The organism is Affinundibacterium flavidum, from assembly GCF_014284175.1.
Taxonomy (GTDB): domain Bacteria; phylum Pseudomonadota; class Gammaproteobacteria; order Burkholderiales; family Burkholderiaceae_D; genus Undibacterium; species Undibacterium flavidum.
Genome location: NZ_JACOGA010000005.1, coordinates 1 through 115,343, shown reverse-complemented (window position 1 = coordinate 115,343; position 115,343 = coordinate 1). Strand labels below are relative to the sequence as shown.

The following is a 115,343-nucleotide window of genomic DNA, read 5'->3' as shown; positions in this document are numbered from 1 at the left end:
GAATAGTTTACCATTACTGTTTATTTATACAGTACGAAAGCCCAGCATGATAGGTCGTATCGCCGGAACCCTCATCGAAAAGAACCCACCGCAAATCATGGTCGATTGCCAAGGCGTCGGCTACGAGATTGATGTGCCTATGAGCACTTTCTATAATTTGCCCGCGCTGGGTGAGAAGGTGGCGCTTCTGACGCATCTGGCGATTCGTGAAGACGCGCATGTCTTGTTTGGCTTCGGTACAGCCGAAGAGCGTACAACCTTTAAACAATTAATCAAAATCAGCGGCGTCGGTGCGCGTACTGCCTTGTCGATTTTGTCGGGTATGTCAGTGGCTGATCTGGCGCAGGCGATTACTTTACAGGAAGCGGGGCGTTTAACGCGCGTGCCTGGCATTGGTAAGAAAACTGCAGAGCGTTTATTGCTAGAACTCAAAGGCAAACTGGGGGCAGATCTCGGTGCCGCTGGCCTTGCTGCAGCCGCTGGCGATCATAGTTCAGATATATTGAACGCCTTATTGGCTCTCGGCTATTCAGATAAAGAAGCTTTGGCTGCCTTGAAGTTGGTACCTGCTGGATCGGGTGTTTCGGATGGGATCAAAGCTGCACTCAAAGCTTTGTCTAAGAGTTAAACGCGAATAGAAAAACATGAGCATACAAACCGACAATCTCTCTACGCAATTCGTGGATACCCGCATCATCGCGGCGACACCGTCTTCACCTAACGAAGAAGCGATAGAGCGTGCCTTACGTCCTAAGCAACTGGATGAATATGTAGGTCAAGAGAAGATCCGTGACCAGCTCGAAATCTTTATAGGCGCGGCACGTCAGCGTAAAGAGGCACTCGATCACACCTTATTGTTTGGCCCGCCGGGTTTAGGTAAAACGACCTTGGCGCACATCATTGCGCGGGAGATGGGCGTGAATTTACGTCAGACTTCGGGGCCTGTGTTGGAGCGTGCAGGTGATCTTGCGGCATTGCTCACGAATTTGGAGGCGAATGATGTTTTGTTTATTGATGAGATCCACCGCCTCTCGCCTGTTGTTGAAGAGATTTTGTATCCAGCTTTAGAAGACTATCAAATTGATATCATGATAGGCGAGGGGCCTGCAGCGCGTTCTGTGAAGCTCGATTTGCAACCATTCACGCTGGTCGGTGCGACTACCCGTGCCGGGATGTTGACGAATCCTTTGCGCGATCGTTTTGGTATCGTGGCACGTTTGGAATTTTATACTTCAGAAGAGCTGAGTCGCATCGTCACGCGTTCTGCATCGCTACTACAAGTGCCGATTAAGGACGATGGCGCCTTCGAAATCGCCAAACGCGCACGTGGCACTCCGCGAATTGCGAATCGCCTGCTGCGGCGTGTGCGCGATTATGTGCAGGTCAAAGGCAATGGCGAAATCACTAAGCCGATGGCGGATGCTGCATTGAAGATGCTGGATGTTGATGCGGTTGGATTCGATTTGATGGATAGAAAACTACTCGAAGCTATTTTATTTAAATTTGGCGGCGGCCCAGTTGGCTTAGATAATGTCGCCGCGGCAATTGGCGAAGAGCGCGATACGATAGAAGATGTGTTGGAGCCCTATCTGATACAACAAGGTTATTTACAACGTACACCCCGTGGTCGTATCGCTACCGCCAGCGCTTATGAGCATTTCGGCTTGACTGCGCCGCGCACCAATCCGAATGGGGATTTGTGGGGAGCTTAATTTTTTCTATATTGTGAGCTTTGAATACGTATTTTCCGTGTTTGGCTTGTTCTAAATTTCATACGCCGTATTAAATTTGATACGGCAAGCAAAAAAGCTCTCCTCCTATAGGGAGAAGTTTATTTTCGCTATCTGCATTCTTTTTGATTGTATTTATTTCGATACAGTCTATTCTGTTAAAATTCACCCAGAATTCGCTAAGTCTTTGATTTAAGTGCTGTAGTGCGATGCTAGCTTGCATGGCACGGCGATTGCTAGTAGGGCTTACGCAAAATTGTTCCAGCTAGGCGCATCACTGCAGACAGTACGACTGTACGGCAAGGTGATGCAACAACGCGGGACTATTTTGCGTAAGCTCTACAATGAAAAGCAGGTTTAGTTTGACAGAGGTCATTATGCAACAAGAAGCTGGGCGCGCTGGCGCTCTTCTCACTATCGATTTAAAAGCCTTACGGGCGAATTATCGTTTTTTACAATCTCGCCTTGGCACTGCGCTGTGCGGTGCAGCGGTTAAAGCCGATGCTTATGGCTTGGGCGCCATTCCTGTTTCTAAAGCTTTGGTGGCGGAAGGTTGTCGTCATTTGTTTGTAGCGCAATTGGAAGAAGCCATTAGCCTGCGTGCGCACATCGCGCGTGATGTGGCGATTTACGTCATGCATGGCTCACCTGTGGGTTATGAAGCCGAATTTATTGAATATGGCTGTACGCCTGTACTTAATTCTCTGCAGCAAATTACAGCCTGGCGTAATTTGGCTAAGGAGCGCATGATTGCCTTGCCTGCGATTATACAAATCGATACTGGTATGGCGCGCATGGGTTTGTCGCAAGCGGAATTGCGTACTTGGCTGAATGATTTTTCTATCACCGAAGGCATAGACTTGCGCTACGTGATGAGCCATTTGGCTTGCGCAGAAGATCAGCTTGATCCTATGAATCAAATGCAACTCGCCGCTTTCAAAAACTTGCTCGCGCAATTGCGTCAGCAATATCCCGATGTGAAAGCCAGTTTCGCGAATTCTTCGGGTATTTTTCTTGGACCAGAATTCCATTTTGACTTAGCCCGTCCGGGTGCTGCCTTATACGGCGTCGCGCCAGTCGCTGGTCAAGAGAGCCCCATGCAATCAGTGGTTCAACTGCAAGGCCGGATTATTCAAACACGCGAAATTCCTATGGGCGCTTCGGTCGGTTATAGCAAGACTTGGCGCGCTACTCAGCCGTCTCGTATTGCGACTGTGTCAGTAGGTTATGCCGATGGTTGGTTGCGCAGCTTAAGTAACTGCGGTGTCGCGCATATCGCTGGTGTTGAAGCACCTATGGTCGGGAATGTATCTATGGATACGATTACTTTAAATGTCAGCCACGTTGACCCACAACTTTTGTATCCCGGAGCGCTGGTCGATTTGATCTGTCCGGACAATACTGTCGATCAGGTAGCGAAACAGGCCGGCACGATAGGTTATGAAATTCTGACCAGCCTAGGCCCGCGTTATCAACGACATTACGTTGATTAGTCGATTGATCTGTGAGTAGCAGAGACGCAGCGAGCGCAGAGTTTTTTTGGAAAAAATGAACTCCGCGCCTCTGCGGCAAAAAAGAATTTTTAGTGTTAACGCATAAGAGTATTCAGACATTTTATTGGGAAATAATATGAAAATAGTGATCTTGGGAGCAGGTGTTATTGGTACATCCACTGCCTACTATCTGGCCAAAGCTGGGCATGAAGTCACAGTGATTGAGCGTCAAAACGGTGCGGCTTTAGAAACTAGTTTTGCGAATGCAGGTGAAGTCTCTCCTGGTTACTCGGCACCTTGGGCTGGCCCTGGCGTACCGATGAAAGCGATTAAATGGTTGATGATGGAGCATAGTCCATTAGCGATACGTCCAAGTACCGATCCTGCCATGTGGCGCTGGGTCTTTCAGATGTTAATGAATTGTACGACTAAGCGTTATGAGATCAATAAAGGTCGTATGTTGCGCATGGCGCAGTACAGCCGCGATGTGTTGCAGCAACTGCGTGAAGATACCGGCATTGCTTACGATCAGCGTACGCAAGGTACTTTGCAATTATTCCGTAATCAACAGCAACTTGATGGCTCGCAAGCAGACATTGATATTCTTAAACGCTATGGCGTACCTTTTGAATCTTTAAGCGGTGATGAATGTTTACGCGTTGAGCCCGCATTAAAAAACGTGCGCGAAAAATTCGTTGGTGCCCTGCGTTTGCCTGGTGATGAAACCGGTGACTGTTTTAAATTCACGCAAAATTTGGCGAAGTTGGCCGAGGAACTAGGCGTGAAATTTGAATACGGCGTAAGCATAGAACGCGTGATCGCAGAAGGTGATCATGTGAAGAGTGTGCAAACTTCCAAAGGCAATTTCACCGCAGATAAATTTGTCTTAGCGCTCGGTAGTTATTCCCCGATTATGTTGCGCGAACTCGGTATCAAAATTCCTGTGTACCCGATCAAAGGCTATTCGATCACCGTGCCGATTACTGATGCGACAGGCGCGCCTGAATCGACTGTGATGGACGAAACTTATAAAGTCGCGATTACGCGTTTAGGTGATCGTATTCGGGTTGGTGGTACCGCCGAGATCACTGGTTACGATTTGCGTTTGCGTGAGTCACGTCGCAAAACTCTCGTACATTCCGTGACGGATTTATTCCCGCATGGTGGCGATGTGAGTAAGGCCGAATTCTGGACCGGCTTGCGCCCGATGACACCGGACGGCACACCGATTATCGGCCCTACGCCGTATCGTAATTTGTTCTTGAATACCGGTCATGGCACTTTAGGTTGGACGATGTCTTGTGGTTCTGGTCAATTCTTGGCAGATCTGATTTCCGACAAAAAACCAGCGATTTCCACTGAAGGTTTGTACATGGATCGTTACGGCAGTGTGAATCGTCCGATTGCGATTTAAGATGAAACTTAAAACCCTTCAACGCCGAGACGCTGAGACGCTGAGGAAAATCTTAAGAGAGAGGTTTTCTCTGTTTTTGATGTTCTCCGCGCCTCTGCGTTGAGGGGTTTTAGCTTTTTTAAGTGAAACCTGTAACAAGAAAGTTTAACAATGCGCGTCAATATTCCCTTTGAAGATCGAGTCGGTATCGCCCACGAGATTCTCGCGGTATTGGCACGTCAGGGCTTGAATGTGCAGGCGGTGGAAGTTGATCCGCCAAATATCTATATTGATATTCCTGAATTAAAACAAAGTATGCTGGCTAGCTTGCAGGCCGACTGTGATCAAGTCGATGGTGTAGGTACGATAGAAGTCGTCGATATCTTGCCTGGCATGCGGCGTAGCTTGAATCTCGACACCATCATGGCGGTGATGGAAGATCCAGTGCTGGCAATTGATGCTCTGGGCCGTATCGTGATTGCTAATGCAGCTGCTGCTGAGGTAGCGCGTTGCAGCGAAAAAGAACTGTGCCAAAAATCGCTCTATCAAGTGCTGCAAGACAGCACTATCCAACACGAATTGATCGCCAATGAGTTTTGCGCACCGACGCGTGAAGTCTTGTTGAATGGCGAACCTTTCTTGATGGATGTGACACCTGTGTTTGAGCCGCTCTCGGCGGGCACAGCCAGCGATGGCATGGCGGTTGGTGCCTTGCTAACCTTGACTGCACCGAAACGCATAGGCGAGCGTTTGCATGCGATTTCGCGAGCTGAAATTGGCGGCTTTGAAGCCATCATTGGTGATTCGGAACAAATTCGGGTTTTGAAAAAACGTGCCGCACGGGTCGCGGTGGTGGATGCACCTCTATTGATCACTGGGGAAACGGGCACTGGGAAAGAATTGCTGGCACAAGCTTGTCACGGTGTTAGCGCACGCAGCAATGCACCGTTTCTGGAATTGAATTGTGCCGCTTTGCCTGAGAGTCTGGCTGAGAGCGAATTGTTCGGCTATATGGCGGGCGCATTTACTGGAGCGAATCGTGGCGGCAAGCCTGGTTTATTTGAAATGGCGGATGGTGGTACCGTATTTCTAGATGAAGTCGGTGAGATGTCTTTGTATTTACAAGCCAAGTTACTGCGCTTTTTGAACGACGGTAAGTTCCGTCGGATTGGCGGTGACAAAGAAATTCAAGTTGACGTGCGCATCATCAGTGCTACCCATAGAAACCTGCGAAAAATGGTGCAGGATGGTAGCTTCCGCGAAGATTTGTTTTATCGCCTGAACGTCTTACACCTAGAAATGCCGCCTTTGCGCGAGCGTTCGGACGATATTTTGCTGCTGGCTCGACATTTCATTGAGCGCGCTTGCACTCAGGCGCAAAAGCCGGTCTCTCGATTGAATCAGGCGGCCACTATCGCGATGTTGAACAATCGCTGGCCAGGTAATGTAAGGCAATTGCAAAATGTCGTATTTCGTGCGATTACGATGTCAGATCAACGCGTACTAGATGCGGCCGATCTGGATTGGGCAGAAGATTCTATGCAAGGTGAGTCGGTGGTTTTTGAGGAAGCTGACACGTGGGAGGCGTCAGTCAGTCAATTCGAAACAGCCTTGCTGACTAAGCTGTACCAAGAATTTCCATCAAGCCGCAAACTAGCCGCGCGCCTCGACACTTCTCATTCCATGATTGCCGCTAAATTACGCAAGCATGGAATACCCAAAAAATAGCATGCGTTTTTGAGAGGCTTAGTTCAGATTACCTAAGTCGGGGTTTTCTGGATCTTCCGGTAAATTGACCGCAGGAATCGTGTATTTTTCTTCCGCCCAAGCACCCAGATCAATTTGTTTGCAACGATCTGAGCAAAATGGGCGATAGGTGTTTTCAGGAACCCAAGTAACTTTAGCCCCGCACGTGGGGCAGGAAACGACAGTAGCCATGTTGTGAATAAATTAGAAGTTACACAGAGTCAGATCAAAAGGCACATCGCCTTCGTATGGTTTCGGTTTCATATCGCCATCTTGCGACATGATACGTATCCATAGCATGTACTTATTCGCTGAAATTTCAGGAATCGCACCTAAGCCTTGATCAATCGATACGCGTAATAATTGATATACCTTACCCTGCAACATTTGTTGGTAGCTGCCAGCTTGTGCGATGACTTTGCTGGTGCTGCCGGATTCGCGTAACAAGCGTAATACTACGCCTATCGCATCAAATAGTGGTGCAATTGGTGCGAACCAAGTCGTGATGTCGGCAAAGCGTTTTTCTGCCGGGAGCTTTTTCCAAGCGTGATAACTAGGTAAATCAAACTCACAAGCGCCACCAGGAATAATCGTGCGACCACGTATGCTCATCAACCATTCGTTGTCACGTATATGTTGCCCGGTTTTACCGGTCGATCCCATTAAATTGCCGCTGGCGCGTTCGACGTCGCTGATCACTTGATCTAGCATGTCAGCTTGCACATTCGGATTTGACTTAAAGCCTATCAAGGTGTTTTTCTGTCTGTCCAATTCTTGTAACAGATCAGATTTTAAGTCAGCGCGGCCTGCCACTTCGAGCATCTCAAAAATGGTAGCGATAGCGACGTGATGTTGCAGTGGATCAGACTGGTGCAAGAAAAACGAAAACTTTTCGTACAGGTCTTCTAACCGCAATAACGTGCGAATACGCTCGTTGAAAGGGTATTCGTAAACAATCAAAATAAATTCCCTGTAAATATGGTGCTAATGCAGTGCGCAATAAGTTTCACGTGATTCTGAACCAAGCTGAGGAAAATTACAAACATTGCGTGCGTTTGTTTAGGCTTGCGCGCACATTTGTAGGTATTTTTGATGCAGTAGTTCGACTTGCTGTTTCACTTGCGCTAATTCTTGTGCAGAATTGATGACATCATCTGCGTGTTGTAAACGTATTTCGCGCGTGACTTGTGCGCGCATGATACTGCAAACTTGTTCGCGACTAAATTGATTACGTTGCATGACACGTGTAATTTGGGTTTCTTCGTCACAGTCAATGACCAGAACTCGATTGATGCGTTGCAGCCAAGTGCCAGATTCGATTAACAAGGGAACGACAAAGACGATATATTTTCCTTGCGCCGTCTGTGCTGCATCCTCACAAGCTTGGCGAATTTGTGGATGCAGGATACTTTCGAGAAGTTGCTTGGCAGTCTGATCGGTAAATACATGCGTGCGCATTTTTTGTCGATCCATAGAGCCATCTGCGTTAATGAATTCAGCACCAAATGCATGGCGTATCGCAGGAATTGCTGCGCCACCTGGCGCGGTTAAACTATGCGCGATTAGATCGGTATCTATCACACTGGCACCTAATGCTGCCAACAAATTGGCAACAGTCGTTTTGCCACTACCGATGCCACCAGTTAATCCTATGCTTAAAGTTTTATCCGCAATGCGTCCAGATGGAGATATAGGCATAGGAGTAACTGACATTGCATGAACCGAAACTTAGTAAAACAAGCCTAAATATTGGTTATTGATGGTATGTCCCCACAGCAAGGCGATTAAGCCTGCGATCGCTAGGTAAGGGCCAAACGGAATCGGTTTACCCTTGCCGAGCCGACCAATTAACATCATAGAAATACCGATGAGCGCGCCGACAGCAGAAGATAATAATATGATGAGTGGAAGCATGCTCCATCCCATCCAGGCACCGAGTGCTGCTAGCAACTTAAAGTCACCGTAGCCCATGCCTTCTTTGCCAGTAACGAGTTTGAAAATCCAATAGACAGACCATAAGGATAGATAGCCAGCAACAGCGCCAATCACGGCGTTATCTAGGGAGCTAAAGGTGTCATGCAGATTTACTAGCAGACCTAGCCACAGTAGGCTGAGTGTTAAGTCATCCGGGAGTAATTGTGTATCTGCATCGATAAAAGTCATAGCGACCAATAGCCATACAAAAACTACCGCAGCCATTCCGGCAATACCGCTACCAAAATGCCAAATCATGTAAGCACTGAGTAAGCCCGTCAGCGCTTCGATGATAGGGTAGCGAATGGAAATGGGGGCTTTGCAACCACGGCATTTGCCACCTATCATCAGGTAACTGATTACTGGAATGTTTTCGAGGGCGCTGATTTGATGATTGCAGTGCGGACAGGCAGAGCGCGGCACGATCAGATTATATCGACTGCTGTGGACTGGTCCTTTGCCCGTTTCACTAGCAACATAGTTGTCGGATTCTCTTTGCATCATGATCGGTAGTCTATGAATGACGACATTCAAGAAACTACCGATTAATAATCCTAATATTGCAAAAAAAGTTGTGCTGAGGAGATTTGCCGGAGCTGTAAAAAAAAATAGTTCTAGCATTACACCACCGAGCCGAGCTTGAAAATTGGCAAGTACATAGCGACGACCAAGCCACCAATGATAACCCCCAAAATTGCCATAATCAGTGGTTCCATTAAGGAAGATAGGTTAGCAACCGCTTCGTCAACTTCTTCTTCATAAAAATCTGCAACCTTACCCAACATGCCATCTAATGCACCAGATTCTTCGCCGATTGCAACCATTTGTGTCACCATGGTTGGAAATACTCCTGCGTTTTGCATCGCGACCGTTAGACTGGTACCGGTCGTGACCTCAGTTTGAATTTTGATCGTAGCATCAAGATAAACTGCATTGCCAGAAGCGCCGCCAACTGAATCGAGTGCTTCGACTAAAGGAACACCCGCAGCAAACATGGTGGCCAAAGTACGGGTCCAACGTGCGATTGTCGCCTTCCGAATGACTTCGCCGAAAATTGGTGCTTGCAGCAATAGTCTATCCATGAAGCGTTGCATTTCTAATGAGCGTTGCCAAGATTGGAAAAAGAAATACAGGGCGCCAAAAATACCGCCAAAGATAAGGTACCAGTTAGCTACAACAAAATCAGAAATTGCCATAACCACCAAAGTCGGTGCTGGTAAATCGGCACCAAAACTTTTGAAGACTTCTTTAAAGGCAGGCACCACCCAAATCATGATGACGGCGGTGACGATAAACGCGATAGATAAAATCGCAATCGGATAGGTCAGTGCTGATTTGATTTTAGCCTTGATTGCCAAAGTCTTTTCTTTGTAGATGGCTAGGCGAGTTAATAGGTCTTCCAAAATACCTGCTTGTTCGCCAGCGCCCACGAGATTACAAAAGAGCGGATCGAAATAAAGCGGATATTTGCGAAATGCCTGATTTAAGCTAGTGCCCGTCTCGATATCGGCACGAATGTCCAACAACAGTTTTGAAACCGATGGATTTGCATGTCCTTTACCCACAATATCGAAAGACTGCAACAGGGGGACACCCGCCTTCATCATCGTGGCTAATTGACGGGTAAATAAAGTGATGTCTTTGTCGGTAATTTTTTTACCTGAGCTATAACTTTTCTTCTTAACTTTGGTAACTAAGATGCCCTGGCGACGCAAAGTCGCACTGACAATGGCTTCACCGCCGGCACGCAACTCACCTTTGACGTTTTTACCTTGTTTATCTTTACCTTCCCAGGAATATAAATGTTCTTTGATCTGTGAAGGTTTTGTACTTTTAGTTGCTGGCGTTGCCATCTCCGGGTCCTTGTATTTTTATTCGTTGGTACAGCCAAGTACTTCTTCTAAGCTCGTCAGTCCCTGACGCACTTTTTGTAAGCCTGAACGGCGTAATCCTTTTACGCCCTCAGCTTCGGATTGTTTGCGAATTTCAAGTCCAGTACCATTTGCCAGAATAATTTTTTCAATTTCTTCTGTAATCGGCATAATCTGGTAAATACCAACACGCCCCTTATAGCCAGAGCCATTGCAGCGCTCGCAGCCAATCGGGCCATATGCTTTCCAAGTACCGTCAAGCTCTTCTTCCAGGAAACCCGCCTGCAACAAAACTTCGTCTAAGATTTCAACTGGTTTTTTGCAAGTGCAGAGGCGACGAGTCAAGCGTTGTGCGGTGATCAAAATCACCGACGATGCAATATTAAATGGTGCGACACCCATATTCATCAGACGCGTCAGAGTCGATGGCGCATCATTCGTATGCAAGGTTGAAAACACCATGTGACCGGTTTGCGCAGCTTTAATTGCGATGTCCGCCGTTTCGAGATCGCGAATCTCACCGACCATGATGATGTCTGGATCTTGACGTAAGAAAGATTTCAGCGCAACGGGGAAAGTTAAGCCCGCTCTGTCGTTGATATTGACTTGATTCACGCCGGGTAAGTTAATTTCAGCTGGGTCCTCGGCGGTAGAAATATTGATGCCGGGCTTGTTAATGACATTCAAGCAGGTATACAAGGAAACGGTCTTCCCTGAACCCGTTGGCCCCGTCACTAGCACCATGCCGTAAGGTCGCTGAATAGCGTCCATCAAAATTTCTTTTTGATCTGGATCATAACCAAGTGCATCGATACCCATTTGCGCTTGTGAACCATCCAAAATACGCATAACAATTTTCTCACCAAATAAGGTCGGTAAGGTGCTCACCCGGAAATCAATTGCTTTGGTCGGGGATATGACTAATTTCATGCGACCATCTTGTGGCACGCGTTTCTCGGAAATATCGAGTTTGGAGATAACTTTGATCCGCGAAACCAGCTTGTCTTTGATTGCCAATGGAGGTTGGGCAATTTCCCGCAATTCGCCATCAACACGGAAGCGAATTCTGTAAAACTTTTCAAATGGTTCAAAGTGAAGATCGGATGCGCCCATATTAATCGCATCAACCAACATTTTTTGTAGGAACTTAACGACCGGAGCATCATCAATTTCGGCCGCCTGTGTATCGGCAACACCAGAATTGAGATCTTCTTCTTTGAATTCTATGTCGAAATCATCACCAGCCAGATCGGCGATCGATTGTTCGGATGATTTGCTGAGTTTTTCAACGAGTTTTTGTAGTAAATCGTGTTGCACAATCACGATATCGACACTCAACCCAGTCTGAAATTTGATTTGATCGATTGCTATCGTATTCGTTGGATCTGAAATACCTATCGATACTTTATTGCCTTTTTTGGAGAGGGCAATTACGCGTTGCGTCACCATCATCTTGGCATCGATGATTTTTTCCGGCAGCATGCCCTCGTCAAATACACTCAAGTCCAGTTGAGGGTAGCCAAAGGTTTCTGAGCAAAAGGTGGCCAAGTCGCGCGCATTGATCGCACCATTTTGTAGCAATGCATCAAGAAAGTGATTTTTCTCGATCTGTACTTTCTTTTGGATCGCGTCAAGTTGTGCCGTTGACACTAAATTTGCTTGTGCTAATGCACGAGCTAAGCCCGAAGCTGGTGGTGCGGAAGCAGAATTTGGTGGGACAGCTGACATAGTTTATGAGTGAATATAGAAGCTAAAAATGGTTGCTTTGTGATAATGCAACTAAGTAAGACTTTTGTAAACAGGCATCTTACTATCAGGACACATATTGGATGATTGCTTATGTTGTCTTTTGGCGGTATTTGATGCTCTTTCGCTTGGAAAAATAGCTAATTGTGATTTTCTATTTTGAATGTCAGCAATTCGTTGTGCTGAAATAAGCAGATCATTTGCCGAAAGGTGTCGCGTATATACGAAAATTCTGCAAGAAATTAGCAATTCCGATTTGATGTAGTTCTGGCAGAAGAGGTGGATTACAGCCGACAAGGGGACAGACATGTGCCGGCTGCGATTGTGTTGATAGTGAAATTAATGATTGCGATTTACAGCGAGGAACGCTAAATCCATCAATGCTTGCTTGAACGGTGATGGTGCCAGTTCTTCAATGGCTTGTGCAGCTCGTGCGGCAGCTTTGTCTGCTTCAGCTTTTGTATAAGCTAAGGCGCCAGACTGCGTAATTGCGCTCAAAATAGCGTCAAACTTTGACTCATCCCCTTCTTCGATACAAGCTTTCACCAGCGCTTGCTCTGCTGGATTGCCATTTTTCATCAGATAAATCAAAGGTAATGTCGGTTTGCCTTCGCGTAAGTCGTCGCCCACATTTTTGCCGATTTCTTCCGCTTTGCCTGAATAATCGAGCACGTCATCGATTAGCTGGAAAGCTGTGCCTAGAGATCGCCCATACTCGCCTGCTGCTGCGATTTGTGTTGGAGTTGCGCCACTGATTAAGGCACCGATTTCTGCTGCTGCTTCGAATAACTTGGCGGTTTTGCAGCGGATCACTTCGAGATAGCGTTCTTCCGTTACGTCGGGATCATGCATATTCAGCAGTTGTAAAACCTCACCTTCCGCAATGACATTCGTTGCATCTGCCAAAATTTGCATGATCTGCATACTGTTGATAGAGACCATCATTTGAAACGCACGTGAGTACAAGAAATCACCCACCAGAACTGAGGCTGCATTGCCAAACAAGGCGTTGGCTGTTTGGCGGCCACGTCGCATGGAAGACTCATCCACCACGTCGTCGTGCAGTAAGGTCGCAGTGTGAATAAATTCTACAATTGCAGCTAAATCGTAATGATATTTACCTTGATAGCCATAAGCATTCGCCATGAGCAGCACCAGTACAGGGCGAATTCGCTTACCGCCAGCATTGATAATGTATTCAGAAATCTGGCTCACCAGCGCGACATCAGAATGCAATTGTTGACGAATGACCAGATTAACCGCATCCATTTCGGGTGCGATTAATTGATTGATAGAGTGTTGGTTAGGCGTGGCAGACAAGAGTGTATCCCGCAAGAAAGCAAAATTAAAAGGTGGCGTGATTATACGATGTTAGTGTGCGATGCCAGAGAGCGGCCGCATAAAAAGCTAGGTTTTAGCTTTGATTTATGATGAATCTTCTGCTTTTTTATTCCGCATTTGTCAGATCAGGCGTGAAAATGACATGGGCAAGTCATAGACGTTGCAACTTTGCAGCAGACCAATTGCCTCATTTTGCGTTCGCTGTGAACACATTTTAAGGAGTATAAAATTAATCTGACTCGGTTTTGAAATATAAGTACCTGTAAAATACCAATTGCACATTGAGCGGATTCCCTCAAGAATGTGGGGGATACCTAAACCACCTTATTCTTTATGTTAAAGCGCTTAATTCAGGTCTTTTTAGTAACTATTCTGCAAATTTGTATGAATTGGCACGCATGTGCTCAAAGTCAGCAGACGCAAGTGATAGCTTGGATTCCCGCATACGGAGTTGAAAAATCTATGCAAGCTTTGCAAGAGAATCCACATATAGCATTGGGTTTGACGCGGATAGGCTTGCAATTCTGGAATCCTGCTGCCGACGGTAAAAGTGTTGTGTTCGCACCGGTTGACGAGAGTGGACGGTCAGTTGATCCGGCAAAATTACTTCAAATCATTAGCTGGGCGAAGCAACGCAAGATACAAGTGCTTTTAACTGTGTATAACAATTCCCAAGTGATGAAGAAATGGGACTGGGATTTGGCCAGACGTGCTTTTAGAGATCATCCGCAAGAATTCGCTGCTTCTTTAATTAAGACCATGCATCAGTTTGAATTGGATGGCATTGATCTTGATTTGGAAGGTGAGGGCGAGCTGGATACAGACCGGGCTGACTACGCTAAATTTGTGAAAGCTTTAAGCAAACAGCTCAGAAAGCAAAAGAAATTATTGACCATTGATAGCTTTCACAGTCCCTGCATCAATGCCCCGAATATGCGTTGGTGGCGGGATTGGACGGGACATATTGATGCGATTCACAGCATGGGTTACCAAGATCTGTATGAAGGAAACTCCAATAGCTTTACCCCCGACGGCAAAGTAGCGTGCGAAGGCGGTGCTCCGATTTTCAAATATAGTTGGCAACTTGCTTACGCGAAGAAAGCTGGCTATCGCACAGATCAAATTGTACTTGGTATGCCAACTTGGCTAGCACAGTGGGGTGAGGCGGGATTGGGCTCAAGTATTTCTGCACATTTGCAAGAGGCTAAGAATTTGGGCGTAGGAATCGCTTTGTGGGATTTGCAGCTGGCTGCAAAGGAATGGCGCAGCGTCCAAACCTGGAATGAGGTTCAGCAAATACAGCAATTGAGGGCTGGAGTGAAAACTTCGCCGCGGTAAAACATTGACAATTGGCTATGAATTGATAAGTCGCTGCTGAAAAATTACGCAAAAGTCTTTGACCTGTCTCAGCAAGCTATGTATAATCCGCAGTTCCCTTGATTTTTTGTTGGTGATGTCAATAGATGTCGCTAAGAGCTCTCGGGAATCCCTATTATTTATTTGATGAGGTTTCACATGTACGCGGTCATAAAAACCGGTGGCAAACAATATAAAGTTGTCGCTGGTGAAAAACTTAAAGTAGAACAGATACCTGCAGACATTGGCTCCGAATTCACTATCGATCAAGTACTCGCTATGGGTGCTGGAGAAACCATTAAATTTGGTACTCCATTGGTCGCAGGTGCAACGGTGCTGGTTAAGGTAATCGACCAAGGTCGTCACGACAAAGTTCGCATTTTCAAAATGCGTCGTCGTAAGCATTACCAAAAGCGCCAAGGTCATCGCCAAAACTACACTGAACTGCAAATCGTTTCTATCAACGGTTAATCCCGTTAAGAACGACGTAGAGCATATTCACTAGAATTCAAGGAGCTATTAAATGGCACATAAAAAAGGCGGCGGCACCACGCGCAACGGCCGTGACTCAGAGTCAAAACGCTTAGGCGTTAAAGTTTACGGCGGCCAAGCTATCAATGCTGGCGGTATCATCGTACGTCAACGCGGTACACGTGTACACGCTGGCGAAGGCGTTGGTATGGGTAAAGATCACACTTTGTACGCTCTGGTAACAGGCAAAGTACAATTTGCAATCAAAGGCGCGTTGAAGCGTCAAACAGTGACCGTGGTTACTGCGTAATTACTGCTTAATTTTTTAAGCTGACAATTTGCTGTAAGCGCAAGCTAAAAAGAGGCTCTGCCATAGGTAGAGCCTTTTTAGTTTTCAGAAGATTTACAGGAAGTATTAATCTTTGTAAAGTTGGATGATCGTAGCGATCATCAAGGCTAATGGCTTCCTCATTAGCTTACTTTGTCTTAGAACATTGTCTATTGCTGCTAGAGAATTAAAACAGCACAATAGCCCGTTCAGACTCTCAATTCGTAATCGCCCAGTGTTCGGTTTTCAAGCGCGTCTAGATCAAGCAAGATGCCACCAAAAAGAAAGACTGGGAATCAAGGCTGAAAAGCCCTTTCGTTTAGGCGGCAAACATGAAATTTATTGACGAAGCAAGAATCGAAGTCATTGCAGGCGATGGCGGCAACGGTGTTGCCTCTTTCTGTCGTGAGAAATTCCGCCCATTTGGCGGCCCCGACGGTGGCGACGGCGGTAAAGGTGGCAGTATTTATGCGATCGGTGACCGTAATATCAACACACTGGTTGATTTCCGCTATTCCAAGTTACACAAAGCTAAAGACGGTGAAAATGGCCGTGGCGCAGATTGTTACGGCAAAGGCGCAGACGATATCCGTTTGCGTATGCCAGTTGGCACCTTGATTGTTGATCGTAATACAGATGAAGTCATCGCTGATATCACGGAACATGGTCAAGAAGTTTTATTGGCACGAGGCGGTGAAGGTGGTTGGGGTAATATCCATTTTAAATCATCGACTAACCGCGCACCGCGTCAACGTAGTGATGGTAAAGAAGGCGAACGCCGTGAACTGAAACTCGAATTAAAAGTACTGGCTGACGTTGGCTTGTTGGGTTTGCCAAATGCAGGTAAATCGACTTTCATCACCGCTGTGTCGAACGCGCGTCCTAAGATCGCTGATTATCCTTTTACCACTTTGCATCCAAATTTGGGCATGGTACGTGTCAGTCACGAAAAGAGCTTCGTGATCGCCGATATTCCAGGTTTGATTGAAGGTGCAGCGGATGGTATTGGCCTTGGCGTACAATTTTTGAAGCATTTACAACGCACCGGTTTGCTCTTGCACATCGTTGACTTAGCTCCGTTTGACGAAGGTGCAGATCCAGTCAAAGATGCAAAAGCTTTGATCAAAGAGCTGCAAAAATACGATGAAAGCTTGGCAGACAAACCACGCTGGTTAGTCTTGAATAAGCTTGATGTATTGAGCGAAGAAGATCGCAAAAAACGTGTCAAAGATTTTGTCAAACGCTTTGGCTGGAAGGGTCCAGTATTTGAAATTTCTGCGCTGACGCATGATGGTTGCCAGGCGCTGGTGAATGACATTTACGTTCATCTCGAAGAAAAACGTACAGCAGAACAGCGCTCGCAAGAGACGCAAATGAAAGAGGAAGCGCAGGGGATTTTGTCGATTGATCCGGATGATCCGCGTTTTAAAGTGATAGATTAATTCGTTTTCACAGTATCGTTTTCGACGTAAAAAGAGCCGACTTGTTCGGCTCTTTTTACGTCTAGGCTTCATTTTTCACGATTTTTCCATGATCTTTGATCGAAATAAAATTCCGAAAATTAAAACAAATTCAGAATAATGTATAATTTGTGTGATTCAATTCCGAATGAAAACGCATTATCTTATTCCTTATGCAATCCCTTATACAAAACGCCAAGCGCCTTATCGTTAAAGTTGGTTCTTCACTTGTAACTAATGAAGGTCGAGGACTCGACCGTACCGCCATCGCAAATTGGGCTCAGCAGATTGCCGCTCTGAGAGCGATGGGTAAGGAAGTTGTGTTAGTTAGCTCGGGCGCGATTGCTGAAGGCCGATTGCGTCTGGGCTTTGAGATGCGACCGACTGGCGTGCATGAGTTACAGGCATGTGCTGCCGTCGGGCAAATGGGTTTGGCGCAGATTTACGAGACGAGTTTTCGTACGCATGATCTGGGTACGGCGCAGATTCTGTTAACGCACGCTGATCTGGCCGATAGAGAACGTTATCTCAACGCGCGTTCAACTTTATTGACCTTGCTTGGCTTTGGCATCGTACCCGTGATTAATGAGAACGATACCGTCGTGACGGATGAAATCAAATTTGGGGATAACGACACGCTTGGTGCACTAGTGGCAAATCTGGTGGAAGCTGATGCCTTGATTATATTGACTGATCAAAGAGGCTTGTACACCGCCGATCCCCGTAAAAATCCAGATGCGCAATTTGTACATGAGGCGCGAGCTGGCGATGTGGCGCTGGAAGCGATGGCGGGCGGTGCTGGTACTAGTCTGGGTAGTGGCGGCATGCTGACTAAAATTCTCGCGGCAAAACGTGCGGCACGCTCTGGTGCACATACTGTGATTGCCTGGGGGCGCGAAGAGAATGTGTTAGTGCGCCTAGCGCGAGGTGAAGCAATCGGTACGCAACTGAGTTCAGATATGGCGCCACTGGCAGCTCGTAAGCAATGGATGATGGATCATTTGCAGACTTCGGGGCAAGTCACGCTTGATGCGGGAGCTGTGCTCAAATTACGTGATGAGGGAAAATCCTTGCTTGCAATCGGTGTGTGCGATGTTAAAGGCGAATTCGGTCGCGGTGCAGTGGTGACTTGTGTGGACGAAAATGGCAAGACCATCGCTAAGGGCTTAAGTAATTACAATAGTGGTGATGCCCGCAGAATCATGCGCAAGGCTTCGTCCGAGATTGAAAGTATTTTGGGGTTTGTGGAAGAACCTGAATTAATTCATCGTGATAATTTGGTGTTGCAGTAGTTTGATCTCGGTTGGTTTCTATTCATTAAACTTTACGGCACTACCAGCGAATTGTTACGTAGTCCCAGTCTGCCTTGCACATATGTCGTGATTTTTTTGGTATCGCCCCCGTGCCTGCGCAGCATGGTTGGTACGTTGTAGAGCCAGGAAGTGGTGGGATGGAGTGGGGGGATTTATTTTGCTGACTTGTTGGGTCGGTGTGCTGTGGGCGCATAGGCCAACAGCATCGATTGCAGCGGAGTAAGAGTTAATCAGTTTGATCTGTTGCGGACCTGAATCGATGTTTGGGTGCACATCCATTCAGGTCTTGATTATGGCGACAGACCCTAGTTCGTACGGCGAACTATTTCTTGAGACAAGTCGACATAAATTTCTTGCGTTCGTCACCTTTCATGCCTTTTGCATCTGCATTACAGGTTTTCATTTTCGATTGCTGTGCAGTCATTTCTTTTTCTTCGACTGCAGGTTTCGCAGACAAGCATGTTTTCATAAATGCCTTCCGTTCATCCCCTTTCTTGCCCGTCGCTTCTTTGTTACAAGTCGTCATCTTGGATTGTTGTGCGGTGGCAGCGTGCACCATCATCATTGGACAAATTAAGGCAATTGCTAAGAGTAGTTTTTTCATGCGAGGCTCCAAATAAGTAAAGCAAACAAGAGGTGAAACAAACCCGATATAAGAGACAACAATAGTTAATAAGATTAAATTTAGGACTGAGACAATTACAGAATCACTATAGAAGAGTTAGGGATTGAACGCAAACGAGTTTAACAATAGTTTATGAAGCTTAATGTACCCCTGCGTTCTCTAACAACTGTTGATATGAACTCGAATTGCGAACGGTCTTAATCGCATTCCATATCGCTCGAAATCGTTTGGGGTCACGTTGGTAGCGTTGTTGATTGATTGGTAAATACAAGTGCAAGCTGAGAAAAGGCAGAGGGTGACATTGCAAATGGTCTTTATAACGAGGATCTTGCTTTGCCATATGCAAAGCATCGATGCCTTGCAGGATCGCAACATCAGCTTCCTCTGTAATGAGTAGTTTCAGTCCATCCTCTAGCGTGCGGACTTCGCGTATCTTGTAGCCTTGCTTTTCCAGTAGACTACCCACCAAATAGCCACGTTGAACCACGATTGGCGTGCTAATTTTTCCTAAGTTCTTCCCATCCCAACTGGCTTGGCTGTTGTTGCGGATAAAAATTCTCGTGTGGTCGACGTTGAGGGCACTTGCTGTATCTACCTCGCCGCCGGGCAGGCTTGGATAGACACTAAATTGCTGACGTTCTGCCGAAACTGCTGCACCGAAATAGCCATCTAGCACCCCGTTCCTAACTTCTTCTTGGCAGCGTTTCCATGGTTTGGGAATTAATTCAAATCGCTCGCCCAATATTTCTTCAACGCGTTTCAATAATTCGATGTTCAGGCCAGTACCATTGGGTAAAGTCCACGGGTTCTGCGCTACATCTTCGTAGCAAAATTTGAGGGGCGTCAGTGCCTGTGCTTGCGCCGTGGCGGTATAGCCTATGCATAGTGCGAGTATCGAACAGTTGATCAGGCGCTGTGCTATCGTCATGACTATGCCTTGGCGAATATTGATCTGGATTTCTACGTAGAAATTAGCGGAACTATCTTCGCATAAGATGTAGACTGCCGCAATCAAGATTTTGAATTTGTCGCGAACCGAAACGCGCTGTTGCACGACTTATCGAAATGAGTTGTTTATTGGTAATTTAGCTTGCTGCTTTACAACAAATTTGCTGACGCTATGTATAGACAGGATGATAGTGAACTGAAATCGGCTAAGATAATGACGAATCAGCCAAGTCGCTTAACAGCAATGAAGAAGCTACAATGACTTTGATCCATCTCAATATTTCTAGTGCCAATCAATTGCGTGCAATCCGCCTGATGCTCTTATCTCAAGCATTGGCAGCAATTGTTCTGTTGGCGCTTTTTCGTCTCGCTGGTGCCAGCAACCTTACAGATAAAGCTAATCCCCAACCTGTGATCTACGCCTGGGCTGCGTCGATGGCGGAAGATGAACGCGGCCATTATCCTATCTCATTGTTAAAACTGGCCTTAGTAAAATCTGGCGAGGCCTACGATCCCAAACCTAGCAAACGTGACATGCCTCAATGGCGCACATTGCGTCATGTGCAATTGGGAAAGGACTTGGATGTGGTCTGGACTTTCACTACGCCTGAGCGCGAGCAAAGCCTGTTACCAATACGCATCCCGATAGATCGTGGACTATTGGGCTGGCGATTGTTGCTAATCAATGCGGCAGATGCAGAACGGTTTTCTCGGCTCGATAGTGCGGGGCAATTGCGTGCCTTGCGCTCTGGGCAGGGGCATGACTGGCCAGATTTTCCTATATTAAAAGCGAACGGATTTAAGGTCAGTCCGAGTTCCAGCTACCAAGGTTTGTTCTCTATGTTGCAACGTCAACGAATTGCCTATTTCCCTCGTTCGCTGACCGAAATTGAGCCTGAGGTAAGGGCGCACAAAGCACAGTCTCTCGTCGTTGCCCCAAAATGGGTGTTACATTATCCCGCGCCTTTGTATTTTTTCGTATCGAGAGAGAAGCCAGCGTTGGCGGCGGCCATAGAACGCGGCTTGTTGGCGGCGATTAAAGATGGCAGTATGCGACAATTATTTCAGCAGCATTTTGGTGAATCGATTGCTCATGCTAATTTAAGCCAACGCACTGTATTGACATTGACCAATCCCTTTTTGACCGAAGCCACGCCTTTGCAGCGCGCTGATTTGTGGTTTTCTCCCGCTTTAGGATTTTGAGCATGCACGCAGAGACTTTTCATCCCGAAGTTGATCGTCCCCGCAAACATATAGGCAGCAAAATTATGCTGGTCGTGCTGGCATATACCTTAGTGGTTGCGAGCCTCGTTACTGGCTTTCAGATTTATGGAGCATATAAAACTTCTTTGGATAATCTGGAGCAGCATTTTGTCGAAATTGAAAACAGCTATTTACCCAGTCTGGCTGCCGGACTTTGGTCGGTTGATGTGCCACGTATTGACGCTTTGTTAGATGGTATCGCCAAGGTTCCGGATGTTGGAAGTTTGCGCCTGAAGGGGGAGTTGCAAGACAAATGGGAGAGAAAGAATCCAGCCCATACCAAGACTTTAGCTAGTCGCCAGTTTCAAATTGTGTACCGTGAAGGATCAGATGAATTTGTCATGGGGACATTAGAAGTCGATTTGATGGCCAAAAATATTGAAAATCGCATGTGGGAAACCGCGACGAGTATTGCGATTACAACGACTGTGAGCTTGTTCATGTCGGCGTTGTTTGTGCTGTTTATCATCCGGCGTTGGATAGGGCGACACCTTGAAAAAACTGCAGACTATTTGCAGCAATTAGATTTGCTCAAGCTAGATCAGGAATTGCGTTTGGATAGGCCGGAAAACGACACCCAAGATGAATTGGATCTAGTTGTTTATGCGATTAATGCGATGCGCTTGAGTATCAAAAATGATATTCATAAACGCGATTTGTTAGATAAAGAGTTAGCCCTTTACCGTGAACAATTAGAGCATTTGGTGGCAGAGCGCACCTTGGATTTGCAAAACAAAACCATACTTTTGGAAAGCAAATCAGAAGAGTTGCTAATACAAAATCGAGAGCTGGATGCCTATGCGCATACCGTCGCGCATGACCTCAAGCAGCCGATTAGTAATTTGATGGGCGCATCCAATTTGCTGACAGCAGAAAATCTGGAATTGTCAGCAGAAAAAAATCGTGTGTTGTTATCCAGTATTCAGCAGTCATCGAAAAAGATGCATGCCATCATTGACTCTTTATTGCTGTTAGCCAGCGTCAGAAAAAACGATAATCTGAAACTGGAAAAAGTGAATTTGGAACAAACCGCGCATGAAGCTTATCAAAGACTACATCCCCTTACACTAGAGCGCCACGCACATATCACTTTTACCGGACATTGGCCACAAGTGACCGCCAACGCGCAGTGGGTGGAAGAAGTGTGGGCAAATTATCTATCGAATGCCATTAAGTATGGCGGCGACCGACCAGAGATAGAAATTGGCGTCGCTAATTTGGCGAATGGATTTGTGAAATGCTGGGTACGTGATTCCGGCGTAGGATTGACTTCAGAGCAGCAGACAAAGTTGTTTGAGCAATTCACACGCTTTGATCCTGCGGCTGCTCAAGGGCATGGTTTAGGACTATCTATCGTGCAACGCATTGTACATAAATTGGGTGGGGAAGTTGGATATGAGAGCTCTTTGCAGGGCGGCAGTATTTTCTGGTTCACACTGCATATTGCTGGATAGACGTGTGGTCTAAGTAATCTGATTTTTTACGTCGTCCCAATAAATTAGCTCGGAATTTTAAGCAAATATTACAAGCACAAGTGTGAATTTAGTCCAGTGCTCGCGATATGATCGAATGAATAAAGTCGTAGTCGCTGACCCATCGAGGCGATACGCAGCAAAGCAGTTTTAATAGATTTCAATAGACCTTAACAGACCTCAGTTGTCCTCAATAGAGCTGAAGAGCTGAAAAGGCGAACAGTAATTACATACAAGTTTTACCAAGATAGTCATCATCAATGGATGTTGTTTAACGAGGAGGCAGGTATGTTGCGAAACTTAACTATTCGCGCGAAGTTGATCGCCAGTTTGGTGATCTTGAGCTTGGTCGCGTTCTTGATCGGCGTTGGTGGATTTCTTGCGCTGTCGAGTAGTAATAATTCCATCAAGACAATCTACGACGATAGATTAATCGCACTCACGCAATTAGATGAAGTGATTGGGCTGATACAGAGAAATCAAATTGCGATTTCCAGAGCTGCCGTGGAAACCCCAGATCAGGTAACCAAAAGTCTACAAGAAATCGAAGCCAATCGTAATCAGGCGAACAGGGTGTGGGCTGAGTATATGGCCACATTTTTGACGCCAGAAGAAAAGAAGCTGGCACAACAGTTTGAACAAAATCGCGCGATGTTCTTGAATCAAGCTTTGAATCCAGCGATTGCAGCTCTGAAAAGTAATGACGCTGACGCGGTCAAACAATTGGTGACGCAAAAACTCGGCGAACACTTTTCACCTTTGCGTGAAACCATGTCGGATCTAATTCGACTGCAAGCGCGTGTGGCGAAGGAAGAGTATGACAAGTCGCAGAACGCATTTGCTAATTTCAAATTGATTACGGCTGTTTGCCTTGGTGTGTCCTTAATTATTTCCCTAGGCATGGGTATCTGGTTAATGAATAGCATAGTCAAACCAATTCGCGAAGCGGTCATGGTGGCAGAGACCGTCGCCGCTGGCGATTTGACCAGAAACATCGATAGCGATTCCAATGATGAATTAGGTAGTTTGTTGCAAGCATTAAAAAAAATGAGCGCAAGCTTGACGTCAATCGTGAGCCAAGTACGCATTGGCACTGACACGATTGCTACTGCGTCGAGCGAGATTGCCGCTGGTAATTTGGAATTATCATCTCGCACTGAACAGCAAGCGAGCTCATTGGAAGAAACGGCTGCATCGATGGAAGAAATTACGTCGACCGTTAAACAAAATGCGGATAACTCTAAGCAAGCTCATGTCTTGACTGGCTCAGCATCGGAAGTTGCCGCGCGAGGTGGCGTCGTGGTGTCGCAAGTGGTGTCGACGATGAATTCCATCAATGAATCTTCCAAGAAAATCGTCGACATTATCAGCGTGATTGATGGTATCGCTTTTCAAACCAATATCCTTGCCTTAAATGCTGCGGTCGAAGCCGCGCGTGCCGGGGAGCAAGGACGAGGGTTTGCGGTAGTCGCGTCTGAGGTGAGAAACTTGGCGCAGCGTAGTGCAGCGGCAGCTAAAGAAATTAAGGAGTTGATCAATAACTCGGTAGAAAAAGTCGATGCAGGTTCACGCCTCGTGCATCAAGCGGGCGACACGATGGGGGAAGTCGTGGATAGTGTTAAGCGCGTTAGTGATATTGTTGCCGAGATCACTGCAGCTAGCTCAGAACAATCGACGGGTATAGATCAAATCAATCAGGCAGTCATGCAAATGGATACAGTGACTCAGCAAAATGCTTCATTGGTCGAAGAAGCTGCCGCAGCGGCCGAATCATTGCAAAATCAAGCCCGAACTTTGGCAGAGTTGGTCAGCTTCTTTAAAGTGCCAGCGCTATCCTCTTATCAGTCTATCAGTCGACTTCAGGCTTGAGAATTTCTGGTTAATCCTTTTACGCTGTATAGCGACGTGTCGTGAGTTTATGTGAACCTACGTGGTCTTTTTGAATATGAGCAGACGGTTATTGGCGGGCATTTCCAAGTCCGCCAATAGTTTGAATTGTTGTTGCGCGGCGAGTGCTTCTACATCGGCGATATCCCGTATGCCGCGATGGCTAGACTGACGCTTCAATGATGCATCGAATTCTTGATTGCTGATACTAGTAAATTGTCCACCATAATTGAAAGGGCCGTAGATAATAAATTTTCCATTCTGTGCGAGTACGTGACAAGCACCTGCGAACATTTTTTCTACTTCTTCCCAATGCATAATGTGACAGGTGTTCGCGGTGAAAACCGCATCGTAGGACTGGGTTGGCCAAGAGTCATTCGCTACATCTAAAGCAAGTGGAGCAAGTGCGCGGGAGTTTCCCTCCTCGTTGATCCAAGCTTGAATACTAGGATGATTTTCCACTCTATCACTAGTTTGCCATTTCAGATGTGGCAAGTGACGACTGAAATAGACTGCATGCTGGCCAGTGCCACTACCGATTTCCAGAACCTGTTGCGCATCGGCTAAATATTCTTGCAGATGTTGCAGTATCGGTTCTTGATTTCGTTCGCAGGCCAGGGAAAATTGTTTTTGTGTATGCATCGCGTTTGGTTCGTTTAGTTTGGTTCGTTGCTTAAGTTCGCGTAGTTCAGTTCGCTTCATTCAATTTGCTAAATTCATTCCGATGACGTTGAGGCTCATATTTTTGATTAAATAATCTCCTTGGCATTTTCGCCATGATACTGACAATTGGTCAGTCGCTCTTGAACGGTGCATCCTTGTCCGTTTTAGTGCATACCGACCCAAAATGTTGCCTTTGGCGTCCTGCTCTTGCACTGTACCAGAATCAATCTGGTTTATTGTTGTATCCATGTGGACTTAAATTGACTTCGGTTTTTCTTGGTGTCATGATGAATTTACCTTGCTTGTCTGCGCGCCCCATTTCTTTTTTTTCCACTTAGTGTGATCTTTTTGTTTGGAGGTTTTCAATGCAGCACTTCAGCCCCAAAAAATCCGTACTGGCAGTCGCCATAACTTCCCTCTTTTGTGTCCCATTTGGTTTGATGCAAACAGCTTCAGCACAATCTACAACGACACAGACCGCGCAGACACAAGATGAAAAGCCGACATCAGTCATCGTTACTGGCACGCGTATGCAAAATCGCTCAGCGACAAATACCTCTGCCCCGGTCGACGTGATTTCAGCAGAATCATTGAAAAATCTGGGTGTGAGTGAAATTAATCAGGCCCTATCGGTTGCGCTGCCTTCGTTAAACTTTCCTCGTCCTGGATTGACCGATGGTACAGACACCATACGCCCTGCAACACTAAGGGGATTGGGACCAGATCAGACCTTAGTCTTGGTTAATTCTAAACGCCGGCATTCTTCCGCCTTAGTCAATGTGAACGGCACTGTGGGGCGTGGCGCTGCCGCTGTCGATCTGAACACCATTCCAAGTGCAATTGTTAAAAACATAGAAGTTTTGCGCGACGGTGCTTCCGCACAATACGGATCAGATGCTTTGTCCGGCGTTATTAATTTGCGCCTGCGTCAAGATCGTGATGGCGGTGAGGCCACCGCAAGTTATGGTGAACGCATTACTGAATTCGATTACATCCCTAGTACACCGCCAACAGGTGCTGGTTGGACCGCGCCAGGTACGTCGCGTAGTCGCCACGATGGCAATACCGCGACCGTCAGTATTTGGAAGGGCCTATCATTTGGCGAAACAGGTTATGTCACCGTGGCTGCTGAATTGAAAGATCAGAAGCATACGGAACGTGCTGGTTGGGATTTCCGCCAACAATATCCCTTGGTGAATGGTGCTTTTGATCCGCGTGAAAAAAGCGCGAATCGCTTTGATGCTTGGTATGGTGAGCCGCAATTAAAGCAATCAACAGCCTTTATCAATGCGGGTGAAACTTTGGCGGGCGGCGTCAAAATTTATGGTTGGTCTAGCTATCAACGGCGCGATGCGCTTTCTGCCGGATTCTTCCGTCGCCCTTTACAGGATCAAAATATTCTGGCGATTTACCCAGACGGGTTCCTGCCAAAAATTGCACCACTAGTCGATGATTACAGTGCGAGCGCTGGTGTGAGTTGGTTAGCGGGCGAGTGGGATTTGGATGCGTCGCTCGGCTACGGCAAGAATAAAATGCAATTTACGATCAAAGACACTTTGAATCGTTCCATCGGGCCGAGCAGCAAAACACAGTTTAATGCAGGTGGATTTTCTTATGACCAACTAGTGTTCAATCTGTCTGCGGTGAGAAGTTTTAACATGCCAGAATTGTCGTCGCCTCTGAGTTTTGCAACCGGATTTGAAGCGCGTCGAGAGGGGTATAGCTTATTTGCTGGCGAACCCGATTCTTATCGTTTTGGTGGCGAAAAATTAGCTAACGGCACTCCTACCGCACCAGGTGCGCAGGTTTTCCCAGGTTTTACGCCCGCAAACGCGTCAAATAATAATCGTAGTGCGATTGGCGCATATATTGACTTAGAAACTAACTTCACTAAAGACTGGCAAGCATCGGCGGCTGTGCGTGCTGAGCATTATTCTGATTTCGGGAATAACGTCACTGGAAAAATTGCAACACGTTACGACTTTAGTAAAGAATTCGGTCTTCGTGGATCGCTGCAAAACGGTTTCCGTGCACCGTCACCGCAGCAACAATTTTTCACATCCACTGCGACGAATTTTATTAATGGTGTTCCTTTCGAGATTACGACTTTCAAGCCAACAGACCCTGCCGCAGTTGCTCTAGGCGCAAAACCCCTCGATGCAGAAAAATCATTTAATCAATCTTTGGGCGCTGTATTTAGCTTGGGTAAGTTGGGCATTACAGTCGACGCGTATCGGATACAGCTGAGTAATCGTATCGTTCTCTCCGAAAACTTGACCGCGACCAATGTCCGTAATTATTTGACCGCGCAGGGCTTTATTGGTATTGGTGGGGGACGTTTCTTCATCAATGGCGTCGATACCACGACGAAGGGTCTCGATATCGTATCGAATTGGCCGATGCTGACCGAATCGGCAGGGCGATTTGATTTCACTCTGGCGGGAAACTTCACTAAAACTGAAGTAAGCAAAGTACCGCAAACAGCGCAATTGGCGGCCTTGACGCCAGCGCCGGTATTGTTCGATCGTATCAATGTATTGTCATTAGAACGTGGCCAACCGCGCAACAAAATTAATGCTAGTGTAGATTGGAAGTTAGCCGACTATGCTGCCACTATCCGAGCGACACGTTATGGTGAAGTACTCGATCCTGGTACGACAGCTGCGCTTGATCAAACGCTGTCGCCAAAAACTTTGGTGGATGTCGAGTTGCGTTATTCCCTTAGCAAACGCTTGAAGCTGGCAGTCGGTGCGGATAATATTTTTGACGTATATGCCGATGCCCGCTTGCCAGCATTAAACACAACTGGAGCAACTTCATTCTCCAATTTCTCACCATTTGGACGTTCGGGACGCTTTGTTTATGTACGACTGAGTTATAGCTTGTAGGCCTTGGCCTAGGCTTAAGCGGAGAAGATGCGACTGGGTGTGGCGTGCTTAAGCCTACTTAGATTGAGTGAGTTTGTCGGCCATAAATAAGAAAGTGTCGTGTACCTTGCGCACACCTTTCGTATATCTATGTATATCAATTCGGCAGAAAACGGGCGAAGAAATTTTCGCCCGTTTCTCATAGCGCTACCGTGCCAGCTTGCGGTAAGCAGAAATTTAAGTGACTAAGCGATATACTGCTGCTTTTTGCGTTCGCAGGATTCACTCAATTATGACAATCACGATTTACCACAATCCTAAATGCGGCACGTCCCGCAACACCTTGGCTCTTATTCGCAATAGTGGTGCAGAGCCTGAAATTATTTCCTACCTGAGCAATCCACCGAGCCAGCAAACATTGCGAGAAATGATCAGCGCAATGGGACTGAGTGTGCGTGAAGTCATGCGTCAAAAAGAAAGCGTGTTTGAAGAGCTGCAATTAGCGGATGCAAAATGGAGTGACGATGCACTGATCGATTTCATGGTCGAACATCCAATATTGATGAATCGTCCCATCGTCGTCACACCCTTGGGTGTGCGTTTGTGCCGACCGTCTGAATTGGTTCTTGATATTCTACCTTCACAGCAGCTTGGTGCATTCACTAAAGAAGACGGAGAGGCAGTGATTGATGCCAACGGTAAGCGCATAACAAGCACGTAGTAACCGTAAGCAAGTGTATAGCAAGCGCATAGTAAGCGTGCTCATACTTAAGACCGAAATAAGTGTCACCGCATAGACGGACACTAAAGCACATGTACTTGATGTCGGTACATGTGCTTTAGTGGAGCTTGTCGTATTTATTTTTCACTCAGCGTTTCGTGAATACGACCGACTTCCATCATTGCCGCGGAACCATACCATTTATGATATTCGGCAATCATCTCTCCTTTAATGATGACGGGATCGGTTGCCGTCAATTGTTTGGCTTCTTCAATATCTTTGACTGCAAAAATGAATAAGCCACGCCAGCCTTCTACACCGTCAAATGGACCTGCCACGGCGAGCTTTCCCTCCGCCGCCAGACGCGTGATGTTGGCGAAGTGGCCGGCAAACATCTCGTCCCGCTCTTTTCCCGGTGCGACTTTATTCGGGCCAGTTTTTAACACGACCAAAACATAACTACGCATACCGCGTTGATCAGCACCTAAACGTCGTGCAGTCTCCGCATCATATTTAGGATTTTGCGCAAGCGCGCTGAAGCTCAATAAGCTAGTGAATAGCGCTAAAGATAAATACTTCAATGAGATCATGATTTCCTCGCAATAGGTTGGGAACGATGGTGCATTTTTGCTGATGCTAACGGTGCTGCAAGTCCTTCGACTAGGTAGCTGAGTATGATGTTACGACTGAGATAGTTGTTATTTAAAAATTTCTATTTTTTAAAATGTCGCATTCGGCAGACAGAGTCTTTCTTTGGCCGCTTGAATTGCTTGAATTGAGGCAGGTTTGCGTAGGCAAGCTCTCACTTTCGGTGCACAATAAGTTGGCAGTCTTTGAATTGATTTACCTACTGAAATGTAAAACCATCATAGCAAAGCTAGCGCAAGGTACACAAGACAGGATAGATACTTTTTGACGATTCAATTTTTTGAATTGGAATTAAATTGGGCAGGTACTTATTTCAGTCAGATTGGCGTCAGCGATTGAGACAATTGCTGCGCTCTACTTGTGTCCTGTTGTACCTTCTATCGGCTACACACGCAATTGCGGACTGCTCGAGACCGATACAAGTTCCTGTCGCGGTGGCAGGCTATAGCGTGATGTATAAAGATCATAAGTATTACGGCATCATGCCAGATTTTTTGAGCCTGATTGAGGCTAAATCAAATTGTCGTTTCGTGTATTATTACGTGCCAAAAAATCGCCAAGAGAATCTATTTGAAAGTGGCAAAGCGGACTTGTTGATTGCAACCGTACGTACCGCTAAGCGTGACAAATCTGGAACTTTCATATCTTTATTTCAGCTGCGGGCGACCGTGATTTCTATCGAAGATCAGCATGCGGTCATACAGAGCGTGCAAGACTTACTGTCGCGTAACGACTTACGATTGGTTGTGGTTCGTGCGTATGATTACGGCCCTGCCTACCAATCGATTTTGGAAGAGATGAACCGACTTGGCAGATTGACGATTGAGCCCGATCCAGTTTCGGCAGCACGCACGATGCTGAATAATCCGCGCTATGTGACTATCATGGCACCGACTTTGTTTTTTGGTGTCGTCCAAACCGAGGCTTTGCTAAAGCCGCTGAGCGGAAAATTACGCTATGATAAATTGGATGAATTGCCCTGGACTGCGAGCGGCATTTATATTTCGAACTCATCTTTGCAAGCAAACGACCATAACTATCTGAAAGCCGTATTGGAAAAATACGCCGCGACTGACGCAGTGTGGAAGTCCTATCTCAGCCTCTACCCACCAGAAGTCGTCAAAATAGCTTTACGTCAGCGCGAAGCTGCACAATAAGCTAGCTCTTCCTCCCCTACATTGACTATCGCGATGTTTGATCGCTTTGTTTATCTTTGTCTGCTTGTTTGCCTTGAGTTGTGATCGTGTCTGAGTGTGGTATGTCTGATCTCAATTTCAGGAAATTCGCTAGCATTTAGCCGGAACTAAGCTAAGATTCAGCGGTCTGAAATAATCATTGTTTGATTCATCAAATTCCCAATCTCTATCTAATCTTTATCAAATTAATCGGAGCGTGTAATGCATCCAGTTTATCCTGCCGTGACCTTGAGTTTCCTCTTAGCCAGCGTTGAGGCAATTGCACAAGCATCAGGTACTACGAGCAAAATATCTGACAATACGTCTAAGAAATCCGCATCAAGCCCAGCAACTAAGTCTCAAACTAAGTCTCAGAGCAAGGCTCAAGGCAAGGAAGAATCCAAAGCCGACAAAAAAACAGAAGCTCAAACCGAGACCAAAGCAGAGCCAAAAGTAGAGGCTAAAGTTGACGCAAAGCCAGAAGCCAAGTCAGACGTGAAAGCATCAACACCCGCGACCCCGCGTCCGGTTGAAATCGCAGATATGGCTGCATGGAAAGGAATCAGTTCGGCCGTCATTTCGGCGAATGGGTCGTGGGCAGCATGGCGTTTGGCGGAAGCAGATGGCGATGCGAATCTTGTGGTCAAGAATTTGTCGGGCAAAGAGGAATACAGTTTTCCGGCGGGGCAAGGAGCTGGCACGATAGAGTTTTCGGACGATGGGCAGTGGATGGCATTTACTGCACACATGACGAAGAAGGAGCAGGACGCCGCCAAAAAGGCCAAGAAGCCAGTGCAAGCGAAAGTCACCTTGGTCGACTTGAAAACGGGTAAAGCCACTACCGTGGAAAAGGTTGCTAAGTTTGCTTTTGCGAATGAACGTGGTGGTTGGATTGCGTTGCATAAAGCTTCAGACACCTTCGCCGCTCCAGCCTCAGCACCAGCCGCTCCCGCTGCACCTGGTGCCGCTGCAACACCTGCACGCGCGAAAGGCGCAGATTTATTACTCAAAAATTTGAAGACAGGCAGCTCACTTAACATCGGCAATGTATCTGAATTTGAATTTGATCATCAAGGTCGCTATCTGGCTTACATTGTCGATGCTAACGACAAAGCAGGGAATGGTGTGGTGGTTCAAACCTTGGATACTGGTGCCAGCCAAGTGCTAGACGATGGCGACGCAAATTATCAAAAATTGCTCTGGAATGACAAAGGTAGTGGACTGACGGTTCTTAAAGGGATAGAAGACAAAGCGTATGAAGACAAATTGTGGAATGCGCTAGGTTTTCGTTTGGAGAGCAATCATCAATTTGCCAAAACGCTCATCGACCCAGCAAAGTTGAAAGACTTTCCGCAAGATATGACGATTTCCGCCGATGCTCAACCGCGTTGGAGTCAGGATTTTGCTTGGATTTCTTTTGGTATAAAAGAGACTAAGAAGAAGCCAAAGGATGACAAAAAAGAAGCCGCCCCCGAAGCGGATGAAAAAGTCAATTTGGTGTTATGGCATTACCAAGATAAGCGTCTGCCGACGCAACAAAAAGTACAACAAGAAGCAGACAAGAAGCGTTCTGCCGCAGCGGTTTATCGTATCGCCGAACAAAAGTTCATACGTGTTGGTGACGATAAGCTCACCGCAGTGAATTTCCCCCTGACTGGAGATTGGGCTTTGGCCCAAGATGACAGCGAATACCAACGCCAATCGAGTATGGATGGACGTCGCTTTAGTGACGTGTATGCGGTGAGTCTCAAGACCGGTGAACGCCGCTTGTTAAATAAGCAGGCAAGTTGGACTTTTGGCTTGGCCAATGACGGTCGCTATTCTTTGTATTACGACGATGGTCATTTCATTAGCATAGAAATGGCAACCGGCAAGCGCCATAATTTGACCGCTAATTTGAATACCAGCTTTATCAACGTTGAGGATGATCACAATATTGTTAAACCGCCTGTCGTTCCATTTGGTTGGAGCACAGACAGTCGTTTTGTGTTGTTAAGCGATGGTTGGGATGTATGGAAGATGGCGGTGGATGGTAGCAAAGCCGTGCAGGTAACTAATGATGGTAAGCGCGATCAAGTGCGCTATCAACGCAGAATTACCCTGGATCCGAATGAAAAAGGGATAGATCTGAGTAAGCCGCAGTATTTTAGCGCGTATGGAGAGTGGACTAAGAAAGCAGGCTTCTTGCGTTTAGACGCGAATGGCAATGCTAAGCGTCTGGCTTACGACGATGTTTCGTATCGCCGCTTATTGAAAGCGGAAAAGGCGGATGTATATTTGCTGTCGAAAGAGACTGCCATTGCTGCGCCCGATTTGTACGTGGCCGGTGAGCAATTATCCGATATGCGTAAACTCACCGATCTGAGTTCGCAAGAAAAAAATTACACCATGGGCGGTGGTGCAATGTTGGTGAACTATGTCGGTACTGATGGCAAGAAGTTGCAGGGCGCTTTGTTTTTGCCTGCAAATTATCAGGCAGGAAAGTCGTACCCAACAGTCGTGTATATCTATGAAAAGCTCAGTCAGGGTTTGAATTCCTATGCCCAGCCTGCGGTAGGTGGCGGTGGTTTTAATCGTGCCTATTACACTAGTCACGGCTACGCGGTGTTTAATCCCGATATCACTTATCGCCTAAATGATCCAGGCGTGAGTGCCAAAGAAAGTGTATTGCCGGCGTTGCAGGCTGCGATTGCGACTGGTGTAGTTGACGCGAAGCGTGTTGGTTTGCAAGGTCACAGTTGGGGTGGTTATCAAACCGCATTCTTGATCACGCAAACGGATGTATTTAAAGCAGCATCAGCAGGCGCTGCCTTAACCAATATGATCAGTATGTACAGTTTGGTTTATAAAAATTCAGGCAGTACAAATCAGGCGATCTTTGAGAGTAGTCAAGGGCGATTCTTAGGGGCCTACAATGATCATTGGGAAGCTTACGTTCGAAATAGTCCGGTATTCTTTGCAAAGGACGTCAAGACGCCTTTGTTAATGCTACAGAACGACGTCGATGGCGCAGTGGATTACACGCAAGGCGTTGAGTATTTCAATACCCTACGTCGTGCTGGTAAAGATGTCATCATGCTTGAGTACCCAGGTGAAAATCATGGTTTAGTGAAAAAGCCAAATCAAAAAGATTACATGCAACGCATGAAGGAATTCTTTGACTTCCACTTAAAAGACAAAGCTGCACCAGAGTGGTTAACTAAAGGCGTCGCATGGTTGAAAATGGAAGAGCATTTGAAGGGGCGTGCTGGTTTAGTTACTTTGCCAGAAGTGAAGTCTGAAACTAAAGCGGATGATAAAAAAGCTAGCGATACAAAAGTATCAGATACAAAAGCTTCAGATACAAAAGCACAGTAAACCATTTAAGCACTGAAAAAAAGACCATAGCACGATGCAGTGCTATGGTCTTTTTTTGTCCGGGTATCGCAAGGATAATGAAGTTCAGGGTGCATTCAGATGTTTGTTGGGGGCACTCTTAGGAATGACAAATCTAAGGCGAGTACCACTGCCGATTTCGCTATCTAGTACCACACTTCCACCCAGCACCTCTGTGACTAAGTTATACACAATATGTAATCCTAGACCAGAACCGCCTTGACCTAACTTCGTAGTGAAAAATGGATCGAACACCTGATTGATATGGTGCTGTGGAATGCCTCTCCCATCGTCCATAAAAATAAGCTCAATATGCGTGTCATTTAGATTTCGGCCAATGAGTTGCATTTGTCCAGACTCACGTCCTTCAAAGCCATGGCCTAAGGCGTTAATGATGACATTATTGAGAATCTGTGCCAAAGCACCGGGGTAGCTCTCCATTGAGATACCAGCTTGCAAGTCGACATTCAATTGAAACGCTAAGCGTTTGTAAGCAGGTTCTAATGTGAGTAATATTTCTTCTAATGTGTCTTTAAGATCAAAGACGCGCCGCTGGTCGCTCGATTGATCTGCGGCGACTTGTTTGAAGCTAAGAATTAATTGCGCTGCACGCTGCAAATTGCGTAATAAAATATCCGCCCCTTTTTTTGTGTCATCAATTAATTGCAGCAAACGGGTCTTACGTACTTGGCCTGCATTAATTTCTTCGACCAGGGTGTGTGCATGATCATGGATGGTACTTGCGACCATCAAACTATTACCGATTGGGGTATTCAATTCATGTGAAATACCCGCTACCAGATAACCAAGCGCGGCCATTTTTTCTGATCGGAACATTTCTTCTTGCATGACTTTCATTGCGCTTAATGCTTGTTCTAGTTCACGATTGGCCTCGGCCAAGCTGCGCGTGCGTGCGATTACCTTCTCTTCCAGCTGTGTATTTAAGCTCCGAATTTCTGATTCAACCTCACGCAGGCGAGAAATATCTAGCGGAGAAAATATCAGCAATTGTTCGGTGTTGGAAAGAAAATATTTAGAAGAAATCTGGCAGATACTTTGATGCGCTTGACTATCTTGTAAGACCACTTCCAATTGTTTGACAACGCCAGATTCTTGCAATAATTTATTGTGATTCTTCGCGTCGTCACGATTTACCCATATCTGTAATTCGTCTAGGGATTTGTGTAGAACTTGTTCTCTTGTATAGCCCCATTGTTGAAGTAAGTAATTGTTGATTGCCAGTATTTTTTGTTCGTGAAAACTGAGTAAGGCCAATGGTAAAGGGGAGTTTTCAAACAAGTGTGTAAATTTGCTTTCGCTGGATTTGAGATGCGCTTCAGATGCGACCAAGGACTGTTCGGATTGGTGCAGTCGTCGAAATTGGCGCCACAGAAATAGAGACAATAGAATGACTAGTAGAATAATCACACTCGAAAACAAAATGCGATTTTCGCTACGTTTGCGCCACGGACTCAAGATGGTATCTGTTTCCCGGGCGAAGACTGAAATGACTGGATAGTCTTTGAATTTTCTAAAAGTGTATAAACTAGGGCGAACCTCTTTGTCGCCGAGAAAATGATTCTCCTCAAACATTCCTTCCGTCGCAGATTGTCTAAGCGTTAACATGGTGGACGATTGCGAAAAGTCTTGCCCGACCTGATCGAGACTAAACGGAAAACGGACAATAATCACGCCCGCATCCGTAAATAGTGAAACCATCGCTTTGCTGTCTTGCGCAACCCGCTGATACACATTGCTAAAATAGGCCACACTGATATCGGTACTGATAATACCCAGATAACGGCCATCTTCTTGGTAGACATTTCGCGCCACAGGCACAACAAATTCAGCGTCATAAAAGCGCTGAAAAGGGCGCCCAAGTATGACTTTTCTCTCACCTCTATGTTGCAGCAAGTAGGGGATGTAAACCCTGTCGTCAGCGTCTGTCTGATAGGCAGGATAATCAATAGAGCTGACCCAAGCTTGTCCTTCAGGATTCACAAACTGCAATGCCTTCAAAACACGATTAAATGGCTGTGCTTTGGTGAGCACCTGGCGAATTAAATTGTCATTGATAGGCTGCTTTTTGCCTTCGTTGAGTATGGCATTGACGACAGTGTCCAGATTGCGTTCTGCATCACGTAAAGTCTGTGACGCATGTTCTTCTAATAGGCGAACCGCCACCAAACCATGTTGAAATTCGGAGTCTATGGTGAGCTTACGATCTTGCTCAATTGCCCACCACGATTGGGCAATGATGCCTGTGGTGATTAGTCCCGCAAAGAGGGTAAGAAGCGCCCCGACGGTGGTTAAGGAAAAGCTTGTGCGTTGTTTGAGCATCGTGGTGATAATAGACTATTGATAAATGCCCGTACCGATACATAAATCCATTCCCGGAACACGCTCTGCGTAACCTTGTTTAGGTTCCACTTCTTTGGTAATGGGGTTTGGCCAGCGGTATTTGGTCCATCCTTTCCCCTCTTTGCTGGAAAAACAAATTTTTACTAACGCTTCTATTAAATATACGCCATCAATGTCGCGCATTTCCAGCATAAATTTACCGCGTATTTTTGGGTTTTTGCCGTGAACGGCTTGATAGCCTTTGGAATCCAAGGTGAACAGATATAAATCTCCATACGGATTGATCGTACTTTTGCTATTGAAGGGGCTATCAAGTCGGTTAAATTCAATAATGGCTTTTTCTACGCCATTTTGTTGCAAATAAGTTTGCGCTTTCTGCATCAGTGCGATGGCCATTTTTGCATCGCTACGCTCAATCGCGATGCTTGGAGTTGCGTGAATAGTGAATGCAATGGAGGCTAGAACCGCTAGTTGAGAATATCGCATTATTCGCTCCAGAAAATGGTTATCGTTACAGTTCATTGTAATGTAAAACTGTATGAGCAAAGAAAAAAGCCTCGAATTATTTCGAGGCTTTGATCTTTTTCTGCGATTCTATTTTTTAGATTTTTGAACTTGGTTTGCCCAATTGATCATTTCACTCTCTAGTATGGATAATGGCACCGATCCCAAGCTTAATAACTTATCGTGAAATGCTTTCAAGTTAAATTGATCGCCAAGAATTTTTGTGGTTTTTTGACGTACTTCACGTATTTTCAATTCCCCCAATTTGTAGGCGAGGGCTTGTCCCGGCCAAGAAATGTAACGATCGATTTCGGTCGTAATTTCATGTTCCGAAAGTGCCGTATTCTCACGCATAAATTGCAAGGCTTGATCGCGTGCCCATCCTTTCGCGTGCATGCCAGTGTCGACGACTAAACGAGATGCGCGCCACATTTCGTAGACTAAACGTCCAAAATGTTGATACGGCGTTTCATAAAATCCCATCTCCACGCCAAGATGCTCTGCATATAGCGCCCAGCCTTCACCAAATGCTGAGATATAAGCTGTGCGGCGGAACTCAGGTTGCTCCGCTTGTTCTCCAGCCAAGGCAATTTGCAGATGGTGACCAGGTACGGCTTCGTGCAAGGTGAGAGCGGGGAGTGCCCAGATCGGACGTTGATCTAGTAATGAAGTATTTACCCAATAGTTCGACGGGCGTTTCGGATCGCCGCTGCCAGCATAACGACCCGCTGTATAGGTCGGTGCAATATCTGCTGGCACGGCTTGTATTCCATAAGGCTTGCGTGGCAATTGACCAAAATAACGTATTAGCATTCCATCTGATTTCTTTGCCCAATAGGATGCCTCAGCCAATAATTCATGCGGTGTTTTTGCATAAAATTGTGGATCCGTCCGTAAGAAATGTAAGAACGCTTTAAAATCGCCATTGAACTTTAAGTCGCTGATAATTTTGTCCATATCACTGCGGATCCGGGCAACTTCTGCCAGCCCAATTGCGTGAATTTGATCCGGCGTATTTTCCAATGTTGTGTATTCAAAAATCTGCGCTTGATAAAACGCTTTACCATTGGGTAGGTCGTAAGCTGCGATAGATTTACGTGCTTTCGGCATGTATTCATTGCGAATGAAATTAAGCAAATTCTGATACGCAGGAATCACTTTCTCGGCGATTAAAATCTTGGCACGCTTTTGTAAATCAGCTTGTTGGCTTGGATTAATCGAGGGCGGCAATTGCGTGAAAGCCTTGTAGAAAACACTGTCGCCAACATCTGCCACAACATGCCTTTGTATGCTGGCGTCGCGACCACTTAAGACAACTTGGGGCATGGTCATGCCGCGCTCAATCCCTAACTTCATTAACGCTATCTTTTGTTCAAATGTATGCGGGATGCTCGCAAGTTGCTTTAAAAAGCGTTCGCAATTTTTGAGCGAAGTGCAGCGAGTCGATTCCGCAGCTCCAGCTGTTCCCGCCCAAAATTGACTGTCGGAATTAAACGTCAACAAATGCGCGTCTAGGCTAGTGGCGTTAATCCGATTCGTGATTTGATCTGAAAATATTTTGAAGTTAATGCGCGACTCACTGGACAGATCCGCGGGATCAATTTTCTTTAAATCTTCTGCTAGATTACGCCAGACTTTCAAGCGTCTTTGTTCGGCCGCATCGCTGAAATCAGCTTGGGTAATTTCGTCTTCATCATCGGCAGCTCGTCGACCAGGGAATTCCTTATTTCTGAAGGCAGCTTCTTTTTGGTAAATCGTCTTAAACGCAGCTTCTGCTTTGCCTTGTTGCTCAGGTGTCGCCACGCCACTTATTTTGATGGTTTGTTCTGCTGCCTGGGCAATTAGCAGAGGGCTAATACTAGCCAAAGCGAAAGCAGCACTGACCGCCGTGAGGGCACCATAATATTTTGTGTTTTTCTTCATGGAATGAATGTGCTTAGTGCGCGAGTACGGCATGCTGCCTCCTGGGAAAATAGCGAAAATTAATTGAGGGAAATAAATATACTACGGATATACCATCCAAAGTCCTTGTTATCCGATTGCATGCGCTTCAATAAGTTCAGTGTTGTTGAAAAACGGCACTATCCTTAAGTAATGGGGATTAATGCTGAGTTAGCACGTAAATAAGTGATAAAAATAGATAAACTTTAGACGGCAAGTGGGTGGCTTGATACACTCAAGATTCAATAATAATGAAGAAAGAACACGCAGTATGACAACCTTAGCCTCTTATACCGCCGATTTTTGGTCGAGTGCTGAATTAGGCGCCAATACGATTATTTTCTTAAACCTGACCGGCGCGATGTTGTTAGGCTTCGTGGTCGGATATGAGCGCTCCTACCATGGAAGAGCGGCGGGAATGCGCACTTACGGCCTGGTGTGTATGGCGTCCGCGGCTTTGGTTGTGATTGCTGGTTACCCGGACTTTTGGTTTGGTGGGCGTGCCTTGACGCCAGTTGCGCTAGATCCATCACGAACGATACAAGGTGTGGTGACGGGCATAGGTTTTTTGGGTGCTGGCGTCATTATGAAAGAGGGCTTTAGTATTAGTGGCCTGACGACGGCGGCCTCATTATGGGCGTCGTCAGCGATAGGGATTTTGGTGGGTGTGGGGTTTTACGCTGCAGCTATCCTACTTGCCTTCCTCTCTGCTGCGTGCATGATCTGGGTGTTTAAATTGGAGGCATGGCTGCCGGCGCGTCAGGCGATCTCGATTGTCATGCAATTTCGGGAGGGCTTTGTGGCAAGTGAATCGGCTATTCGTCAACTGGCGATCGCACGTGGCTATGAAGTGGCTGGAGGAACCATCATTATTTCTTCCAAGGAAGGAAAGACGGAATGGCGCTTCGTTGCTGTTGCCTTAAATCGCAAGCAAGCAACCTCGATCAGCTCACTTTCTGAAGAAATGAATAAGTTTGAAGGATTAATTTCATATCAGCTAGCGCATGCCAGAAATTAACTAAGTATTTGAATTATAAATATAATTTTGATAGCACTCGCCCTCGTTCAAAAAGACCAAAACAAAAAAATAGATTTCAGCGCTAAAAAGCTATTGACAGCTAAATCAAACATCTCCATAATTCGGGGTTCCCTGGGAGGGGTGGCCGAGTGGTTAAAGGCGACAGACTGTAAATCTGTTCTCTCTGAGTACGCTGGTTCGAATCCAGCCCCCTCCACCAGGCAGAATTTTGTGGCTGAAGTTTTTTCGAATCAGTTTCGTATGCGGGTGTAGCTCAATGGTAGAGCCGAAGCCTTCCAAGCTTAAGACGAGGGTTCGATTCCCTTCACCCGCTCCAAGTTTAAAGTTTTGTCTCTGCATGTGTGTTGTGCAAAGAGCTGCCCTTGTAGCTCAGTGGTAGAGCACTCCCTTGGTAAGGGAGAGGCCACGTGTTCAATCCACGTCAAGGGCACCAGAGTAGTTTTAAATCATCGTCTTCGCATTGTTATTATCAGGCGTGTGCCTGATAGATTAAGAAGATCTCTCACAATCGTTAGGAGTCTAAAATGGCAAAAGGTAAGTTCGAACGCACCAAGCCGCACGTTAACGTCGGTACAATTGGTCACGTGGATCACGGTAAAACGACATTGACAGCAGCGATTGCGACAGTATTGTCTAAGAAATTTGGCGGCGAAGCTAAAGCATACGATCAAATCGATGCAGCTCCAGAAGAAAAAGCGCGCGGTATTACAATTAATACAGCCCACGTAGAATACGAAACAGCAGGTCGTCACTATGCTCACGTTGACTGCCCAGGCCATGCTGATTATGTTAAAAACATGATTACTGGTGCTGCTCAGATGGACGGCGCGATCTTGGTTTGCTCCGCAGCTGACGGTCCTATGCCACAAACACGTGAACACATCTTGTTGGCACGTCAAGTTGGTGTTCCATACATCATCGTTTTCTTGAACAAATGCGACATGGTTGATGACGCTGAGTTGTTGGAATTGGTTGAAATGGAAGTTCGTGAGTTATTGTCTAAATACGAATTCCCAGGCGACGATTTGCCTATCATCCAAGGTTCTGCAAAATTGGCGCTCGAAGGCGACAAGGGTCCATTGGGCGAAGAAGCGATCATGAAATTGGCTGACGCTTTGGATTCTTACATCCCAACACCAGAACGTGCTGTTGACGGCGCATTCTTGTTGCCAGTGGAAGACGTGTTCTCCATCTCTGGTCGCGGTACAGTGGTCACTGGCCGTATCGAACGTGGTATCGTTAAAGTCGGCGAAGAGATCGAAATCGTTGGTATTAAGGATACAGTTAAAACAACATGTACTGGTGTTGAAATGTTCCGCAAATTGCTGGATCAAGGTCAAGCTGGTGATAACGTTGGTGTATTGTTGCGCGGTACTAAGCGTGAGGATATTCAACGTGGTCAAGTATTGTCTAAACCAGGTTCTATCAAGCCACATAGTCACTTCACAGGTGAGATCTACGTTTTGTCTAAAGATGAAGGTGGTCGTCATACGCCATTCTTTAACAACTATCGTCCACAGTTCTACTTCCGTACAACGGACGTAACTGGTTCAATCGAGTTGCCGAAAGACAAAGAAATGGTGATGCCAGGTGATAACGTTTCTATCACAGTAAAATTGATCAACCCGATCGCGATGGAAGAAGGTCTCCGTTTCGCGATTCGTGAAGGTGGTCGTACTGTTGGTGCGGGTGTTGTTGCTAAAATTATCGAGTAATTTGTTTTAAGTAGTAAAAATGAGTTGGGTAGTAGCTTGAAAAAGTTGCTATCCCTCATTTGTCAAAGCTGTAGGGGTGTAGCTCAACTGGCAGAGCGTCGGTCTCCAAAACCGAAGGTCGTAAGTTCGATCCTTACCGCCCCTGCCACCATCAAGGCCAAAAGGCATCGAAAGTAAAAATCAGCATGTCTAACCAAACCGTTCAAACTGTCAGTACCTCCAATGATAAATATAAAATCATTTTGGCGGTAATTGCTGCTGTTGCTGGTGTTGTTGCGTTTTATGTTCTCGCTGGTCAAGCGAAATATGTGCGTTTGGGTGCTTTATTTGGTGGCTTGGCATTAGCTCTGGTATTGGTCTTTATTTCTGAGACTGGTCGTGAGTTAGTGTCGTTTGCTAAAGAATCGATTCGTGAAGCTAAGAAAGTGGTCTGGCCTACTCGTAAAGAGGCGGGGCAAATGACTGCAGTGGTATTCGGATTTGTATTGATTATGTCAATCTTCTTGTTTACGACTGATAAAGTTCTTGAATATTTGATTATGAACGTAATTCTTGGGCTTAAATAATGAGCGAACAAACCTCAGATAAAAATGTGGATGGCGCGCCAGAGCAAGACTCTGGTGTTTCCATTCCTAAGAGTGCAAAGAAATGGTATGCCGTGCATGCCTATTCTGGTATGGAGAAGAGTGTTCAACGAGCATTGGTGGAGCGTATTGAGCGCGCTGAAATGCAAGATATGTTTGGACAGATTCTGGTTCCAACCGAAGAAGTGATTGAAGTTAAGAATGGTAAGAAAAGTGTCACTGAACGTCGTTTATTTCCGAGCTATGTGTTCGTTGAAATGGAAATGACTGATGATACTTGGCATTTGGTAAAAAATACGAGCAAGGTTACTGGTTTTATTGGTGGTAAATCAAATAAGCCTGCACCAATTCCTCGTCACGAAATTGAGAAGGTTCTGCAGCAAGTGCAGGATGGTGTTGAGAAACCAAGACCAAAAGTATTGTACGAAGTTGGTGAAGTTGTGCGGATTAAAGAAGGTCCATTTACAGATTTCAACGGCAATGTCGAAGAGGTCAATTACGCTAAGTCAAAAGTGCGTGTGAATGTGACGATTTTCGGTCGCGCAACACCAGTTGATTTGGAATTTGCCCAAGTCGAAAAAGTATAAAAGTAATGTAGTAAGCGGGGCTGGCACCGTGCAGAAATGCGAAGCTAGTGAAAAAAGCGAGGAGCCTGTTGGTTGGTCATCTGATCAAAAGGCGCTACCACTCAACCATAGAAGGAGCCATCATGGCAAAGAAAATTATTGGTTTTATCAAGCTGCAAGTTCCAGCTGGTAAAGCAAATCCATCCCCACCAATCGGTCCTGCATTGGGTCAACGTGGTTTGAATATCATGGAATTCTGCAAGGCATTTAATGCGCAGACTCAAGGTATGGAACCAGGTATGCCAATTCCAGTTGTGATCACCGCATTTGCTGATAAATCTTTCACATTCGTGATGAAGACGCCTCCAGCAACTTACATGATCAAAAAAGCAGCTGGCATTACTAAAGGCTCTGCTAAGCCGCATACTGACAAAGTTGGCAAAATCACTCGTGCGCAAGCAGAGGAAATCGCAACAGTTAAACAAAAAGATTTGACTGCAGCTGATATGGAAGCAGCCGTGCGTACAATCGCAGGTTCTGCTCGTTCCATGGGCATCACGGTGGAGGGTCTGTAATGGCTAAGTTATCTAAAAAAGCAAAATTGCTGAAAACTAAAGTAGATCGTTTGAAAGTTTACCCATTCGATAACGCTATCGCGTTGATCAAAGAATGCGCAACTGCAAAATTCAACGAATCTATCGACGTTTCTGTTCAACTCGGTGTTGACCCTAAGAAATCTGACCAAGTAGTCCGTGGTGCGGTTGTATTGCCAGCGGGTACAGGTAAAACAGTACGCGTAGCGGTATTCGCACAAGGCGCTAAAGCTGAAGAAGCTAAAGCAGCTGGTGCAGATATCGTTGGTATGGAAGATTTGGCTGAACGTATCAAATCTGGCGATATGCCATTTGATATCGTGATCGCATCTCCAGACACAATGCGTATCGTTGGTACTTTGGGTCAAGTTTTGGGTCCACGTGGTTTGATGCCAAATCCGAAAGTTGGTACTGTAACTCCTGACGTCGCAACAGCAGTTAAAAATGCTAAAGCGGGTCAAGTTCAATACCGTACTGACAAGGCAGGTATTATCCACACAACAATTGGTCGTAAATCTTTCGCTGATGGCGATTTGAAATCGAACTTGTTGGCCTTGATCGAAGCATTGAACAAAGCTAAGCCAGCAACAAGCAAAGGTGTTTATCTGCGTAAAATCTCCATCTCATCCACTATGGGTGCAGGTGTGCGCGTAGATCACATCAATTTGTCTGCTTAATTAAGAATCAAGTCCATTCATCTTTCGTTTAGGTGAATGGCGCATCTTTGGGCTGTTTGCTATTGCTTAGGTAGTAACAAACAGAGTGTCAAAGACCGTTGGGCTTTTTAAATTCGTTTAGAAAGTTAATTGTTGAGAAGTGATTCTTGATGCCCAACGCAGATGGTGTACCCGAGCAAGTTTTGTAGTGACTACTGGTAATCCAGTGAAACTCCTAACTTCGGACGCCGTGTTCGAAACGATATGAGGGACGTGCATCATTCCGGTGTGCAGACTGAATATCATTAATGGAGGTTGACCGTGAGTCTCAATCTGAATGACAAAAAGGCTGTTGTCGCTGAAGTCTCTGCAAAAGTAGCAACTGCACAGACTATCGTCGTAGCCGAATACCGTGGCATACAGGTCGGTCATTTGACGCAATTGCGTGCTAGCGCACGTGCTCAAGGCGTATACATGCGCGTGTTGAAAAACACACTCGCTCGTCGCGCTGTTGAGGGAACTGCATTTGCAAGCCTCGCTGACGAAATGACAGGTCCGTTGATCTATGCGATCTCGGAAGATGCTGTTGCTGCTGCTAAAGTCGTTAATGACTTTGCAAAAAGCAATGACAAGTTAGTCGTCAAGGCTGGTAACTACGCTGGTAAATCCTTGGATAAAGCTGGTGTTGTTGCGTTGGCAAGCATTCCTGCTCGTGAAGTATTGTTGGCGCAAGTGTTGGGTATGATGCAGGCTCCTGTATCAGCATTCGCACGTGCTTTGGCAGCACTCGCAGCAAAACAAGAATCTGGTTCACCAGCAGCGCCGGCAGCAGAAGTTGCCGAAGCAGCAGCTGAATAAGATTTTTCGTCAAATACCGAATCATAGTAATTTATAAATTGGAGTTTCAAATGGCAATTAGCAAAGACGATATCCTGGAAGCCGTAGGCGCGATGTCCGTAATGGACTTGAACGACTTGGTCAAAGCATTCGAAGAAAAATTTGGCGTTTCCGCTGCTGCAATGTCAGCTGGTCCAGCTGCTGGTGCTGCTGCTGCCGCTGTTGAAGAGCAAACAGAATTCAACGTAATTCTGGCTGAAGTTGGCGCGAACAAAGTTGGCGTAATTAAAGCAGTTCGTGAAATCACTGGTTTGGGCTTGAAAGAAGCTAAAGACTTAGTTGATGGCGCACCAAAAGCAGTTAAAGAAGCTGTTTCTAAAGCAGATGCTGACGCTGCTAAGAAGAAATTGGAAGAAGCTGGCGCGAAAGTTGACGTTAAGTAATTCCGTGCTATACTGGCGGACTTTCGAGTTTGCCTGAGTCAAAGAAAGGAATCTTCTTGCAAGAGAAGGTTCCTCTTTGGCTTCTCTGTCGTTCTCACGGCAGAATTATTTGTAAGTTGTTTGAAATTTCCTAAGCCGAATCTCATAAGGTGAGGGCTGAGACTTGAGGTTTCTTGATGGTTTTTCTTGTAGTGTCATTTACCTGGAAAAAAGTTTTGAAATCTGAATTCTCCATCCTTCCTTGCCACTCACGGAGTGTCCATGCACTACTCATTTACTGAGAAGAAGCGCATTCGTAAATCTTTTGCGAAACGCGCTAACGTCCACAACGTTCCGTTCCTGCTGGCGACCCAGCTCGAGTCATATTTGGGCTTTTTACAAGCCGACAAAGCACCGTCGACGCGTAAAAACGAGGGCTTGCAGTCAGCCTTCACGTCCATTTTCCCGATCGTGTCGCACAATGGGTTCGCTCGTTTAGAATTTCTATCCTACGTTTTAGGCGATCCAGCCTTTGACGTCAAGGAATGTCAATTGCGCGGTTTGACATTTGCCTCTCCTTTGCGTGCCAAAGTACGTTTGGTGATTCTGGATAAAGAATCTCCAACTAAGCCAGTCGTTAAAGAAATGAAAGAGCAAGAAGTGTACATGGGTGAATTGCCACTCATGACCAACACGGGTTCTTTTGTGATTAACGGTACTGAGCGCGTTATCGTTTCTCAGTTGCACCGCTCTCCTGGTGTGTTCTTTGAACATGACCGTGGCAAAACACATTCTTCCGGTAAATTGCTGTTCTCAGCGCGGATTATTCCTTACCGTGGTTCATGGTTGGATTTCGAATTCGATCCTAAAGATATTCTGTTCTTCCGTATTGACCGTCGTCGTAAGATGCCTGTCACTATCTTGTTGCGCGCTATCGGCATGACCAACGAGCAAATTCTTGCGAATTTCTTCGTTTTTGATAATTTCAGTCTGCACAGTGATGGCGCGGAAATGGAATTTGTTTCCGAGCGTTTGCGCGGTGAAGTTGCCCGTTTCGATATCGCTGATAAAGCCGGCAAATTGATCGTTGCGAAAGATAAGCGTATCAATTCCAAGCATGTGCGTGAAATTGAATCGGCTGGCATCAAGATGATTTCAGTGCCTGAAGACTATTTGTTAGGTCGTGTATTGGCGAAGAATATCGTTGATGCGGACACTGGCGAAGTCGTCGCGAATGCGAACGATGAGTTGACAGAAGAATTGTTGGCGAAATTGCGTGACGCAAAAGTCAACGATATTCAAACTTTGTACACCAATGATCTCGATCAGGGTGCATACATTTCTCAGACCTTGCGTGCTGATGATACTGCGGATCAAATGGCTGCGCGTGTGGCGATCTACCGCATGATGCGTCCTGGCGAACCGCCAACTGAAGACTCCGTGGAAGCTTTGTTCAACGGTTTGTTCTATAACGAAGACCGTTACGATTTGTCCGCAGTTGGTCGTATGAAATTCAATCGCCGCATTGGTCGTGATGAGTTGACTGGCGCGATGACATTGTCAGATGACGACGTTTTGGCCGTGATTAAGATTTTGGTTGAGTTGCGCAATGGTCGCGGCGAAGTTGATGATATCGATCACTTGGGTAATCGCCGCGTGCGTTGCGTCGGTGAATTGGCTGAGAATCAATTCCGTGCTGGTTTGGTGCGTGTTGAACGTGCAGTGAAAGAGCGTTTAGGTCAAGCTGAGGCAGATAATTTAATGCCGCACGATTTGATTAACTCTAAGCCTATCTCTGCAGCGATCCGTGAGTTCTTCGGTTCTTCACAATTGTCTCAGTTTATGGATCAAACGAACCCATTGTCCGAGATCACGCATAAGCGTCGTATTTCTGCTCTGGGACCTGGTGGTTTGACACGTGAACGTGCTGGCTTTGAAGTACGTGACGTTCATCCAACTCACTATGGCCGTGTATGTCCGATTGAAACACCAGAGGGACCAAACATTGGTTTGATCAACTCTTTGGCTTTGTACGCACGTTTGAACGAATACGGTTTCTTGGAAACCCCATATCGTAAAGTAATCGAAGGCAAGATCACGAATCAAATCGATTATTTGTCCGCGATTGAAGAAGGTCGTTACATCATCGCTCAGGCGAATGCGACGATCGATGCGGCAGGTATGTTGAGCGATGAATTGGTTTCTTCTCGTCAAGCTGGCGAAACGATTTTGGTCTCTCCAGAGCGCGTCCAATACATGGACGTTGCGACCGGTCAGGTTGTTTCTGTTGCGGCGTCTTTGATTCCGTTCTTGGAACACGATGATGCGAACCGTGCGTTGATGGGTGCCAACATGCAACGTCAAGCTGTACCTTGCTTGCGTCCAGAAAAAGCTTTGGTTGGTACAGGTATCGAGCGCACAGTGGCGGTCGACTCTGGTACAACCGTTCAAGCTCTGCGTGGCGGTAAGGTTGACTATATCGATGCGGGTCGTATCGTTATTCGTGTCAATGACGCGGAAGCGCAAGCGGGTGAAGTCGGTGTAGACATCTACAACCTGATCAAGTACACACGTTCTAACCAAAACACGAACATCAACCAACGTCCTATCGTCAAAGTTGGCGATATCGTGGCGAAGGGTGACGTTTTGGCTGATGGCGCTTCTACCGATTTAGGTGAATTGGCGCTCGGTCAAAATATGTTGATCGCGTTTATGCCATGGAATGGTTATAACTTCGAAGATTCGATTTTGATTTCCGAAAAAGTAGTAGCAGATGATCGCTATACTTCTATTCATATCGAAGAATTGTCTGCGGTAGCACGTGACACGAAGTTGGGTGCGGAAGAAATCACACGTGATATCTCTAACCTCGCTGAAAATCAATTAGCGCGTCTGGACGAATCCGGTATTGTCTACATCGGTGCAGAAGTAACTGCTGGCGATACATTGGTCGGTAAAGTGACGCCAAAAGGCGAAACACAATTGACACCAGAAGAAAAACTCTTGCGTGCGATCTTCGGTGAGAAAGCGTCTGACGTTAAAGATACTTCTCTGCGCGTGCCTTCTGGCATGGTTGGTACGGTTATTGACGTTCAAGTCTTCACACGTGAAGGCATCCAACGTGACAAACGTGCACAACAAATTATTGATGATGAATTGAAGCGCTATCGCCTCGATTTGAACGATCAGTTACGTATTGTTGAAGGCGATGCGTTTGAACGTTTGGAACGTATGTTGAACGGTAAAGTTGCTAACGGCGGCCCAAATAAATTGGCTAAAGGCAGCAAGATTACGAAAGAATACTTGGCGGAAGTTGATAAGTACCACTGGTTCGATATTCGCCCTGCCGATGAAGATGCTGCGCGTGCTATCGAAGCGATCAAAGATTCTATCGCCGAAAAACGTCATCAGTTTGATTTAGCGTTTGAAGAAAAACGTACGAAATTGACACAAGGCGATGAGTTGCCACCAGGCGTACAAAAAATGGTCAAGGTTTACTTGGCTGTTAAACGTCGCTTGCAACCAGGTGACAAGATGGCGGGTCGTCACGGTAACAAGGGTGTGGTTTCACGCATTGTTCCGGTTGAAGATATGCCTTACATGGCTGACGGTACACCAGCAGATATCGTGTTGAACCCATTGGGTGTTCCATCACGGATGAACGTGGGACAGGTTCTGGAAGTTCATTTAGGCTGGGCTGCTAAAGGTCTGGGCTTGCGTATCGACGAAATGTTGAAGGCACAAGCAAAAATTGAAGAGTTACGTGGTTTCTTGAAACAAATCTACAACGAGTCTGGTAAGTCTGAAGACATCGATGGTTTGTCTGATCATGAAATCATGGAATTGACTTCCAACTTGAAAAAAGGTGTGCCATTCGCAACGCCAGTGTTTGACGGTGCGCATGAATCCGAAATTCGTCGTATGTTGGATTTGGCTTATCCAGATCCTATCGCGAAACAATTGGGTATGACGCCTTCGAAGAACCAAGTGACTTTGTATGATGGTCGTACTGGTGAAGCTTTCGAACGTAATGTCACAGTCGGTTACATGCACGTCTTGAAATTGCACCATTTGGTCGATGACAAGATGCATGCACGTTCGACTGGTCCTTACTCTCTCGTTACTCAGCAACCATTGGGCGGTAAAGCGCAATTTGGTGGTCAGCGTTTCGGTGAGATGGAGGTGTGGGCACTCGAAGCGTACGGCGCGTCTTATGTCTTGCAAGAGATGTTGACCGTGAAGTCCGATGACGTGAATGGCCGTACTAAAGTGTACGAAAATCTCGTTAAGGGTGATCACGTGATCGACGCTGGTATGCCAGAGTCCTTTAACGTTCTCGTTAAAGAGATCCGTTCTTTGGGTATCGATATCGATCTCGAGCGTAATTGATCAGATTTAAATTAGTAAATTGGTAGCAAACCTTCGCCCGAATTCATTTCGGGCGTTGGTCATTCAGATGGACTAACATTTTTTGTGTTTTTTGTTCCCGGTATTTTGCGGAACTTGGGTCGAACCAGATATCGACCAGGCTCTCCCGCTGATGCGAACAGGGTTAAACCTAAAACAGAATTGATGCCTTCCATAAGCACAAGCGATTCAACACTTCACTGGAGTGCAATACATGAAAGCCCTGCTCGATCTATTCAAGCAAGTTCAGCCCAATGAACAATTCGACGCGATCAAAATTGGTCTCGCGTCTCCAGAAAAAATCCGTTCATGGTCCTATGGCGAAGTAAAAAAGCCAGAAACAATTAACTACCGTACGTTCAAGCCAGAACGTGATGGTTTGTTCTGCGCGAAGATTTTTGGCCCAATTAAAGATTACGAATGTTTGTGCGGTAAGTACAAGCGTTTGAAACATCGCGGTGTGATCTGCGAAAAGTGCGGTGTCGAAGTGACCTTGGCAAAAGTGCGTCGTGAACGCATGGGCCATATTGAATTGGCTTCCCCAACAGCCCACATCTGGTTTTTGAAATCTCTGCCATCCCGTTTGGGTATGGTGCTCGATATGACTTTGCGTGATATCGAACGTGTTTTGTATTTTGAAGCCTACGTTGTAACCGATCCTGGCATGACTCCGCTGAAAAAATGCCAGATCATGTCTGAAGACGATTACGCAGCGAAGTACGAAGAGCATGGTGATGAATTCACCGCATTCATGGGTGCAGAAGGTATCCGTGAATTGTTGCGCTCGATTGATATCGACCGTGATGCAGAAACTTTGCGTACTGAACTCAAAGAATCCAAATCTGAAGCCAAGATCAAAAAGTATTCCAAGCGTTTGAAAGTTTTGGAAGCTTTCCAACGTTCTGGCATCAAGCCAGACTGGATGATCATGGAAGTCTTGCCAGTGTTGCCGCCGGAATTGCGTCCATTGGTACCTTTGGATGGTGGTCGTTTCGCAACGTCCGATTTGAACGATTTGTATCGTCGCGTTATTAATCGTAATAACCGTTTGAAGCGCCTGATGGAATTGCGCGCTCCGGAAATTATTACGCGCAATGAAAAGCGTATGTTGCAAGAAGCAGTCGATTCCTTGTTAGACAATGGTCGTCGCGGTAAAGCAATGACAGGTGCAAACAAGCGTCCTCTGAAATCTTTGGCAGAAATGATCAAAGGTAAGGGCGGTCGTTTCCGTCAAAACTTGTTGGGTAAGCGCGTCGATTACTCTGGTCGTTCGGTTATCGTGGTTGGTCCACAACTGAAATTGCATCAATGCGGTTTGCCAAAATTGATGGCTTTGGAATTGTTCAAACCATTCATTTTCAATAAATTGGAATTGATGGGTTTAGCGACAACGATCAAAGCAGCGAAGAAACTTGTTGAGATTCAAGAACCAGTCGTTTGGGATATCTTGGAAGAAGTGATTCGCGAACATCCTATCATGTTGAACCGTGCACCAACTTTGCACCGTTTAGGTATTCAAGCGTTTGAGCCAGTATTGATTGAAGGTAAAGCGATCCAATTGCATCCACTGGTCTGCGCGGCATTCAATGCCGACTTCGACGGTGACCAAATGGCGGTTCACGTTCCTTTGTCTATCGAAGCGCAAATGGAAGCACGCACATTGATGCTGGCTTCTAACAATATTTTGTTCCCATCTAATGGTGAACCATCTATTGTGCCTTCTCAAGATATCGTGTTGGGTCTCTACTATGCATCGCGCGAAGCCATTAACGGCAAAGGCGAAGGCATGATGTTCCCAGACGTTTCTGAAGCGATCCGTGCTTGGGATAACAAAGAAGTGGAATTGGCGACACGTATTACGGTACGTATTACCGAGTATCCAAAAGATAAAGCGACTGGTGAATTCGTTAAGACAATCAAACGTTACGAAACCACAGTCGGTCGTGCGATCTTGTCTGAGATCTTGCCTAAAGGCTTGCCATTCTCCGTCTTGAATCGTCCTTTGAAAAAGAAAGAAATTTCTAAGTTGATCGATACTTCCTTCCGTAAGTGCGGCTTGCGCGCAACGGTGGTATTTGCTGATCAATTGATGCAGTCTGGTTTCCGTTTGGCGACGCGTGCTGGTATTTCTATCTGTATCGACGATATGTTGGTACCACCACAAAAAGTCACCTTGTTGGCAGCGGCTGAGCATGAAGTTAAACAAATCGAGCAGCAATACGCGTCCGGTTTGGTGACTGCTGGCGAACGTTACAACAAGGTTGTTGATATTTGGGGTAAGACCGGTGATGAAGTCGGTAAGGCGATGATGGAACAACTCAAAGTTGAACCAGTTACACGTCGTGACGGCACAGTCGGTACGCAAGAATCTTTCAATGCAATTTACATGATGGCCGATTCCGGTGCGCGTGGTTCTGCAGCCCAGATTCGTCAGTTAGCTGGTATGCGCGGTCTGATGGCGAAACCAGACGGCTCGATTATCGAAACACCGATTACCGCGAACTTCCGCGAAGGTCTGAACGTTCTTCAGTACTTTATTTCCACTCACGGTGCACGTAAAGGTCTGGCAGATACGGCGTTGAAGACAGCGAACTCCGGTTACCTGACACGTCGTCTGGTGGACGTTACGCAAGATCTGGTTGTGATCGAAGACGATTGCGGCACAGCGAACGGCGCGTCCATGAAAGCGATTGTTGAAGGCGGTGAAGTTAACGTGCCTTTGCGTGATTTGATCTTGGGTCGTGTTGCAGCGAACGATATCGTTAATCCAGAAACACAAGAAACTTTGTTGCCAGCGGGTACTTTGCTCGATGAATTCATGGTTGAAGAAATCGAAGCACTGGGTATCGATGAAGTCAAAGTTCGTACGCCATTGACATGTGACACACGCTACGGTTTGTGCGCGATGTGTTACGGCCGTGACTTAGGACGCGGTCAGATGGTCAATGCTGGTGAAGCAGTCGGTGTTATCGCTGCGCAGTCCATTGGTGAACCAGGTACTCAGTTGACGATGCGTACGTTCCACATCGGTGGTGCGGCTTCTCGTGCAGCGATTGCGTCTTCTGTTGAAGCAAAATCCAACGGTACGATCCGTTTCACAGCAACCATGCGTTACGTGACGAATGGTAAAGGCGATCAAATTGTGATTTCCCGTTCTGGTGAAGTCTTGATCACGGATGATCATGGCCGTGAACGTGAACGTCATAAAGTCCCTTACGGTGCAACCTTGATCGTTAAAGATGGTATGACGATCAAAGCCGGTACGGATTTAGCGACTTGGGATCCATTGACACGTCCTATCATTACCGAATACACCGGTCAGGTGAAGTTTGAAAACGTCGAAGAAGGCGTGACTGTTGCTAAGCAGGTTGATGATGTAACAGGCTTGTCCACTCTGGTCGTTATCGATGCGAAACGTCGTGGTTCTGCGGCTGGTAAGAGCTTGCGTCCACAAGTTAAATTGTTGAACGAAGCTGGTGAAGAAGTGAAAATTTCTGGCACTGAGCACGCGGTAACGATCGGTTTCCAAGTCGGCGCTTTGATTACAGTGAAAGACGGTCAACAAGTTCACGTTGGTGAAGTGTTGGCGCGTATCCCAACTGAATCACAAAAAACGCGTGATATTACCGGTGGTCTCCCACGTGTTGCTGAGTTGTTCGAAGCTCGTTCACCAAAAGATGCTGGTATGTTGGCTGAAGTGACTGGTACGGTGGCGTTTGGTAAAGAAACCAAAGGTAAGCAACGTCTCGAAATCACTGACATGGACGGCGAGAAGCATGAGTTCTTGATCACCAAAGACAAACAAGTCTTGGTGCATGACGGTCAGGTTGTGAATAAAGGTGAAATGATTGTTGACGGCCCAGCTGATCCACAAGACATCTTGCGTTTGTTGGGTATCGAAGCTTTGGCACGTTACATCGTTGATGAAGTTCAAGACGTTTATCGCTTACAGGGCGTTAAGATCAATGACAAGCACATTGAAGTGATCGTACGTCAAATGTTGCGTCGCGTTGTTGTTGTGAATCCAGGCGATGCTAACTACATCATGGGCGAACAAGTTGAACGTTCTGATTTGTTGGGCGAGAACGATCGCGTTGTTGCTGCTGGCGGTATCCCTGCAACGTATGAAAATATTTTGTTGGGTATTACTAAAGCATCCTTGTCGACAGATTCTTTCATCTCTGCCGCTTCCTTCCAAGAGACCACACGTGTTCTCACAGAAGCAGCGATCATGGGCAAGAAAGATACTCTGCGCGGCTTGAAAGAAAACGTCATTGTTGGTCGTTTGATTCCAGCTGGTACAGGTTTGGCCTATCACCGTGCACGCAAGATGAAAGAGTCTTGGGAAGCGGACGAACGTGCAGCCTTGTTGCAAGCGGAAAAAGAAATCTTCACACCAGCAGCAGAAGTTGTTGCAACTGATGTGAATACAGACGAAGCGTAATTTGTAGCGCGAGTCTGTTAGACTTGAAGACGGCACCGTAGAATTTCTGCGGTGCCGTTTTTGTTTGTAGGATTAAGAATCCGCAAGTAATCAGTAAGTAATCACAAAGCAATCAGCAAAGCAAAACACAGAGTCAGAAAAGAATATATGGAAAGTATGCGCTTAGAAGAGAAGGCGATTGAGCAAGCTCTATATCAACTTAATCAAGCGAATGAATATCCAGCGATCTCGATAGAGGTAGTGGAGCGAACTGGCTCGACTAACGCCGATTTGATGCAAAGAGCGAAAAATTTAAATACGCCGACTTTGCTTGTGGCGCGTGATCAGACTGCAGGCAAAGGTAGAGCGGGGCGTAGTTGGTTGTCGACACCAGATGGCGTGCTGACCTTCTCTTTAGCGTGGGAATTCCCTGCTGGTGCACAAGCTTTAATGGGCTTGCCCTTAGCGGTTGGCGTAGCAATCGCTGAGCGTTTGCAACAACTCGGGGTGCCGGTGAAATTAAAATGGCCTAACGATATTCTTAAAGAGTCCAAAAAGCTGGCAGGGATCTTGGTGGAATCGCAAATGAGCCCGACTGGCAGCAGCTGGGCTATCATCGGCATAGGATTGAATTTGCGCGTTCCTGATGAGCTTGAGCAAAGTATAGGGCAAGCCGTTGCCGATGCTACTTGGTTAGCTCAGATGGATAGAAATCAATTGGTCGCGCAATTGCTGCAGGCTTTACAAGCCGCTTTGACCGAGTTTTCCTTGCAGGGTTTCGCTGCGTTTGTTGAGCGCTGGAATCGTTTGCATGCGCACGTCAATCAGGCAGTGATGATTATTGATCAGCAAACAATCGTGCAACAAGGTATCGCATTGGGTGTCGATCATCAGGGTTGTTTAATTCTGCAAACAGAAAATGGCACAGTATTGATTCATTCTGGGGATGTCTCTTTGCGGCCTTTGCCGTAAAATGCCTATTTCTATTTCTCCACTTGGCGATAAATCAAGATGACTGAAAAGCGCCCCATGCTGCTATTGATCGATGCCGGTAATACCCGAGTAAAGTGGGCATGTATTCCGATAGATGCGCCCTTGCAGTTTCCAGCAACGTGGGAAGCCATAGGCTCGGTATCGCATCAAGAAATGACGCAACTGGTGCAAGCCTTTAGCCATCATCATATCGTTCGTTGTAAGATCTCCAATGTTGCTGGCGCGGAGCTGCAACAAAGCGTAGACAAACTATTGCTGGCTCAATACCCCGAATTAAAAATAGAAAAATTCAGTGCGGCTGACACTGCTGTTGGCGTGCAAAATCTTTATCGTGACCCTGCCAAATTGGGCTCCGACCGTTTCGCTTCGGCGATTGCTGCACACCATTGTTTTCCTGATCATGATTTAGTCGTAGCGACTTGCGGCACCGCAACGACGATCGATGCGATGACGGCACAGGGGGATTTTTTAGGCGGGATGATTTTGCCTGGTTTGCAATTGATGGCAAGTGCGCTGGCAAAGAATACCGCACAACTCCCGCAAATAGCGCTTCATGCTGACTCACTTGATGTGTTCGCCACACAGACTGATCAGGCGATTGCTAGTGGATGTCTGCATGCGCAAATCGGTGCCATGCAGTGTGCTGTACAACGTCTGGAGCATCAGCGTGGTAAGCCAGTCAAGTTGATTGTATCGGGTGGAGCAGCACCTTATCTGGTGCCGCAAATACGGAAAATTCAGCAAACGCAGAAAGTTCAGCAACTGCATTGGCAAGAAGTAGAAAATCTGGTGTTGACGGGTTTATGGATAGCCGCCAAGTCATCTTAGTGCAAGACTCTCATTGAGAAAATATATTATGTTGAGATTTTTCTTTTGGATATTACTGATCGTCAACGCCTTGTTACTGGCTTTGAATTTTGGATTTTTGGGAAAATGGTCAGGTGAAGAACGCGAACCATCACGCATGAAACTAGAAAAAAATGCGGACAAAATTAAATTGATGACTGCCAACGCAGCACAAGATTTAATCGATGCGCAGACCAAAAAAGTTGAACCTGCATTGGCATGTTTGGAGTTAAATGGTTTCACGACGGCAGACAGTAAGAGCTTTGATGAAAAGATTAATTCGCTGTCTTTAGCTGCACGTTTGACGCGCACCGAATTGGCCGAGGTCGCGACGAATATGGTTTATATTCCTTCGCTCGGTAGTAAGGACGCAGCGGATAAAAAAGCCGCGCAGATACGTAAATTGGGCTTTACGGAGTTTTATATCGTACAAGATCAAACGCCTATGCGTTGGGCGATTTCTATGGGTGTGTTTAAGACGCCAGAAGCAGCCAAAGCTCATTTAGCCAATTTGCAGAAAAAAGGCTTGAAAGAAGCAAAGCTAGCGCCACGCACGGTCAGCGCCGAGAAAATCAATTATCGACTACAAGATCTCAGCCCAGAAGAAAAACAAACAGTAGATCAAATTAAGGTGGCATTTGCCAGCGTACAAAGTCATGAATGCAAGGCAAAGACGGAGTAGACACTACCACGTTGCTTAATTTGATTCCCCATTTTCTGCACTCGCAACCCTATCGACTATCAGAGAAACTATCATGTCTGCCGCTTTTCATTTCAAACAAGGAAGCCTTCCTTTGTTGATCTCTATGCCGCATGTCGGCACCGAGATTCCAGAACAAGTACTCGCTCAACTCAATCCTGTCGCTCAGGTTAAAGCCGATACGGATTGGCATTTGCCCTTGCTATACAATATGCTAGATGAGCTAGGCGCTTCGTGTATTCATGCGCGATATTCGCGCTACGTCGTCGATCTGAATCGCCCTTCCGATGATATGAATTTATATCCAGGGCAAGATACGACGGGTTTGTGTCCGGTCGATACTTTTGCGAAAGAACCTTTATATAAAAACGGTCAAGGGCCAGATGCTGCGGAAGTACAAAACCGCATACAACAATACTGGCAACCCTATCACCAACAACTACACGCTGAGTTGCAGCGTATGCGTGATCAGCACGGTATCGCGATATTGTGGGATGCGCACTCTATCGCTTCGCAAGTACCACGTTTTTTTGAGGGAAGATTGCCTGATTTGAATTTTGGTACGGCTGATCAAAAATCTTGCGATCTGGGACTGCAAAATGGGCTGCATGATGTGATGAACAGCCACAGTAATAGTAACGGGAACAGCAAACCTTTTAGCTATATCTTCAACGGGCGATTTAAAGGTGGACATATCACTCGTCATTACGGACAGCCTGCGCAGAATATTCATGCAGTGCAGTTAGAAATGAGTCAATGTGTGTACATGAATGAGCAATCGCCATTTGCGTATCGCGCTGATCTGGCGGCGCAAGTGCAACCTCTACTCAAACAACTCTTACAAACTTGCCTGAACTGGGCAGCACAAACGGCTAATGCCGGAAAATAATCATGAGTACATCAACATCTAACATGGCGCAGACGCTGTTTGCAAAACAGGCTTTATTACCGACTGGTTGGGTGAGCCAGGTGCGTCTGCATTGGGATGCATCTGGCAATTTCACACACATAGAAACCGATGCAATTCCGTCGGCTTACGAAGTACAACACGGCTTCGTGTCGCCGGGTATGACGAATTTGCATTCACACGCGTTTCAGCGTGCGATGGCCGGTATGACGGAAATCGCTGGTGAAGGACCAGATAGTTTCTGGACATGGCGTGATTTGATGTACCGCTATGCATTAGCGATTTCGCCTGAACAAATGCAGGCCATCGCCGCGCAGTTATATTCCGAATGCCTGCGTCATGGCTACACTTCTGTATGTGAATTCCATTACGTGCATAGGGCGCCGGATGGCGCGTTTTACGCGGATATAGCAGAGACAGCAAAGCAAGTGATTGCCGCGGCAAATCTGACGGGGATGGGTATCAGCATGTTGCCTGTGCTTTACAGCTATGCCGATTTTAAGCAATTGCCTTTGCGTGAAGATCAACGCCGTTTCAATACCAATGTAGAACAAATCCTAAATATCATCAGTGCGCTTGATGGGCAACGCAATGCACAGGTCGAAGTCGGCGTCGCACCACACTCATTGCGTGCCGCCAGTACAGATCAGATTCGTGAGCTCGTCGCCGCAATGCCAGCCGGACGTCCAATTCATATTCATATCGCCGAGCAAATGCGTGAGGTGAATGCTTGCGTGGCGGCTACAGGTAAGCGTCCGGTGGAGTTGTTATTCGATACGCAAACAGTGGATGAGCGTTGGTGTTTAGTGCATGCAACCCATTTGACGCAACACGAAGTGGCAAGCATGGCAGTTAGCAAATCTGTGGCGGGTATTTGCACTTCGACCGAAGGCAATCTCGGCGACGGATTTTTTGAGTTGCCCGATTATATTGCTGCGCATGGACGCTTCGGCATAGGTACTGATAGTCATGCTTCGCAAAGTGTGGTGGAAGAAATTCGATGGCTAGAATATGGACAACGATTAAAGCAGCAAGGTCGTAACATCGCGAGTGTTAAGGGGCAGCGACGGGTTGCCGATTTCTTGTGGCAGCAATGTTTGCTTGGCGGTGCGCAAGCATCGGGGCGCAATGTCGGATATTTGCAGAATGGTTGTCGCGCTGATTTCATTATCTTTGATGATCAGCATCCAAATTTGCAAAACATTGATGCGGCGGATGTTTTAAGTAGCGTGGTGTTTACCGGTAACGACAATTTGATTCGTGATGTGTATGTTGGTGGTCAGCAAGTGGTAGAAGCAGGGCGGCATCGTGAGCAGACACAAATCAATGCTAACTACGTGCGTTGCATGCAGCAATTGCGACAACTTTGATCGTGGTGGAAATAGCAGCAACAGAAATAAGAACGACAGAAATAAGAACGACAGAAATAAGTCGAAATCAATTAACAAGAAAAGGGGAAATTATGAAGAAATTTGCGACTAACAATTTGCATGGATTATTGATCAGTATCGGCATTTTAAGCGCTCCGGTATTCGCTGTGACGGCGCAAGCAGAAACAAGTACACCTGCGGTCGTCGTTGCTAAGGCGGATCGTCAAGATGCGACTTTGGCAGCGCGTCTGCAAGCCTTAGAGAAGTTACTAGCTGAGCAATGGGAGTATGGTCTACGCACAAGTCCAGAATATGCTTCTATGTTGGGCGACAAACGCTATAACGATCAGTTGCGCGATTTTTCGCAAGCAGCGATTGATCAAAATCTCAAGATGACGCGTGATTTTTTGAAACGCTTTCAAGCAATTGATACTAAGGGATTTAACGTCCAACAAAAACTCAATAAAGACTTAATGGTGCGCCAATTACAAGAAGAATTAGAAGGTGCCCGCTTCAAGTCTTGGCAAATGCCAGTGCTGCAAAATTCCGGCTTGCATTTAGATACGCCAGAATTAGTCACCATGCTGAGTTTTACTTCGGTCAAAGATTACGAAGACTATATTGCGCGTTTGCACAAACTGCCAGCGTTGTTTGAGCAAACCATCGCTCAGATGCGGTTGGGTGTGAAAAACAAAATCATGCCACCACAATTTTTATTGCCAAAAATTGCCAGACAGTGTGATGACCTGATTGCGATGAGCATGGAGACTTCGCCTTTCGCTAAACCAGTGGCACAATTTCCTGCAGATATCTCTGAGGCTGATCAACAGCGTTTGAAAAGCGCAGTATTGGATGCGATCAAAACAAAAGTGCTACCTGCTTATCAAAATTTCTCCAACTTTGTACGCAGCGATTACGCGCCGTACGGTCGTAAAGACGTAGGTCTGTGGTCTTTGCCGGATGGAGCGGCGCGTTACAAGTTGCAAGTGAAAACACAAACGACAACGAACAAAACGCCGGAAGAAATTCATCAGATAGGTTTGCGTGAAGTTGCTCGTATTGAAGGACAGATGTTAGAAGTGGCAAAAAAATTAGGTTTCGCAGATCTGAAATCCTTCAATGCCTCGATGGAAAAAAATCCTGATTTGCATCCAAAGTCACGTCAAGAAATTCTGGATTTGTACAACAAGTACACCGATCAAATGTACACCAAGATTCCAGAGTTATTCGGTCGTTTGCCTAAGGCCAAAGTGAAGATCATGGCAGTGGAAGAATTCCGCGAGAAAGAAGCAGCAGGTGCTTCGTATAATCCCGGTGCAGCGGATGGGTCACGTCCTGGTCACGTGATGGTCAATACCGGTGACTTTGCGAATCGCATGACTTTGTCGATAGAAACCACAGCCCTGCATGAAGGCGTGCCTGGACACCACATGCAAATCGCGATTGCACAAGAGCTGGAAGGCTTGCCTCCTTACCGTCAACAAGGCGGCAATAACGCCTATGTAGAGGGCTGGGCTTTGTATTCTGAACGATTGGGGCGTGAATTAGGATTCTTTAAAGATCCTTACAGCTACTATGGACATTTGCAAGATGAAATGCTGCGCGCGATTCGCTTGGTGGTAGACACAGGCTTGCACTATAAAAAATGGGATAGACAACAAGTCGTCGATTTCTTCCGTAATCATTCTGGTATAGAAGAAGTTGAAATTCAGAGCGAAACTGATCGTTACATCGTCTGGCCGGGTCAGGCATTAGGCTACAAAATTGGTCAGTTGAAGATCTTGGAATTGCGTGATTACGCTAGCAAAACATTAGGAGCTCGCTTCAGCCTGAAGGAGTTTCATGATGAAGTGCTAGGTGCAGGTGCGTTGCCGCTAGATGTATTGGAAAGCCGGATTAAAGCATGGGTCGCCACCAAGAAGTAATTGCAAAGTCCTTGAAAAGACCGAATTGTAAGTAAGTTAATTGAAATTATATAAAAATGGGCGACAAAACCCTGTGGTTTTGTCGCCCATTTTATTTTCCCAAGTGGAAATAAATTTCCTTAATTGAAGTTGCGCGAGTAGAATCAAAGAATTCACTTCGATTCTATGTGCTACAAACTTGGAGCCGCCATGGGTGCCTTTGCGATGCCAGTGTATATGTTGGAATTCACACCAAAAACCATCGCCTCCCTATTGTCGCCAGCGGCGATAGAAGGTTCATTGGTTGAATTGGACGTCTATGATAGAAATGACCTCGCTCTTAAACTGGAAGCGACTGGTCAAAGACTAAAAGCAACGCCTGAATTATTTCGAATTACGACAATACATAATGGCGTCACTAATGAACACGATTGGAACTTCACCATCTTGCGTGAATCCGCTGATCGTAGTCGTAAGAAAAAATAGAGCAGCAGTCAAGCTAGTCTGACTAATATCAACTCCAAAGCAATTCTTACTACCTCGGATTAATCTACGCTGAGCCGCGTCAGCCTGTCCAAGTTCTTTGCAAACCTGTATCCGTATGTATCCAGCCACCTTTGCTACTGGCGCGGAAATAAAATCCCACGCCACCTTGCTTAAAGCTTTGGATCAATTCGCCTAAAACTTCTTCATGCAAGTCGCCAATTCGAATGTCCGCAGCTCTTCCTTCTAAATGCAAAGACTTACGAGCAGCGGGAATCCCTTCTTCACGCAATCGTTGATTTGATTCTGGGGTGCGATAGCCAGACAATACTTCGAGTGGCTTGGTCATGCCGAAGCGTGCAATGAAGGCTTGCGTCGCCCACAAGGTTTCTAATAATTTGGGGTCAATAGGTGCGCTTTTTTTTCCATTCACATCACGCAGCAAATGGCAAAATTGTTGGTAGGCCGAATCGAGCATATCGCCGTCCTTCCAATACAATAATTTAATGCGTTCACCGCTGGCTGGTCTGATCAAATCGAGCGTGCGGGGTTTCAGCCAAAAATCAACATCCAACACCTGTGCATCGAATAGATCTGGCGGCGGGGTCAATTTGCTCGCTTTGTTGTCACCGTCTTGTGCCAATCCTGATAGTGGGCGGCTGCCGATCAATAATCCACTGGCAGTCAATAACAGCGATTTCTTAAAAAACTGGCGGCGATTCTGCATGTTCTGGCGATCAAAAACAAAGATAAGAAATTCTAACGGGTATCTGTCTGCTTGCGTACTTTCTATTAATTTTTCTTTAGAGTGCTTCGACAATGAAGACGCGAACACAGCACGATGTGGATACAACTTACTACTATAATGCTGTTTTTAGTTTGATCTTTTACGTCCATGCTAAGCCCCACTCAAATCGCGCAATTCCAACAGCAAGGCTACTTGGTGTTGCCAGCTTTTAGTTCGCCCGAATATTGCCAACAAGTGCTTGACCTCGCCCAGCAACAGTTAGATCAAGTTGTGCTGCCAATCGAGTACGAAGCCGATACCCGTTATCCGGGTGCACCTGTGTCTCGTGATGCAGAGGGAGGGCAAACTGCAAGACGTTTATTGCAAGCCTATGCACGTGCCCCGTTGTTGGCAGATTGGGCGACGCAAACTAACTTAAGCGTCGTGTTGAAGCAGCTATTGGGTGAAGGCGCGAAGATGTCGCAAGTTCACCATAACTGCATCATGACCAAACAAGCGCGATTTTCTAGTTTGACTGGTTGGCACCGAGATAGCCGTTATTGGAATTTTCAAAAGCCAGAACTGATCAGCGTTTGGCTGGCATTGCGCGACGAAAGAATTGAAAATGGCTGCCTGCTAGTTTTGCCGGGATCACATCAATGGCAGATCGATGCAGAGCAATTAGATAGCGCGCAATTTCTACGCGCCGACCTGCAACGCAATCAAGACCTGCTGGCGCAAGCCCAAGCCGTACCTTTGCAGCAAGGCGACGTCTTGCTATTTTCAAGCAATTTATTTCATGCGGCTGGTTGTAATCAGACTGGGCAGACTAAGTTTTCTATGGTGTTCACATATCGGGCTCAGGACAACTTGCCGCAAGTAGGTAGTCGTTCTGCCAGCCTAGCTGAGGTGAGCATTTAGGCTGTTAAAAGGGGATGGCATGCATTTATCGAGTCTTATCTATGGACAATGATTGTGATGCGCAATATGAATTTTGGGTAAGTATCGATGCAGTGTGATTCAGATCGCTGATTTCAACCGCCGGATGCGAGAAACTGCATGTCCGGCGGAGTGAAAATGCTAATCGATGCAAGCTATCAAGCCACTCAGACGCGATACTCAGAAGTCTGTATCGGAGCTACTATCAAATCGGCTGTTTTTTTGATTAGCGTTTATTTATCAGTCTATTGCTAAGCTTAGTTATAGCAAGTTCTTCCACCGCAACTAGGACACATTGGCAGATCAGGATCGCAGTAGCCGGGAACTGAACAGCTATTGCAATTCTTAGCAATCCCACCCAATATTTGTTGCTGCTGTTGTTTGGTGAGCGTTTGTCCCAGATCTTTTAATTTTTGCATGACATCTTTTCCTTTTTGAATTAGTGAACATGAAGTGAAAATTGATTAAGTCGCTTGCGCGTCAATTTTCAATTTAATGATAAAATAAATTTAGTTAAATTACTACTTATTGTTTCTCTAATGTGTATGTTTATGCTACATCAATATTGGAAACATTTTGGAAGTTCTGAAGGGGAAAAATTTGGATGCATCTTTGTATCAGAGCGTACAACGCTTATTGTCGAGTAAGGAAATCGATATTGCCGGCGATTACGTCGCAGAAAAATTAATGCGTCACCCAGACTATCCATCGGCATGGTGCGTGAGTGAAGTACTTAATGACTTGGGATTAGAGAGTGTAGTCGTCAAAATTGAAAAACATCTTTTGGATGAAATCCCATTCCCTTTTTTGGCGCATGTTAAAACGAATGGCGGGGAATTTGTTTTAATTGATAGTCTCAAAAAATTAAGGAAAGTACGGAAAAATTTTGAGGAAATTTGGGATGGTATTGTATTAGCTGTAGAAGCGCCTGATGGTTGGCAACACTCTACGGGTGAAGAACAGCTAGCGAATAAGATCAAGAATACCCAGCTCAGAAACTATAGCCTGCTCACTTTCTCAGCTCTTGCGACAACTTATTTCTTACTAAATTTTAACTGGATCTTATTTCTTGCATTCTTGGTGAGTGGTTTCGGTTTGATGTTTGCATGGTCTGGTGCCTGTAATGAACTAGGCATTAGTAATAAAGTGGCAGAACAGTTTTGTGGAAGTTTAACTACTTGCAGAAACTCAGGCACTGAAAAAACGAAGAAAATTTTAGGCCTGGGATTTAGTGACCTGGCGATGTCTTGGTTTTTGGTTTCATTCATCATTCTGATAATAATGAATGCTGCACAAATGCTGGGCCTAGCTAGCATCTTATTTGTTGCCAGTGTATTTTCCTTACTCGTCATTCCGGTGTCAGTATATTTGCAGTGGCGCATTCAGAAGGAGTGGTGCCCAATATGTCTGGCAATTTTAGGAAGCGTTTTTTGTCAATTTCTTGTACTCTCATTTGGCATTCAAACCTCTGGATTGGTGTGGCCAAAGTTCGATGAAGTAGTATTTTTTGCGTTGACATGCTTAAGCACGGTGTTGATATGGAATTCATATCGTACGATCAAAGAGAAACAGCTAAAAGAGTCGGCTGAAAAAAATCAAGCTTACAAACTTTACTTCAATAAAGACATATTTACCTCTCTGTTAAGAACATCTGCACCCTTGGATGTCAGTCCTTTTGAAAACGAAATCCAAGTTGGAAATAAGGATGCAGCATTACAAATAACTGTGATATCTAATCCGTTCTGCGGACCGTGCGCACATGCGCATCAACAACTGGATGAATTGTTGGATGTTTATGATTTTGGTTTGCAAGTACGGTTTGTATTGAGCGCGACGGATGCTGCTGATGATAGAACCAAGGTAGTTCAACAAATATTACGGAATCTGATTCCGCATTTGGCAGATCGTAAATATTGCAGGAAAGTGTTAAACGCTTGGTTTGCAAATCCCAAGCTAGATCAGTTTGCAAAGCAGTATCCAGGTGATAGTGAGGTGGACACTTATTCAAGCTTAGTCCCGCATGAAGAATGGGCGATATATGCAAATATCAGACGGACGCCAGCGATTCTTATAGATGGATATCATTATCCCGACCTATACAGAGTGGAAGACTTGCGTGAATTAATTCCTTTGCTCTTGAAGGCACAATCAAGTCGTTAATCAAGTTTGAAAACGCACAGGTGATAAGTCTGTGCGTTTGTGTGCTCCTGATATTTTCCCCGTTACCTAGAATAGTCCAATGTGTATTCCAACTTGGCTGTTTTCTTTTTAGAGGACTGTTGTTCATTCGTAGATTTTAGTACAAATAGATACCAATTTATTGTCTTCGCTATTGCAAGATAAAGGCTCACATAATAATAAAAAATAGATGAAATTCACTTTTTATAAACAACCAGATCAGATGGATTGTGGCGCCACTTGTCTTCGTATGATTGCGAAGCATTTTGGCAAAAGCTATTCATTGCACGATTTGAGACAAGCGACGCAAACGACGCGCGAAGGCGCTAGCTTATTAGGTTTAAGCGATGCTGCAGAAAAAATAGGCTTTCGGACTTTAGGTGTCAAATTAGCGTTTGACAAGCTTGCTAATGATGCGCCCCTTCCTTGTATCGCGCATTGGAACCAAAATCATTTCGTCGTCATCTATAAAATTAGTAAGAATTTTGTTTATGTGGCGGATCCTAGCCATGGCCTGCTCAAATACTCAAAAGCGGAGTTCATCAAAGGCTGGGTTGGCGATGGCATAGATGAAGGTGTGGTTTTATTTTTTGAAACCACGCCAGAATTTTTTGATGAAAATTTAGCGGGTGCGGATCGTCAAAAAAATGATAAAAATGGATTTCTGTTTCTTTCAAAATACCTAGTTCAACATCGCAGACTGGTTGTCCAGTTGATGATTGGATTACTTGCTGGCAGTCTTTTGCAATTGCTGTTTCCATTCTTGACGCAGAGTATCGTGGATATTGGTATTCAGACGCACGATTTGAATTTCATCTACCTGATCCTATTTGCTCAATTGATGGTTTTTTTGGGAAAAACATCAATAGAAATCCTTCGTGGTTGGATTTTGCTGCATATGAGTAGCCGCATTAATATTGCTTTGGTATCAGATTTTTTTGTCAAATTGATGAAACTACCCATTGCGTTTTTTGATACCAAGATGACTGGCGACATTATGCAGCGTATTGGTGATCATTACCGTATTGAGAGTTTTCTAACAAGCAGTTCATTGAGCGTATTATTCTCAATGTTCAACCTGATCACCTTTAGTTTGGTATTGGCTTGGTATGACCTGTCTATCTTCCTGGTTTTCACATTAGGAAGTTTTGCTTATATTGGATGGGTTATTTTTTTCTTGAAGTATAGAGCTGATCTTGATTTTAAACGGTTTAGCCAAAGTAGCTTGAATCAAAGCAAAGTGATAGAGATCGTTAATGGCATGCAAGAAATCAAGTTACATAATGCCGAGCGACAAAAGCGCTGGCAATGGGAAAGTTTACAAGTCAAATTATATAAAATCAATTTGCAAGGCCTGACGCTGACGCAATGGCAAAATTCTGGCTCAGCAGTTATTAATGAACTTAAGAATATTACGATTACCTTTCTGACTGCGAAGCTGGTGTTGGATGGAAATATTACTTTGGGAATGATGCTGTCAGTAAGTTATATCACGGGGCAACTGAACGCACCGATTATGGAACTCGTCCAATTTATTCAACACTGGCAAGATGCGAAATTGAGCCTGCAAAGGTTGGGTGACATTCACGGTCGGGAGGACGAAGAGTCAATTCACAAAGAACTTATTCTCGAACTAGAAGCAAATGCGGCGCTTCATATTAAAGGGGTTCATTTTCGCTATCCAGGGGTCTCTGAAGAACTGGTGCTGAATAATCTTAACTTCACTATTCCCGCCAATAAAATCACCGCCATTGTTGGCGCAAGTGGAAGTGGCAAGACAAGCTTGCTCAAAATTTTATTAAAGTTTTATGAACCAAGCCAAGGAGAGATTACGCTTAACGAGAATAATTTAAAGCAACTCTCATCTAGTTTGTGGCGCTCAAAATGTGGTGTGGTGATGCAGGAAGGCTATATTTTTTCCGATACGATTGCCAATAATATTGCGATTGGTGATGAGTCTATCGACAAACATAAACTTAAACATGCCGCTATTACCGCGAATATCAAAGAGTATATCGATGGTTTGCCCTTGGGTTTCAATACGAAAATAGGTGCAGAGGGAATTGGCCTCAGTACTGGTCAGAAGCAAAGGATATTGATTGCCAGAGCAGTTTATAAAAATCCTGACTATTTGTTTTTTGATGAAGCAACAAGTGCATTGGATGCGAACAATGAAAAAACCATCATGAATAATTTGGATGAGTTTTGTAAAGGTAAAACAGTGGTGGTGGTTGCGCATCGCCTAAGCACAGTCAAAAATGCGGATCAGATTATCGTTTTAGATAAAGGTCATATTGTTGAAATTGGAAACCATGCGGATCTGACGGCTGCAAAAGGAGCCTACTATAGCTTAGTTAAGAATCAGCTGGAGTTAGGAAATTAATGACTGATCATCTCGACAGGGAAATTGAACTTCGTACCGACGAAGTGACAGAAATTTTAGAGTCATCACCAAGTTGGTTATTCAATTGGGGAATGCTGATTATTTTTTCTATGATGGCACTTGGTGTCGCACTGACCTATTTTATTAGTTACCCAGACATATTAGTTGCCAAAGCCACAGTCACAACCTTAAATCCTTCTGTTACGGTGGTTGCGCGTACTAGCGGCAAGTTGGCGAGTTTATTGGTGAAAGATAATCAAGAGGTTCGCAAAGGTAGTGTTTTAGCGATCTTGGAAAATACGGCCGATTATCACAATGTATTGAAAGTAAGTGAGGACATACAAGTACTAGTATCCAAGATGAGGCCAGGCAATTCTCTGCCCAATTTTAGTTTTAACGATGCGCTTAAAATGGGAGACCTCACAGCAGACTATTTACAATTTTTGAAGGCCTATAAAGACTATCAATTATTTGTAGATATGAATCCTCAACATAAGGAAATTGTACTGTTAGAGCGAGAGGTTGCAAGCCAAAATCAATTGCTAGCGAAATATGAACAACAAGTGAAATTGTATAGTGATGAGCTCGCATTGACAGAAAAGGATTATTTCAGAGATCAGGGTCTATATAGAGATGGACTTATTTCAGCACGTGATTTTGAAAATAAAAAGAAGGACTTTCTTCGTGCACAAAGTGCTTTTGAAAGTTTGAAAATTACCCATGCGAGCACAAGAATTACGATCAACAATATTGAGAAAAATAAACTGCAATTAAACATGCTACATATGGAGCAATCCAGTAAATATAAGATTGAGCTTGAACAGTCGATGAAAAATTTGCAGTCATCCATCGAGACATGGCGACAGGATTTTTTATTAATTTCTCCCATTGACGGTAAGGTTTCGTTTTTTAATTTCTGGATAGCGAATCAAAATATCAAGGCAGGTGAAGAGGCATTTAGCGTCGTACCACTGGATAAACCCAACTGTATCGCACGCCTTATTTTACCGATACAAAATTCTGGTAAGTTAAAGCTTGGGCAACTGGTCAATATTAAATTGGAAAATTATCCATACGCAGAATATGGAATTTTAAAAGGACGAGTAAAAAATATTTCCTTGGTAATTAATAATAATAGTTATGCGATTGATGTCGAGCTTCCTAATGGCTTAAAGACCTCCTATAACAAAGAGCTTAACTATAGAAATGAAATGACAGGTTTGGGAGAAGTGATTACCGATAACCATAGTTTATTGAGCAGGCTATTAGGAAAATTTAGAAGTATTGTTAACCGTGTTTGATCGCTATAACAATTAGACAATGGTAAATCTTGGCGGATTTTTGAAGCAAAGTAATCGCAAAAAGTAGCACATTGTTGTCGCGCTGTTTCTGATTTTATTGTGTATGTTGGAACTGACTTCAAGCTTTGCTCGTTAGTTGTTCTCAGCATGAGAATCACTTTTTTCGCGGCGACTAAACTGCTAAAACGCCAAAAATATAAATCTAATATTTTTTATTATTAAAAATAAGTATTTTTAATCCTTACACTTCTTTACAAAACAGTTTGCTTGGTGCATGAAAAAAAGTATTACTATTTAGAGATTGTTCTTTAACCTCTATGGATGACTCCTATCATGCATTTACGAAAAATTTCTTTAGCAATCGCGTTTGCTGCATCATGTTTTTTTTCCTTCAATGCTAGTGCCGTTGATAGCGGAAAAACGACTTGGCTTTGGGATACCAGCGCACTTATTTCTACCTCAAAAACCATTACGACCGCAGATAAAGTTCAGATTAATAATTTGATTGCTTTTTGCAAAAATAAACGCGTTACTGAAATTTATCTTCAAATTAACCGCGATATTCGAGTTGAAAAATATCAATATCTGGTAGCTAGTTTAGGCGCTGCACAAGTGATCGTCGAGAATCGTTCTTATCCTATCAAAGTACATGCCCTCGATGGTGCGGATAATTGGATTACTCCCGATGGTGCAAGTAATAAAAAAGCTTTTTTTGATTGGGTTTTCGCTTACCAGACCAAAGCAAACATGAACCAACGGTTAGCAGGCATTCATCTGGATGTAGAACCGTACACCTCCGCTTTGTGGAGAAGTGAAGTACATCATGACAAAGCCATCGCAGCCTATCAGGGCTTCATTAATGACGCGATAAAACGTGTAGAAGATGCGAAATCTGGAATTGGTGTTCCTGCCCGATTGCCAGGTGATTTACCCTTAAGCTTTGCGATTCCCTTCTGGTTCGATGGAGAAACCTATATCGACAAGGCTATCCTGCCGTATGCGTATAACCCCTCGCTTCCCTTACCGAATAATCTTGCCGAGTGGTTGTATGCCAATACTAAGATTGCGGCATTAGCCGTGATGACGTATCGCGATTCTCTGGAAGGCCAAGGTGGTGGCATGTGGGGAGTCGCATCTAAAGACCTGATTCTTGGTGTCAGATACAGCAAAAAAACCATCGTCAGCGCCGATGTTTCTCCAGTCAAAGGAACCGATCCTACTTACATCACTTTTTATGAAGAAGGCGAAGCTGCCATGTTGAATGTTTTAAATGGCTTGAGAACCAAAATTGACAATACAAGTGCGACCAAAACGGCCAAATATGCATTTGCGATTCATGACTATAACAATTGGCTCAAGATCAAACCTTAATCAGGGAGAAAAAATGGTATATCAGTGCCCCTAGGTTTATTTCTTTAATCAATGTCATCAAATTGCTGGCATATTCTTCAGAATGTGATTTTATGAACGGCAAGGCTCGCCTCATGCCTTGCAACATGATTGTCTTTCCCGCATGAGGAAGCGAGCAAGGCATCTTCAATATCTCCAGGATATTTATCCTCCGTCGCACATATCACAGTAGCGGCTTGCAGGATGTCTTTATCACTTTTTGCAGATTGATTGATACGCGAAAGAGCTGAAAATAATTTGTGAATGGCAAAGCGAGCAGGATTGGGCGTGTAGACGGGCACTGTGTAGGTTTTACTAAAAATGACGGATTCCATTTTTTCGTCGACTAAATAATCCAGATGAAGTACCGATTGGGCATAGGCGTTCAATTCAGGGATCAAAACGGGTGTCCCTGTATCAGATCCGTTCACTAAGAGGTCAACTAAGAGTTTTTCTTTGCCTGGCAGCTTGTAGGTTTCTGATTTTCCTCCAGGCTTTAAGCCTGTCTTCGCTTTGATAAATGGCAGCCCTGCTGCTGCAGGATTTCGAGCAGACTCATTTGCGGCGCTGTAGCAAGGCTCAATGAGTTTATCGCATTGCATCAATGTCCTCTGTTAGGTAACTTGCTGCCTTCACACTAAGGTGATTAAGAATTACGCCGTAGGCATGACTTCCAATTAATGTGAGTCCACCGGCAAAAAGTTTGTGGTTATGTAATGCCGCTAATGTGGCACCTGCCTTGTCTTCAATCACCGCAAAACCAAGTTTACGGAGTTCCCTGACGCTTCGTACAACCATTTCTGCACTTTGGATATTATCGAGTGCATTCCTAAGAAGGATGTCCGCTTCAGGATTCCCTGACGGGTCACCAAATTATTTCTCCGATGGCTTGCTCTTTGCATCGTAAAAACGATGATAAAAAATGTATCAGATCCTCGCAATCGATCTTCAATGCGACCCGGTGTTCCAATATGAATGACTTCCTGCGTTTTTGAGATTGTCGAATTCGGTGTGGTGGGTTGCTTGAAGGGTCGAGTAGAGCTGTTTCACTCTGTCAACTCCTTGCTTATCACATAAATTTAAAAAATGTGTGGCAATGGTGGTTTGTGCAGTAAATTTTTGCCACATATTTTTTAATATTATGTGGCAAAAAAGCTGGATTAACTTGGATTTTTAAAGCTGAGTGCTATTTTAAGCATCGTTTGAGCATCTTTGTATTGTGTTTACGTAGGTATATAAAATAAATCTCAAAAAGTCGTAAAAGTCACATTGTTACGATTTTTTACCAGTGCTAATATGAATTATTCAGTTAAAACATGGTGCAAAACGTGGCGAAATTAATTCAAATCGATAATGAGCGTCTTCAAGTGTGTCGTAAAGCAGTGCCGATGTCGCAAAAGGCTTTGGCTGACCAGGCTTTTTCTATTTTAAGTAAGGCAAACGAGGAATCACGATTGCGTATGTATCAAAAAATTGAAGAAACTGGCAAGGTAAGTTTAGTTAGAGCTAAGTCGCTTGCTAAAGTCTTAGGGGTGACGATTGAACATCTTTTGAATCGTGATTATTTTGAGTATGGTGAAGCACTGGGAAAGAAACTAAGGAATCGAATTCGCTATTTGAAGTTAAGTGAGAATACCTTTCTGTTAGAGGAAATTTCTACATTGCTAAAGTTTGAGCTTGGTGAATTGATGTCATGGGATATGGCAGACAAAGATTGGGCATATAGGAGTTTGGCGTCTGAATTGTTGCGTGATTTTGAAAAATTTTCTTTTCATGGCAATGGAAAGGAAATTCGTAAAATTTACGCTTGCCTTTTATTGGAAAGAGACGACTTTCCGATGAATGGAAGCGACGCATGTTATTGGTGGATTTATTCTGATTTCTTTCATTTGGAACATGTACTTGGAAAACTCTTACTTGGTTCAGCGAGTATCAATTATTTTTTGGAAGATAGCCGAAAATATTTATCAAGCCATTGCCAAGGGAGTTTGAAGTTCACCTTGGAGAAAAGTAAATTTCATCATCGTCTGACAGGTGAATTTAGCAATAATACGCGCAAAAATGTATTTGAATGTGTCGCATGTAGAGTCTCCCGCGAAGATGGAATGTCATGGATTCACGCCGACGTTTGGGAGGATGAATATGTGTCGAGAGATCTGGAGAAATTCGCTTGGCAATATGCTGATTCCGTTGACATTTACGGTAAAGTCGCACCCGCAGTAGGGAGTGCACCAATAATTCAAATTCTTGTTTTTGAAAATAGAGGTGTGGGAAGAAATGATGAGGATTGGGAGTGTGTGGAGAAGCGCAATTTTAGTTTTAACCATGAGATTGAGGAATATCTTCAAGATATTTGTGATGGTTTAAATACGGAAGAATATGGCTTCTTCTTGGCAATGCGCGGTGTTGAATTGACTTTAACTGAAAAAGCTAAAGGCAGTTTTTTTGCGGTAAGGCGTAAATTAAAGAAATTTGAAATTGATTTGGGCTGGATCGATGAAAGCAATCAATTTAATCAAGCGCCTTGGGCGGAAGTTAGACGCAAACAATTTATTGAGCTTCGACGAACCGAGAGTGAGTTAGCCTAAAGTATCCGATCAGCATCACGTGTTTGCGTGATTAGCGGCAATTTTGAAAGTTTAATTTTTCTGTAAAGGAATACATATATGAGTCGAAGTTCAAATGATGATCGTAGCGATAGCATGAATCCAAATAATGATGCGTATTGCGCGAGCGAACAGAATCGTATGAGCCAAATGGGGGCATCTGACGACGATGATTCAAATAATAGTGTGAATGTAGTACCTGTTCGTGCTCATTTTTTTGAGAGTCAGAGTTTCCTTGGTCTGCGCGATAACAGTAAAGGCAATGGTGATGATATCGTGTTGGGAACACACATTGCTATGGAGAAACGTCTGGAAATGCTTGAAGGAATTCGCATCACCTGCGTTAATGAAAAGCAAGTAGAACGCACAGCAAAAGTAGAAACGTACCATATTGATATAGCCGTTACTGAAGCCAAAAAACTTTGGGAAACGGGAAATTTGGTTTTCCTTTGTTTGTACGATCAAGAAAAAGTGCTATTCGAGAGGAGCTCCATTTCTGATTATGCAGACGAAGATATTACCCTCTTAAATGAATTGGAGAAAATAGACCGACTTCTAAAAAAGGCACTAATAGGTCATAAAAGTGCACGTGCAAGTTTAATGGCGGTAAGTGAATTTGATAGAGGTGGTGTGGAGCGAGAACTACCACAATTAGGGGTGTGGAGATCTACTGTTCAAGACTTAGAAGAATATCAGGCCGACGTAATGCTGAAACTGGAAAAAAACGGTGTCGACGCAAAAGGTGTTTCGCTTATACCAGCAATATTGGCTTCCAAAAATTGTGCAAAAGTGAAAATTTGTTCCGAATGGATAAAGCAATTTCACTTAGGGAAAGTAAAGCATGATCAATTGCATGATGTGCTTACTTCACCAATAAAAATTGAACAGATGACCAAGCGAATGAATGAGAGTTAGTATTCTCTGCTCTTCGGGATCTAAGTAGCAAATCCAATTTCCGCTTGACTTCGTCTTTCATATTGCAACAGTCGCAAGATAAGTCGTGAAACAATTGATGTGTCATTCAAAAGCGTCAAACAAAATGATTGGTGCTCTAGCCAGATAGCCTGCATCTAATTCTTTGATTGGCATAGCTTGAAGTAGAGAACTAGAGAGTGAAACGCATACAAATTTGTTTGATTCGATCAGCGCTAATTGGCTACTTACTAATCTATTACTTCCAAGCCCATCAACTCCTGAATAGTCTGCCGACGACGTATCAATCGCACCTCATCGCCATCCACCAACACCTCAGGAATCAATGGTCGTGAATTGTAATTCGACGACATGCTGGCTCCGTAAGCGCCAGCGTCGTGAAATACCAATAAATCACCGACTTCGCAGGCAGGTAAATCTTGATGCGTGACGACGCCACCTTCTTCTTGGGTGAAGACATCGCCAGATTCGCAGAGCGGGCCAGCGACGACAGTAGGGCGGGTATTGCCTGTGCGTAGTTCGCCATTGGTAATGTGGGCGCTGATGCGGTGGAAGCTGCCATACATGGAAGGACGTACCAGATCATTGAAACCGGCATCGACGAAGGCGAAGAAGTTGCTACCAACTTGTTTTTGTGCGCGCAGTTCAGAAATCAAGATGCCCGATTGTGCGACTAAAAAGCGCCCTGGTTCGATTTCCATACTGATCTTGTGACCGAGATGCGCTTCGATCTGCTGACGTGCTACATCCCAAATCTCGAAGTAATGTGCAGTATCGACTTCGGGTTCGCCAGCTTGATACGGGATAGATAAGCCACCACCGATAGAAATGGCTTGCAGATCTAGCGGGCAGTTTTTGACTTGTGTGATCATGGCATCGCACACACTTTGTAAATGGTCGTAATCGACGCCCGAACCGATATGCATGTGTAAGCCAACTAATTGCAGACCATATTTACGGATCAGAGCATAGGCTTGCGGTAGTTCTTCATGCCAGATGCCGTGCTTACTTTGTTCGCCACCGGTATTCGTTTTGCGGCTATGACCATGTCCGAAGCCAGGATTGATACGTAACCAAACTGGGTGACCCGGATGCGCTTCACCGAGCTGTTCTAACATTTGTGGTGAGCCGCAATTGACCGGGATATTTAATTCCACTACGCGTTTTAATGCATGCTGATCGAGTAAGTCCGCCGTGAACACGATAGGTGCATGCGCCGATGCCGAGCTAGGATCAAATCCTGCTACGAGCGCGCGTTCGACTTCTCCCAGAGACACTGAATCCACTAACACACCTTGTTCGCGCATCAAACGCAAAATGTGAAGATTGCTGCAGGACTTTTGCGCAAAGCGAATTACGTCAAACTGGCGTAACTGCGCAATCTGGGCGCGAATCAAAGCCGCATCATATGCCCAGCACGGTGTTTGATAAGTTTGCGCGATGTGATGTATTTGTGCTGCGGAGATGGCGTTAGGCATAAAGAATTCCAGATCAGGTAAGGACATTTGAGATGCACTACTGTAACGCGTACAATGCCAAAACTAAATGGGTGTTCAAAGGTGAAATCGCACTTTCACCGTGGATTCACTAAAAATCACGAGGTTTTGCTTATGAATCAAAAAATCGACCAATTTGACAAAAAAATCCTGCAATTATTGCAAGAAGATGCTCGCATGTCGCATGCTGAAATTGGCCGTCAGGTGCACCTGAGTCAACCCGCAGTCTCCGAACGTATCAAGCGCCTTGAAAGCAGCAATATCATCCGTGGTTATCGTGCCGACATTAATCCCAAGGCTCTCGGCTATGACATTACAGCAATGATACGCGTCTCTACCCAACAAGGCCGGCCGTACGCACAATTCGTCGCGAATTGCCCTGAGATTATCGATTGCTATACCGTAACTGGCGAAGATGGCGCAGTGATGAAGGTACTGGCGACGGACGTCGAACATCTGCAGCGTATTATTAATCAACTCAATGCCTTTGGCTCGACTTCGACGGCAATTGTGCTGACGACGCATGTGGCTGGCAAGGTGATTGCCACGCCAGAAGTTTGATTGCCTTTGATGATTTTCATTGGAAATTTAACCTTCACTATTAAGAAAAAAGTCTCGCATGGTTTTTAGTTCAATCAGTTTTTTATTTTATTTTTTGCCGATATTCCTCGTGTTATATCGTGTACTGCCATGGAAAAATGCGGTACTCGCGATTGCCAGTTTGATTTTTTATACCTGGGGCGAGCCAGCGAATTTGCCTTTGCTGCTGATTTGTATCGTTGCAAACTATGGTTTTGGTTTGTGGATAGCGAATGCGCAACAGCGCGGAGCTTCTGCCAAACTAGCCTTCGTACTGGCAGTAGGTTTCAATCTAGGCGGCCTGGCGTACTACAAATATTTTAATTTTGCGATGGATACTGTGATGCAGGCGGGCTCGGCTTTGCATTTTCAAATCACACGGCCCGAGCAAGTCAGCTTACCTTTGGGTATCTCGTTTTTCATCTTTCACGCTATTTCCTATCTGGTCGATATTTATCGCAAGAAAACGGCACCAGAAAAAAGCTTTGTCGCGCTATTTACGTACATCATCATGTTTCCACAATTGGTGGCCGGACCCATCGTTCGCTTTTCGACGGTCGCGCGGCAACTGCATCAAAGACGCTGGTCGTGGGCGCGTGCTGAGACTGGGGTGCGTTTTTTTATTTTGGGGTTAGCCCAAAAAATATTATTGGCCAATACCTTTGCATTGAGTGCTGATCAAATTTTTGGATTGAGCTCTGACCAGCTATTGAGCAGTGTTGCCTGGTTAGGGGCACTGAGTTACACCTTGCAAATCTATTTTGATTTTGGCGGCTATTCTTTGATGGCGATAGGCCTCGGAATAGTCTGCGGATTTACCTTTCCGCGTAATTTTCACTTCCCCTATATCGCACAATCGATTACTGAATTTTGGCGCCGCTGGCACATGAGTTTGTCACGCTGGTTCCGTGATTATGTGTATATACCTTTAGGTGGAAATCGCGGCACGTCGTTGCGCACAGCGGTCAATTTATTCAGCGTGTTCGTACTGTGTGGATTGTGGCATGGTGCTAACTGGACATTTGTTGTCTGGGGTATATATCACGGCTTGTTTTTGGTCGCAGAACGTCTAGGTTTATCAGCGTGGATAGCAAGCTGTTGGAAACCTATGCGTCATCTCTACACGATGTTGGTGGTGATGCTGGCTTGGGTTTTATTTCGATCTGAATCTATCCAATCCGCAGGAAATTTTGCCTTGAGTATGTTTGGCATTGGTAACTTGGATATGGCGCAGGCGACGCCTTTAGCAGCATATCTTCACCCCAGCTTGTTGTTGGCAATCATAGCAGGAATTGTGTTGGCAACGCCCGCTCAATCAATGTTGCTGAGCGCTGTTCAGGCTAGATTTCCAGCTAGTCGTAGTGTGACACTAATTCGACAAATATCCCTGCTTGGGCTATTTGTATTGTGCATGATCAGCTTGGCGAGTGGTGCCTATAACCCATTTATCTATTTCCGGTTTTGAGTGAGAACAGATGATGCGATTTTTGTCTATTTTGTTTGAACCTATCCGCATGGTTCGTCGGCACGGTTTCCTGTGTTTTTGGTTTGTAATTTTGCTGCTACCCGCAGTTATACAGGTGTTGAAATTAGACCAAGCTGATCCAGCATTGGAAAATCGGGAATTGGCAGCGCTGCCACAGCGTCCGAATAATTTGGCTGCGGTGCTGGCTTGGACCAATCAGATGGATGCTTATCTGAACGATCATTTTGGACTGCGCCAATCGATGATCGCGTGGAATAATCAATTGCGCTTCTATGGTTTAGGTGAAACTGCATCGCTACAATTAGCGATGGGCGGCGAGCAGACACTGTTCTTCACTTCCCATGACGCTGCTCACCCTCAACGTATGCGTCAATTTTTATGTGGAAAAGGCGTCACGCCTGCTGTCGTTCAGGAATTGGCGACGAGCGTCACCAGCTTTATGCAAGTTGTGACACAAACATCGAAGACCGAAAGTAAAGAAGCGGACGAAAAGCAAGCAACTGCGATCGCATTCGTCCCGACCAAACCGATTTTATATTCGGAATTGCTACCAGCCTGGATGCAAGCAGAATGTGCGCATCAGATACCGACGCTACCTGCAATCTTGCAGCAAATTGCACTAACCAGTCCCGAAGTTTCCAATACTGTCTTTTATCCTTTAGCAGCGATGCAAAAACAAAAGGCAGAAATGCAATTATATCCAGCAGTGAATTTTCATTGGCATGGACGTGGTGCGCAAGTTTTTGCTCGAGAGCTGGCTGAGCAGCAGTGGCATATGGACGCTGCCCGAAGTTTACGCTTTCATCCTGAAACAGTCAGTTCTGATTTGCAGCGCTTCATGCCCGGCGTGCCTTTGGTCGCCCAGATAGAGAGCCCTGATTATGGGGCGTCGAATATTACCGCCTGTGTTGGACCAGATTGCTTCCCCGAGTTGCCTAGCGCTGCAAAGTTGGGTGATGTTTCACGTTACCGTTGGCAGTCCCCGACACCGACATCAGGTAAAAAATTATTGATCATTTCCGATTCGTTTGGAAATGGCGGTGCAGGTTATTTTTCTCCCTATTTTTCTGAAGTCTGGCACATCTCTATTAATAGTTCAGGACAATTGTCAGAACAAGAAATGACAACTCTGCGGGCAAACTTCGCAAACTTTGCGCCACAGCAGGTTCTGTATCTATTCCATGATTACTCAATTAGCTGCTTTAGCCGTTCGCTTAATTATTGTCCCATTGAGCTGAATAAAGTATTAAGGCAATTGCACCCATTTCCTTTGGAAAATTGAATACGTAAGGTGCTGTCCGAGTTCGTAGCCAAACCTTGAATCGGACACTGCGGACGCTTTTGATTTTCTTAAGTAAAAAGTGTAAATTTGATTAAAATCAAGTACTTACCGTAATTTTTTAACTTGGCACACTTCCTGCTAAAGCTATGGTATTCGACACACCTTGCTAAGGAAGTTCCATGATTCGTGATACATCAGGTCAAGATGCGGTTATTGCCGCAGTGCCAGTCTGGCGTCAAAAGAAATTAGTTGCTGGTATGGTGCTGGCACTCGTTTTAGTGATCGCTTGTTTCTTCTTATTTCGTGCTTTTGCTAACGGTAGTAAATCTATTAATGCATCACGTATCAAAATCGCTCAAGTGACTCGCGGCACTTTGGTGCGTGATGTCGCGGTGAATGGTCGTATGGTTGCGGCGATTAGTCCTACCTTGTATTCGACCGCGTCGAGCACCGTAACCTTGAAAGTCAAAGCGGGCGATATGGTAAAAAAAGGCGATATCGTCGCCGAACTGGAATCGCCCGACCTCACCAATTTACTCAAACGCGAACAAGCTAATTACGACCAATTAGAAGCGGAAGTTGGTCGTCAAAAAATTCTGGCACGTAAGCAAAAACTGATTGCCCGACGTGATGCTGATCAGGCGGAAATTGAACGCGTTACCGCGGCTAGAACTTTCGAGCGCTTTGAAAAAGCTGGTCCATCTGGTGTGATTTCCAAGATCGATTATATGCGCGCCCAAGATGCTTTGAAAACGGCAGAAATCCGCGCTAAACATGCAGAAGCCGCCACCAGTTTGGAAAATGAAGATGTTGATCTGAACCTGAAAACCAAGAGTGCACAATTAGAACAGCAGCGTCTGGTACGTGATGATGCAAAACGTAAAGTGGAAGAGCTGCGCTTAAAAGCCCCGGTGGATGGCATGGTCGGTACTTTGTCGGTTGCCAATCGCAGTGTGGTTGCAGCGAATACTGCTTTGATGACTTTGGTCGATTTATCGCAGTTAGAAGTCGAGTTAGAAATTCCAGAAACTTATGTTGCTGATTTGGGTTTGGGGATGACAGCAGAAATCACCATTAACGGCGTCACGACTAAAGGAAAATTATCTGCCTTGTCACCTGAGGTCGTGAAGAATCAGGTATTGGCGCGGGTTCGTTTTGATGGTGCGCAGCCATCGGGTTTGCGTCAAAGCCAACGCGTTTCCGCTCGTCTCTTAATCGAAGAAAAACCCAATGTATTGATGTTGGCACGTGGCCCGTTTGTTGAAAGCGAAGGCGGTCGTTTTGTCTACGTCGTTGACAATAATATGGCGATCCGCCGCCCCTTCAAATTAGGTGCTACCAGTATCTCAGCAGTAGAAGTCGTAGACGGTTTGAAAGTGGGCGATAAGGTGGTTGTCGCCGGTACCGATCAGTTTGAAAACGCAGAAAAAGTCTCTCTCAATAATTAATCTTATTGCCCTCAACAAGAATAAAGGAAACGCTATGTTACACATGAAAAATCTCAGCAAAGTTTATCGTACACACATGATAGAAACCCATGCTTTGCGTGGTTTTGAAATCCACGTCAAGCAAGGTGAGTTCGTCACCGTGACTGGGCCATCGGGTTCGGGTAAAACCACCTTCTTGAATATCGCAGGTTTGCTGGAAGAATACACAGGCGGTGAATATTTCTTGGATGGCGTGAATGTGACAGGCATGGATGACAATGCCCGTACCCGTTTGCGTAATGAAAAGCTGGGCTTTATTTTTCAAGGTTTTAATTTAATTCCCGATTTGAATTTATTCGATAACGTGGATGTGCCTTTGCGTTATCGTGGCTTTGCGGCGAAAGAACGTAAAGAACGTATCGAAGACGCATTGGCGCAAGTTGGCTTGTCTTCTCGTATGAAGCATTATCCGGCGGAATTGTCCGGCGGACAGCAACAAAGGGTAGCGATTGCGCGTGCCTTAGCCGGATCACCACGCTTGTTGTTGGCCGATGAACCGACAGGTAACTTAGATACGCAAATGGCGCGCAGCGTGATGGAATTGCTGGAAGAAATTAACGCCAAAGGAACGACGATTTTGATGGTCACGCATGATCCTGAATTGGCATTACGTTCACAACGCAATGTGCACATTATCGATGGTCAGGTATCGGATTTGGTGCGCAAGACACCGAGTCTGGTGGTGGAGCATCACAATGTAGAAACCAATTTGCATATCGCTTAAATTCATCAGGAATCATCATGTTTCGATACTATTTTTTATTAGGCATTAAAAGCCTGCGGCGCAATCCCGCTCTGACTGCACTGATGGTGTTGACGCTCGCGATTGGTGTTGCAGCAAGTGTGTCAACTTTAACGATCTTGCATGTGATGTCGGGTGATCCGATTCCACAAAAGAGTGATCGTTTATTTACCGCGATCATTGATCCGGGTCAGAAAGAAGGTTACACGCCAGGCGAAGAGCCAAATGATCACCAATTTACCTACAAAGACGTCACTAATTTGCTCGCTAGCCAGCAAGGTGTGCGACGTGCCGCAATGTATGGCATACAAACCACCTTAGAGCCAGAGCGCAAAGATTTAGGTGCGATCTCGATGGAAGGCTTGGCGGTGACGGCGGATACTTTTCCTATGTTTGAAATTCCGTTTCTTCATGGTCAAGGATGGCAAGCAACGGAAGATAAAAGCTCTGCCGATGTGGTGGTGCTGAGCAAGCAAATGGCGGAAAAGATTTTTGGTGCGACGAATCCTGTCGGCAAGAAAGTCCGTATGCTTAAGGGCGATTTCACGGTAGTCGGCGTGAGCGATAATTGGGCACCGAAACCAAAGTTTTACATCTTTAACGGCCGTGAAGGCGCGTTTATGGATGAGCCAGATTTCTTGCTGCCGATGAGTAATGCGATTCGCCGTGAGACTGCACATAGTGGCAGTATGGGTTGTACTAGTCGTTCTGAACCGGGTTGGGAAGGGCGTTTGAATTCTGAATGCACATGGTTTCATTTTTGGTTTGAATTGAAATCGCCAGCACAGCGCGCAGATTTGCAAAACTATATCGATAGCTATGTTGCTGAACAATTCAAATTGGGGCGCTTTCAACGTCAGGCAAAAAATCGCTTATTCAATGTGCGTGAATTTTTGGTTGAAATGCGAGTGATCGGTGATGACAGCCGTCTCTCTGCTTGGCTGGCTTTTGGCTTCTTGTTGTTATGTTTGGTGAACACGGTTGGCCTATTATTAGCGAAATTTTCAGTGCGCGCTTCGGAAGTCGGTGTGCGTCGTGCACTGGGTGCTTCGCGCAGAGAAATTTTTACACAATTTTTGATTGAGACCGCGGTCGTTGGTTTAGTTGGTGCCTTGCTCGGTGTCTTGCTGGCGATGGGGGCATTGCAATTAATCGCCTTGCAATCGAAGGCACTGGCGGTAGTAGCGCATATGGATTGGGCGATGCTGGGATTGACTTTCTTTATGTCGGTTAGTGCAGCGATGTTAGCGGGATTGCTGCCGACTTGGCGTGCTTGTCAGGTTACGCCCGCAATCCAACTGAAATCTCAATAAAGATGGAAGCTTAAGATCATGAAAACATTATTTGAATTAAGACCAATTTTCTCCGCCTTGATGCGGAATAAGCTAGGTCCTGTATTGGTAGCAATGCAAGTTGCTTTGAGTTTGGCGATATTGGCGAATGCGATTTATATCGTCAATCTGCGCCTCGACGTGGCAGCACGTCCAAGCGGTATAGGCGATGAGTTAGAAGTGTTCCGCACACATATCAGTAATCAAGTGTTGGGAGGACATGAAGATCAGGTTGCTTTGCAAAAACGCGAAGCCGATACTATTCGTGCAGTTCCTGGTGTAGTGTCAGTGGCGCGTGTTAGCTCTTTTCCTGTATCGCGTTCCGGTAGTAACACTTCGGTGTCAGTCGATCGTAAGCAAGAAGTACCAACTGCGGTAACAGGGATGTATGTGTCAGCGGACTCTTTGGTAAAAAGCTGGAAATTACGCTTAATCGAAGGTAAAGATTTTCAGCCCGACGACTACGTGGAATTGAATCCAAATGTGAGTAATGATTTCGTTAAAAAAGTCATCGTTAGTAAAGCATTGGCTGAGAAGTTGTTTCCGGGGCAAACCAGCTATGTTGGCAAAGAATACTTCTTTGGCACGGGCAGTAATGCAAATGGTGTGACTATCGTCGGCGTGGTCGAGACCCTGCAGACATCTGGCGCACAGGCAGGTCAACGTGGCGAATTGAGTACGATCTTGCCTGCCCGTTTATCCGGTCAGATTTATGATGGTTACACTGTACGTGCCGAACCTGGACAACGTGACCGCGTCATGAAAGAGGTGGAAGAAGCATTGCGCAAAGCATCTGCCACACCTATTTATGTGAAAGCTAAGAGTGTGGAAGAATTCCGTGCAGATCGTTATCGTAGTGAGAAAGGTTTGGCGTGGATGTTGCTCGCGGTGAGCGCTTTATTAGTGGTCGTGACTGCCAGTGGCATCGTCGGAATGAGTACTTTGTGGGTGGCGCAACGCCGCAAGCAAATTGGTATCCGCCGTGCTTTAGGCGCGAGACGGATCGACGTATTGGCCTATTTTATTGCAGAGAACTGGTTGATTACGACTTTCGGTATTGCGTTTGGAATTGCCTTGGCGGTCGGTTTAAATCATGTATTAGTTGGGCAATTTGAATTGCCTAAATTGCCGGTCAGCTATTTATTGTTGTCGCCTTTGGTGTTCTGGTTGCTAGGTGTACTGGCCGTCTATGCACCAGCCTGGCGTGCTGCAAGTATTTCACCTGCAACGGCAACGCGTGGCGTATAGTAATGCGATTTGCTAATATGGCATTGGCTCTGATGCTGAACCTAAGTTACAGCATCGGTGATGTTTGGTGCAATTTAGTGCAAATTAGTGCCGCGATAGCGCCTTAAATTGAGAGGATGTCAGTGTGTTCTGGCATCCTTTCTCCTTTGTCCAGACCTTTGTCTAAGTGAAGTAATTACCCGCTGATATCAGCCTTTTGTTTTTTGATGTGAACTCATGCCCAGTGTCTTAATTATTGATGATAATCCGTCCATCGCGATGGCTCTCGATGTCCTGTTGTCTTTACACGATATCAGCAGTTTTAGTGCGCAATCGCCCGAGCAAGGTTTAGCTTTGCTGGAGCAACATGCGATTGATTTAGTGATACAGGATATGAACTTTACCGAAGACACAACTTCGGGTGAAGAGGGAGTTGCCTTATTCAATAAAATCCGCGCCCGCCATCCCGATTTGCCGGTGATTTTGTTGACGGCCTGGACGCATCTGGATGCTGCGGTGGATTTGATTAAAGCCGGTGCAGCCGATTATCTGGCTAAGCCATGGCATGATCAACGTCTGGTCGCTAGTGTTAAGAATTTGATCGAACTAGGGCAAGTCAATCGCGCTTTGCAGCAGCGGGTGCAACGTGAACGTAAGCAAAAACGCGAATTAGAAACTAAATATAATTTGCACGATTTTGTGTGGCAAGACCCAGCGACTGAGCGCGTTTTGGGAATGGCATGTCAGGTCGCGAAATCGGATGTGTCGATTTTGATTACCGGCCCGAATGGTGCTGGTAAAGAACGGATTGCTGAAATTGTGCAGGCTAATTCAAAGGTCAAAGATGGCCCCTTTGTGATACTTAATTGTGGCGCCATACCCGCCGAATTAATTGAAGCAGAATTATTTGGTGCCGAGGCCGGTGCTTACACGGGTGCGACCAAAGCGCGAGAGGGTAAGTTTGAAGCTGCAGATGGCGGTACATTGTTTTTGGATGAGATTGGTAACTTGCCTTTAGCCGGACAAATTAAGTTATTGCGCGTATTGGAAACTGGGCGTTTTGAACGACTCGGCTCTAATAAAGAGCGGCAAGTCAAGGTGCGAGTCATCAGTGCGACCAATGCGGATTTGCCGGCCATGATCAAGGCAGGTCAATTCAGAGAAGATTTGTTTTATCGCTTAAATGTGATTCAACTGAATTTACCTGCACTGGCAGAACGCCCTGACGATATTCTGCCTTTGGCACATGCCTTCTTGGAAGAAGGGAAGACACTACATACGACCGCGCAAAGTAGTTTGCTCGCGCATACCTGGCCCGGCAATGTCAGAGAATTAAAGAATGTGATGCAAAGAGCCTGCCTGTTAGCGAGCAATGATGATATCAAAGCTGGCGATTTGGGTTTGCCTGTTTCTTCGGCATTGGCAAGCAATAGCGATGCTGAGCCTGATCGTGAAGCGATAGAGCAGGCATTGAGTAATGCGCGAGGTGTCGTGGCGCAGGCGGCTGCTGAATTAGGCTTGAGCCGTCAGGCCTTGTATCGACGCATGGAAAGATTGAATATTAGCCGTTCTTGAATCCAGTAACTGCCGTTTCCATAAACTAGCGATCCGCGGCATAATCAGCTTTTCGCACCATTTCTCTTGGCTATGAACCTGCCTTCCGGTAATTCTCATAACAACTCGTCCGTCAATAAACCACGTCGCGGTTGGCGTGTGTCCTTGGCTGCGCGTTGGTCTATGCTGATGATCTTGGTGTGCATAGCGGCGCTATCTTGCGCCGCTATTCTCGATTATTTTTTTCCTCACGAACTCTTACTGGTGGCGGGAATTTGTTTAATGATTTTTGTCCCCATCTCGATTGCCTTGGTGCGGACACAATTACGCCCGGCATTGGAATTATTTCGGGCAATGAGCGGCACGGTACTCAGCTATCAAGACAGAGATTTTTCCTTCGGCTTACATTGGCAGCGCAATGATGAATTGGCCGATTTAGTTGATGCGCATAATGATCTTGGGCATGTTTTGCGGGAGCAGCGTTTGGATTTGGTACAACGTGAATTGCTACTCGATAGCATGCTGCAAAATACGCCGGTAGCGATGCTCTTGGTTGGTTTACGTGGGCATGTGGTGTTTGGCAATATCACCGCAAGACAATTATTGAATAATGGACGTAAGCTTGAAGGTTTGACGCTGGAAGAAATATTGCAACAAGTCTCGCATTCTTTACGAGAAGCGATGGGGCACGGTGGTGATGGATTATTTACAGTGAGTGCCAGCAAATTACCTGTCGTAGAGCATGCCGCTGACGATAGTGATGAAGATGAAATTTATCACCTGTCACGTCGCAGTTTCACTTTAAATGGTACTGAACACGAGTTGTTTTTGATTCGTCATTTAACAGTAGAGCTACGCCGGCAAGAAGTGCAGACTTGGAAAAAAGTGATACGCGTGATTAGCCACGAGTTGAATAATTCTTTGGCGCCCGTGGCTTCCTTGGCGAATTCTGCTGGTGCCTTAATCAGCCGCGGGCAATACGAACGTTTGCCTGAGATTATGCGGACTATTGAAGAACGTGCGCAGCATCTTGAAAGCTTTATACATGGCTATGCCCGCTTTGCCAAACTCCCAACTCCGCGTTTGGAGAGCATACACTGGCATAGTTTTATTGGCCGTTTGCAATCACAGCTGAATTTCCAAGTAGTCGGTCGCCTACCGGAAGAGCCAGCCATGTTAGACGTAGCACAAATGGAGCAGGCGCTGTTGAATCTCTTAAAAAATGCGCTCGAATCAGGTTCTGCTCCCTCTGGCGTGACGCTAGAAGTGAAGCCTATGGTCGAAGGCGTTCGTATCGAAGTCAGCGATCAGGGTAGCGGCATGAGCGATACGGTGATGTCGAACGCTTTGGTTCCTTTCTATTCCACTAAGCGGCATGGCACAGGCTTGGGTCTGGCGTTGGCGCGTGAAATCATTGAAGCGCATGGCGGGCGCATTATGCTGAATAATCGCGACGGTGGTGGTCTGACAGTCAGCCTGATTTTGCCGGTTTAATTTTTATTTCCGAATATGTGATTGCTGCGCCTTCAGTGAGGCTGGCGATGTGTTTCTTAACTTGTATTTCATAAGCTGAAACATTCATTACCATTGCCAGCAATAGTGGTATCAACATCTCTTTAAAATTTGCCTGTTAAAATGTTCTTTTTTCTAGGTGTAAGTGCAGGTGCACTTGCTATAGTTGACATTTTCTTGCTGTTGGAAAAGGGATAGATCTATGGGTAATCGACTTTCAAAAATTGCCACGCGTACGGGTGATAAAGGTACCACAGGCTTGGGAGATGGCACGCGTATCGATAAAGATGCTTTGCGCGTACATGCGATGGGCGATGTGGACGAACTCAATTCGCATATTGGTGCGCTGATATGTGAAGATATTCCCGAAGCAATGAAACAGGAATTGTTTTCTATTCAGCATGATTTGTTCGATATGGGCGGGGAATTGTGTATTCCTGGCTACACGATGGTGACCGAGGCACAAGTTGAACGTTTGGATGCTTTGCTAGCCAAATATAATGCTGATTTGCCACCTTTAAAAGATTTTATTTTGCCGGGTGGCTCACGTGCGGCATCGATGGCCAATGTGTGTCGTACTGTCTGTCGTCGTGCTGAGCGGGCGATCGTTAGTGTTGGAAAAGCGGAACAAATTAACGAAGCACCGCGCCAATATATGAATCGCCTGTCGGATTTGTTGTTCGTGTTATCACGTGTACTCAATCGCTTCGCGGGTGGCAGCGATGTCTTGTGGGAAAAAGAGCGACAACGCTAGAAATCCCTGATTAAGCTACTGCGCGCAGCAATTTTGTATCTGCGATGCTCATTGTGCTAATTGTACAATTCCGCAGATGGATAAAATGCGGATCCAAACTTGATGCGCTCGCTACACTTTATCAGAGATTTCCTAGTTAAATTTTGCAGCCTGTTTTATGATGACCATGAAGTCTCAAGGTGCTTCATAGCAATGGAGGTGGATTATGCCGAAATGGTTAGAACAGGCAGCGAAGAATGAGTTAGAGATACTCGAAGATGGCCAGTGCCAGCTTTGTGGATCAGATACTTTTCATGGCATCACCGAATGTGTGAGCACTGCGGGTAAGATTACGCATAAAATCAGCCAAGAAAAAGGCATACAGCAGCAAACGATTTTCCTCTGTGTAGATGCGCATGCCTTACAACATACCTTGATTCATGGTCGCTGGAATAATCACTTCCACCTCGCTCGATTACATCTCATCTTGGTAGATCATATTCAATGGACATATGATCTGACCACGATCTTAAATGAAGTGTTGGATGAATATAAAAAGCTGCATCCCAACGAAAAAATTACAGAACCAGATCCAGTACACAAAGCAAAGTTGACTGTAATTGATGTCGACGCTAGTCATGATGATGACGAGTATGTCGCGCTAGTGTGGGAATGGGCAAAGCAAGTGTATGTTTCTTTTACTGAGCACGATGCCGTCAATCATGCTATCGCGCAGCGTCTGGCGGATTCATTCAAGCAAAAAAATCTGGCGATTACGCCACAATAGCGCGAGGTCAAGTTGTCGCTATCCTTACTTCTCAGATGTCAAAATTTAATTCACACGCGAGATTACTATCGCGACGTCTTGGCATTTGATGTGGTCGAAACTAGCGAACTTTCCTTGGTCGTCAGTCGTTTCGACGTGAGCATCATGTTCACCGAACTTAATCTGTGGGAAAACGATTTACAGATGTCGGGCACGATCTATATCAGCGTGCCTGATGTTGATCAATATTTTGCTGAGGTTCAAGACAGAGTTGATTTGGCCTGGGAGTTGCAAGACATGCCCTATGGCACGCGAGAATTTGCGCTCAGAGATTGTAATGGCTACTACCTCGCCTTTATGCAGGGAGACTAAGAATTTTTGAACCAAGCCATGCATCAATCGGGACATCGCCAGATACTAACGCAAGACCGATGACAAGAAAATCAGGCTTATCTTTGTCGCTGATTGCTTGGATTTTTCTATTGTTTGTGCCAGTTGCCTATTGGTTGTCTAATCTGGTGAATAGTCCCGTATTCATTGCCGAGCGCGATTTGATACCAATGAGCGTGCAATTGCTGCAGCCACCAGAAATCATCGTGCCCGTCAGAGGCGGAGATCGTTCACCTTATCTTCGATTATCGTTACGTGATACCGATTCGCTGCAACTTGGTGATGTCATGCCGGTTCAGGTACAAGCTCAGGTGCAGGCGCAAGTGCAGGGGACTGTGCGTGGTTGGGATTTTCTGCAAAAGGAAACAACGCAAGTTCAATTGTTAGCGTTGCACGAAAACCAGCAACTGGTGATCTTTGTCGCCGCAGAAAATCAGCACAATGATCTACGCAGAATCTGGAAGATTCAAAAAGATGGACAAGTGATTTTAGATCTCAATGAAACACAAAGAGCCGAACGCTTGTTGGCAGAGTATAAGCAAGAATCTGCCAATGTCATGATCCTGTTCTTTGCTTTATTGGGCGCAGGCCTCTTATCCATTGCAGGTTTACGAAAGTTGCGCAGAATACCAGTGAATGGAAACTCTGACTTTGCGGGGTAGCCACAGGCTACATCACTTGAATAATCCCAAGACCACCCCATAACATTAGCGTGAGCTGGTATAACTATTAGCGATTTCTTAATTCGGTGTAATTTAATGATATTAACTTCATGCGCTTCTTAAAACCTCGTAGCTCTTTTCTAGATCTCCCTGTCATTGGCTTGCCTGCTCAGGCAATTGATATTCTCACTTCTGCGATTGCTTTTAAAGAAAGTTTATTGCAACAAATCGCTGATGCCAAAAGCAGGATTTTTTTATGTAGTTTGTATTTGCAACACGACGATGCAGGTCAGCAAGTGCTGGATGCCCTGTATGCCGCAAAACGCAGTAATCCAGCGCTAGAAATCGCCGTATTTGTCGATTGGCACAGAGCGCAACGCGGCCTGATTGGTGAAAAGAAAGTGCCCGGGCAAGTGGCTGGGAATGCCGCCTGGTACCAAAGCCAAAGTCAGTTACATGATGTCGCCGTACCGATCTATGGCGTGCCAGTACAAACACGCGAACTGTTTGGTGTTCTGCATTTAAAGGGCTTTGTGATTGACGATGTGGTGACCTACAGTGGCGCCAGTATGAATAATGTCTATCTGCAGCAATTTGAAAGATATCGACATGATCGTTATTGGCTTATTAGGGAGCAACGCCTAGCCGATAGTATGGCCGCGTGGTTACGTCAATATTTTTTATCCAACCCCGCTGTGCATCGTTTAGATCAAAATGCCGTGCCGCAGACTCGTGCTGCACGTGCTGAGATGCGCACTGAGATCCGTGAAATGCGCGAGATGTTGAAAACGGCCACTTACACATTACCAGCTGATAGCACATTGCAACAAGCGCAGAGCCTGAGCGTCGCTAGTCTGTCTGGCGTTGGAAAAAATAATGCTCTGAATCGTCATCTTTGCCAGTTAATTGCCGCCGCAAAAACGCAGATCAGAATTTGTACACCGTATTTTAATTTTCCCTTGGCGATAACCAGAGAAGTCAATCGCGCCTTAAAACGTGGCGTGCAAGTGCAGATTATTCTAGGAGATAAAACTGCGAATGATTTTTACATTCCGCCCGAGCAGGAATTTAAAGCGATAGGATGTTTGCCCTACTTGTATGAAATGAATTTACGGCGCTTCGCTAAAAAGCACCAGACCGAGATGGCAGATGGCCGTTTGCAAATTCACTTATGGAAGCATGCTGAAAATAGCTATCACTTGAAAGGTTTATGGATAGACCAGCTTTACACTGTCGTCACAGGAAACAATTTGAATCCACGTGCGTTTCGCTTAGATTTGGAAAATGCGCTGATATTTACCGATCCGCAAGGAGAGCTTCTTCAGCAATCTGAGACGGAATTTGCAGCTATCATGCAGCACACTAGTTTGTTAGCGAACTATGCCCAACTTGAGAAATTATCAGACTACCCGCCAAAAGTGCGTCAGCTCTTGAGCCGCTTAAGTCGGGTGCGTTTAGATCATTTAGCCTATCGCGTACTGTGAGCTAGTATTTCTTGCTAAGTGCGGGATGCATGATTCTTACTTGCATCCCGCCAATCGGACATTTAAACAATAATTTTCTTAGACTTAACGTAAGCGGCGATTAATTAATTCCAAGGTCCTGCTCCACGCTAATTGCGCTGCGTTTGCATCAAAACGTGGTGTGGTGTCGTTATTGAACCCGTGCTCGACACCCTCATAGATAAAGCCTTGATACTTCACGCCAGCTGCTTTTAGCGCTTCTTCGTATTTAGGCCAAGCCGCCACCAGACGTTCGTCTTTGCTTGCATGGTGCACTAAGACTTCGGCTTTGATATTAGGCACGGCATCGAGTGCCGGAGCGCCGCCATAGAAAGGTACTGCTGCAGCGAGATCAGGAATTTTGCTGGCGAGGAAATTCGCAATTGAACCCCCATAGCAAAACCCTACCACGCCGACTTTACCATTACCACCCGCGATCGTTTTTAGTATGCCAGCCGCAGTGATGAAGTCTTCACGGGTCTTAACCTGATCGAGTTTAGGGAATAATTCACGCGCTTTGTCTTCTGTGCCAGGGTAGCCGCCAAGAGGAAACAATGCATCAGGAGCAAAGGCGATAAAGTTATCCAACGCCAGTCGGCGCGCCACGTCTTCGATATGTGGATTCAATCCGCGGTTTTCATGCACGACTAACACGGTTGGCAAAGGACCTTTAGCATTCGCTGGTTTGACCAGATAGCCACGCAAAGTACCATAACCGTTAGGCGATGGATACTCGACATAACTGGCGACTATGCGTGCATCATCAGCTTTGACTTGCTGTGCCTGCGCGAAATTGGGACTCAAAGCGAGCAATAATCCTTCTGCAGTAACCGCACCCGCTGCATACTTACCAGCAGAACTTAAAAAGCCACGGCGACTGATACCACCATGTACATATTGATCAAATAGTTTTAATACTTCAGGATGAAAATCTTTAGCAGTTTGCATTCAAGTCTCCTTGCGAATAGGGTAGATTGGTATTGCTGATACTGATTGAGCGGTTGTCGTCTATTTTTCCATGTATTGGCAGCGTTTGGTCATGGCCTTGCAAACGCTAAGATACACATAAATTCTGCACTTTGCAGGATAGTTTTCAGAAATAAAAATTCGGGTCATATGTGGAATTTTGACCAGAGAAAACTAATCCTTCTGGTTTAATCCGTTCAGTTAAACACTTGTCTTATGTCTCGTCATTCCCGCGAAGGCGGGAATCCGGTGGCGTAAGAGCCTAAAGACGCTGGATCCCTGCCTACGCAGGGATGACACCTCGTTTTTTGAGCTAACTGAACGGCATTTCCACTCTGGTCAAGTTTTCTTCTTAAGCAATTATTACAATTTGCCACTCAAGGTCACACCAACCCAACGTGGCACGGCTGGCGTATAACTATTCCAGGTACGCAGAATATCGGTCTTGTCGTTAAAGGCATTTTTAACTACCAGACTGACATCGAAGGATTGGCTCTTGGTGCCAACTCCAATTGCCAGATCGGTTAGGTAACGCGCTGGAATCACCGCATAGCTGGATAAGGCATTGTCGGAGTTGTACTTGCTGCTGTATTGCGTGTTGACGCTGGTGTGGAATTCTTTATTCCCAAAGATCGGTAAGCGATAGTCGACACCAATATTGAAGGTAAACTTCGCTGCACCAGGCAGACTTTCTCCCGTTAAGCTGCGATACGCTGCAGCTCCGGTGTAGCCATTTTCCGCTGGTTGGGCAGAGTTAGGAAAGTCTTTAAACTTCGCATCGTTGTACGCGCCAGAGAAGCGGATGCTGGTGTTTTGAATACCTGTGTAGACACCGTCAATTTCTAAACCTTGAGCACGTACTTTAGGGACGTTACCCGTGGCAGATGTGTAGTAATTTTGCCCGTCGTTGTTCAGGTTGGTCGTATAGACATCCAGTACCCGTACACCTTGTTGGTAATCTTTAATATCCATCACGAACAAAGCCGCATTCAAAATCAAATTGCCATCGAGCAGTGACGATTTTGCGCCGAGTTCGAAAGCATTCGTTTTTTCCGCTTTGACTTTATTGGATACACCGTTAGTGACCTGAGAGATCCCGGCTTTTTCACCATACTGCCATGAGAAATACGAAGTCAGATTGTCGTTGATGCGGTAGGAGGGGCTGATTACAAAAGACGGTAAACCACCTTTGAATGGTTCTGCGTCAATTTCGTTAAAGATAACGCCGATTTGTGATTGACGTATGGCCTTAGCGGCAGCGACTTGTGCTTTTTGTGCGGCAGTCAAATTATTGTAAGTTGCCCCTGCATCGCCTGAGATTACGCTACCAAAGTATTTATTCGCCAAACGATCTGCTAATGCTAATTGGGCAACACTATTTCCTGCAACCAGTACACCTGCGCTATTTGAATTAAAGCCACCTAGTTGTACGCCATTCACGAGAACAGGATTAAGCTCAGGCGCATTGCCCTGATCGCGAATGAAGCTACTGGCTTTATTACGGCGATTTTCATAGGTGTAACGGAGACCTGTTGTGAGGGTCAATGTATCGCTCAGGTGCCAGTCAGCTTGTGAAAATAGGGCAGAGCTCTTGTTCTGAATTTTTTGTAAGCCGGTTGGGCTGTTAAATGCCATTTTCAAACCAGCCAGAGAGTTTTGTAAAAGATAGCGGCCAGCACCATCTTTATCTAAAGTCGTGTATTGCGCATTGGATGCAAACCATGCGCCCGCATCATTACCCCAGACCTTTTGATACTCGGAGCTATTATCGACTTGAAGTAAGAATAGGCCGACTTGATAATCAACGAATCCACCGGGTTGAGAAGTTAAACGAATTTCTTGACTGCGTTGTTTGTAATCATTCCAGAAACCACCTGAATTGCGATTGATATCGAAAGGTGTGCCTTCGTCATTGACTGCATTGAAGTGATAGTCCTTGTAGGCAGTGATGGAGGTTAAGGTATGCGTACCAAGATTCCAATTCAATTCGGCGGTAGCGCCATTGCTGCCTGTAACTAAAGCCCGTGCGGCATCATTCGAAACAGCACCCTGACCTGCGCCATACAAATAAGTATTGTCATAGGTGTAGAGTGGATCTTGATTAAACCAGCGGCGATTCAAACGGGTTTTGGCATCGGTACCCAAGGTATTGGGGCTACCGTTTGAATAGGTAATTGGCGTAGGGGTATTGAATACACGACCGTTGGTGGCTTCTCCACCACGAGGTTGTGCGTCAAACGCGAAGCGGGCGCTGAAGTCTTTACTCGGTGTGATCAAGAACTGCGCCCGACCCGAGACACGATCTTTATTGGTGTAAGTAAAATCTCTGTTGTATAAATTGTCGACATCGCCGCGCGCTTTACTGACACTTAAACTGCCACGCCAAGCGATTAAACCGTCAACGATAGGACCACCAGCGGAAAAGCGACCTTGTACGGTATCCAACTGACCTAAAGTGACAGCGTAATTGGCATCAGGCGTGAAAGAAGGGCGGCGCGTGGTGACATTGATGACGCCAACACTAGTGTTTTTTCCTAATAGCGTACCTTGTGGGCCACGTGTCACTTCTACCGCTTCGACGTCAGTAAAATCATAGCTGGAAGAAAGTGCGTTATAGGCATAGTTCACACCATCGACGATCAAGCCAACGCTAGGATCTTGTGCCTCGGTTTGGCCTTGTTTACCAATCCCGCGTATTGACAAGCTACTGGTGCGTTGATTGCCTTGATTCCACGACACATTCGATACACGTTGTGAAATAGCGCCAATATCGGTCGCTTGCAAACGATCGAGTTCTTTACCGGTAACAACCGAAACTGATAAAGGTACGTCTTGCAAGCGCTCTATACGATTGCGACTACGTACGGTGACTGCTCCTAAAAGTTCTGGTTCTTCTGCATCCGCTTTATTGTTAGTCGGTAGCGTGGGGTTGTTTATTGCCGTGTTGTTGGTGCTGCTGGTGTTATTTTCCGTCGTCGTTTTCCCAGCATTGCTGAGTGCTTGCTTCGCAATGATCTCTTTTAATCTAGCGACTTCAGCTTGCAATTCTTCGACAGTTTGTGTGCTTTGCTGAGCATGTACTGCCCCTGAACTTAAGAGTGCGAAACCGGTAAAAACCGTGGCAAAGACGGCGGCGATAGGGGAGAGTTGAAATGACGGTCGCGCCAGCTTGGGGGTGCGCGCTCGCGACGGCGATACAGATAATTGAGAAACAGAATGGGACGACATAAACATACTCCTGATCGATGAAATAAGGCGCGCTTTCATTAGTAATACGAAAATTCAAACTAAGCGCAAACCAAGTGCTAAAGAAAAAGCTAAGCATTGCAACTAGCGTGCCACTTCATTTTTTTGATCATTATTTTGCCTTGTAATAGGGGAAAATCCTCCTATGAGAAAGCCAGGTTCTGTGGGCGCTTATCGGCGTATTTTATTGAGGATTCTAAAGGTGCAGATTTGCATCTGTTTGGTCGAAATTAAACAGATTTTCCTGTTGAATTTTCAACAGTTGTGCGTTCTTTGTTTGAAAAACGACATAAGAAATGTTTTGCCATTTGATTTTCAAATATGACGTTGTTGGAAGTTGTAACCGCAGTTGCAACCGAAATTGCGACCGCAGTTACGATCGATGTCGCGTCCGATATTGATGACTGTAGACTTTCAAAAATATCGTGAACAAGTCCCTCTCCCGCATGCGGGAGAGGGTTAGGGTGAGGGAGGTTCAGAAACAATTTTAGTAAGGCGGGTGCAAGTCGTGTTGCTCAAGAGGCCGGTGTTTAGGTGGCGCGGGTCATATCCATCCTATAATTTTTCTGTCTAGGATATTTTTTGATGTTACCTACGAAAAATTACACTGACTAAAGCTCATCGCGTAGGGTGCGCCGCGCGCACCACACACATAGTTTGCTGTCTCGGTGCGCACGGCGCACCCTACCTTGCTCCATCCATTCTTGCGGTCAATACTGTTTTCATCTTTGTCGTGGACGACTAGGGAGCATATCTACGTCAGCATCGGTTTTGCGTACGTTTCAAGTAATCAGGAACGACGAATTTTTCTACAAAATACATCTCGGTTCATAGTTGGAAATCACATGCTGATAGAAGAGAAATTGGTGTGATTTTTTTGTTTGCGGATTCTTCCACAGCGCACTTTTTTGCTTGTGCAGATATCCGCAAATTTTCAAACCTTGTATGCGGTTTAATTCATTGAACTGTTGAATTTTCAACAGAAAATACGCAAAAACACTGGCATAGTTTCTGCTAAAGCTTCTCTCACATTAGTTTGTTTTATTTTTTCGAGAGGATGCATCATGACGAGTTTAACATTTGAAAGTGCAGGCGCTTATAGTCGCCGCACTGTCGCCAGACGCCAATATCAAGTCAATCAAAACGTGCACACTAAGAAAAGCATTCCTGCCGTTGCCGTGGCATTGGTGGATGAATCTGTGTTGCGTCGACAAGCAGAAGCTGCTGCGCCAAAGAAATCTAAAGTGTCGCTCGCCGTATTAACGGCTGCGATTTTGGGACTGCATGCGTATGGCTATTACTGGATCAATATTCCAGGTAACAAAGAAGCATTGGCAAAATTTAGCCCGATTACGATAGAGATCGCGCCACCACCGCCGGTCGAAAAACCAAAACCACCTGAGCCTAAAATCGTTAAAGTGACTCCGCAAAAAGCTGTGCCGATTCCAAACAATGTGCCTGTCGTCAACAACCCAGTCGAGACGAATGCGACTTCGGCAAATACGGTAGCTGTCGCAGTCGCGCCACCGCCTACACCACCTGCGCCGCCGCCAGCACCCGAGCCGGTGACAGAACCGCGCGGCTTTGCTGGTTACAAAAATAATCCAGCACCGAACTATCCAGCCGTTGCGCAACGCCGAGGTCTGGAGGGAACGGTCGTATTACGGGTAAAAGTATTGGCGACGGGCTTTCCTGATGACGTACAAGTTTCCAAATCCAGTGGGCATAGCGTGCTAGACGAAGCGGCGATCAAAGCTGTATTGAGTTGGACTTTTGACCCCGCTAAGCGCGGTAAGACCGCGATTGATGGCGTGGTTTCGGTACCGATCATTTTTAAAATTTAAATTCCTTACTTTTCTATCCCTAATTTAATTCTTAATTTAATTCTTAATTTAATTTTCCATTTATTTTTTCAGAAAGATTTAACACTATGAATGAACATATACAGAAACTGATCGTCGATGGCACGCTCTACGGCCTGGTATTTTTTTCCGTAATTACCTGGATTTTAATTATTGCAAAAGGCGTTCAGCATTATCGTTTGGGGCGCCAAAACAAAATTTTCACCAAGAAATTTTGGAGCGCAAGTAATCTCGAAGCCGCTGCAAGCCTGCCTGAAACAACCGGAGCGAAAGCACGTTTGGCGGCTTCTGGATTTAGCGCGCTGTATGTTGTAGACGGTGAGAGTCCAGACTTAGAACATAGCTGGGACAGGCAAGAATTACTAGAGCGCCATTTGCGCCAACAAATTCAAAAAGAATATGAATCTTTAGAGTCTGGTTTGGCGGTACTCGCATCGATAGGTAGTACCTCACCTTTTGTTGGTTTGTTTGGAACAGTGTTCGGTATTATTCACGCGCTGTCCGCCCTAAGCAAAGCGGCCTCCCCAAGTATTGATATTGTGGCTGGTCCGCTTGGTGAAGCCTTGATTGCGACTGGCGTTGGCATTGCGGTCGCGGTACCTGCGGTGTTGGCGTATAACTTCTATTTGCGTCGTTTGAAACTAGCTTCTGCGGATTTAGATAATTACGCAACCGACTTCGTGAATTTGGCGCAAAAGAGTGGCTTCCGTGTGACTAAACCTCTCAGTAAAACAGTGGGCAATCAACGTGTTACAGGAGCCACTGCCAATGCAGCAAATCAAGCTTTGGGAGCGGCCGCATAATGGGATTCTCAACTGGAAAAAGTGCTGGCGATTTGAATAGTGAAATTAATGTCACACCAATGGTGGATGTGATGTTGGTATTATTGGTCGCATTTATTATCACTATTCCTGCCGTGCAAAATGCAGTGAAGATTAATTTACCTAAGACGGCCGCCACCGCGCCACTGACGGAAGTCAAACCGATTACGGTGAGTGTGGATTCTGACTCTAAGGTGTATATCAATAAGCAGGAAGTTTCGGTGGAAGGTTTGGAGAGTGATTTGAAATCGCGCGTGACGGCAACGCCGGATGTTCCTGTAAATTTTCAGGCGGATGAAGGTGTGCCATATCGTTCGGTCGCAAAAGCGATCGCTGGTATACAGCGTTCGGGAGTGACAAAATTATCTGTTGTTACTTCGCCGACAGGTGGCTGAACAAAAATAGATCCGAATTGAATTCGAATCCAATTCAATTCGGATTTAAACTAGATTTATATTAGATTCAAAATAAGCACACACACCACACCAGAACAGCCATCTTAAGGGATGGCTTTTTTGTTGGTGAACGAGGCTTATACATTTTCCGATGATCGTTCATCAATTTAATTCGTTTTGCGTTGTGAAAATTTTCGATACATTGGCATTTATTGTTTTGCAGATCCTTATCTGCTTCGTTTGAAAGAATTTTTATGACATCCACAGCACAACTTGAACGTTTTAAACCTGAATTTCATCACACTGAAATTATTCTTCCTTTAGGCGTCGAAGATACGACCATCTTGCAGGCACGTCAGCAAGCACAAGAACAGCAAATCCCATTTGCGGGTACCTTGCCGCCGATTGATGCTTGGCGTCTTTTCAATGATCAGCAGGCTATTATTATTGATGTCCGTACCAATGAAGAACGCAGCTTTGTTGGCTATATACCCGACACTGTACACGTGGCTTGGGCTACCGGTACCGCGATGAATCGCAATCCGCGTTTTGTGAAAGAAGTGGAGGCGAAAATCAAGGATAAAAGTACTTTGGTTTTGCTTCTATGTCGTAGTGGAAAACGCTCTTATCTTGCCGCAGAAGCACTGACTAAGGCTGGGTATACCAATGCATTTAACATCGCGGAAGGTTTTGAGGGCGATTTGGATGACGCACAACAACGCGGCCATGTTGGTGGGTGGCGTGTTCGTTCTTTGCCTTGGATACAGGATTAAGGATAGCCATGAATGCATTAACGCATCCAGCCAAAGAACTGCGCACATCCTTATTTGCGATTGAAGACGTGGTCAGTGAGTTGGCACAAGTTCGTAAAAATTGGCGCGCGTCGCAACAACGCTCCACCGAACCTGGTGGTCGTGAGTTGCCTTCGCGTGATGCCTTAGGAAAAATTATTGCAGATTTGCGCGGTGCCTTATTTCCTATGCGACTGGGGCCACCAGAGTTACGCCAGGAGAGCGAAGATTTTTATGTAGGGCATACGCTCGATACGGTATTGCATTCTTTATTGGGACAGGTTCGTTTGGAGCTGAGTTATGTATCCCGATATCGACAAGAAATTGAACTGCAGCTAGAGGACAAAGCGGTGCACATTGTGCAGCAGTTTTCGCGTGCTTTACCAGCGATACGCCGCTTGCTCGATAGCGATGTGATCGCGGCCTATCAAGGAGATCCTGCAGCGCGCAGTGTTGATGAAGTCTTGCTTTGTTACCCGGGTGTGCTGGCGATGATACATCACCGGATCGCGCACCAACTTTATCAATTAGACGTCCCCTTATTGGCGCGCATTGTGGCTGAAATTGCGCATGCGCAAACTGGTATCGACATACATCCGGGCGCGAGGATAGGTGCGGGATTTTTTATCGATCATGGTACCGGCGTAGTGATAGGTGAAACTACTATCATAGGTGAGCGCGTGAGGATTTATCAAGCCGTCACTTTAGGTGCAAAGCGCTTTCCTGCGGATGAAGAGGGACATTTGCATAAAGGTCTGGCACGTCACCCCATAGTGGAAGATGAAGTCGTGATTTATGCCGGCGCGACCGTGCTCGGGCGTGTGACTTTAGGGCGCGGTGCGGTGATCGGCGGGAATGTTTGGATCACAAACGATGTTGCCGCTGGCAGTCATGTTAGTCAGGCGAATCTCAAACATGACGACAGGCACGACCATAAACACGGTGGTAGGCAGGATCAAACTGATCCAGTCGATGAGGCGACAGCATAATGCATAGCATTTGTGACAGCTTCGGTATCGCGGTTCGGCAACTCAGAACCTATCACGCTATTTCGCAAGAAGAGTTGGCAGAAAAATCCAAACTCAATCGTTCTTACATCAGCGAAATAGAGTGCGGAAAAGTGGTTCCTTCCATCATTACGATGGACAAATTGGCGGTTGCTTTGAATACCAATCTCAGCGACCTGATCCTCCGTTATGAAAAACTAAGGCAAAGAAATTTCGCGCATGCCAGTCTGGTGACACTGGCAGCTTAATTCCTATATTTCTATTTCCTTTTTACTGATCTTTGACTTTGTTCGAAGAGGGGCGAGACTTTGCCCAAATTTTTATCACAACCGTAATACAACCAGGAGAACCTATGTCAGATTTACCGATTCCCAATCAAGCCCTCAGTGACGACGCTGCGCGGCAGCTAGCCAATGCCACCAAAACTGTTGCTCAGCTCTCTACCATTTCGCCACGCTGGTTGGTGCATCTGCTGCAATGGTTGCCAGTTGAAGCTGGTATTTATCGCTTGAATAAAGTAAAAAATCCCCGTGATGTACGCGTCGCCTGTTCGCAAAGAGATGAATCCGAGTTGCCACAAACCTATGTGGATTACGACGAACAACCGCGCGAATACTTCTTAAATGCGGTATCGACTATTCTTGATGTTCACACACGTGTCTCCGATCTGTACAGTAGCCCGCATGATCAGATCAAAGAGCAATTGCGTCTAACCGTTGAGACGATCAAAGAACGTCAAGAAAGCGAATTAATTAATAATCCTGATTACGGTTTGTTAGCGAACGTCGCTGATGAACAGCGCGTCTCGACTTTGACAGGGGCTCCTACACCTGACGATTTTGATGATTTGATTACCAAAGTGTGGAAAGAGCCTGGATTTTTCCTCGCACACCCATTAGCGATTGCCGCATTTGGTCGCGAATGTACGCGCCGTGGCGTGCCACCACCGACTGTGAGTTTGTTCGGTTCGCAATTCTTGACATGGCGCGGCATCCCGCTGGTACCTTCCGATAAGTTACCGATTGAAGATGGTAAGACAAAAATTATTTTGTTGCGTGTCGGTGAAAAACGTCAAGGCGTGGTCGGCTTGTTTCAACCTGGTCTGGCAGGTGAGCAAAGTCCGGGTCTATCTGTTCGTTTTATGGGAATTAACCGCAATGCGATTGCTTCGTATTTGATTTCTCTGTATTGCTCTTTAGCGATTTTGACAGACGATGCGATTGCAGTTTTGGAAGACGTAGAGATCGGTAAATACCATGACTATCCTGACACCTATAAATAATCGTAGCGAACAGCACGGCGGCGAAAAAGCGAGCGATTTTTTACCGGCAGGTGGGTCGCCGATTGATGAAGCCACGCTGAATCGTTTGGCGGGCGAATTCTTTGCGAATATTCCGGGTGCTGCACAAATGGCGAGTCACTTTATCGGTGGCTCTGCAGCTAGCTCGAGTTCGACAATCCCGCGTAGCAATGTTGTTGATGGATCGGCCAATGCCCCTGTTTTAGCGCCACAAGCGACTTATTCGGGGTTACCGACATCACATGCACCAAGCTCAATTGCCCAAGGTGTGCCTGTGGACTTTGCAGCTGCTTTGCCACATCACGGTATTGCTGCACATCCTAGCGAACAATCGTATTATTTTCTGTCTGCAGAAAATCAATACGGTAGTGTGGATCATCAGCTAGACACGCTGGCAGGTTTAGCGACAAAAACAGGTGATCAATCGGTGGTGGCACAAAGCTTTGGCTTACCTGGACAAAGTTATGTGCAAGGGCAAACTAAACCAAGAAGCGAGTCTCAGTCTTTGGCGCAGACAGCTTACACGCCGAGTTTGGTTTCGTTTAAGCAAAATCCGGCATCGAGTTTCTATTTTGAGCAGGCAAACAAATTCTACTGGGATCAGGCACCAAGCTTGCAACAGCAGGGAATAGCGCCACGTGCGCCGTTTGATATCAATGCGGTACGCAGTGATTTCCCGATTTTGTCGGAGCGAGTCAACGGTAAGCAATTAGTCTGGTTTGATAATGCAGCGACGACACAAAAGCCGCAGAGTGTGATTGATCGTATCAGTTATTTTTACGAACATGAAAACTCGAATATTCATCGCGCCGCACATGAATTAGCCGCACGTGCGACTGATGCATACGAAGCTGCACGCCAAAAGGTCGCGAATTTCCTAGGTGCTGCATCGACTAATGAAATTATCTTTGTACGCGGTGCGACCGAAGCCATTAATCTGGTGGCGCAAACTTTCGGTAAAAAGTTTATTGGTGCTGGCGATGAAATTATCGTTTCGCACTTAGAACATCATGCCAACATTGTGCCGTGGCAACAATTGGCTGCAGAAAAGGGCGCAGTGATTCGGGTAATTCCTGTAGATGATAGCGGGCAAATTTTGTTAGATGAGTATCGTAAGTTGCTCAATCATCGAACGAAGCTAGTCGCTGTCACGCAGGTTTCTAATGCACTTGGTACAGTGACACCAGTTCAAGAAATTATCGCCATCGCACATAGTGCTGGCGCAAAAGTCTTGATCGATGGTGCGCAAGCCGTGTCGCATTTGGCGGTGAATGTACAGGCACTCGATGCTGATTTCTATGTGTTCTCTGGACACAAAGTATTTGGTCCAACCGGGATCGGTGTCGTGTATGGAAAACAGGCATTACTCAATCAGCTTCCACCATGGCAAGGTGGTGGAAATATGATTGTGGATGTGACGTTTGAACGCACTCAGTACCACGATGCACCTTCACGTTTTGAAGCAGGTACAGGGAATATCGCGGATGCCGTTGGTTTGGGCGCTGCGATTGATTATGTGCAAAAATTGGGGTTGGAGAAAATCGCATTGTATGAACATGCTTTGCTGGAGTATGCAACGCAAGGCTTGAAAACTATTCCCGGTGTGCGCCTAATCGGTACCGCGCACGAGAAAGCGAGTGTAGCGTCGTTTGTGTTGGCTGGGTATTCTACCGAAGAAGTTGGTAAAGCTTTAAATGAAGAGGGCATCGCGGTGCGTTCCGGGCATCATTGTGCACAGCCCATTTTGCGCCGATTTGGGGTGGAGGCGACGGTAAGGCCTTCGTTTGCTTTTTATAATACTTGTGAGGAGATTGATCGTTTGATTGCTGTTGTGCGGCGATTGGCTAATGCGAGGAAGTAGTTGGTTTTTTTTGAAATCCCTCTGTTTGTTTTGGAGGGATTTTTTCTATTCTTATTGTTTTTTAGGGCTAATTTATTCTGTCACAGGTCGGGTGTGGCCCGACAGCCAATTACCTTTTTTGCTTCGCCAAAAAAGGTAATCCAAAAAAGGCGACCGTAGACTCGCCCTGCGGGTGCTTACGCTACGCTCCAGCATAATTTGTGCATAACAAAAAATGGGAAAGTGTTGAAACTCGCCTTCGGCTCAAACAACAACACTTTCTTATCCATTTTCTGTGACGCACAAATTACATCGTCTCAAACGGGGGTAGGTCAAAATCAAAATCAACAACAAAATCAAAAACAACGACCTACAACTGCCAATAGAAAAATGGATGTCTATCGGTACTGCTTGTTTTGATGTTGCCGTTGATTTTGACTTTGTTTTTGAATTTCATCCACTTCTGACACTGCCAATTGTGCAGGACAGAAAATGGATAAAGAAAGTGTTGCTGTTTGAGCCGAAGGCGAGTTTCAACACTTTCCCATTTTTTGTCCTGCACAATTGGGAACCCGAAGGGCAGTGGCAGCGTGGTCGCCTTTCTTTGCTTCCTTTCTTTGGCGAAGCAAAGAAAGGAAGTGGCTGTCGGGCCACCCCCGACCTGTGAACGATGAGTACGCCAGAAAATAAATTAGCAACACAAAATCCAGCAACTGACTCTTCTAAAGTACAGACACAGAACACGTGGTTTAAACCGCAAAAGGTCAGCTACACAAAAGCAAACCGACCCTTCGACAACATATAAACCAACTCAAGCCTCAATACCCTCCAGCCAAAAGACGCAATCCCCCAGCCTGCCCATGATCTAATTTAAACACACTAACCACGCGACTTAAATTGCTCGCCTGATCTTGTAAAGCAGTCGCTGCAGCCGCTGCTTCTTCTACCAGCGCAGCATTCTGTTGCGTCATCTCATCCATCTGTACTATCGCGGTATTGATTTGATCGATACCCGCGCTTTGCTCTGAGCTGGCGGCAGTGATTTCGCCTATCATGTCGCTCACACGTTTGACGCTGCTGACTACTTCAGTCATGGTTTGCCCTGCTTGATCCACCAGTTTTGAGCCAGCGCCAACTTTTGCTACTGAATCGTTGATTAACTCTTTAATTTCTTTCGCTGCGCTGGCTGATCTTTGTGCCAGGTTTCTTACTTCGGATGCCACGACCGCAAAGCCACGGCCTTGTTCGCCAGCGCGCGCTGCTTCGACTGCGGCGTTGAGCGCGAGGATATTCGTTTGGAAGGCAATACCATCAATGACGCTGATAATATCGACGATTTTTTTCGATGATTCATGAATAGAACCCATAGTCGCAACGACTTCGGATACCACCTGACCACCTTTCTCGGCCACATTCGAGGCTGAATGCGCTAGTTGATTCGCTTGCCGTGCGTTGTCACTATTGTGCCTGACGGTGGAGGTCAGTTCTTCCATAGAGGAGGCCGTTTCCTCCAGTGAACCAGCCTGGCTTTCGGTACGTGCCGATAAATCCATATTGCCATTCGCGATTTCTGTGGAGGCGGTAGTGATCATATCGGTGCCGGTGCGCACTTCACTGACGACGGCAAATAATTTCGCATTCATATCTCGTAATGCATCTAGCAGTTCACCAGTTTCATCACTGGTATCTGATTCGATCTGACTGGTGAGGTCGCCAGCCGCTACCGTTTTCGCCACTCTTACAGCCGCTTGTAAAGGTTTAGCGACGATCTTGGCGATCAGGTACGCTAACAATAAGCCCAAGGCGATACTCGCAGCGAGAACTAACAAAATCCATTTTCTGGAAGACTGATAAATCGCTTCACCCTCTTTGTAGGCTTTGTCACCGCCATCGACATTCAGATCAACAAAGCCATCGAGTATTTTTAAAATAGCGCCATTTAACTTGGAAGATTCACCGCGCAAAGTGGTGCGAGATTCTTCGAACAAGCCTTGACGTGCCTGCTCGGTGAGTTTTTTTGCTTCGATTTCATACTTCACCCACAGGCTCAGAAATTCCGCGTACTTTTTCTTTTCATCTTCAGTCGACATGAGTTTGACATAGCTCTCCTGATACGATTTCATCTCATCGACATAGCTTACCCAGCGCTTGTAGTAAAAGTCGATATTCTTGCTATCACCACTCGACAGTACTATCTGCATTTCCTGTGTCCGTAGGCGTGACATTCTCTCTTTGATCCCCATAGAAGCGTTAACGCTAGGCATCCAGTCGGTACCTAATTCGTAAGCGGTATTATTGACACGCGCTAATTGAATCACCGCAAAAACGCCAAGAAAGCTGGTGAGTAAAAGCAAGATAATGAATCCAACGTAGAGTTTGGATGCAATGCGTAAGTTATAAAACAATTTCATGTGCGACTCCTGTTTAGGGGTGAGGCAAAAAATTGAAACTACGACGAGGGTTGATAGTGAGAGAAATGATTGAATTGAGGAAATAAATATACGCCGCATCTCGGCACTTGTCGAATGCAGAAAATAGAACTGTGTGTTTACTGCAAATGTCTTTTTAAGTTTTTATTTATGTAATTGATGAGCGAATGCCTAGCGTATTTTTGCAATTTGCTTCTTTGATTTTTTTATTGTGCAAAGCATGAGATATTGTTTAGAGTAAGTGCTTCGGTATCAAGTGCACACCAATTACAAATTGACAAAGAACGGGCTGTACAAGGTCTCAAGGTGCAACGCCTCAAGGTGTGACGCAAAATTAAGGAAGTATAGAAATGAATAATGTTGAGGAATATGATTTCATCATTCAACCAGGATGGATGAACTCTGGACGCGATCATTGGCAAAGTCATTGGGAACGGGTCTTGCAGGCCAAGCGGGTCAATAATAGCAATTGGGATGAGCCGGCGTTGGAAGATTGGATTAACGGTTTGGAGCAAGCTGTGCAGACATGTAGCAAGCCCGTGGTCGTGATTGCACATAGTCTTGGTTGTGCGACGCTCGCACATTATGCACTACGCTTCCCACGCACAATTCATGCCGCATTGCTGGTCGCACCTGCCGATGTTGAACGAGAAAATGCTCCCAGCACTTTAAATAAATTCGCACCACTGCCGCTGAGTCAATTTGATTTTCCAAGTCGTATCATTGCTAGCACCAATGATCCCTTCTGCCATAGCAAACGTGCTGAACAATTTGCGAATGCTTGGGGCTCTGATTTAGTTTATCTGGTCGGTGCTGGACACATCAATGCCGCATCAGGGCATATGGAGTGGAATTCTGGCCTTGAAGAATTACGTAGCCTACTGAATACTGCTGAATCAAAGCTTGCCGCCTGAACTGTGAGTGCAGGGCGGCGCGCTATTCTTGGATAAACCTACGGTGCCGCTGGTTTCTTGTTTAAGGATTCTGCTTTATCGATTCCTGCTTGAATGGAACGCGCGAAATCGGAAGCGGGATCCGTGTTTAGCAAGATCTTCTTCCAGGTACTCGCGGCGAGTGAATAGTCTTGGCGCTCAAACGCAGCGCTGCCATACAGTGCTAATGCTTGTATATAAGTGGGATCTATCTTGAGAGCTTGTGCGATCAACTCTTCAGGTTCTCCTAGCAAGGTTTGGTTCTTGCTCATAGCGAGTGTGACCGCGTAATCGGTCAGAATTTCGGGATCGTTTTGACGCAGCTTCAACAGACTCTGATAAGCCTGCACCGCTTCCGGGAACCGACGCAAAGTTTCGTAAGAACGTGCCAACCTACGCCAACCAGCAGCGTCATCTGGATTCTTTTGTAGCTTGCTTGCCAAACCATCGACCATCGCTAGAATTTTCTCTGGACTCATTTCGGCGGGTTTAGGCAGACCGGCATTTTGGGGCTCTTGTTTTTGATTCAGATTGTTTGATACTATCGATTCATTTGCATTGATGGCTTGAGGATTTCCAAGCAAGGCATATAAAAGGCTGGCACCAATGACTACGCCTATCATCAGGATCAGGCCTAAACTTTGCGCATCGCGAGTCGATGCATCTTGCGTGTTTTCATCTGTTAGTAGTGGACTTGGTAGTGGACTTAGTAGTGGACTTCCATCGCTAGTCTGACGCAGGCCGAATAGAATAAAACTCAAGGCCAAGATTAGAAACGACAATGCTGCAAGAGAAAATAACAACATGGATTTAACTTTCTGTTTAAATAATTTTGTTCTTATTTGCTAGTTCATGACCTTCAGTATCTTCAGCATTTTCACTATCTGAGTCATTTGAGTCATTTTGCGCCTCGACCTGCCAGCGTTGATGTGCGCGTCGATATTGACGACCCAGCACCAGGCTTGCCAGCAAAAATAAAATGGCCGGGCCAAACCACAGCAGCCAGGTCGAGGTCTTCACTGGAGGTCGGTACAATACAAAATCGCCATAGCGTTGCACCATAAACTCTTTCACTTGCGATTCACTCTTACCTTGTTGCAATTGACTACGCACCTGATTTTTTAATTGCACTGCCAGTTCGGCGTGTGAATCTGCGATGCTTTGATTCTGACAAACTAAGCAACGTAACTCTTCTGTAATGCGTTGAACTTGTGTTTCAAGTGTCGCTACGTTTGATATTGGTGCCGCGATCACCGTTCCTACTGCGCATACACTCACAATGCAAACATTCGCGATCCAATGTGCAAAGTAAAACTTATTCATTTTTCAGTACCTCAATCAAGGGCAATAGTTTTTCGCGTATCTGTTGATCGTTCAATATGCCTATGTGTTTATGGCGAACTACGCCACGTTTATCGATCACAAAACTTTCTGGTACACCATACACACCATAATCCAATCCTACTAAGCCTTCCGCATCGACTATTGACCATTGATAAGGATTGCCATACTGCATAAGCCAGGCTGTGGCGGCATCGACCTTATCCTTATAGTTAAGGCCGATTAAAGGAATGTGATAGTTTTGGGAAAATTGCAGGAGCACTGGGTGTTCTTCACGACAAGATACACACCATGATGCCCATACGTTCAAGATCCAGACTTGCCCCTGCAAATCTTGTGGCGTACTGATTTTCTCCAATTGATCTAGACGCGGCAAAGAATAATATGGCGCAGGCTTACCAATTAATGGCGATGGTAATGCTTGAGATTCGTCTCGCGATGCGCCCAACAGCGCTAAGCACAGTAGCGTTGCTAATCCCAAAAATATCAACAGAGGAAGGAGAAATCGTTTCATTAAATCTCGGCCTTCGAAAAAATTGACATATCCGTGATGCTCGGCAGACTTTGAGGAACGCGTGAATGTTGACGAGTGTGGCGATAGCGTTCATCAAAAGCAGCAAACAATCCACCCAGTGCAATGAACGCGCAACCAAACCAGATCCAGCTGATAAAGGGTTTGATTTGGATCTTCACTATCCAGCTTTGATCTTGATTTGCTTCTCCTAAAGATACATATAGATCGCGAGCGAAACCACGGTCGATTGCGGCTTCCGTCATCGGCATATTTTGTACAGTATAAATACGACGTTCGGGTTCTAAAATGTGTATCTTGCCAGCGTGGTCGGTCACCAAAAAGCGCGCACTAGCAGCGATGTAGTTAGGGCCATCGATTTTACGCAAATCGTCGAAGCGAAAACTCAGCCCTGCAATTTCCACTTGTTGACCTACGCGTAGATTGAGATCCTGTCCTTGTTCTAATCCTTTGACCAAACTTACGCCAGTCAAAAAAATGGCAATGCCGAGGTGGGCGATAAGCATGCCCCAGTAGGCACTACCAAAGCTCCTCGCGCTACGCCAGAGAGTAAAGTCGCCAGTGCGATGTCGCAAACGTCGTATAAGGTGATTGATCGTCGCCAGAACTATCCACGCTGCCAGGCTTAAGCTGATAACCAGTAAAGCAGAATATTTCAACACGAAAAATAGCAGAGCGGCAGTGAGAAAAGTAATGAATATTATCCACTGCAAGGCTGAAAATAGTTTCCTAAAATTGGTCTGTTTCCAAGATAAATACGGACCTATTGCTACGAAAAATAAAATGGGTAACATCAACGGGACAAATACTGTATCGAAATACGGCGGCCCCACAGAGATTTTTCCTAAATGTAAAGCATCTAAGAAGAGGGGATACAAAGTTCCTAAAAGAATTGCCGCAGCGGCCACAAATAGAAATAAATTATTGAGTAGTAATCCCGCATCGCGTGAAAACCAATGGAAGCCTTTGCCGGTTTCTAGCTTCCCTGCTCGCCACGCGTACAAGCTCAGCGAACCACCAACCACGATCACCAAAAAAGCTAAAATAAACAAACCGCGTTTGGGGTCGGATGCAAATGCATGGACCGACGTCAGTACACCAGAGCGAACCAGAAAGGTACCGAGCAAAGACAGTGAAAAGCATAAGATCGCCAGTAATACTGCCCAATTCTTAAAGCTGGCACGCTTTTCACTAACAGCCAGGCTGTGGATCAAAGCAGTACCAAGCAGCCACGGCATAAACGAGGCATTTTCCACCGCATCCCAAAACCACCAGCCGCCCCAGCCTAGTTCGTAATAAGCCCAAAAGCTGCCTAAGAAAATGCCTATAGTCAAAAATGCCCAGGCGACCAATGTCCAGGGGCGTGACCATTTCGCCCAGTTCTCGTCTAATTCTCCTTTCAATAAGCCAGCGATTGCAAAGGCAAAGGCAACTGAGAAACCGACATAACCCATGTAAAGCATAGGTGGGTGAATAATCATTCCTATGTCTTGCAATAAGGGATTGAGATCTCGACCATCTAAGGCGGCTGGCACGCTACGCAGAAATGGATTGGAGGTGAACAGTGTGAAACTTAAAAATCCCACATTGATTAAACCCATTACGGCCAATACTCTTGCCTGAACATCGTGGCTGAGCTGTTGACCGTATCGAGCAACTGCCACTGTCCACGCAGTAAGAACAAAAATCCACAATAACAAAGAACCTTCGTGTCCACCCCAACTCGCGGCAATACGAAAGAATAGCGGGAGGCGAGAGTTTGAATTATGTGCGACATAAGTGACAGAAAAATCGTTGTTGATAAAGGCGATGATCAACAGAATAAAAGCGATGCTGACCAAGGCAAATTGCCCCCAAGACAATGGACGAGCCAAAGCGAGCAAGCGCTGGTCGGCGCGCCAAGCGCCAATCAAAGGTGCGACACCTAAGATTGATGCCAGGCACAAGGCCAGGATTAAAGAGAAAGTACCTAGTTCTGGTAGCATAAATTTTTTAAGATGTGAAACAATGGGAAGTGCGAAATGCACCTACTCGGGTTTGGCGAGTGATCGTGCCTGTTTGGCCTGATCGATCGCATACTTAGCCTCGGGCGGCATATAGTTTTCATCGTGTTTTGCAAGCACCTGATCGGCTAAAAAAATTCCTTGCTGTGTTAATTTTCCTTGTGCTACGACGCCTTTACCTTCTTTAAATAAGTCTGGTAAAGAGCCACGATAACGCGCCAACACTTTTTGTACTCGATCGGTAATGACAAATTGCACGCTGATACCATCGGCGTCTCGTTGCAAGCTTCCAGCTTCTACCATGCCACCGATCCTGAAGTTTGCGTTTTGCGGAGCTTCACCGGCGATCACTTGCGATGGCGTAAAAAAGAACACCAGATTTTTTTGAAACGCCGATAAGATAAACCATGTTGCCAATCCCAGCAGCGTCACCGCAGCGAGGACTAACAGCAGGCGTTGATGACGCGATTTCAAGCGTGGTTTGGTTGGGCTGATCATCGTATTTCACTCGCCCATTCATACTGAATTCTTGATGCCGTAGTCGTCACGTTTGAATTCGCGGGGCCTAAATTCAGTTGAACTGAATTTATAGAACTCAAATTTTCTAAACTTGAATCTTCAAAACTTGATTTTAAGCGCTGATCGACGTCAATATTCTGTTCTCTAGTTTCAGCTTGTTCGCTGAGTTGTCGTTGCGTTTCCAGCGCTAATAGTGCAAATGCCTGATCTTGCTCTAGCGCTCGCTGAGGTGAAATTATTTGTTGTTTGCAGATTGATTGCAAAGCACGTCGATGACGTGACTTCACATTGCCAATTTCGGCAATTAAGCTGAAGCCGAAGACAGAGAATGAGGTCCATACATACCAGCCATATCCGCCCATATTCCAAAAATCCGACCAACTAAGCCAATTCATGTGTAATCCTTTCTTCGTTTGCTTCCTTGCCTATTTCTTTTCTGATTTGCTCATCACCGACTTCATTAACTTCGTTGGCTTTGCGCTGCGTGCATGTGCAAGTTTTTTTTATTCGTTGTGTGAGCCAGAGTGATTGCGATTCACGTTCAAGAATGATGGCTCGTAAGCGCCCTAAACTGATAGCGACCGCATACGACCAGAGCGCGACCGTCATGATCAGCATTCCTGTCAGCATACTACTCGCCATGCTTGGTGCATTTTTTAAACTAACAGAAGCCCCTTGATGTAAGGTGTTCCACCAAACCACCGAAAAATAAATAATGGGAACATTGATCACACCAATGATCGCTAATAATGCAGTCGCCTTATCCGCTCTACGTTTATCATCAATCGCGTTGTGTAAAGTGATAAAACCTAAATACAGAAAGAGGAGAATCAACTCGGACGTCAGACGTGCATCCCATACCCACCATGCGCCCCAAGTTGGACGCCCCCATACTGCACCAGTCCAGAGTGCCAGGAAGCTCATCAACGCACCAGTTGGTGCAAGTGCTTGTGCCATCATGCTCGACAATTTCGTATTCAATACCAACCCCAGAACCGACCAGAAACACATGGCCAGATAAATCACCATTGATAGCCACGCTGCCGGAACATGAATGAAAATAATGCGATAAACCTGACCCTGTTGGTGATCTTCGGGCGCAACAAAAAAACCCACGTACAAACCAAGTAGTAAGGCAAGCACGCTTATTACTGCGCTGATGACTATCAGTGGACGCAATACTGGAAATACACTTTGCGGAGCAGCAAAGCGCAGCCATGTACTGCTTTTATTTTGCGACAATTGAGTCGCCGATACGGGCGTCGCATATTCCATAGTCATTTATCACATTCATAATTTGCATATCGATACCTGCTTTACAAATAAAAGCAGGCGTACAAAAAAATAGCCCACGTGATCGACGTGGGCAAAGCCAACTCTTTGGGGGAATTGGGAGGAGACGGATGAACTATACCGAGCACAAAAAAAAATGTCTGCGAATTTATTCAGATAAGCTTATGCGTCTACTTCAAAAAATTTTATCGGCCGATCAAGATCTATTTTTCTGGAAATATCGTCTATGAAAAATAGAACAGAGAATACAGTTCGATTATGAATCTAAATCAACAGTCATCTTTTTGCATTTGTGGTAAATCAAACATCGCGCTGATGATCGTTCAACTTATTCATTTCAAATTTTTATAAAAATAGATTGATGAGATCGCTGTTCTGCAGTGATTGATAAGGGAAAAAAGATGACCGTAGCGCGAGAATGCTAGTCTGATATTTCATAGATAAAATTCTTCACCCGAATAGACTTGAATACGCAATTTAATTCAACATCAATTGTGTTAGAGGTAGTCGCTGGCATGTAATTTGCAAAATCGTATTCACCTACCTATTTTCGGAGAAGAACGATGAACAGATTTTTAAAGCAGCAGCTTGATGCAGAGGCGACACGAGCGCCTGGCACGATCACTTTACGACACATTCAGAAAAAACAAATTGCCAGCATCATCGCAGTGCTTGTTTCTGGCGCAATCAGTAATTCAGTGAGTGCACAAGAAGTGAGTGCACAAGAAGTGAGCGCACAAGAAGTGAGCGTACAAAAAGCGAATGCACAAGAAGTAAACAAGCTCAGTCCCGCACAGATAAAGGAAGAAATCGCGCGCCTGAATCAATTATTGCAATTAGTGGAAAAAGAACAGAGCACTCAGAATTCCAGCACAACGACAACAAGTACAGGCAATACAGCACCGCAAGAGGAATCGAAAACGCTGGGAGCAATCACCGTGCGTGGCGCAAAACCTATCGAACTACAACACGATGTACCGATCGCGATATCCGCTATTTCTGGTGTAGATCTGAGCCGTGATTTATCTCAAGATTACAGTGCATTTACCCGACGTGCTGCTGGTATCACCTTCAATCAAAGCAATACACGAGGCGCGTCATTATCGGTGCGTGGTATCGGTAAGCGGGCTTTTGCTGAAGTACAAGATCCTAGCGTATTGACCGTACTAGATGGTGTGAGCTTTGGTTTAACGTCACTAGGTAATTTTGATTTCTATGATATTGATTCCGTCGAAGCGGCACGCGGTGTACAAGGCACTTTAGGCGGTAAAGGCGCGACCTCGGGTGTGGTTAGTATCAATAGCAAGCGACCGTCGTTCACTCCCAGTTCTGATTTTTCACTCACATTTGGACAACGCGATTCATTGTTAGTACAGGCTGCTCAAGGCGGCCCTTTGATTGACGGCTTATTAGCCTGGCGCGGTGCAATCTCTATCAATAAAATCGGCGGTTCTTATTATAATGAATTTGATCGCAACTATAGTTTCTATAACAGGGCAAGGGTCGCTGGACGTACGCAATTTTTGCTCACACCAGATCCTGATCTGCGGATACGCTTTAGCCTAGATGTGAATCCACATGCACCACAATTAGAAAACGGCCTGACCATCCGTAAAGACACCCCACTAAAATATGATAACGGCACTTTGGTCGATGCGAACGGCACCAGCCCTCGCGCTAAATTATTTGGTTTTGAGAACGCCAATAATGCCATTACTGCGGGGCCACGCGATTGGTTTGTGGGACGTCAATTTGGTGGCAGAGATTATAAATATTATGGCGACTATGTGCCCTTGGCGGGCAGCACCGAGCATCCTATCGCTTTTAACGAAAATCAAGGGCAAACCGTGTCTGTCAAGGGTGCTTCCACAGAAGTCAATTGGGATGTCGCCAATCATACGTTTACCTCTTTAACTGCTTGGCGTAAGTATTCCTTTGATGCGCACAACGACGAGGGAACACCTTATGACATCAGCTTAAATGGCGGTGGTGGTGTTTACTTTAAGCAGTACAGTCAGGAGTTCCGTATTAACTCTAAACCTGGCGGCGTACTGGATTATCAAGCTGGGTTATTCTATTTGCAGACACGCGATGATGTGGTCTCCAAAACCGGATGGGGTTCGGATGCTGGTGCCTGGTTCGCTACTGCAGCACAATACAATTTACTCGATACGAATGCGGCTGCTAATCGCGGTGCAGGTCGCGCCATACTTTCTGAAGTATTAGACAATGCTGTCAAACGCGGTGATACCTTTGTTGAAACCAAGAGCTTAGCCTTATTCGGACAGGCAGATTGGCATTTGAATGATCAGCTAACACTCACCTCCGGTTTGCGTGTAAGCAAAGAAGATCGCTCCTCAGAAGACGTGGTTGTGCTGGATAATAATGGTCGTGGTGCGGCTTTTAATCCTGTTGCGATTCGTGGTTATGATCTCGGTGGTTTTGCGGCCAATGGCAGTGGCGTTTTAGCTAGTAATAATTCGGTACAACAATTAGCCGTCGCTGATGCGATCGCTACACGTTACTACGGTATTGCGCTCAATGCAGGAGAACTTCCTGGAACTGCTTACAATAAATTGAGTGTCGCGCAAAAAGCGCAGGTTGGTGCAGCACGTGCGATCCGCAATGCGCAAATTGGTCAATTGATCAAACCGATCAAAAGCACTTACAAAGATACTTTGTATGCATTTAATTTCACGCCTAACTACAGAATTAATGACGACATCAGCGTCTATGCTTCTGTGCAGTACGGTGATAAATCGGGCACCGGCTATAACGTGAATGGGGTATCGCGCAATGTCAAACCAGAGCACACGTCGGGCGTAGAATTTGGCGCTAAAACCTTCTTACTCAATAAAACCCTGACCTTAAATGCCGATATTTACGCGGCAAGAATTAAAGACTACCAACAGGCCGTGCGTTTGGTTGATCAATTTCAAACGGATCTGAATATTGTTAATGGCCTGGCTGATCCACTCGCTTATATCAGTGCACAGGGCAATGTGAATAAAGTCGGCATTCATGGCCTGGAGCTAGATGCTTCGTATTCGGGCATTCCGAATTTGAACATCCGTTTTGGCGGTGTATACAATTTGGCCAAATATCTAGATTACAAAAACGCGCCTAAGACGGATGAACTTAATTATCTAACGCAGCAATATATAGATCTCAGCGGACAACGTTTGCCCAGCGCACCAAAGTTCACTGGCAATCTTGGACTGGATTATCGTATCCCTGTCTTTGGCAATCATTACCTGCATAGCAGTTTAAATGCTGCCTACATCAGTGAAACCAATATCACTGACAATAACTCACTGTTTGGACGCGTCGGTGGGTACACCTTATTTGATGCCTCGATTGGTTTGAGTAAAGCGAACGATAGTTTTGATGTGAGTCTGGTAGTCAAGAATTTGACGAACAAAAACGCACATGAAGTTGGCTGGGCGAGTTACACGCCAGAGGCTTATCGTCGCTGGGCTGGGATTAAGTTGAGTGCGAAGTTGTGAGTGCGAAGTTGTGAGTACGATCAACGAATGCGATTGGATAGCAGTTAATGCACACTACTATCCAGAATAATGTTCTCAACCGTTTTGCTTTAAATCTCCCTTCTCCCGTATGCGGGAGAAGCAACTGTGTTTGGAGTCAAGGATTTTTGATTAAATATTCGTCGTCCCATGGTTTTCCTGATTTCATTATGGCGTTCAAAATGGTCAGTAACTTATGCATGCACGCCACTATCGCGAC

The 115,343-nt window shown here is 45.6% G+C and carries 94 protein-coding genes and 4 tRNA genes; 70 read left to right on the top strand and 28 right to left on the bottom strand.

Translation table 11 applies throughout. The features are described 5' to 3' along the window. The first annotated feature begins 46 nt into the window (after window positions 1–46). The 5 genes from ruvA to H8K55_RS06650 all read left to right on the top strand — a co-directional run bounded on the left by ruvA (window position 47) and on the right by H8K55_RS06650 (window position 6,344). Entirely contained in the window at window positions 47–628 is a 582-nt protein-coding gene (gene ruvA, locus H8K55_RS06670; protein WP_186941300.1) for a Holliday junction branch migration protein RuvA, read from the top strand. A 16-nt stretch (window positions 629–644) separates the two neighbouring features. Further along, window positions 645–1,712 carry a Holliday junction branch migration DNA helicase RuvB gene (ruvB, locus tag H8K55_RS06665; RefSeq protein ID WP_186941299.1) on the top strand — a complete coding sequence of 356 codons (1,068 nt, stop codon included), beginning with the start codon at window positions 645–647 and terminating at the stop codon, window positions 1,710–1,712. Between the two features lie 395 nt (window positions 1,713–2,107). Further along, complete coding sequence (gene alr / locus H8K55_RS06660) at window positions 2,108–3,223, top strand: alanine racemase (RefSeq protein WP_186941298.1); 1,116 nt, start codon at window positions 2,108–2,110, stop codon at window positions 3,221–3,223. Between the two features lie 136 nt (window positions 3,224–3,359). Beyond that, a complete protein-coding gene (locus tag H8K55_RS06655; protein WP_186941297.1) occupies window positions 3,360–4,637 on the top strand; it encodes a D-amino acid dehydrogenase in 1,278 nt (425 codons plus the stop codon). 150 nt (window positions 4,638–4,787) lie between these two features. After that, a complete protein-coding gene (locus H8K55_RS06650) occupies window positions 4,788–6,344 on the top strand; it encodes a sigma-54-dependent transcriptional regulator (protein WP_186941296.1) in 1,557 nt (518 codons plus the stop codon). 18 nt (window positions 6,345–6,362) lie between these two features. On the opposite strand, the gene H8K55_RS06645 is transcribed toward H8K55_RS06650, so the two are convergent. The 7 genes from H8K55_RS06645 to ispB form a co-directional block, all read right to left on the bottom strand. Next, window positions 6,363–6,554 carry a DNA gyrase inhibitor YacG gene (locus H8K55_RS06645; RefSeq protein WP_186941295.1) on the bottom strand — a complete coding sequence of 64 codons (192 nt, stop codon included), beginning with the start codon at window positions 6,552–6,554 and terminating at the stop codon, window positions 6,363–6,365. Between the two features lie 12 nt (window positions 6,555–6,566). Next, a complete protein-coding gene (gene zapD, locus H8K55_RS06640) occupies window positions 6,567–7,322 on the bottom strand; it encodes a cell division protein ZapD (RefSeq protein WP_186941294.1) in 756 nt (251 codons plus the stop codon). A 99-nt stretch (window positions 7,323–7,421) separates the two neighbouring features. Next, window positions 7,422–8,075, bottom strand: coding sequence for a dephospho-CoA kinase (gene coaE / locus H8K55_RS06635; RefSeq protein ID WP_230408510.1), 654 nt, complete (start codon window positions 8,073–8,075; stop codon window positions 7,422–7,424). 15 nt (window positions 8,076–8,090) lie between these two features. After that, on the bottom strand, window positions 8,091–8,957 hold the full coding sequence (locus H8K55_RS06630) for a prepilin peptidase (protein ID WP_186941292.1): 867 nt from the start codon (window positions 8,955–8,957) through the stop codon (window positions 8,091–8,093). After that, window positions 8,957–10,189: a type II secretion system F family protein gene (locus H8K55_RS06625; protein WP_186941291.1), complete on the bottom strand. Its 1,233-nt coding sequence runs from the start codon at window positions 10,187–10,189 to the stop codon at window positions 8,957–8,959. The genes H8K55_RS06630 and H8K55_RS06625 overlap by 1 nt, the downstream gene beginning before the upstream one ends. 18 nt (window positions 10,190–10,207) lie before the next feature. After that, window positions 10,208–11,935, bottom strand: a complete 1,728-nt coding sequence (gene pilB, locus H8K55_RS06620; RefSeq protein WP_186941290.1) for a type IV-A pilus assembly ATPase PilB — start codon at window positions 11,933–11,935, stop codon at window positions 10,208–10,210. Between the two features lie 357 nt (window positions 11,936–12,292). Next, window positions 12,293–13,273: an octaprenyl diphosphate synthase gene (gene ispB, locus H8K55_RS06615; protein WP_186941289.1), complete on the bottom strand. Its 981-nt coding sequence runs from the start codon at window positions 13,271–13,273 to the stop codon at window positions 12,293–12,295. Between the two features lie 405 nt (window positions 13,274–13,678). Here ispB and H8K55_RS06610 point away from each other — a divergent pair, with 405 nt between their 5' ends. The 5 genes from H8K55_RS06610 (at window position 13,679) to proB (ending at window position 18,201) form a co-directional block, all read left to right on the top strand. Then, window positions 13,679–14,632 carry a glycosyl hydrolase family 18 protein gene (locus H8K55_RS06610; RefSeq protein ID WP_186941288.1) on the top strand — a complete coding sequence of 318 codons (954 nt, stop codon included), beginning with the start codon at window positions 13,679–13,681 and terminating at the stop codon, window positions 14,630–14,632. A gap of 177 nt (window positions 14,633–14,809) precedes the next feature. Beyond that, window positions 14,810–15,121 carry a 50S ribosomal protein L21 gene (gene rplU, locus H8K55_RS06605; protein WP_186892095.1) on the top strand — a complete coding sequence of 104 codons (312 nt, stop codon included), beginning with the start codon at window positions 14,810–14,812 and terminating at the stop codon, window positions 15,119–15,121. A 52-nt stretch (window positions 15,122–15,173) separates the two neighbouring features. Next, the gene (gene rpmA / locus H8K55_RS06600; protein WP_186941287.1) at window positions 15,174–15,431 is read left to right on the top strand and encodes a 50S ribosomal protein L27; all 258 of its coding nucleotides are present in this window, start codon (window positions 15,174–15,176) and stop codon (window positions 15,429–15,431) included. A 350-nt stretch (window positions 15,432–15,781) separates the two neighbouring features. Beyond that, window positions 15,782–16,891, top strand: a complete 1,110-nt coding sequence (gene cgtA, locus H8K55_RS06595; RefSeq protein ID WP_186941286.1) for an Obg family GTPase CgtA — start codon at window positions 15,782–15,784, stop codon at window positions 16,889–16,891. Between the two features lie 191 nt (window positions 16,892–17,082). After that, window positions 17,083–18,201: a glutamate 5-kinase gene (gene proB, locus H8K55_RS06590; protein WP_186941285.1), complete on the top strand. Its 1,119-nt coding sequence runs from the start codon at window positions 17,083–17,085 to the stop codon at window positions 18,199–18,201. 343 nt (window positions 18,202–18,544) lie between these two features. On the opposite strand, the gene H8K55_RS06585 is transcribed toward proB, so the two are convergent. Further along, complete coding sequence (locus H8K55_RS06585; protein ID WP_186941284.1) at window positions 18,545–18,826, bottom strand: PsiF family protein; 282 nt, start codon at window positions 18,824–18,826, stop codon at window positions 18,545–18,547. 160 nt (window positions 18,827–18,986) lie between these two features. Then, window positions 18,987–19,901 (bottom strand): type 2 periplasmic-binding domain-containing protein, encoded by a 915-nt coding sequence (locus H8K55_RS06580; RefSeq protein ID WP_186941283.1) that lies wholly within the window; start codon window positions 19,899–19,901, stop codon window positions 18,987–18,989. Between the two features lie 152 nt (window positions 19,902–20,053). Between H8K55_RS06580 and H8K55_RS06575 the strand changes: the two genes are divergently transcribed. The 3 genes from H8K55_RS06575 (at window position 20,054) to H8K55_RS22150 (ending at window position 24,399) form a co-directional block, all read left to right on the top strand. After that, complete coding sequence (locus H8K55_RS06575) at window positions 20,054–20,998, top strand: type 2 periplasmic-binding domain-containing protein (RefSeq protein WP_186941282.1); 945 nt, start codon at window positions 20,054–20,056, stop codon at window positions 20,996–20,998. A gap of 2 nt (window positions 20,999–21,000) precedes the next feature. After that, complete coding sequence (locus H8K55_RS06570; RefSeq protein ID WP_186941281.1) at window positions 21,001–22,512, top strand: sensor histidine kinase; 1,512 nt, start codon at window positions 21,001–21,003, stop codon at window positions 22,510–22,512. A gap of 306 nt (window positions 22,513–22,818) precedes the next feature. Next, entirely contained in the window at window positions 22,819–24,399 is a 1,581-nt protein-coding gene (locus H8K55_RS22150) for a methyl-accepting chemotaxis protein (RefSeq protein ID WP_186941280.1), read from the top strand. Between the two features lie 57 nt (window positions 24,400–24,456). On the opposite strand, the gene H8K55_RS06560 is transcribed toward H8K55_RS22150, so the two are convergent. After that, window positions 24,457–25,119 (bottom strand): DUF938 domain-containing protein, encoded by a 663-nt coding sequence (locus tag H8K55_RS06560; RefSeq protein ID WP_329605004.1) that lies wholly within the window; start codon window positions 25,117–25,119, stop codon window positions 24,457–24,459. Between the two features lie 326 nt (window positions 25,120–25,445). Between H8K55_RS06560 and H8K55_RS06555 the strand changes: the two genes are divergently transcribed. Beyond that, window positions 25,446–27,968 (top strand): TonB-dependent receptor plug domain-containing protein, encoded by a 2,523-nt coding sequence (locus H8K55_RS06555; RefSeq protein ID WP_186941279.1) that lies wholly within the window; start codon window positions 25,446–25,448, stop codon window positions 27,966–27,968. Window positions 27,969–28,239: 271 nt separating this feature from the next. Next, window positions 28,240–28,668 carry an arsenate reductase (glutaredoxin) gene (gene arsC / locus H8K55_RS06550; protein WP_186941278.1) on the top strand — a complete coding sequence of 143 codons (429 nt, stop codon included), beginning with the start codon at window positions 28,240–28,242 and terminating at the stop codon, window positions 28,666–28,668. Between the two features lie 137 nt (window positions 28,669–28,805). Here the strand turns inward: arsC and H8K55_RS06545 are convergent, their stop codons facing one another. Beyond that, window positions 28,806–29,258 (bottom strand): YciI family protein, encoded by a 453-nt coding sequence (locus H8K55_RS06545; protein ID WP_186941277.1) that lies wholly within the window; start codon window positions 29,256–29,258, stop codon window positions 28,806–28,808. A gap of 510 nt (window positions 29,259–29,768) precedes the next feature. Between H8K55_RS06545 and H8K55_RS06540 the strand changes: the two genes are divergently transcribed. Beyond that, window positions 29,769–30,473 carry a type 2 periplasmic-binding domain-containing protein gene (locus H8K55_RS06540; RefSeq protein WP_186941276.1) on the top strand — a complete coding sequence of 235 codons (705 nt, stop codon included), beginning with the start codon at window positions 29,769–29,771 and terminating at the stop codon, window positions 30,471–30,473. Between the two features lie 240 nt (window positions 30,474–30,713). Then, window positions 30,714–33,848, top strand: coding sequence for a prolyl oligopeptidase family serine peptidase (locus H8K55_RS06535; RefSeq protein ID WP_186941275.1), 3,135 nt, complete (start codon window positions 30,714–30,716; stop codon window positions 33,846–33,848). A gap of 84 nt (window positions 33,849–33,932) precedes the next feature. Here H8K55_RS06535 and H8K55_RS06530 read toward each other — a convergent pair whose 3' ends face one another. The 3 genes from H8K55_RS06530 to H8K55_RS06520 all read right to left on the bottom strand — a co-directional run bounded on the left by H8K55_RS06530 (window position 33,933) and on the right by H8K55_RS06520 (window position 38,654). Beyond that, window positions 33,933–36,206 (bottom strand): ATP-binding protein, encoded by a 2,274-nt coding sequence (locus tag H8K55_RS06530; protein ID WP_186941274.1) that lies wholly within the window; start codon window positions 36,204–36,206, stop codon window positions 33,933–33,935. A gap of 15 nt (window positions 36,207–36,221) precedes the next feature. Further along, window positions 36,222–36,713: a cache domain-containing protein gene (locus H8K55_RS06525; protein ID WP_186941273.1), complete on the bottom strand. Its 492-nt coding sequence runs from the start codon at window positions 36,711–36,713 to the stop codon at window positions 36,222–36,224. Window positions 36,714–36,821: 108 nt separating this feature from the next. Continuing rightward, on the bottom strand, window positions 36,822–38,654 hold the full coding sequence (locus H8K55_RS06520) for a DUF885 domain-containing protein (RefSeq protein ID WP_186941272.1): 1,833 nt from the start codon (window positions 38,652–38,654) through the stop codon (window positions 36,822–36,824). 289 nt (window positions 38,655–38,943) lie between these two features. On the opposite strand from H8K55_RS06520, the gene H8K55_RS06515 reads away from it, so the two are divergent. The 21 genes from H8K55_RS06515 (at window position 38,944) to H8K55_RS06415 (ending at window position 61,120) form a co-directional block, all read left to right on the top strand. Next, the gene (locus H8K55_RS06515; protein WP_186941271.1) at window positions 38,944–39,690 is read left to right on the top strand and encodes an MgtC/SapB family protein; all 747 of its coding nucleotides are present in this window, start codon (window positions 38,944–38,946) and stop codon (window positions 39,688–39,690) included. Between the two features lie 135 nt (window positions 39,691–39,825). After that, window positions 39,826–39,910, top strand: a tRNA-Tyr gene (locus tag H8K55_RS06510). A gap of 43 nt (window positions 39,911–39,953) precedes the next feature. After that, window positions 39,954–40,027 (top strand) — tRNA-Gly (locus H8K55_RS06505). 42 nt (window positions 40,028–40,069) lie between these two features. After that, window positions 40,070–40,144 (top strand) — tRNA-Thr (locus H8K55_RS06500). Window positions 40,145–40,235: 91 nt separating this feature from the next. Further along, window positions 40,236–41,426: an elongation factor Tu gene (gene tuf / locus H8K55_RS06495; RefSeq protein ID WP_186941270.1), complete on the top strand. Its 1,191-nt coding sequence runs from the start codon at window positions 40,236–40,238 to the stop codon at window positions 41,424–41,426. Between the two features lie 72 nt (window positions 41,427–41,498). Then, window positions 41,499–41,574 (top strand) — tRNA-Trp (locus H8K55_RS06490). Between the two features lie 37 nt (window positions 41,575–41,611). After that, complete coding sequence (gene secE / locus H8K55_RS06485; protein WP_186941269.1) at window positions 41,612–41,992, top strand: preprotein translocase subunit SecE; 381 nt, start codon at window positions 41,612–41,614, stop codon at window positions 41,990–41,992. After that, window positions 41,992–42,597 (top strand): transcription termination/antitermination protein NusG, encoded by a 606-nt coding sequence (gene nusG, locus H8K55_RS06480; protein WP_186941268.1) that lies wholly within the window; start codon window positions 41,992–41,994, stop codon window positions 42,595–42,597. Before secE ends, nusG begins: the two co-directional genes overlap by 1 nt. Window positions 42,598–42,719: 122 nt before the next feature. Beyond that, the gene (rplK, locus tag H8K55_RS06475; RefSeq protein ID WP_186891709.1) at window positions 42,720–43,151 is read left to right on the top strand and encodes a 50S ribosomal protein L11; all 432 of its coding nucleotides are present in this window, start codon (window positions 42,720–42,722) and stop codon (window positions 43,149–43,151) included. Further along, window positions 43,151–43,846: a 50S ribosomal protein L1 gene (gene rplA, locus H8K55_RS06470; protein WP_186941267.1), complete on the top strand. Its 696-nt coding sequence runs from the start codon at window positions 43,151–43,153 to the stop codon at window positions 43,844–43,846. The genes rplK and rplA overlap by 1 nt, the downstream gene beginning before the upstream one ends. Before the next feature lie 300 nt (window positions 43,847–44,146). Beyond that, window positions 44,147–44,683 carry a 50S ribosomal protein L10 gene (gene rplJ / locus H8K55_RS06465; protein ID WP_186941266.1) on the top strand — a complete coding sequence of 179 codons (537 nt, stop codon included), beginning with the start codon at window positions 44,147–44,149 and terminating at the stop codon, window positions 44,681–44,683. Window positions 44,684–44,733: 50 nt separating this feature from the next. Continuing rightward, a complete protein-coding gene (gene rplL / locus H8K55_RS06460) occupies window positions 44,734–45,105 on the top strand; it encodes a 50S ribosomal protein L7/L12 (protein WP_186891712.1) in 372 nt (123 codons plus the stop codon). A gap of 261 nt (window positions 45,106–45,366) precedes the next feature. Then, entirely contained in the window at window positions 45,367–49,473 is a 4,107-nt protein-coding gene (gene rpoB / locus H8K55_RS06455; RefSeq protein WP_186941265.1) for a DNA-directed RNA polymerase subunit beta, read from the top strand. A gap of 232 nt (window positions 49,474–49,705) precedes the next feature. Beyond that, window positions 49,706–53,935: a DNA-directed RNA polymerase subunit beta' gene (gene rpoC / locus H8K55_RS06450; RefSeq protein WP_186941264.1), complete on the top strand. Its 4,230-nt coding sequence runs from the start codon at window positions 49,706–49,708 to the stop codon at window positions 53,933–53,935. Between the two features lie 147 nt (window positions 53,936–54,082). Continuing rightward, on the top strand, window positions 54,083–54,886 hold the full coding sequence (locus H8K55_RS06445) for a biotin--[acetyl-CoA-carboxylase] ligase (protein ID WP_230408509.1): 804 nt from the start codon (window positions 54,083–54,085) through the stop codon (window positions 54,884–54,886). 39 nt (window positions 54,887–54,925) lie between these two features. Next, window positions 54,926–55,735, top strand: a complete 810-nt coding sequence (locus H8K55_RS06440; protein WP_230408508.1) for a type III pantothenate kinase — start codon at window positions 54,926–54,928, stop codon at window positions 55,733–55,735. A gap of 28 nt (window positions 55,736–55,763) precedes the next feature. Next, entirely contained in the window at window positions 55,764–56,435 is a 672-nt protein-coding gene (locus tag H8K55_RS06435; protein WP_186941263.1) for an SPOR domain-containing protein, read from the top strand. 73 nt (window positions 56,436–56,508) lie between these two features. Then, on the top strand, window positions 56,509–57,342 hold the full coding sequence (hutG, locus tag H8K55_RS06430) for an N-formylglutamate deformylase (RefSeq protein WP_186941262.1): 834 nt from the start codon (window positions 56,509–56,511) through the stop codon (window positions 57,340–57,342). A 2-nt stretch (window positions 57,343–57,344) separates the two neighbouring features. After that, window positions 57,345–58,730 carry a formimidoylglutamate deiminase gene (locus tag H8K55_RS06425; RefSeq protein ID WP_230408507.1) on the top strand — a complete coding sequence of 462 codons (1,386 nt, stop codon included), beginning with the start codon at window positions 57,345–57,347 and terminating at the stop codon, window positions 58,728–58,730. 92 nt (window positions 58,731–58,822) lie between these two features. After that, the gene (locus H8K55_RS06420) at window positions 58,823–60,655 is read left to right on the top strand and encodes a DUF885 domain-containing protein (RefSeq protein ID WP_186941261.1); all 1,833 of its coding nucleotides are present in this window, start codon (window positions 58,823–58,825) and stop codon (window positions 60,653–60,655) included. A 189-nt stretch (window positions 60,656–60,844) separates the two neighbouring features. Continuing rightward, window positions 60,845–61,120, top strand: a complete 276-nt coding sequence (locus H8K55_RS06415; RefSeq protein WP_186941260.1) for a hypothetical protein — start codon at window positions 60,845–60,847, stop codon at window positions 61,118–61,120. Between the two features lie 79 nt (window positions 61,121–61,199). On the opposite strand, the gene H8K55_RS06410 is transcribed toward H8K55_RS06415, so the two are convergent. After that, window positions 61,200–61,844, bottom strand: coding sequence for a YcbK family protein (locus H8K55_RS06410; RefSeq protein ID WP_186941259.1), 645 nt, complete (start codon window positions 61,842–61,844; stop codon window positions 61,200–61,202). Between the two features lie 168 nt (window positions 61,845–62,012). Between H8K55_RS06410 and H8K55_RS06405 the strand changes: the two genes are divergently transcribed. Further along, entirely contained in the window at window positions 62,013–62,765 is a 753-nt protein-coding gene (locus tag H8K55_RS06405) for a phytanoyl-CoA dioxygenase family protein (protein WP_186941258.1), read from the top strand. Window positions 62,766–63,040: 275 nt separating this feature from the next. Here the strand turns inward: H8K55_RS06405 and H8K55_RS06400 are convergent, their stop codons facing one another. Next, a complete protein-coding gene (locus tag H8K55_RS06400; protein ID WP_186941257.1) occupies window positions 63,041–63,202 on the bottom strand; it encodes a hypothetical protein in 162 nt (53 codons plus the stop codon). 157 nt (window positions 63,203–63,359) lie between these two features. Between H8K55_RS06400 and H8K55_RS06395 the strand changes: the two genes are divergently transcribed. The 4 genes from H8K55_RS06395 to H8K55_RS06380 all read left to right on the top strand — a co-directional run bounded on the left by H8K55_RS06395 (window position 63,360) and on the right by H8K55_RS06380 (window position 70,016). Continuing rightward, a complete protein-coding gene (locus H8K55_RS06395) occupies window positions 63,360–64,943 on the top strand; it encodes a thioredoxin domain-containing protein (RefSeq protein ID WP_186941256.1) in 1,584 nt (527 codons plus the stop codon). A 208-nt stretch (window positions 64,944–65,151) separates the two neighbouring features. Beyond that, window positions 65,152–67,344: a peptidase domain-containing ABC transporter gene (locus H8K55_RS06390; RefSeq protein WP_186941255.1), complete on the top strand. Its 2,193-nt coding sequence runs from the start codon at window positions 65,152–65,154 to the stop codon at window positions 67,342–67,344. Beyond that, window positions 67,344–68,645: an HlyD family secretion protein gene (locus H8K55_RS06385; protein ID WP_186941254.1), complete on the top strand. Its 1,302-nt coding sequence runs from the start codon at window positions 67,344–67,346 to the stop codon at window positions 68,643–68,645. Before H8K55_RS06390 ends, H8K55_RS06385 begins: the two co-directional genes overlap by 1 nt. Window positions 68,646–68,978: 333 nt before the next feature. Beyond that, a complete protein-coding gene (locus tag H8K55_RS06380) occupies window positions 68,979–70,016 on the top strand; it encodes a hypothetical protein (RefSeq protein ID WP_186941253.1) in 1,038 nt (345 codons plus the stop codon). 77 nt (window positions 70,017–70,093) lie between these two features. Here H8K55_RS06380 and H8K55_RS06375 read toward each other — a convergent pair whose 3' ends face one another. Beyond that, window positions 70,094–70,636 carry a GSU2403 family nucleotidyltransferase fold protein gene (locus tag H8K55_RS06375; RefSeq protein ID WP_186941252.1) on the bottom strand — a complete coding sequence of 181 codons (543 nt, stop codon included), beginning with the start codon at window positions 70,634–70,636 and terminating at the stop codon, window positions 70,094–70,096. 726 nt (window positions 70,637–71,362) lie between these two features. Between H8K55_RS06375 and H8K55_RS06370 the strand changes: the two genes are divergently transcribed. After that, window positions 71,363–72,622 (top strand): helix-turn-helix domain-containing protein, encoded by a 1,260-nt coding sequence (locus H8K55_RS06370; RefSeq protein ID WP_222612386.1) that lies wholly within the window; start codon window positions 71,363–71,365, stop codon window positions 72,620–72,622. Window positions 72,623–72,700: 78 nt separating this feature from the next. Continuing rightward, window positions 72,701–73,555, top strand: coding sequence for a hypothetical protein (locus H8K55_RS06365; protein ID WP_186941440.1), 855 nt, complete (start codon window positions 72,701–72,703; stop codon window positions 73,553–73,555). 248 nt (window positions 73,556–73,803) lie between these two features. Here H8K55_RS06365 and lysA read toward each other — a convergent pair whose 3' ends face one another. After that, complete coding sequence (gene lysA / locus H8K55_RS06360; RefSeq protein ID WP_186941250.1) at window positions 73,804–75,051, bottom strand: diaminopimelate decarboxylase; 1,248 nt, start codon at window positions 75,049–75,051, stop codon at window positions 73,804–73,806. Window positions 75,052–75,183: 132 nt separating this feature from the next. On the opposite strand from lysA, the gene H8K55_RS06355 reads away from it, so the two are divergent. The 14 genes from H8K55_RS06355 (at window position 75,184) to pssA (ending at window position 90,304) form a co-directional block, all read left to right on the top strand. Then, window positions 75,184–75,630: an Lrp/AsnC family transcriptional regulator gene (locus tag H8K55_RS06355; RefSeq protein WP_186941249.1), complete on the top strand. Its 447-nt coding sequence runs from the start codon at window positions 75,184–75,186 to the stop codon at window positions 75,628–75,630. 58 nt (window positions 75,631–75,688) lie between these two features. Further along, window positions 75,689–77,113: an MBOAT family O-acyltransferase gene (locus H8K55_RS06350; RefSeq protein ID WP_186941248.1), complete on the top strand. Its 1,425-nt coding sequence runs from the start codon at window positions 75,689–75,691 to the stop codon at window positions 77,111–77,113. 10 nt (window positions 77,114–77,123) lie between these two features. After that, window positions 77,124–78,416: an alginate O-acetyltransferase AlgX-related protein gene (locus H8K55_RS06345; protein ID WP_222612385.1), complete on the top strand. Its 1,293-nt coding sequence runs from the start codon at window positions 77,124–77,126 to the stop codon at window positions 78,414–78,416. A 179-nt stretch (window positions 78,417–78,595) separates the two neighbouring features. After that, a complete protein-coding gene (locus H8K55_RS06340) occupies window positions 78,596–79,864 on the top strand; it encodes an efflux RND transporter periplasmic adaptor subunit (protein ID WP_186941246.1) in 1,269 nt (422 codons plus the stop codon). Window positions 79,865–79,898: 34 nt separating this feature from the next. Then, window positions 79,899–80,627 (top strand): ABC transporter ATP-binding protein, encoded by a 729-nt coding sequence (locus H8K55_RS06335; protein WP_186941245.1) that lies wholly within the window; start codon window positions 79,899–79,901, stop codon window positions 80,625–80,627. Between the two features lie 17 nt (window positions 80,628–80,644). Further along, window positions 80,645–81,958: an ABC transporter permease gene (locus tag H8K55_RS06330; RefSeq protein WP_186941244.1), complete on the top strand. Its 1,314-nt coding sequence runs from the start codon at window positions 80,645–80,647 to the stop codon at window positions 81,956–81,958. A gap of 18 nt (window positions 81,959–81,976) precedes the next feature. After that, window positions 81,977–83,224, top strand: coding sequence for an ABC transporter permease (locus tag H8K55_RS06325; RefSeq protein ID WP_186941243.1), 1,248 nt, complete (start codon window positions 81,977–81,979; stop codon window positions 83,222–83,224). Window positions 83,225–83,440: 216 nt separating this feature from the next. Further along, window positions 83,441–84,778, top strand: a complete 1,338-nt coding sequence (locus tag H8K55_RS06320; protein WP_186941242.1) for a sigma-54-dependent transcriptional regulator — start codon at window positions 83,441–83,443, stop codon at window positions 84,776–84,778. Between the two features lie 72 nt (window positions 84,779–84,850). After that, window positions 84,851–86,251 (top strand): sensor histidine kinase, encoded by a 1,401-nt coding sequence (locus tag H8K55_RS06315; RefSeq protein WP_222612384.1) that lies wholly within the window; start codon window positions 84,851–84,853, stop codon window positions 86,249–86,251. A gap of 220 nt (window positions 86,252–86,471) precedes the next feature. Continuing rightward, the gene (locus tag H8K55_RS06310; protein ID WP_186941241.1) at window positions 86,472–87,023 is read left to right on the top strand and encodes a cob(I)yrinic acid a,c-diamide adenosyltransferase; all 552 of its coding nucleotides are present in this window, start codon (window positions 86,472–86,474) and stop codon (window positions 87,021–87,023) included. Window positions 87,024–87,228: 205 nt separating this feature from the next. After that, entirely contained in the window at window positions 87,229–87,789 is a 561-nt protein-coding gene (locus H8K55_RS06305; RefSeq protein WP_186941240.1) for a DUF5946 family protein, read from the top strand. Window positions 87,790–87,879: 90 nt separating this feature from the next. Next, a complete protein-coding gene (locus H8K55_RS06300; RefSeq protein ID WP_230408506.1) occupies window positions 87,880–88,140 on the top strand; it encodes a VOC family protein in 261 nt (86 codons plus the stop codon). A 59-nt stretch (window positions 88,141–88,199) separates the two neighbouring features. Then, window positions 88,200–88,820: a hypothetical protein gene (locus H8K55_RS06295; protein ID WP_186941238.1), complete on the top strand. Its 621-nt coding sequence runs from the start codon at window positions 88,200–88,202 to the stop codon at window positions 88,818–88,820. A gap of 110 nt (window positions 88,821–88,930) precedes the next feature. Then, window positions 88,931–90,304: a CDP-diacylglycerol--serine O-phosphatidyltransferase gene (gene pssA, locus H8K55_RS06290; RefSeq protein WP_186941237.1), complete on the top strand. Its 1,374-nt coding sequence runs from the start codon at window positions 88,931–88,933 to the stop codon at window positions 90,302–90,304. A gap of 84 nt (window positions 90,305–90,388) precedes the next feature. Here the strand turns inward: pssA and H8K55_RS06285 are convergent, their stop codons facing one another. After that, a complete protein-coding gene (locus H8K55_RS06285) occupies window positions 90,389–91,270 on the bottom strand; it encodes a dienelactone hydrolase family protein (protein ID WP_186941236.1) in 882 nt (293 codons plus the stop codon). Between the two features lie 381 nt (window positions 91,271–91,651). After that, a complete protein-coding gene (locus tag H8K55_RS06280) occupies window positions 91,652–94,516 on the bottom strand; it encodes a TonB-dependent receptor (protein WP_186941235.1) in 2,865 nt (954 codons plus the stop codon). Window positions 94,517–95,598: 1,082 nt separating this feature from the next. On the opposite strand from H8K55_RS06280, the gene H8K55_RS06275 reads away from it, so the two are divergent. From H8K55_RS06275 to H8K55_RS06235, 9 genes are all read left to right on the top strand, one after another. Next, entirely contained in the window at window positions 95,599–96,378 is a 780-nt protein-coding gene (locus H8K55_RS06275) for an energy transducer TonB (protein WP_186941234.1), read from the top strand. An 86-nt stretch (window positions 96,379–96,464) separates the two neighbouring features. Then, window positions 96,465–97,199, top strand: coding sequence for a MotA/TolQ/ExbB proton channel family protein (locus H8K55_RS06270; RefSeq protein ID WP_186941233.1), 735 nt, complete (start codon window positions 96,465–96,467; stop codon window positions 97,197–97,199). Continuing rightward, a complete protein-coding gene (locus tag H8K55_RS06265; RefSeq protein WP_186941232.1) occupies window positions 97,199–97,612 on the top strand; it encodes an ExbD/TolR family protein in 414 nt (137 codons plus the stop codon). Before H8K55_RS06270 ends, H8K55_RS06265 begins: the two co-directional genes overlap by 1 nt. 254 nt (window positions 97,613–97,866) lie before the next feature. Then, the gene (locus H8K55_RS06260) at window positions 97,867–98,385 is read left to right on the top strand and encodes a rhodanese-like domain-containing protein (protein ID WP_186941231.1); all 519 of its coding nucleotides are present in this window, start codon (window positions 97,867–97,869) and stop codon (window positions 98,383–98,385) included. Window positions 98,386–98,393: 8 nt separating this feature from the next. Beyond that, window positions 98,394–99,392, top strand: coding sequence for a serine O-acetyltransferase EpsC (gene epsC / locus H8K55_RS06255; protein WP_186941230.1), 999 nt, complete (start codon window positions 98,394–98,396; stop codon window positions 99,390–99,392). After that, the gene (locus tag H8K55_RS06250) at window positions 99,392–99,658 is read left to right on the top strand and encodes a helix-turn-helix domain-containing protein (RefSeq protein ID WP_186941229.1); all 267 of its coding nucleotides are present in this window, start codon (window positions 99,392–99,394) and stop codon (window positions 99,656–99,658) included. The genes epsC and H8K55_RS06250 overlap by 1 nt, the downstream gene beginning before the upstream one ends. A 104-nt stretch (window positions 99,659–99,762) precedes the next feature. Next, window positions 99,763–100,692, top strand: coding sequence for a family 2A encapsulin nanocompartment shell protein (locus H8K55_RS06245; protein ID WP_186941228.1), 930 nt, complete (start codon window positions 99,763–99,765; stop codon window positions 100,690–100,692). Further along, window positions 100,667–102,571, top strand: coding sequence for a family 2A encapsulin nanocompartment cargo protein cysteine desulfurase (locus tag H8K55_RS06240; RefSeq protein ID WP_186941227.1), 1,905 nt, complete (start codon window positions 100,667–100,669; stop codon window positions 102,569–102,571). The genes H8K55_RS06245 and H8K55_RS06240 overlap by 26 nt, the downstream gene beginning before the upstream one ends. Before the next feature lie 373 nt (window positions 102,572–102,944). Next, entirely contained in the window at window positions 102,945–103,217 is a 273-nt protein-coding gene (locus H8K55_RS06235; RefSeq protein ID WP_186941226.1) for a hypothetical protein, read from the top strand. A gap of 151 nt (window positions 103,218–103,368) precedes the next feature. On the opposite strand, the gene H8K55_RS22015 is transcribed toward H8K55_RS06235, so the two are convergent. Then, window positions 103,369–104,961 carry a methyl-accepting chemotaxis protein gene (locus H8K55_RS22015; protein ID WP_186941225.1) on the bottom strand — a complete coding sequence of 531 codons (1,593 nt, stop codon included), beginning with the start codon at window positions 104,959–104,961 and terminating at the stop codon, window positions 103,369–103,371. 368 nt (window positions 104,962–105,329) lie between these two features. Between H8K55_RS22015 and H8K55_RS06225 the strand changes: the two genes are divergently transcribed. Continuing rightward, window positions 105,330–105,893 carry an RBBP9/YdeN family alpha/beta hydrolase gene (locus tag H8K55_RS06225; protein ID WP_186941224.1) on the top strand — a complete coding sequence of 188 codons (564 nt, stop codon included), beginning with the start codon at window positions 105,330–105,332 and terminating at the stop codon, window positions 105,891–105,893. 38 nt (window positions 105,894–105,931) lie between these two features. On the opposite strand, the gene H8K55_RS21745 is transcribed toward H8K55_RS06225, so the two are convergent. The 7 genes from H8K55_RS21745 to H8K55_RS06190 are packed head-to-tail and all read right to left on the bottom strand — an operon-like array spanning window position 105,932 to window position 111,581. After that, window positions 105,932–106,717: a tetratricopeptide repeat protein gene (locus H8K55_RS21745; protein WP_230408505.1), complete on the bottom strand. Its 786-nt coding sequence runs from the start codon at window positions 106,715–106,717 to the stop codon at window positions 105,932–105,934. Between the two features lie 16 nt (window positions 106,718–106,733). Next, window positions 106,734–107,234 (bottom strand): cytochrome c-type biogenesis protein, encoded by a 501-nt coding sequence (locus H8K55_RS06215; RefSeq protein WP_186941223.1) that lies wholly within the window; start codon window positions 107,232–107,234, stop codon window positions 106,734–106,736. Beyond that, window positions 107,227–107,766 carry a DsbE family thiol:disulfide interchange protein gene (locus tag H8K55_RS06210; protein WP_186941222.1) on the bottom strand — a complete coding sequence of 180 codons (540 nt, stop codon included), beginning with the start codon at window positions 107,764–107,766 and terminating at the stop codon, window positions 107,227–107,229. Before H8K55_RS06210 ends, H8K55_RS06215 begins: the two co-directional genes overlap by 8 nt. Beyond that, a complete protein-coding gene (locus H8K55_RS06205) occupies window positions 107,766–109,769 on the bottom strand; it encodes a heme lyase CcmF/NrfE family subunit (RefSeq protein WP_186941221.1) in 2,004 nt (667 codons plus the stop codon). Before H8K55_RS06205 ends, H8K55_RS06210 begins: the two co-directional genes overlap by 1 nt. Before the next feature lie 42 nt (window positions 109,770–109,811). Further along, window positions 109,812–110,261 (bottom strand): cytochrome c maturation protein CcmE, encoded by a 450-nt coding sequence (gene ccmE / locus H8K55_RS06200; RefSeq protein WP_186941426.1) that lies wholly within the window; start codon window positions 110,259–110,261, stop codon window positions 109,812–109,814. 20 nt (window positions 110,262–110,281) lie between these two features. Further along, window positions 110,282–110,701: a heme exporter protein CcmD gene (gene ccmD, locus H8K55_RS06195; protein ID WP_186941220.1), complete on the bottom strand. Its 420-nt coding sequence runs from the start codon at window positions 110,699–110,701 to the stop codon at window positions 110,282–110,284. Further along, complete coding sequence (locus tag H8K55_RS06190; RefSeq protein WP_186941425.1) at window positions 110,688–111,581, bottom strand: heme ABC transporter permease; 894 nt, start codon at window positions 111,579–111,581, stop codon at window positions 110,688–110,690. The genes ccmD and H8K55_RS06190 overlap by 14 nt, the downstream gene beginning before the upstream one ends. 581 nt (window positions 111,582–112,162) lie before the next feature. Here H8K55_RS06190 and H8K55_RS06185 point away from each other — a divergent pair. Continuing rightward, window positions 112,163–115,105 (top strand): TonB-dependent receptor, encoded by a 2,943-nt coding sequence (locus tag H8K55_RS06185; protein WP_186941219.1) that lies wholly within the window; start codon window positions 112,163–112,165, stop codon window positions 115,103–115,105. Window positions 115,106–115,343 lie beyond the last annotated feature (238 nt).

Coding starts and splice junctions, on each gene's coding strand:
- ruvA (WP_186941300.1), top strand. CDS start 47: ATGATAGGTCGTATCGCCGGAACCCTCATCGAAAAGAACCCACCGCAA.
- ruvB (WP_186941299.1), top strand. CDS start 645: ATGAGCATACAAACCGACAATCTCTCTACGCAATTCGTGGATACCCGC.
- alr (WP_186941298.1), top strand. CDS start 2,108: ATGCAACAAGAAGCTGGGCGCGCTGGCGCTCTTCTCACTATCGATTTA.
- H8K55_RS06655 (WP_186941297.1), top strand. CDS start 3,360: ATGAAAATAGTGATCTTGGGAGCAGGTGTTATTGGTACATCCACTGCC.
- H8K55_RS06650 (WP_186941296.1), top strand. CDS start 4,788: ATGCGCGTCAATATTCCCTTTGAAGATCGAGTCGGTATCGCCCACGAG.
- H8K55_RS06645 (WP_186941295.1), bottom strand. CDS start 6,554: ATGGCTACTGTCGTTTCCTGCCCCACGTGCGGGGCTAAAGTTACTTGG.
- coaE (WP_230408510.1), bottom strand. CDS start 8,075: ATGTCAGTTACTCCTATGCCTATATCTCCATCTGGACGCATTGCGGAT.
- H8K55_RS06630 (WP_186941292.1), bottom strand. CDS start 8,957: ATGCTAGAACTATTTTTTTTTACAGCTCCGGCAAATCTCCTCAGCACA.
- H8K55_RS06625 (WP_186941291.1), bottom strand. CDS start 10,189: ATGGCAACGCCAGCAACTAAAAGTACAAAACCTTCACAGATCAAAGAA.
- pilB (WP_186941290.1), bottom strand. CDS start 11,935: ATGTCAGCTGTCCCACCAAATTCTGCTTCCGCACCACCAGCTTCGGGC.
- H8K55_RS06610 (WP_186941288.1), top strand. CDS start 13,679: ATGAATTGGCACGCATGTGCTCAAAGTCAGCAGACGCAAGTGATAGCT.
- rplU (WP_186892095.1), top strand. CDS start 14,810: ATGTACGCGGTCATAAAAACCGGTGGCAAACAATATAAAGTTGTCGCT.
- rpmA (WP_186941287.1), top strand. CDS start 15,174: ATGGCACATAAAAAAGGCGGCGGCACCACGCGCAACGGCCGTGACTCA.
- cgtA (WP_186941286.1), top strand. CDS start 15,782: ATGAAATTTATTGACGAAGCAAGAATCGAAGTCATTGCAGGCGATGGC.
- proB (WP_186941285.1), top strand. CDS start 17,083: ATGCAATCCCTTATACAAAACGCCAAGCGCCTTATCGTTAAAGTTGGT.
- H8K55_RS06585 (WP_186941284.1), bottom strand. CDS start 18,826: ATGAAAAAACTACTCTTAGCAATTGCCTTAATTTGTCCAATGATGATG.
- H8K55_RS06575 (WP_186941282.1), top strand. CDS start 20,054: ATGACTTTGATCCATCTCAATATTTCTAGTGCCAATCAATTGCGTGCA.
- H8K55_RS06570 (WP_186941281.1), top strand. CDS start 21,001: ATGCACGCAGAGACTTTTCATCCCGAAGTTGATCGTCCCCGCAAACAT.
- H8K55_RS22150 (WP_186941280.1), top strand. CDS start 22,819: ATGTTGCGAAACTTAACTATTCGCGCGAAGTTGATCGCCAGTTTGGTG.
- H8K55_RS06560 (WP_329605004.1), bottom strand. CDS start 25,119: ATGAAGCGAACTGAACTACGCGAACTTAAGCAACGAACCAAACTAAAC.
- H8K55_RS06555 (WP_186941279.1), top strand. CDS start 25,446: ATGCAGCACTTCAGCCCCAAAAAATCCGTACTGGCAGTCGCCATAACT.
- arsC (WP_186941278.1), top strand. CDS start 28,240: ATGACAATCACGATTTACCACAATCCTAAATGCGGCACGTCCCGCAAC.
- H8K55_RS06545 (WP_186941277.1), bottom strand. CDS start 29,258: ATGATCTCATTGAAGTATTTATCTTTAGCGCTATTCACTAGCTTATTG.
- H8K55_RS06540 (WP_186941276.1), top strand. CDS start 29,769: ATGTATAAAGATCATAAGTATTACGGCATCATGCCAGATTTTTTGAGC.
- H8K55_RS06535 (WP_186941275.1), top strand. CDS start 30,714: ATGCATCCAGTTTATCCTGCCGTGACCTTGAGTTTCCTCTTAGCCAGC.
- H8K55_RS06530 (WP_186941274.1), bottom strand. CDS start 36,206: ATGCTCAAACAACGCACAAGCTTTTCCTTAACCACCGTCGGGGCGCTT.
- H8K55_RS06525 (WP_186941273.1), bottom strand. CDS start 36,713: ATGCGATATTCTCAACTAGCGGTTCTAGCCTCCATTGCATTCACTATT.
- H8K55_RS06520 (WP_186941272.1), bottom strand. CDS start 38,654: ATGAAGAAAAACACAAAATATTATGGTGCCCTCACGGCGGTCAGTGCT.
- H8K55_RS06515 (WP_186941271.1), top strand. CDS start 38,944: ATGACAACCTTAGCCTCTTATACCGCCGATTTTTGGTCGAGTGCTGAA.
- tuf (WP_186941270.1), top strand. CDS start 40,236: ATGGCAAAAGGTAAGTTCGAACGCACCAAGCCGCACGTTAACGTCGGT.
- secE (WP_186941269.1), top strand. CDS start 41,612: ATGTCTAACCAAACCGTTCAAACTGTCAGTACCTCCAATGATAAATAT.
- nusG (WP_186941268.1), top strand. CDS start 41,992: ATGAGCGAACAAACCTCAGATAAAAATGTGGATGGCGCGCCAGAGCAA.
- rplK (WP_186891709.1), top strand. CDS start 42,720: ATGGCAAAGAAAATTATTGGTTTTATCAAGCTGCAAGTTCCAGCTGGT.
- rplA (WP_186941267.1), top strand. CDS start 43,151: ATGGCTAAGTTATCTAAAAAAGCAAAATTGCTGAAAACTAAAGTAGAT.
- rplL (WP_186891712.1), top strand. CDS start 44,734: ATGGCAATTAGCAAAGACGATATCCTGGAAGCCGTAGGCGCGATGTCC.
- rpoB (WP_186941265.1), top strand. CDS start 45,367: ATGCACTACTCATTTACTGAGAAGAAGCGCATTCGTAAATCTTTTGCG.
- rpoC (WP_186941264.1), top strand. CDS start 49,706: ATGAAAGCCCTGCTCGATCTATTCAAGCAAGTTCAGCCCAATGAACAA.
- H8K55_RS06445 (WP_230408509.1), top strand. CDS start 54,083: ATGGAAAGTATGCGCTTAGAAGAGAAGGCGATTGAGCAAGCTCTATAT.
- H8K55_RS06440 (WP_230408508.1), top strand. CDS start 54,926: ATGACTGAAAAGCGCCCCATGCTGCTATTGATCGATGCCGGTAATACC.
- H8K55_RS06435 (WP_186941263.1), top strand. CDS start 55,764: ATGTTGAGATTTTTCTTTTGGATATTACTGATCGTCAACGCCTTGTTA.
- hutG (WP_186941262.1), top strand. CDS start 56,509: ATGTCTGCCGCTTTTCATTTCAAACAAGGAAGCCTTCCTTTGTTGATC.
- H8K55_RS06425 (WP_230408507.1), top strand. CDS start 57,345: ATGAGTACATCAACATCTAACATGGCGCAGACGCTGTTTGCAAAACAG.
- H8K55_RS06420 (WP_186941261.1), top strand. CDS start 58,823: ATGAAGAAATTTGCGACTAACAATTTGCATGGATTATTGATCAGTATC.
- H8K55_RS06415 (WP_186941260.1), top strand. CDS start 60,845: ATGGGTGCCTTTGCGATGCCAGTGTATATGTTGGAATTCACACCAAAA.
- H8K55_RS06410 (WP_186941259.1), bottom strand. CDS start 61,844: ATGCAGAATCGCCGCCAGTTTTTTAAGAAATCGCTGTTATTGACTGCC.
- H8K55_RS06405 (WP_186941258.1), top strand. CDS start 62,013: ATGCTAAGCCCCACTCAAATCGCGCAATTCCAACAGCAAGGCTACTTG.
- H8K55_RS06400 (WP_186941257.1), bottom strand. CDS start 63,202: ATGCAAAAATTAAAAGATCTGGGACAAACGCTCACCAAACAACAGCAG.
- H8K55_RS06390 (WP_186941255.1), top strand. CDS start 65,152: ATGAAATTCACTTTTTATAAACAACCAGATCAGATGGATTGTGGCGCC.
- H8K55_RS06385 (WP_186941254.1), top strand. CDS start 67,344: ATGACTGATCATCTCGACAGGGAAATTGAACTTCGTACCGACGAAGTG.
- H8K55_RS06380 (WP_186941253.1), top strand. CDS start 68,979: ATGCATTTACGAAAAATTTCTTTAGCAATCGCGTTTGCTGCATCATGT.
- H8K55_RS06375 (WP_186941252.1), bottom strand. CDS start 70,636: ATGCAATGCGATAAACTCATTGAGCCTTGCTACAGCGCCGCAAATGAG.
- H8K55_RS06365 (WP_186941440.1), top strand. CDS start 72,701: ATGAGTCGAAGTTCAAATGATGATCGTAGCGATAGCATGAATCCAAAT.
- lysA (WP_186941250.1), bottom strand. CDS start 75,051: ATGCCTAACGCCATCTCCGCAGCACAAATACATCACATCGCGCAAACT.
- H8K55_RS06355 (WP_186941249.1), top strand. CDS start 75,184: ATGAATCAAAAAATCGACCAATTTGACAAAAAAATCCTGCAATTATTG.
- H8K55_RS06350 (WP_186941248.1), top strand. CDS start 75,689: ATGGTTTTTAGTTCAATCAGTTTTTTATTTTATTTTTTGCCGATATTC.
- H8K55_RS06345 (WP_222612385.1), top strand. CDS start 77,124: ATGATGCGATTTTTGTCTATTTTGTTTGAACCTATCCGCATGGTTCGT.
- H8K55_RS06340 (WP_186941246.1), top strand. CDS start 78,596: ATGATTCGTGATACATCAGGTCAAGATGCGGTTATTGCCGCAGTGCCA.
- H8K55_RS06335 (WP_186941245.1), top strand. CDS start 79,899: ATGTTACACATGAAAAATCTCAGCAAAGTTTATCGTACACACATGATA.
- H8K55_RS06330 (WP_186941244.1), top strand. CDS start 80,645: ATGTTTCGATACTATTTTTTATTAGGCATTAAAAGCCTGCGGCGCAAT.
- H8K55_RS06325 (WP_186941243.1), top strand. CDS start 81,977: ATGAAAACATTATTTGAATTAAGACCAATTTTCTCCGCCTTGATGCGG.
- H8K55_RS06320 (WP_186941242.1), top strand. CDS start 83,441: ATGCCCAGTGTCTTAATTATTGATGATAATCCGTCCATCGCGATGGCT.
- H8K55_RS06315 (WP_222612384.1), top strand. CDS start 84,851: ATGAACCTGCCTTCCGGTAATTCTCATAACAACTCGTCCGTCAATAAA.
- H8K55_RS06310 (WP_186941241.1), top strand. CDS start 86,472: ATGGGTAATCGACTTTCAAAAATTGCCACGCGTACGGGTGATAAAGGT.
- H8K55_RS06305 (WP_186941240.1), top strand. CDS start 87,229: ATGCCGAAATGGTTAGAACAGGCAGCGAAGAATGAGTTAGAGATACTC.
- H8K55_RS06295 (WP_186941238.1), top strand. CDS start 88,200: ATGACAAGAAAATCAGGCTTATCTTTGTCGCTGATTGCTTGGATTTTT.
- pssA (WP_186941237.1), top strand. CDS start 88,931: ATGCGCTTCTTAAAACCTCGTAGCTCTTTTCTAGATCTCCCTGTCATT.
- H8K55_RS06285 (WP_186941236.1), bottom strand. CDS start 91,270: ATGCAAACTGCTAAAGATTTTCATCCTGAAGTATTAAAACTATTTGAT.
- H8K55_RS06280 (WP_186941235.1), bottom strand. CDS start 94,516: ATGTCGTCCCATTCTGTTTCTCAATTATCTGTATCGCCGTCGCGAGCG.
- H8K55_RS06275 (WP_186941234.1), top strand. CDS start 95,599: ATGACGAGTTTAACATTTGAAAGTGCAGGCGCTTATAGTCGCCGCACT.
- H8K55_RS06270 (WP_186941233.1), top strand. CDS start 96,465: ATGAATGAACATATACAGAAACTGATCGTCGATGGCACGCTCTACGGC.
- H8K55_RS06265 (WP_186941232.1), top strand. CDS start 97,199: ATGGGATTCTCAACTGGAAAAAGTGCTGGCGATTTGAATAGTGAAATT.
- H8K55_RS06260 (WP_186941231.1), top strand. CDS start 97,867: ATGACATCCACAGCACAACTTGAACGTTTTAAACCTGAATTTCATCAC.
- epsC (WP_186941230.1), top strand. CDS start 98,394: ATGAATGCATTAACGCATCCAGCCAAAGAACTGCGCACATCCTTATTT.
- H8K55_RS06250 (WP_186941229.1), top strand. CDS start 99,392: ATGCATAGCATTTGTGACAGCTTCGGTATCGCGGTTCGGCAACTCAGA.
- H8K55_RS06245 (WP_186941228.1), top strand. CDS start 99,763: ATGTCAGATTTACCGATTCCCAATCAAGCCCTCAGTGACGACGCTGCG.
- H8K55_RS06240 (WP_186941227.1), top strand. CDS start 100,667: ATGACTATCCTGACACCTATAAATAATCGTAGCGAACAGCACGGCGGC.
- H8K55_RS06235 (WP_186941226.1), top strand. CDS start 102,945: ATGTCTATCGGTACTGCTTGTTTTGATGTTGCCGTTGATTTTGACTTT.
- H8K55_RS22015 (WP_186941225.1), bottom strand. CDS start 104,961: ATGAAATTGTTTTATAACTTACGCATTGCATCCAAACTCTACGTTGGA.
- H8K55_RS06225 (WP_186941224.1), top strand. CDS start 105,330: ATGAATAATGTTGAGGAATATGATTTCATCATTCAACCAGGATGGATG.
- H8K55_RS21745 (WP_230408505.1), bottom strand. CDS start 106,717: ATGTTGTTATTTTCTCTTGCAGCATTGTCGTTTCTAATCTTGGCCTTG.
- H8K55_RS06215 (WP_186941223.1), bottom strand. CDS start 107,234: ATGAATAAGTTTTACTTTGCACATTGGATCGCGAATGTTTGCATTGTG.
- H8K55_RS06210 (WP_186941222.1), bottom strand. CDS start 107,766: ATGAAACGATTTCTCCTTCCTCTGTTGATATTTTTGGGATTAGCAACG.
- H8K55_RS06205 (WP_186941221.1), bottom strand. CDS start 109,769: ATGCTACCAGAACTAGGTACTTTCTCTTTAATCCTGGCCTTGTGCCTG.
- ccmD (WP_186941220.1), bottom strand. CDS start 110,701: ATGAATTGGCTTAGTTGGTCGGATTTTTGGAATATGGGCGGATATGGC.
- H8K55_RS06190 (WP_186941425.1), bottom strand. CDS start 111,581: ATGGAATATGCGACGCCCGTATCGGCGACTCAATTGTCGCAAAATAAA.
- H8K55_RS06185 (WP_186941219.1), top strand. CDS start 112,163: ATGAACAGATTTTTAAAGCAGCAGCTTGATGCAGAGGCGACACGAGCG.